Here is a 115,343-nt window from a genome sequence, read left to right as displayed (position 1 = left end):
GGGCGGTACGCAGCAGGACCGGCTGGCGGGCCTTCACGTACGAGGAGAACGACGGGTACGGGAAGGTCTGCGTCCGTGCCGTGGCCGTGGCCAGGGCCACGGACGGGCCTTGGCCCGGGGCCCGCGCCGGGGCCGGCGCCGTGGCGGTGGCGGCGTTCGAAGCGCTGGTGCAGACAGGTGCGGTCATGGCTCAACGCTATGAGCGAGGGGGCACCCCGCGGATCGCCCGCAGGTCCCGAAGCAGAGTCCCCCTCAGGTTGTAGGGGTGGTGGTGGCCCCACCTCCTGTAGGTGGAGTGGGGGAGGAGGGCCCCTGCGGGTTCACCCCTGGGTGCCCTGGCCGCAGGACACGTGGGTGCCCTTGCCGCAGGACACGAAAACGCCCGGGCGACGGTACCGGAGTACCGTCGCCCGGACGCACTGCGACCCCATGAAGCACACCCGCACAAGGAACCGGGGGCCGGCGCGGCAGCGCACCCGCTCCGGCCCCTCAGCTCACCACCACAGCGGGGAGAAGCTGACGGCCACGTTCTCGTTGCCCTGATTGATCGCCGTGAACGCGGAGCCGTCGACCTGCGCGGTGTTGCTCTGGTTCGAGGCCCCCGAGCCGACCGCCTGCTGCTGCGTGGTGGACGAGTTGCCGTTGTTGTCGTCGCCGACGCCGCTGCCGAGGATGCCGGCGTTGGCACTGGCGGCGGTCGCGCTCGATCCGTCGTCCGCGAAGGCGCCGTTGTCCGCCGTCGCCACCCCGCCGAGAAGAGCGACGGCGAGCGGGAGGGCGGCGACGGCGGCGACGACACGGGCGGTACGGATGCTTGCCATGTTGTTCCTCCAGAACAAGTGCGCACCGGCTTCAGCCGACAACGCGAGAAGTACGTAACCAGGACTTGTGCCAAGGCAGTTGGCCGACCGCCTCGACGCTGTGCACGACGTCGCGTGATCAGAGTTGCCCACCGAATCCCCGGCGAACCACCCCGGAAGCACTGATTCGCCCTCAAGCGTGAGGACAAGTCGATAAACCCCTTTGCTTCCCTTCCGCACCACCACGGGACAGCACGGACAGCTCCGCCCCAAGCGCCACAAGAGGTGAAGCGTTCCGCCACTTTTTTCCCCGGCCACACCCTCCCCGGCGTGTCGCACCCCCGCCCTTCCCTTTCTCGAACATACGTACGAACATAGACCCATGGCCACCACCGACCGGCAGGCCACGACGCTGGCCCTCGCACACGCCCTGTCAGCCGCGGAACGCGGACTGGCCGTCATCCCGCTGGCCCGGACGAAGCTCCCGGCGCTGCGCTCCCCGCACCGCCACGCCCCGACCCCCGGGCCCTTCGCCGCCTGCCACGGCGAGTGCGGCCGCTTCGGCCACGGTGTCCACGACGCCTCGACCGACCCGGCCCGCATCCGCGCCCTGTTCGCCGCCGCCCCCTGGGCCACGGGCTACGGCATCGCCTGCGGCCTGCCCCCGCACCACCTGATCGGCATCGACCTCGACACGAGGCCCGGCGACGCGGAGCCGGACTCCTCGACCGCCCTGCGCGAACTGGCCCTGCGCCACCTGTTCACGATCCCGCCCACGGTCGTCGTCCTGACTCCCAGTGGAGGCCGCCACCTCTGGCTCACCGGCCCGCCCGACCACGTCGTCCCCAACTCGGCCGGCCGCCTCGCCCCCGGCATCGACGTCCGGGGCGCCGGCGGCTACCTGGTCGGCCCCGGCTCCCGCACCCGCCACGGCGCCTACACCGTCGCCCCCGGCACGTCCCACCTGCCCCCGGCCCCCTGCCCGCCGGCGCTGCTGCGGCTGCTGCTCCCGGCCCCCGTGCGGCGGGCCGGCGGCGCATCGGCGGGCGACGGGCGCGGCCTCGTCCAGTTCGTCCTGGCCGCCCACGAGGGCCAGCGCAACACCCGCCTCTTCTGGGCGGCCTGCCGCGCCTACGAGAACGGCGTCGGCGCGGCCCTCCTCGCCCCCTTGCTGGACGCGGCGCGGGCCACCGGTCTGACCGAACGCGAGGCCCGCGCGACGATCGCGTCGGCGGCCCGCATGACGGGCGGACACCGCGGACACCCCTGACGGACCCGCACCCCACCACTCCGCCCTCCCCGGCTTCCTGGGCGCCTGTCCCGCCTGTCCCGCCTGTCCCGCCTGTCCCGCCCGTCCCGCCCGTCCCACCCGGCACGCAACCGAAAGACCCCGATGCACGACCGTCCCCCCAGAGTGCCGACCCTGTCGCTGACCCGGATCGTCCTGTCCTGCGGCCGCAGCGTCGAACTGACCGAACTGCGCCTGAACCCGACCTACGGCGACATGCCGGCGGGCTACCCGTGCCGCCCCGTGAACGACCTGTGCATCCGGGCACTCCTGCGCACCGCCGCCGGGTTGTCCCCCACCGTGCCGGTGCACCTGATCCCGCCGCCGCGCGAGTACCCGGACCAGTACGCGGGCGCCTTCGGCCCCGTCGAGACACTCCCGCGCGTGGCCTGCGTCGGCCGTTTCTCCTCCACGCCCCTGACCGCTGCCCACGACCCGGTCGCCCACCGCTCCGGCCTGACCGTGATCTGGTTCCAGTCGACGACCCGAGTCCCGGACCCGTACGACACGGACCCCGCCCTGCGGGAGGTCGACTGGACGTCCTTGGCACAGGACTACGAGCTGGAAGGCCTGCCGTACGGACCCTGAGCCCCCGGCCGTCCGCTGCCGCTCTCCCCCGTGCCCCCGTCCGGCGCCGTCTCGTCCTTCTGCCACGCCCGGACCCCCAGCTCGCCGGTGGTGCCGAGGTCGAGGTGCGGGGCGACCATCACGGGCGCGGACCCGGCCTCGGCCCGGACCCTGACGTAGGGCACGTTCACCGCCTCCCCGAACTCGGTGGTGTTGCGCCACGCCAGCCCCGACACGGCGGACTCACCGGGTCGCAGCGTCACCGGCCGCGGCGGCCCGCCGTCCCCGCCCGCCATGGGGATGCCGTCGGTACCGCGCAGGATCTCCACCCCGTCCACCGGCCGGTGCTCCGCGTCGATCAACTGCACCACCGGATACCCCTCCAGTGCGTAGGCCCGGCTCCCGCAGTTCTCCAGGTGGAGCCCCACGACCCGCAGCCCCATGGCCGCGTCGCCCTGGTCGGCGGTCAGCCGCAGCCCGGACGCCGGGCAGGAACCCGCGGACGCCGGCGCCTCGTCGGAGGGCACCCGATCCACACCGAGGATCCGCACCCGCCCGGCGTCGAGCATCCCGTCGGCCGAGTACCCACCGGGTTCGAGCGTCCGCCGCACCGTCTTCCCCGCCCCGACGGACGCCACCGTCTCCTCGGTGTTGGACATCGCCCTGCCCCGGTCGTCCAGCAGGGAGAACCTGATGGTGTACGTGAAGGGCTCGGCCTCCTGGTTGGTCACCTCGTACGCGACGACACACGGATCCGTGGCCGACACCCCGCCCCCCGGCAGACCGTCCGCCGTCCCCCTCTCCACCAGCCCGACCATCCGAACCCCGTCCCGCTCGCCACCGGCAGCGGCACCGTCGCCGGCTGTGGGACTGCCTCCGGCGACGGGACTACCTCCGACAGCGGCAACGCCCTCGCACGGCCCCTTCGACTCCCCGCCGCCTCCCGCTTCCGAGCCGGCGGTCCGGGCCCCACAGGCACCCAGCAGAAGACTGCCCACAAGAGCACCGGAAACCGCAAACGACGTGCGGAGCAGGGGGATTCGCATCGCCCCACCCCACCAGCCCCACCCCACCCCGACCATGGCGGAAGCCACACCTCCGGTCACAGCCCTGTCACAGCCGAACCGACGACGCCCCGGTGGTGAGAGAACCCCTGTCACCGTCGCAAACACCCCTCAGCCTGTCCTGACCGGTGAGGCAGAATCGCGGACAACTGGACGGCCGCTGACAGGGGTGGGGACGTGGGACGTTTTGGCTGGCGCAGCCAACGTAAGGGCATACCGAACGAACCGGCGCTACTCGCTGCGGCTGCCGAACACCCCGGTGGCAGCGTCGCCGAGATCGACCCAAGGTATATCGACGACCCGAACGGCTACGTACCTCCGGAGGCAATCCGCGGCGCCTGGTTGGTGGACGGCAGCGGAAAACTGACGGGGGAGTACGAGGAGAATCCCCGCCATGGGGCGCCGCAAGACGACTTCAGCAAGCTCACCGAGCCAGATCACTGGCTTGGCTGGCTGGGTGATGACCCAGCGGCCGCCGTCCGGAAGGGCATCGAAGAGTCCTTGCGGGCCCAGGTGACTGACGCGGTGGTCGAGTGGGTCAAGATCCTTGAAAGGCCCCGTTTTCTGACGGCCGGGCGCCGGCCTTCCGAGGACGAGCAGGTCATATTGGTTACCCGGGCGGCACTCGCCGCACCATTCGCGTTGTCCGTTCGTACGGCGCAGCACGGGCGTTCCGTCCTGCTGGGAGTGTTCTCCTGGGTTGCGGTCAACCTCTTGCCGCCCGGAGTCCGCAAGGACCGGCACTGGTTTGACCTGGGCGTCGAGCTGGACTGGGCCGGTGAACAGCTTCAGGGGCGGATGTACGAGATCGGCGGTGAGGACCGCACCGCCGAGCAGTAGAGCGACATTCGGATGCCGTACGGCGCGGCGCCCCTGATCATGTTCGGCCAGGAGCGCCAGCAAGTCGCAGGGCCACACGGCGGCTTGTGCCCCTTGTCCGGCCCATCCCCTTCTTGCTCTCCGAGCCACGTGTCAGCCGCTTCGGCCACCTGGTCGTCGCGACCGGCGACCGGCCGGCGTAGTGCCGGGTTTCAGACAGCGGTCGAGGAGTGCGTGCATGCGCGGGACGGGGAGAGACGGGTTGGCCGCGGCTCCCTCTGCGGTGCGCGAGTCAGCGAGGAGGGCCTCCAGGGCTTCCGGCGTCAAGCTCGGGTTGGCGGCGGCCGCCCGGCGTACCGACTCGTCGGGGTCCTCCACCGGGGGTTCGGACAGAATGGGATCGGCTGCCGCCAGGGCCCGTACGTCGGCATCCGGGTGACTGATGAGGTGGGCCCGGCCGGTGCGGGGGAACGCGGGCAGGGTCAGCAGGTGCGGACGGTGCGCCGGGCGGGTGACGAAGACGTCCAGGAGGAGGTGGGGCGGAGCCAGGGGGTGGTGGCAGGCCAGCAGGATCCGTACCTCCTCGTCGTCGTCCTGTGCGAGTGTCGCGGCGAGTTCCACGGGCAGGCCGGGGAAGCACGCCGCAACCCGGCGGAGCACCGGTTCCTCGGACGCCGCGCAGGCGGCGAACCAGTCGGGCGACGGCTCGCCGGTCGGCTCGGTGATCGGGCAGAGGCAGTCCGGGCCGTGCCCGATGACCCTGTCGATCGCCCAGTACTCGGCCCAGGTTCGGGGGAAGGGGTGGAGGCGTGCGCGCATCCGCACGTCCTCGTCCGGGTCTTCTCCCAACTCCGCCACCAGGCCCGGTGCCAGGTCGGGCCGGGCGGCGACCAACTCGCGGATTCTCGCGTCGGGGTGGCGGGCGAGCCGGGCGACGGCGTCGGCCGGTGTGCGGGGATTCCAGGTCAGGGGGCGCACCGTGCCTTCCGCGAAGCACTGCTCGACGAGCGTGGGCGACAGGGCACACCTGCCGAGCACGAAAGGCCTGCCGCGGGAGCCGTAGGACGGCAGCTTGGCCTCCACCCGTTCCGGATCCAGCACCCAGCTGCGCTCCTGCGCCGCCTTCCGTACCGCGGGGTCGGGGTCGTCGAGCAGGGCCTCCCGCTGCGCGGCGGTGAGCGACTGCCACTCCCAGGTGGCGCCTTCACGGAGCCGGGGGTGCTCGTGCCCGGCCATGGAGCGGTGGAAGGACAGTGGGATCTGCTGGGAGGACATGAGCTCATCGACGATCTCGTTCGCGGTGAGCGTGCCGTCTTCGCCCCCGTCCCGGGCGGTCAGGAGGCCGACGAGGATGTCGTCGGGCAGTGGCCGGACCCATCGCGGGCGGAGATGGGCAGGGGTGCCGCCGGCGAGCCACCCGCGGACGATCCCCGACGGGTCCGTCGCCAAGGGGGCGAGTCGTTCCGGGTCGATGTGCTGGTTCAGCGCGAGCGCGCGGCGGATCACTCTGTCCGGGTGGTTCAGGGCCGCGTCGATGACGGCGTCGGGCAGGTCACGACCCCCGCACATCAGCGGGCCGGCCTCACCTGCCGCTGAATCCACCAGGCGTATCAGGACGTCCGAGGGTGCCGCCGGATTGAAGGCGATGCCGCGCAGCCACGGTTCGTGCAGAGAGTCGGGCACCGCGTCATCCTGCCACCTCGCCTCCTGAACCGGGCCATTGGTGCCCAGGTGCCAGTGCTTACGCAGTGCCCCCGGCGTGACCCTTCCGTGCCCGGTCGGCCGGGAAGTCGCGGGGAACGCCGGTGTCCGGCAGGTAGCGCGCACGACGACGGCCCCCGACCGTAACGCCTGGTCAGGGGCCGTCAACACCTGCGGTGGGTGTGGGATTTGAACCCACGGTGACTTGCGCCACGACGGTTTTCAAGACCGTTCCCTTAGGCCGCTCGGGCAACCCACCCGTGCGCCATCCCGCCCGGGACGGAGCGGGTACAGCCTACCGGCACCGTTCGCCGCGCGGGGCTCACGTGTGGCGGGGGGCGCCGGCGGCCTCCCAGGCGGCGTCGATCATCGGGAAGATCTCGTCCAGGGCGGCCTCCGGATCGGGGGCCTCGCGGGCCAGCGAGTACGCGTCGATCACGAACCGGGCGATGGTGCGGGCGGCGGTCTCGCTCCGGGTGAGGGCGGGGTCGGCGGCGATGGCCTGCGCCAGGGCGTCCGCGTGGCGCAGGCGGATCGAGTCGTCGTACTTCCGCAGGGCGGGTGACGCGTCGATCATGTGCCAGATCGGGGCGGCGCTGTCCGCGGTGCAGTGCCGCACCAGGGCCAGGATCTCGCGGCGCAGCGCCGGGACGAGCGGCTCCTGCGGCGCGCGGTCGGTGACCGCCTGTGTGAGGCGGCGCTCGAAGTCCTCGTCCTGCTCGAACACCAGGGCCTCTTTCGAGGCGAAGTGGGAGAAGAGCGTGGTGACGGCCACGTCGGCCTCGGCGGCCACGTCACGGATGCCCACCGCGTCGTATCCGCGTTCCAGGAAGAGCCGCAGCGCGGTGTCGGCGATCTTCTGGCGGGTCGCGGCCTTCTTGCGCTCACGACGGCCCGACTGCTGCACGGTCATGCCCGCAGGCTAGCAGGTACGAAACAATAACTGTTATGGAAAACTATCCGTTAGTGTTACGGTCGGCCGTATGAAGAAAGTGAGCTTCGCCGAGTTCGGCGGTCCCGACGTTCTGCAACTCATTGACGCCGAGGAGCCCCATGCGGGGCCCGGCCGGATACGCGTCGCCGTGCGGGCGGCGGGTGTGAACCCCGTCGACTGGAGGGTCAGGGAGGGGCAGGTCCTGGGGGCCCATCCGACCGAGTTGCCCTCGGGGGTCGGACTCGACGCCGCCGGGACCGTGGACGAGGTCGGGGAGGGTGTCGCGGGGGTCGAGGTCGGCGACCGGGTGTTCGGAGAGGGCTCCAGCACCTACGCCGAGTTCGCCGTGCTCGGGGCCTGGGCGCGGATGCCCGAGGGGCTGACGTTCGAAGAAGCAGCCGGTTACCCCTCCGTGGTGGAGACCGCGCTGCGCGTCGTCCGCGAGGTCGGTGTGCGGCCCGGGCAGATGCTCCTGGTCAGCGGGGCGTCGGGGGGAGTCGGGTCGGCGGTGCTCCAGATCGCCCGCGACCGTGGCATCGGCGTGATCGGCACGGCCGGTGCCGCAAACCAGGAGTACCTGCGCGGACTCGGCGCCCTCGCCACGACGTACGGCGAGGGCTGGGTCGAGCGGGTGCGGGGGCTCGGCCGGGTCGACGCGGCTCTCGATCTGGCCGGTTCGGGTGTGATCCGCGAGCTCGTCGAGCTGACCGGGAGCCCGGAGAGGGTCGTCACCATCGCCGATCTCGGCGCGCCCGAGTTCGGCGTGCGGTTCTCCGGCGTGGCCGGAAGCGTGCCGGCGGCGCTCGCCACCGCGGTCGACCTGATCTCGAGGGGCAGGCTCCACATCCCGGTGGAGAAGTCGTACTCACTCGCCGATGCCGCGGCGGCGCACGCCGACAGCCAGGCCGGTCACACGCGCGGACGCCGGGTCCTCGTCGTCTGAGTGGATCGAGTGGATCGAGTGGATCGAATCGCTTCACCACGCTCTTGCCTGTACGACGCACTTCGCCACCGGGGCGGTCCCGGTGGCGAAGGGGGTGGGTCGTGCGGGGGGGGCGGGACGAGGGGTCAGTCGTCGCCGATCTTCGAGCCCAGGGTGACCTCGGTGGTGTGCTGCTTGCCGCCGCGCTCGTAGGTGACCGTGACCTCGTCGCCCGGCTTGTGGGTCCAGATCTCGCCGATCAGGGTCGGACCGCTGTCGATCACCCGGTCGTCGAGCTTGGTGATGACGTCGCCGGGCTTGAGGCCCGCGTCGTCGGCGGGGCCGCCCTTCTCGACCGGGTCGGAGCCGCCCACGCCCTGCTCGGTGAGCTTGGCGCCGTTCGTCGTCTCCTCCAGGGAGACGGAGGCGCCGATCTTCGCGTACACCGGCTTGCCGTTCTTGATCAGCTGCTGGGCGACGAACTCGGCCTGGTTGATGGGGATCGCGAAGCCCAGGCCGATGGAGCCGGCCTGGCCGGTGCCGAAGCCGCCGTTGCTGGTCGACTGGATCGCGGAGTTGATCCCGATGACGTTGCCCTGCGCGTCCAGCAGCGGGCCGCCGGAGTTGCCGGGGTTGATCGACGCGTCGGTCTGCAGGGCGCTCATGTACGACGCCTTGCTGTCGGCGCTGCCGTCGCTGGAGGCCACGGGGCGGTTCTTGGCGCTGATGATGCCGGTGGTCACCGTGTTGGACAGGCCGAACGGGGCGCCGATGGCGATCGTCGAGTCGCCCACGACGACCTTGTCGGAGTCGCCGAGGGGGAGGGGCTTCAGGTCCGAGGGGGCGTTCTCGAGTTTGATGACCGCGACGTCGTAGCCCTGGGCGTGCCCGACCACCTCGGCCTCGTACTTCTTGCCGTTGGGGAAGGTCGCGCTGAGCTTGCCGCCGTCGACCGCCTCCGCCACCACGTGGTTGTTGGTGACGATGTGGCCTTCCTTGTCGAAGACGAACCCGGTGCCGGTGCCGCCCTCGCCGTTGCTTCCCTCGGCCTGGATGGTGACGGTGCTGGGCAGCGCCTTGGAGGCCACCCCCGCGACGGTGCCCGCGGCACGCTGGACGGAGCCGCCGGTGTCCGGGGCGGAGACCGTGGTGGAGCCGTTCCCGTCGTTGTTCTTGGCCAGGGTGTAGCCGAGACCGCCGCCCAGGCCGCCCGCGACCAGCGCGGCGATCAGGGCGCCGGCGACGAGACCGCCCCGTCCGCGGCCCGGCTTCGGGGCCGGCTGCTGGTACGACGCTCCCCAGCCCGCTCCACCGCCGGAGCCGCTGTCGAAGCCGCCCCCGTAGCCGCTGTCGAAGCCGCCCCCGTAGCCGCTGTCGCCGCCTGCGCCGTACGTCGGGGTGTGGGCCGGAGTGCCGGGCGGCGGGGGCGGGGGCCAGGCGGCGTCGGGAGCCGTGGATCCCCGGGGTACGTCACCGCCCTGGGGAGCCGGGTGCACTTGGGGGGCGGGGTGCCCCTGGGACGCCTGCTGGTCCGGGGTCACCGGGGCCTGAGCCTGGGCGGGGGGAGCCGCCGGGGCCTCGGGAGGGGACGCGGGGGCCTGGTCGGGGGCGTGCGGCGCGGGAGGCTGGGCGGAGGCAGCGGGAGCATCCACCGGCACGGGAGGTGCGGACGGGGCCGGGGGTACCGCGGTGCCCTCGTTCTCGGTGCTCACAGCTTCTCTCCTCGTTCCACGGCTGGTTGTCGCCCATCCCGGTCACGCTCAGCCACGCTCACGCGCTGCTCCACGGTCCGGCGCGACACGGACGGGCCGGTGATTTTGTATGCCATCAGCTTTTCCCACGGGCCGTCAGGGCACCATAAACGGTTGCTGTGGGTCCCTGACCGACCTTTACATCGGTTATCCAAGACTAAACGGACACCTTGTCGATTCCGCCGATGGCACGTCTACCCGCCCGCGGTGGCACCATGACGCGGTGACCCACGCACGACAGCACCGGATTCAGGTCGTCGCCCACCGCGGCGCCTCCGAGGAGGCCCCGGAACACACCCTGGCCGCGTACCGGAAGGCGATCGAGGACGGGGCGGACGCCCTCGAGTGCGATGTCCGCCTGACCGCCGACGGCCACCTCGTCTGCGTCCACGACTGGCGCGTCAACCGTACGTCGAACGGCCGCGGCGCGGTGTCCGCGCTGGAGCTCGCCGACCTCGCCGCCCTGGATTTCGGTGCCCGCCGGACCCGGGAGTTCTGGCGCACGCGCGACGAACAGCCCGACTGGGAGCACCGGCCCGAGGACCGGGAGGAGACCTCCGTACTCACCCTGGAACGGCTGCTCCAGCTGGTCGCCGACGCGGGACGGCGCGTGGAACTGGCCATCGAGACCAAGCACCCCACCCGCTGGGCGGGGCAGGTGGAGGAGCGGCTGCTGCTGCTCCTGAAGCGGTTCGGGCTCGACGCCCCGGCCTCGGCCGAGGAGTCCCCGGTCCGGGTGATGAGCTTCTCGGCCCGGTCGCTGCACCGGGTGCGGGCCGCGTCGCCGACACTGCCGACGGTCTACCTGATGCAGTTCGTCTCTCCCCGGCTGCGCGACGGGCGGCTGCCCGCCGGTGTCCGGATCGCGGGCCCCTCGATCCGGATCGTGCGCAATCATCCCGCGTACATCGAGCGCCTGAAGCGGACCGGTCACCAGGTGCACGTGTGGACCGTGAACGAGACCGCCGACGTGGATCTCTGCGCCGACCTGGGCGTCGACGCCATCATCACCAACCGGCCACGCGCGGTCCTGGACCACCTCGGCCGCTGATTCGTCCACGGCTCTTGACCCGGCGGCCCGGCTGCTCCATTCTCCGGTCTCGGCCACACCGACCAAATCAAGCCATGTAATTACGGGGAGTGCTCCGGCGCGTTCGGTGCGTGTTCGACCGTGTCGAATGCGTCACCGTGCGGGGATCGGCCGGTTTCCGGCTCTGGGCGATGGGGCATCCACACCGTGGCGTGGGGCGAAGGAGGTCTCGGGGGTGGCGTTGGTGGTGGCACAGGAGGTGCCCACGTCGTCGAGCATGGCCGTGCCCCATGGCCCTGCGGGCGTGGGGGAAGCAAGACACCGCATGCGTGATCAGTTGCGCAGGGGCGGCGTCGCGGAATCGGTCATCGACGACGCCGTACTGGTCCTTTCCGAACTGTTGAGCAATGCGTGCAAGCACGGTCGGCCGCTGGGCGACGCCCTGGCCGGGGACGGCGACGTCCGCGCCGCGTGGCAGGTGGACGCGGGCGGCCGGCTGCTCGTGGAGGTCACGGACGGCGGCGGCCCGACCCGCCCGGCTCCGGCGACCCCCTCGGTCACCGCGCACGGCGGCCGCGGGCTGAACATCATCACGGCGCTCGCCGACGACTGGGGCGTACGGGACGACGCCCGCGGAGAGGTCACGGTCTGGGTCGTCGTCCACGCCGACGTGCACGACCCGGACGCCGGGCACCGGCGGGACGACTTCGCCGCCCGGATCTCGGCACCGGCGGTCTCGGAGATCCCCGGTCTGGACTTCGCGGACGCCTTCGACGACCTGGGCTGAGCAGCCGCAGCCCGGCCCCGCCGTCGCTCGGCACGCGCGTGTGCCTCGCGTTCGGCGCGGGCGGCCCGGTTCGAGGAGTCGGGCCGTCCGAGGAGTCAGGCCGTCCGAGGAGTCGGCCCGGTCCGGCGAGTCTCTTGACCCGCTGGACCCGCTCCTCGTGGGCTCGGCCCCAAAGACGCAGGCCCGCGCTTCCTGACTCGACGCACCGAGCCGGCCGTCGGCCACGTGTACGGCATCGGCCGGGGCGAGTTGTCCACAGACCGCCCGTTGTCCACAGCGTCCCGTCGGCCGGGGCCGGAACGGCTAGGCTCGCGCCCGTACGAGTAGAGCCGTAACCGGGAGACACCCACGATGGCCAAGAAGCGACCCCAGACGAAGGCCAAGCGGCCCCAGCTCGACGATGCCGAGGTCCCGGTCGTCGGCGCCCGCGAGCCCTGCCCCTGCGGCAGCGGCCGCCGGTACAAGGCCTGTCACGGCCGGACCGCCGCGCAGGCCACGACCGCGCTGGTGCAGCGCCCGTTCGAAGGGCTGCCCGGCGAGTGCGACTGGGTGGCGCTGCGGGAGCTGGTGCCTGCGGCCACGGTCGGGCTGACCCTGCGGGACGGCCTGCCCGAGGGCGTCCCCTCCGTCACGCTGGCCACGGTGCTGCCGATGGCCTGGCCCGCACTGCGCCGCGACGACGGCTCGGTCCTGCTCGGCCTCCAGAACGACACGGCGTCGGGCGACATCAGCCGCGACCTCGCCGACACCCTCGCGCGGGCGCTGACCGCCGAGCCGGGCACCCCGGTGCAGGGGCGCCGCGCGCCGGCCGACGGTCCCCGGCTTCAGGACCTGCTCGCCCCCGAGGGCGCCTTCGAGCCGGAGGTGCACTCCGGCTTCGAGTTCTGGGTGCCGGACCCGGACAACGCCACGCCGGACGTCACCGCCTCCCTGGAGCGGGCCAACGCCGCGGCCATCCCCACCGTCCGGCTCCAGGGCGTGGACGCCGCGTACTGGTGCGAGACGCCGGACAAGAACCACCTGCGCTGGGTCATGCCGCACGAGGAGGAGCGGCTTCTGGACGCCCTTGCCCGGCTGCACGCCGCGGGCCGGTCGTCCCTCGGTGAGGGCACCCGTCTCGTCGGCTCCTTCCGAGCCCACGGGCTCACCGTGCCGGTGTGGGACCTGCCGAGCGAGATCACCGCGCAGGACATCGAGAAGCCGGCCGCGGAGTTCGCCGAGCGGCTCGCCGAGGCACTGGCGGCGGACGCTCCGCTCACTCACGACGAGCGCCGGGCGCGCGGTGGTCTGACCAACCGGCAGGTCACGCTCAGCTGAGCCCCGGCCCGCCGGAGACGCTCCGGCTGACCGACCGGTCAGCCGGAGCGGGGCCCCCACACGCGTGACTCCGGTCACAACTCCCCGTGGAGACAAGCCAGTCGGTGACCGGAAAACATGAGATCGAATTTGCTAACCGCCGATCTCTTGTTACCGTTTCAGTAGCCCGGTTGCTGGTGCATCCCCCGTCGCCAGCAACCGGGTCTTTGCGTGTGCCGAGTCGCACACGCACCGCAGTCGCCCGTCAACCGGCCGTTTCCGCAGGCGAGTTGCGCTCTCCGCCATCTCGGCCGTCTCCGGCGCTTCCGGCGCTTCCGGCACGCAGCAGCAGCGGCCCGTACCCGGCCCGGCGCGCGAACTCCGCGATCGCGGTGTACCCCGCCAGTCCGCCCCGGGCCGTGCTCCCGGTGTCCGGTGGCGTCTCGCAGGTGCCCGGCGCGTCCTCGGCGCTCACCGCACAGCGCGTGCGCACGCTGCGCCCCTCGGGCCCCATGAGGCTCAGGACGGACTCGAGCGGGCCGCCGGTGACATTGCGGTAGTAGGTCCGCGCCCAGGTCTCCGCACCCCTGGCCAGGACGCAGGTCTGCGCCTCGACGCCCGCGGGCGAGGTGAGTTCGGGACCGCAGCGCGCGGCCAGCGCAGGGCCGGGCGGCAACGCCGAACGGGCGGGCTCGGTCTCCGGCGCGACACGGTCGGCTTCCCCGGACCCACCCCCTGCCTCGGTCCCGGGCCAGGTGCCCGGCTCCGCCCCGGAAGCGGGGGCCTTTCCGTCGCCGCCCCGCGCGAGGAGCGGCACGGTCACGGGCGTCCCCTCGCCCCCGTCGCCCGAGGGTCCCGCGGACGCCACCGCGAACGGCAGTACGACCGCGCACACCACGACACCCGCCAGCCCGTAGAGACGGAGCCGCCGACGGTCCGGCCCGCGACGGCGTGGCCCGGCGCGGCGCGGGCCGGCGGCGCGGTGCTCCCCAGCATGAAGCGGCATGGGGCGGACGATAACGACCGAGAGCGGGCGCGGACCCGGCGCGCGCCGGACACCCTTACAACTCGGGCGCGCTCACACCCTTACGAGTGAGGGCGTCGACCACCGCGTCCACCACGGCCTCCACGTCCGGCACCCAGGGCGCGGCGGAGCCGGGCAGCGGCGCCCGCTCCCAGCGGACTGTGCCGGCGCCGGTCTCGGACGGGGGCAGCGCGAGATAGCCGCCCTCGCCGTGGAAGCGCAGGGAGCCGGGGACGAAGTCCTTGGCGTAGAGCAGCTCGCCCAACTGCTCCATGGAGTACGGCCTGACCAGCAGCGCCCAGCGGGTCGGCGAGGCGACGACCGGGCCGATCCGCAGCCCGGCGCGGTCGAGCGCGGCAAGGGCGTGGGCGGCCGGCAGGGCGGGCAGGGAGACGGCGCACGGCGCGCTGCCTCCGGTGGCCAGGACGACCGGGGCGGTCGGCCGGTTGGTCCACCACCAGCGCACCATGCGGGCGTCGGTGGTCGCGGCGAGAAGGCCGGGGTCGAAGGGGTGCGCGCCCGGCACCGTGCATTCGGGGTCGGGGCAGGAGCAGCGCGAGCGCGCCCGCGGGTCCGCCGCCGCGCCCGGGAGCACGGGCCACCGCCATTGCGCCGCGTAGGTCAGGGCCGCGCCGATCAGCTCAGGCCGCCCGTCGTCGTGCTGGGACAGGAGCCTGCGTCGCCTTCCGAGGATCTCGCGCATGAGCGCTCGTTCCTTTCCGTTGCACGCCTGGCAACACCGTGGTCTCTTCACACCATGTGTCGATCACTTCGCTGTGCGTTGCTGGTGGCGCATCACACCCCTGCCGGGGGACGCCCCCACGGGGATTCCCCGGGGAACACCTCAGCCAAGGGCAAGGGAAACCCCTGTGGGTCGAGCACTGACTGCGTCCGTGACGGTCCGGCCACTGCGTCTGTCAAAAGCATGGGCGTGGCGCGGGGGTGGCGAAGTCTGGCGTTTTGCCGTCGCGCGTATTTCTCTCCGCCTCCGCCACGGGAGGATGGGGCACGGTCGTCGGTGGATAGGACGCCCGGGTCCGTCACCAGGTTCCAGGTGGCCCCCAACCACCCCTGGTCTTCTCCGAGTACGTACCCATCACGACCGTTGTGACGCTCCGTGAAGCACCCCCAGTCGACCGCAACAAGGCGTCCTCTGGGGCAGTTTCAAGCCAATTTCGCTTTTCCGCAAGGGGTCGGGAAGGAGGCCGCTCGCACCCCATGGACACCACGAATCCCGGCAGGACAATGCTGGACATCCCCTTACGAGTGCGTGTACATGTGGAGACACTGCTAGCGGCGCAGAATGACATGGGGGTTTGCGATGCTTTTGAGCAGTAAGCACCGGTCGAAAGACCGGACGCCATGAACGCCCCGCACCCAGCGAAAGTGGCCGGAATCGATTCAACGGTTCCGTCCCCCGCACACACTGTCGCGTCCGCCGCTTCGGGCGCCTCCCCGGCGACGGAAGCCCCCACGACGGACACCGCGGCCGTCACGGACGCCTCAGGCGCCCCGTGCGCCCCCGGCGCCCTCCTCCAGGACCGGCTCGCCGGCTGGGTCTCGGACCTCACGACCCTGCACGAACTGACCGAACGCCTGGTCCGCACGGGCACCCTCGCCGACGGCCTCCAGGAACTGCTGCGCGCCGGCGCCGCCCTGGTCGGCGCCCGGCGCGGCCTCGTCGTACTGGAACCGGCCGACGGACTCGGCCCCGACACCACCGTCGGCCTCGGCCTCGCCCGCGCCGACCTCGGCCACATCGAGACCGTGCCCCGCAGCGCCCTGTCCTACGGACGGATCCTGGACGGACTGCCGGTCGACGAGGGCGGCGTCGCCGAACCCGACCTGCTCGCCGAGAAGACCCTCGACCCCCGCCACCGCGAGGTCGCCGCCCGCCTCGGCTACGCCGCCAGCTACGCGCTCCCCCTGTCCGCCGAGGGCACCGCGCGCCTCGGCGCCGCCGTCTGGCTCTACGACGAGCCCGCCGAACCGGCGGACCGGCAGCGCCACCTCGCCGGCCTGTACGTCCGGTACGCCGCACAGCACCTGACCCGCCTCCTGGAGGTCGAGCGCACCCGCTCCGCCATGGCGACGATGGTCGAGGAGCTGCTGCCCTCCCGCCTGCCCCGGGTGCCCGGCGTACAGCTCGCCGTCCGGCACCGCACCGGCCCGCGCGGCGGCGGCGACTGGTACGACGCGCTGCCGCTGCCGGACGCCGCCCTCGGCCTCGCCGTCGGCTCCGTCACCGGGTCGGGACCCAGCGCCGTCGCCGCGATGGGACGGCTGCGCGCCTCGCTGCGGGCGTACGCCGTGATGGAGGGCGAGGACCCGGTCGCCGTCCTGTCCGACCTGGAACTGCTGCTGCGGCTCACCGAGCCGGCCCGCTCGGCCACCGCGCTCTTCGGCTACTGCGAGCCCGCGCTGCGCCGGATCACCCTCGCCGGCGCCGGGCACAGCCCACCCCTGCTCGTCGGGGAGCGGCGCACCGAGTTCGTCGAGACGTCCGTCTCCGCACCGCTCGGCATGCTCGCCTGCTGGGAGGCGCCCAGCGTGGAGCTCCAGGCCGAACCCGGAGAGACGGTTCTGCTCTACTCCGACGGACTGCTGCACCGCACCGGCGACCCGGCCGACCGTGCCTTCGCCCGGCTGCACGCGGCGGCGGCGGGCGTACCCCGGGCCGCGCGCCACGACCCGGACGCGGTCGTCGAGCACGTCCTGCGCACGGTGCTGCCCGGCGGCAGGGCGGAGGCGGACTCCGAGGAGGACGTCGTCCTGCTGGCGGTCAGGTTCGAATAACGGGCACCCGAAACGCGCTGACGCCCCGCACGTCACACATAACGGACGGTAACGCCTCCCGGTAACAGGCCCTTCGGCCCTGGGCCCCCTTCCGTACGACCGTACGATGGGGGTGGTCCAGTGCCGTATCGAGGAGGATGACCGTGGCGGAGGAGCTCACCCCGGAGAACCCGGACGAGACCGAAGAGCCGATCAAGCAGCGCAAGAACGGCCTGTACCCGGGCGTGTCCGACGAGCTGGCCGAGAGCATGAAGTCCGGCTGGGCCGACACGGAGCTGCGCGACCTGGAGCCGATCGCCCAGGCCGCCGAGACCGCCGCCCGCCGTGCCGCACTGTCCGCCCGCTTCCCCGGCGAGCGCCTGGTGATCCCCGCGGGCAACCTGAAGACCCGCTCCAACGACACTGAGTACGCCTTCCGCGCCTCGGTCGAGTACGCGTACCTGACCGGCAACCAGACCGACGACGGCGTCCTGGTCCTGGAGCCCGAGGGCGACGGCCACACCGCGACGCTCTACCTCCTGCCGCGCTCGGACCGGGAGAACGGCGAGTTCTGGCTGAACGGCATGGGCGAGCTGTGGGTCGGCCGCCGCCACTCCCTCACCGAGGCCGGGAAGCTGTACGGCATCCCCGCCTCCGACGTCCGCGAACTGGCCGACAGCCTGCGCGAGGCCACCGGACCGGTGCGCGTCGTACGCGGCTACGACGCCGGCCTCGAGGCCGCCCTGACCGACAAGGTCACCGCCGAGCGCGACGAGGAACTGCGCGTCTTCCTCTCCGAGGCCCGCCTGGTCAAGGACGAGTTCGAGATCGGCGAGCTGCAGAAGGCCGTCGACTCCACCGTGCGCGGCTTCGAGGACGTCGTGAAGGTCCTCGACAAGGCCGAGGCGACCAGCGAGCGCTACATCGAGGGCACCTTCTTCCTCCGCGCGCGCGTCGAGGGCAACGACGTCGGCTACGGCTCCATCTGCGCCGCCGGACCGCACGCCTGCACCCTGCACTGGGTCCGCAACGACGGCCCGGTCCGCTCCGGCGACCTGCTGCTGCTGGACGCCGGCGTGGAGACGCACACGTACTACACCGCCGACGTGACGCGCACCCTGCCGATCAACGGCCGCTACAGCGAGCTCCAGAAGAAGATCTACGACGCCGTGTACGACTCCCAGGAGGCCGGCATCGCGGCGGTGCAGCCGGGAGCCAAGTTCCGGGACTTCCACGACGCCTCCCAGCGTGTGCTGGCCGAGCGGCTCGTCGAGTGGGGTCTGGTCGAGGGGCCCGTCGCGCGGGTCCTCGAGCTGGGCCTGCAGCGCCGCTGGACGCTGCACGGCACCGGTCACATGCTCGGCATGGACGTCCACGACTGCGCCGCCGCGCGCGTCGACGCGTACGTCGACGGCACGCTGGAGCCCGGCATGGTGCTCACCGTCGAGCCGGGCCTGTACTTCCAGGCCGACGACCTGACCGTGCCCGAGGAGTACCGGGGCATCGGCGTGCGCATCGAGGACGACATCCTCGTCACCGCCGACGGCAACCGGAACCTGTCCGCCGGTCTGCCGCGCCGGTCGGACGAGGTCGAGGAGTGGATGGCCGTGCTCAAGGGCTGACACACCGTTCGACGGCCGGGCACCCCGCGCGGGATGCCCGGCCGTCGCCGTTTGCCGGGGGCGTTCCGTCAGACCGCCACCAGCGGGGCGTTCTCGCGCCACTTGAGGATCTTGTCGAAGCTCACCACGGCACCGGCGCACCCCGGCGTACCGCCGATGTGGACGTGGTCGGCGAGCTCCCTGATGAGACACAGGCCGCGGCCGCTCTCCGCCTCCGGGTGCGCCGGACGGGCCACGCCCTGCGGTCCGCCCGCGGCGGCGGGGAAACCGGGGCCGGTGTCGGCGACCTCGATACGGCACCGCTCACCGTCCAGGTAGGCCGTGACCCGGTACGCCTCACCGGTGCCGCCGGACCCGTCGTCCCCGCCGTGCTCGACGGCGTTGGCGCAGGCCTCGCTCAGCGCGACGGAGAGGTCGAAGGAGATGTCGGGGTCGACGCCCGCGGTCTCCATGGTGCCGATCAGCAGCCGGCGGGCCAGGGGCACGCTCGCAGCCTCGCGCCGCAAATGGAGTGACCACCAGATGCTCATGCTCCAGCCTCCCGGCCGCGGCTCGACATACCGATACGTATTGCCCCTCATGCCCGGGCGTAAGCACGCTGCGCCCGTGACACCGCTCGTCTGGCGGATGCGTCACCGCCGCCGATCGGTGTATGCCGCGCGACGCGTGGACAGAAGGTGACCTTCGGTACCGTTCCCCGCCTTCCGGCCGTACGGCATCTTGTGGACCTGCCGTACGGGGCGTGGGCCGTGAGTGCGATGATGAGCCCGCCATGACTGCCCCCCACCCGCCAACGGCGCGCTCCGGGAACGACCTCCGGATCCTGCGGGCCGCGGTGTTCGCCGCGGTCTGCGTCGTGCTGGCCGCGGCGGGGCACACCCTCGCCTCCTGCGCCACCGTTCCGCTGTGGTCGCTGGGCGCGGGATTCCTCGGGGCGGTCCTGGTCGCCGTGCCGCTCGCCGGGCGCCTGCGCTCGCTGGCCGGCATCGTGACGCTGCTCGCCCTCGGACAGACCGCCCTGCACGCCCTGTTCGGTCTTGGCCAACACGGCACCACCGTCGCCACCCCGGCCACGGCCTCCGGCGGCGGGACGGGCGCCCTGTCCGACGCCTCACTGGTCCAGCAGGCCGCACGGCTGGTCTGCGGGACCACCGCGGCGGCGATCAGCCCCACCCAGGCCCAGCGCATCCTCACCGACGCGCGCGTCGCCCCCGACGCCACCACCGGCGCGGCGCACCACCCGGCCGACGCCCTGTCCACCGCCGGTACCTCCGCCTCGCTGCTGCCGTCCCTGCCGATGCTGCTCGGCCACGTCCTCGCGGCCCTGGCCGCCGGCTGGCTGCTGCGGCGCGGGGACCTGGCACTGGCCCGGCTCGTCGAACTGTCGGCGCACTCGGCCCACTCCATGGCCGAAGCGGCGTTCGTCCGCGCCCTGCGCGCCGCGCTCTCCCTGGTGCGCACCCTGCACGCCGGGCTCGCCGGTGCCCCCGGCACGGGCCCCCGGCTGCCGCGTCCCGCCCTGCGGGTGCCGCCCAGGCCCCGTACCACCGCGCTCCAGCACACGGTCGTCAGGCGCGGTCCGCCGAGTGGCGCGTTCGCCCTCACCGCCTGACACGACGCGACCGCCGTCCCGCTTCCCCCGGGAGGGGCCGCCGTCGTGCGGCTCGCGCGCGTGCGCGCGTTCCTCCCGTCACCCGGCACCGGCTCACCACCGGTGTCCCCACGAAGCGGAGTACTCATCCATGAAGGCTTCCCGTATCGCCGCCGCCGGCGCCGTGTCCGGCCTCGCCGTCCTCGCCCTGTCCGCTCCCGCCTTCGCACACGTCAGCGTGCAGCCGGAGGGCGCGGCCGCCAAGGGCGGCTACGCGGTCGTCGACTTCAAGGTCCCCAACGAGCGCGACAACGCCTCCACCACCAAGCTGGAGGTCAACTTCCCCACCGACCACCCGCTGGCGTCCGTGATGCCGCAGCCGGTCCCGGGCTGGAAGGCCGAGGTCACCAAGGCCAAGCCGGCCAAGCCGCTGGAGTCGCACGGCAAGCAGATCACCGAGGTCGTCACCAAGGTGACCTGGACCGCCGACGGCAAGGGCGTCGAGCCCGGCTACTTCCAGAAGTTCCCGGTGTCCATCGGCGCGCTGCCCGAGGACGCCGACCAGCTGGTGTTCAAGGCGATCCAGACGTACTCCAACAAGGAGGTCGTGCGCTGGATCGAGGTGCCGCAGGAGGGCCAGGAAGAGCCCGACACCCCGGCGCCCGTGCTCAAGCTGTCCGCGGCCGAGGACGACGCCCACGGCGCCTCGGGATCGGACGCGAAGGCCGACGACACCGAGGCGGCCGCTCAGAACACCGCCGCCGACACCTCCGCGTCGGACTCCGGCTCCGGCGACGGCAGTGACACCACCGCCCGCGTCCTCGGCATCGTCGGCATCGTCGTCGGTGCGGCGGGCGTCGCGTACGGCGTGCTGGCCGGCCGTCGGCGCAACTCCGGCACGGCGGCGTAACAGCTCCCGTGCCGGTGCGCCGGCGTCCCTCGCCGGCGCATCCTCTCGTCCGGTGCGCGCCGGACACCGTCCGTCGGTCCGTCCGACGGACCCCGGCGCGCACCGGAGCACTTCACATCTGGGACATTTTTCTATGCGCAAGAAGACGTTCGCCATGGCCGCCCTGCTCGCCGCCGCCACTCTGACGCTGTCCGCCTGCGGCAGCGGCGCCGACAGCGACAAGCCCGTGACCGTGGTCTCCGAGGACACCAGCCAGCAGGCCGCCACCGTCCTCGACAAGCCCTTCGAGAAGCCCGACCTGGTCCTGACCGACACCCAGGGCAAGAAGTACGACCTGCGCGAGCAGACCGCAGGCAAGCCCACCCTGATCTACTTCGGCTACACCCACTGCCCCGACGTCTGCCCGCTGACCATGAACAACGTCGCCGTGGCCAAGAAGCAGCTCCCCCAGGCGGAGCAGGACAAGCTCCGCGTCGTGTTCGTCAGCACCGACCCGGAGCGCGACACCCCGGCCGCGCTCGGCAAGTGGCTCAAGGGCATCGACCCGCAGATCGTCGGCCTCACCGGCGAGTTCGACACCATCCAGGCGGGCGCCCGCACCCTCGGCATCTCGATCGACCCGCCGACCAAGGACAAGGACGGCGAGATCGTCTCGACCCACGGCACCCAGGTCGTCGCCTTCTCCCCGAAGTCCGACGCGGGCTACGTCCTCTACGGCGAGGACGCAACGGTCGAGGACTACACCAAGGACCTCCCCAAGCTCATCAAGGGGGAGAACCCGTGAGGCGGCCCGCGGAAGGGCCCCTGAAGCGCCGCCCCGCCCTCGCCGCCGTCGCGGTGATCGGCGCCCTGACCCTCGCGGGCTGCGGCGGCTCGGACTCCGACTCCTCGGCCTCCGGCGCCGAACTCTCCGTCGACGCCGCCTACATACCGCAGCCCGTCTCCGACTCGATGGCGGCCGGATTCCTCACGATCACCAACGAGGGCGGCACCGCGGACGAACTGACCTCCGTCACCAGCGAGGCCGGCGAGGTCACCGTGCACGAGACCGTCGACGGGACCATGAAGCAGGTCGACCGCCTCGAGGTCCCCGCCCACGGTCAACTCGTGTTCAAGAGCGGCGGGAACCACCTGATGTTCGAGAAGCTGAAGCAACAGCCGAAGCAGGGCCACTCGGTCGCCGTCGAACTGCACTTCGCCCACTCCGGCCCCGTCACGGTCGAGCTGCCCGTGAAGGCGGCCACCTACCAGCCCACCACCGGACACTCCGGGCACACCGAAGACTCCGGACACTGAGGGAGGGACCACCTTGACGCAGACCATCGCCCCGCGCGTCCGGACCCTGGTGCTGCTGCTCCTGGCCGCGGCCTGCGCGCTGCTGGCCGGCGCCGCACCGGCCTCCGCGCACGCCGCGCTGACCGGCAGCGACCCCCGGCAGGGGGCGGTGGTCGACAAGGCCCCGGCCCAGGTGTCGCTCACCTTCTCCGAGTCGGTCTCCATGGACGACGACTCGCTGCGCGTCCTGGACCCCAAGGGCAAACGCGTCGACGACGGCAGACCGTCCGGCACCGACGGCACGACGTACTCCGTGAAGCTGCACGCCGGGCTGCCCGACGGCACCTACACGGTGGCCTACCAGGTCGTCTCCGCCGACAGCCACCCGGTCGCCGGCGCCTACACCTTCTCCGTCGGCGCCCCCTCCGAGACCTCGGTCTCCGTCTCCGGGCAGGCGGCGGGCGGCGGGTTCGTCGGCGGGCTGTACGGCGTCGGGCGGTACGTGTCCTACGCGGCCTTCGCCGTCCTGGTGGGCGGTGCCGCCTTCGTCCTCGCCTGCTGGCCGCGCGGCTCGGGGGTGCGCGTCGTGCAGCGGTTCGTCGTCTCCGGCTGGCTCGCGCTGACCGCCGCCACCCTCCTGCTCCTCCTGCTGCGCGGCTCCTACACCGGCTCCGGGAAGGCCGCCGACATCTTCGACCTGAGCCTGCTCGGCGAGGTGCTGCAGACCAAGGCCGGCGCCGCGCTGGTCTCCCGGCTGCTGCTGCTCGCGGCGGCCGCGCTGTTCATCGCCGTGCTCTTCGGCGCGTACGACAAGAGGGAGGACGAGGAAAAGCGGGACCTCACCTTCGGGCTCGCGGTCGGCGGCAGCGTCGTGGCGGCCGGCCTCGCGGCGACCTGGGCCATGTCCGAGCACGCCTCCGTCGGCCTCCAGGCCGGTCTCGCCATGCCGGTCGACGTCGTCCACCTGATCGCCGTCGCCACCTGGCTCGGCGGACTCGCCGCACTGCTCGTCGCCCTGTACTGCGGCCCGGCGGACACACCGGTGCCCGCCCTCGCCGTACGCCGGTTCTCGCGCGTCGCCTTCGCCAGCGTGGTCGCGCTGGTGGCGACCGGCACCTACCAGTCCTGGCGCCAGCTCGGCTCCTGGACGGCCTTCACCGACACCCGCTACGGACAGCTGCTCCTCCTCAAGATCGGGCTCGTGGCGGTACTCGTCGGCGTCGCGTACTTCTCCCGGCGCTGGACGGCACAGCTGGCGGAGGCGGTACCCGCCGTCGCCGGGCAGCGGAAGAAGGAACGCGTGGCCGCTTCGGACGGCCGCGGGAACGACAGGGCGAAAGCCCCGGAGAAGACCCGAGCGTCAGGAAAGACCGGAGCCTCGGAGACGACCGCGGCAGCGGCCAAGACCGGGAGCGCGGGGAAATCCGGAACGGCGGCCAAGACCGGAACCGCGGAGAAGACCGCAGCGGCGGCCAAGACCGGGAGCACGGAGAAGGACGAGGCCGCCGGGAAGACGTCCGGCGCCGGGAAGGCCTCCGGCGCCGGGAAGGGTTCCGGCGGCTCCAAGCGTGCCGCGCAGCTCGCCCGGCAGCGCGCGGCCGTCGACAACGCCCGGCAGAAACGGCAACGGGACTCCGACCCGCACCGCTTCGGACTGCGCCGCTCCGTGCTCGCCGAGGCGGGCGTCGCCGTCGTCCTGCTCGCCGTCACCACCCTCCTGACCCAGACCGAGCCGGGCCGCACCGAGGAGGAGGCCAAGGCCGCCGGGGCGGCCTCCGCCGCTACCGCCGCCCCCTCCACCGGCGCGGTGACACTGGACATGCCCTTCGACACCGGCGGCCAGAACGGCAAGGGCGTCGTACGGGTCGAACTCGACCCCGCCCGGGTCGGCTCCAACGACCTGCACCTCTACGTCGAACGCCCGGACGGGACCGCCTTCGACATCCCCGAGGTGAAGGTGGCCCTCACCCAGAAGGCCAAGGACATCGGGCCCCTGCCCGTCGCGCCCGACCACATCACCACCGGCCACTGGTCGGCGAGCCAAGTACAGATCCCGATGGCCGGAGACTGGGAAGTCGCCGTCACCGTACGGACCTCCGACATCGACCAGGTCACTCTCTCCAAGAACGCGCAGATCGGCTGAACCGCACCATGGCTGACCAGTCCGTCCCACAGGCCCGCAGCGCCGAGGACACCACCACCCCGGAGGGCATCTCACGACGGCGCCTGCTCGGCACCGCCGGTGCCACCGGGCTCGTCCTCGGCGCGGCGGGCGCCGCCGCGGGTTACGCCGCCGCGCCCTCCTCCGCCGCCGCGCCCCTCGCCTCGCTCGGCAGCGGGCGGGCGATGTTTCACGGGAAACATCAGCCCGGCATCACCACCGCCATGCAGGCCCGCGGCCACCTCGTCGCCTTCGACCTCGCGGCCGGCGCCGGCCGCAAGGAGGCCGCCGCACTCCTGCGCCGCTGGTCCGACACGGCCCGGCGGCTGATGGCGGGCGAGCCGGCCGCGACCCGTGACACGGGCGTGGCCCAGGACGCCGGGCCGTCCTCGCTGACCGTCACCTTCGGCTTCGGACACAGCTTCTTCGGCCGGACCGGACTGGAGCAGCAGCGCCCGGTCGCGCTCGACCCGCTCCCCGACTTCTCCTCCGACCACCTCGACAAGAAGCGCAGCAACGGCGACCTGTGGGTGCAGATCGGCGCCGACGACGCCCTGGTGGCCTTCCACGCCCTGCGCGCGATCCAGCAGGACGCCGGGACGGCCGCCCGCGTCCGCTGGCAGATGAACGGCTTCAACCGTTCGCCGGGTGCCACCGCCCACCCCATGACGGCCCGCAACCTCATGGGCCAGGTCGACGGCACCCGCAACCCCAAGCCCGCCGACGCCGACTTCGACGAGCGGATCTTCGTGCCGGAGGGGTCCGGAACCGGCAAGGGCGGCCCGGCCTGGATGGCGAACGGCTCCTACGTCGTCGTACGCCGTATCCGCATGCTCCTCGACGACTGGGAGAAGCTGTCGGTCAAGGCACAGGAGGACGTCATCGGGCGCCGCAAGTCCGACGGGTCGCCGCTGTCCGCAGGCGGCGACGCCACCGAGACGACGGAGATGGACCTGGAGAAGACGGACGCGTCCGGAGAACTGGTCGTTCCCATCGACGCCCACGCCCGGATCACGCGCCCGGACCAGAACGGCGGCGCGGCCATGGTCCGCCGCCCCTTCTCGTACCACGACGGCTTCGACGCCGACGGCGTCCCGGACGCCGGCCTGCTCTTCATCTGCTGGCAGGCCGATCCGCTGCGGGGCTTCGTGCCCGTGCAGCGCAAGCTGGACCGGGGCGACGCGCTGTCGCAGTTCATCCGGCACGAGGCGAGCGGCCTGTTCGCGGTACCGGGCGGGGCGCCGGAGGGAGAGTACGTGGGGCAGCGGCTGCTGGAAGGGTGAATCCGGAGCGCGTCACCCCGCGGAGGGGCTCGCACGAGACGCGTGAGCCGGGCGCTCCCGAGCCCATTAGGGTGAGGACATGCCAGCCAGTTACGCGTATCTCGGCCCTGAAGGCACCTTCACCGAAGTCGCCCTGCGCACCCTCCCGGAGACGGCGACCCGGGAACTGGTCCCGTACGTCTCCGTCCAGTCCGCGCTCGACGCGGTGCGCACCGGCGAGGCCGAGGCCGCGTTCGTGCCGATCGAGAACTCCGTCGAGGGCGGCATCACCACCACCCTCGACGAGCTGGTCGCCGGCCAGCCGCTGATGATCTACCGCGAGGTGCTGCTCTCCATCACCTTCGCCCTGCTGGTCCGCCCCGGCACCAAGCTGTCGGACATCAAGACGGTCACCGCGCACCCGGCCGCCCAGCCCCAGGTCCGCAACTGGCTCAAGGCACACCTCCCGGACGCCGCCTGGGAGTCGGCCGCCTCCAACGCGGACGGCGCCCGCCTGGTGCAGGAGGGGCGGTACGACGCGGCCTTCGCCGGAGAGTTCGCCGCCGAGCGCTACGGCCTCGAGGTGCTGGAGGCCGACATCCACGACGCGGAGAACGCCCAGACCCGCTTCGTGCTGGTCGGCCGCCCGGCCCGGCCCGCCGCTCCGACCGGCGCGGACAAGACCTCCGTCGTGCTCTGGCAGCGCGACGACCACCCCGGCGGCCTGCGCGATCTGCTGGGCGAGTTCGCCACCCGGGGCGTCAACCTGATGCTGCTGCAGTCCCGGCCCACCGGTGCGGGCATCGGCAACTACTGCTTCTGCATCGACGCCGAGGGGCACATCTCCGACCGGCGGGTGGCCGACGCGTTGATGGGCCTGAAGCGGTCCTGCCTCCAGGTGCGCTACCTCGGGTCGTATCCGCGCGCGGAGGTCGCGCCGACGGACGTGGCCGCGCTGCGGCCGGGGACCTCGGACGAGGCCTTCGTGGCGGCGGCGGACTGGGTGGCACGCTGCCAGGACGGCCGGTTCTGATCGCCGGGCCTATCTGCTGATTTTCGTTGTCCACAGAAGTTATCCACAGGCCCTCTTCTCGACCTGGGGACAAGTCGACAACGAAGCGGCATTCAGTCGACATATCCCCCTACGGCCGACCGATTCGCCCACAGGGGTCCAGGTCACCCTTCGTCCACCTGTTTCTTGCACCCCATTCTCCGGAGTGACGCCGAGCGTCCCGTTTTCACTCGAAAGTGGGGGCTCGGAGGGTTTGGACGGCCCACCTTCCGGATTTTGGAATGATCAGTTCCGTGAATCCACAGATCTTTCGCACACCCTGTGGATAACTTTTCCCGACTGTGGACCCCTGTGGACAATCTCGGCCCAAGTCCCGTTCTCCCCAAGGGAATCCGGTCAACCTACCGCCCGTGCGGCGCCTCGTTACGGGGACACCACCTCGCTTCGTTGACCGGTCGAACGGGGTCCGCGTCCCGCGTCCGGCAATAGTGGGTCGAGACCCGACACCGCGCACCGGTAGCCTTGACCGCGTGATTGACCTTCGCCTGCTCCGTGAGGACCCCGACCGTGTGCGCGCCTCGCAGCGCGCCCGTGGAGAGGACGTCGCGCTCGTCGACTCCCTCCTGTCCGCCGACGAACGGCGCAGGTCGTCCGGCGTCCGCTTCGACGAGCTGCGCGCCGAGCAGAAGGGCCTCGGCAAGCTGATCGGCAAGGCCGCCGGAGACGAGAAGGCCGAGCTGCTCAAGCGGGCCGAGCAGCTCAAGACGGACGTCAAGGCCGCCGACGCCGAACGCGACGCGGCCGACGCCGAGACCCAGGAGCTGCTCCAGCGGCTCGGCAACCTCGTCCACCCCGACGTTCCCGTCGGCGGCGAGGAGGACTTCGTCACGCTCGAGACGCACGGCACGCACCGCGACTTCACCGCCGAGGGCTTCGAGCCCAAGGACCACCTGGAGCTGGGCCAGCTGCTCGGCGCCATCGACGTGGAGCGCGGCGCCAAGGTCTCCGGCTCGCGCTTCTACTTCCTGACCGGCGTGGGCGCCCTCCTGGAGCTCGCCCTGGTCAACGCCGCGATCGCGCAGGCCACGGCGGCCGGGTTCACGCCGATGCTGACCCCGGCGCTGGTGCGTCCGCAGTCGATGGCCGGCACCGGCTTCCTGGGCCAGGCCGCGCAGGACGTCTACCACCTCGACAAGGACGACCTGTACCTGGTCGGCACGTCCGAGGTGCCGCTCGCCGCGTACCACATGGACGAGATCCTGGACGCCGAGCGCCTGCCGCTGCGCTACGCCGGCTTCTCGCCCTGCTTCCGCCGGGAGGCGGGTTCGCACGGCAAGGACACCCGGGGCATCTTCCGTGTGCACCAGTTCGACAAGGTCGAGATGTTCTCCTACGTCCTCCCCGAGGACACGCAGGCCGAGCACCAGCGCCTGCTGGAGTGGGAGAAGCAGTGGCTGACGTCGCTGGAACTGCCGTTCCGGGTGATCGACGTGGCCTCGGCCGACCTGGGCTCCTCTGCCGCCCGCAAGTACGACTGCGAGGCGTGGATCCCGACCCAGGGCAAGTACCGCGAGCTGACCTCGACCTCGGACTGCACCGAGTTCCAGTCCCGCCGGCTGTCGATCCGCGTCCGCGAGGGCAAGAAGGTGCGCCCGCTGGCCACGCTCAACGGCACGCTGTGCGCCGTTCCGCGCACCATCGTGGCGATCCTGGAGAACCACCAGCAGGCCGACGGCTCGGTCCGCGTGCCCGAGGTGCTCCGCCCGTACCTGGGCGGCCGGGAGGTACTGGAGCCGGTGGCCAAGTGACTGACACCGGCACCGCCACGGTCCCCGGCACCGGACCCGCCGGGGGTTTCCCGTACCGGCTGATCGCGACCGACCTCGACGGCACGCTGCTGCGCGGCGACGACACGATCTCTCAGCGCACCCGTGACGCGCTCGCCGCGGCCACCGCGGCGGGCACGGCCCACATCGTGGTCACCGGGCGGGCGGTGCCGTGGACCCGGCACATCCTGGACGACCTCGGCTACGACGGGCTGGCCGTCTGCGGCCAGGGCGCACAGGTCTACCACGCCGGCGAGCACCGGCTGCTGACCTCCGTGACCCTGGACCGGCAGCTGGCCGGGGTGGCGCTGGCCAAGATCGAGGCGGAGACCGGCCCGCTGTACCTGGCGGCGAGCCGGGACGGCCTGGACGGCGACGTCCTGGTCGGCCCGGGGTACGAGGTCGGGGGCGACCTTCCCGCGCTGCCGTTCACCGACGCCTCGGACCTGTGGTCGGCGCCGCTGAACAAGATCTACATCCAGCATCCGACCCTGTCGGACGACGAGCTGGCCGAGGTGGCCCGGAACGCGGCCGGCGGCTTCGTCACGGTGACCATGGCCGGCGCGGGCGTCGTCGAACTGCTCCCTCTCGGCCTGTCCAAGGCCACCGGCCTCTCGCTCGCGGCACGCCGACTCGGTCTGAAGGCGGCGGACACCATCGCGTTCGGCGACATGCCCAACGACGTCCCGATGTTCGGCTGGGCGGCCCGGGGCGTGGCGATGGCCAACGCCCACGAGGAGCTGAAGGCAGTGGCCGACGAGGTGACCTCCTCCAACGACGAGGACGGCATCGCGGTGGTACTCGAGCGTCTGTCGGTCTGACGCCGGGGGGCCGGGACCTGAGGGCGGCGGGGGCCTCGGCGTAGGTCGAGGCCCTGACGTACGGTGCTCCGCCACACGGTCCGGACGGTGTCGGCGTCCCCGTCGGTCGGCCCACGCGGGGCATTCCGCGTGCTCGAAGCGGCCTCCCGTTGCGCCGACACCGTCCGGCCTCGTGCATCCCCCACGATGCCGCCGCGGAAAGCCGGGCGCCACCGATTAAATGCGGACGTACGTCGCGTTACCGACGGCCGGCGGGCCCCGGCGCCCGTCACCGAGGCCCGTACCGACTCCTCACCCGCGGCCGAGCGGCCCGGTCACTCCTCCCCGGCGAGGGTCAGCGACCGCAGCTTCTGGCCGGCGTACCAGGTGGCGAGCACGGTCACCGCGGCGAGCAGCACCGTCGCGGTGGGCAGACCGACGTCGGACGTCACCAGGTTCCCGTCGGCGACCTTCTGGGCCACCGCCAACGACCACTGCTGGACGCTCAGCGTGCGGGCCCCGGGCACCAGGGAGCCGAACAGGGCCTCCCAGACCAGGGCGTAGACGAGCCCGAAGACCACCGCGTGCCGGGAGACCGTGCCCAGCAGCAGGAAGAGGGCGGCGTAGGCGATGGAGGCGACCAGCGCGGCGATCGTGTAGGCGACGGCGACCTGCTGGCCGTTGCCGTTGAGGATCAGACCGGCGAGGAGGGTGGGCACGGCGGAGAAGACCATTGTCACGGCTATCGCGACGATCAGCTTGGTGAAGATGATCGTCGGCCGCTTGATGGGCTTGGACAGCAGATACACCACCGAGCCGTCGTCGATCTCGGGGCCGATGGCACCGGTGCCGGCGATGACGCCGATGATCGGCACCATGGTGGCGAGGGCGAAGCCGCCCAGCACGTCCGCCGCGGTCTGGTCGTCGGCTCCGGCGAGCGCGCGCACCGCGACGGCGATGACGAGCAGCAGCAGCGGGAGCGCGCCCAGGATGAGGGCCCGGCGGCGGCCGAGCAGGGCCCGGTAGGTGAGCCGGGCGACTGTGGGGTCGTACATTCTTCGGCCTCCTACGCCGCGACGAGATACGAGAAGACGGACTCGAGGGACTCGTCGGACGGCGAGACCGTGAGGAGCCGGATGCCGTGGTCGCGGGCGACCTTCGGCAGCAGGGCCGTGAACCGTCCGAAGTCGACGGCCTGGATGCGCAGGGCGCCCTCGGCGAGGTCGACCTCGATGCCGGACGTCGACGGGTCGGCGATCAGCGCGGCCGCGAGGGCCCGGTCGTCGCTGGAACGCACCAGGTAGCGGTGCGGCCGGTCGGTCATCAGGCGGCGGATCTTGCGGAAGTCGCCGCTGGCCGCATGGCGTCCGGCGACGATGACCTCGATGTGCCAGGCGAGCTGTTCGACCTCTTCGAGGATGTGTGAGGAGAACAGCACGGTGCGGCCCTCGTCGCCCATGCGCCGCAGCAGGTCCATCAGCTGCATGCGCTGGCGCGGGTCCATGCCGTTGAACGGCTCGTCGAGCAGGAGCAGCGACGGCTGGTGGACCAGGGCGGAGGCCATCTTCACGCGCTGGCGCATGCCCTTGGAGTAGGTGGCGATCTTCCGGTCCTGGGCGTAGGCCATCTCCACGGTGGCCAGCGCCTCGTCGGCCGCCTTGGCTCCCAGGCCGTGCAGCTCGGCGTTGGCGAGGACGAACTCGCGGCCGGTGAGGAAGTCGTACATCGCCTCCCGCTCGGGGACGATGCCGATGTGCTTGTAGATGTCCTCGTTGCGCCAGACCGGCTGGCCGTCGAGGGTGACGCTGCCGGTGGAGGGGGCGAGGAAGCCGCCCATCATGTTGATGAGGGTGGACTTTCCCGCGCCGTTGGGGCCGAGGAGGCCGGTGACGCCGGGGCCGATCGTCATGGTGACGTCGTTGACGGCGACCACGTTGCCGAACCAGCGGGAGACGTGGTCGATGTTCAGCGTGGTCACAGTCCCACCTTCTTGTAGCGGCGCATCAGCAGCCCGTAGGCGCCGGCGATCAGGCCGAGGGTGACGAGTGCGTAGACGGCGCCCTCACCGTTGCTCGGGCCGACCCCGCCGGGGAAGGCCGAGGTAGCACCCAGGAAGGCCGATGAGACTCCGTCGATCAGGGTGATCGGCGAGAACAGGCCTATCCAGGCGACGGCCCCGGAGCTGCCCTGGACGTCCGCGATGGCCTGGAGCGTGGAGACCGCGCCGTAGGTGATGGTCAGGACGGCGATGACGGCCGCGATGCCGAAACCGCGGCGCGGGGTGACCGAGGCCACGACCAGGCCGAGACCGGCGAAGAGCAGCGACAGCAGTGCCACGGAGACCAGTCCCTGGGCGAACCCCTTGGTCTGGTCCGCGAAGTCGAGTTTGGCGAGCAGTGCGCCCACGTAGAGCACCAGCAACGGTGCGGCGGTGAGGATGAAGAGGGCGGAGGCCAGCGACGCGTACTTGGCGCGCACGTAGTCGGAGGTCTCGATCGGCCGGGAGAAGTACAGGGGGACGGTCTTGAAGCGCAGGTCGCGTGAGACGGACTGCGGGGCCTGGGCCGCGACGTAGAGACTGATGACGGCCTGGAGGACGATCGCGTAGCGCGTGTAGTCCACCGGCAGGTCGTTGGCCTTGGTGGCGACGGCGACGGCGACCATGATGCCCGCCGGGAGGCACATCACCACGAAGAGCAGCATGGGCAGCACCTTGGACTTGGCCGAGCGGCCGAGGCCGTAGGCACCGCGCAGGGACTGCGAGTACAGCGAACGGCGGGCGTAGGCGCGGCCGAGGCGGGGGCCGTCGTAACTGCGGTAGCCGATGTTGTGGATGCGGGTCTGGTCACCCGGGGCCACCGTGGCTGTGGGCTGTTCAGCTGCCATGGCCGACCGCCTCCTTCCGTGCTGCGTCGCTGTCGGTGAAGACCTCCGAGATGTGGTGCCGGCGCTGCTCCATGCGGACCAGGCCGAGGCCGAGGTCGGCTATGACGTCCCGGACGAGGTCGTAGGTCTCCTCGCCCGCCGCGGTGAGCAGCAGGACGTGTCCGGCTCCGGGCAGGCCGCTGCCGTCCTGGACGGTCACCCCGCGTGCGTCGAGCGCGTCGCGTACCGCTCTGGTGCCGTCGGGGTGCTCGTCGGTGTCGGTGACCTCGATCGCGAGGGTCGTGGTGGTCTGGGTGAAGTCCGTGGTGGAGCTGGAGCGCAGCAGCTTGCCGCCGTCCACGACGACGACGTGGTCGCAGGTGCGTTCCAGCTCGCCCAGCAGGTGGGAGGTGACCAGGACGGAGATGCCGAAGTCCGTGTGGATGCGGCGGATGAGGCCGAGCATCTCGTCGCGGCCGACCGGGTCGAGGCCGTTGGTCGGCTCGTCGAGGAAGACCAGCTGGGGGTCGTGCACGAGGGCCTGCGCGAGCTTCACGCGCTGCTTCATGCCCGTCGAGTAGCCGCCGATGGGGCGGTAGCGCTCCTCGTACAGGCCGACGTGGCGCAGGGTGTCGGCCGTGCGCTCGCGGGCGGCGGTGGGCGGCAGGCCGGACATGCGTGCCATGTGGACGACGAACTCGGTGGCCGAGACGTCGGGTGGCAGGCAGTCGTGTTCCGGCATGTAGCCGACCCGCTCGCGGATGTCGGCGCCCTTGGTGGCGACATCGAGTCCGAGCACTTCGGCCCGGCCCTCGCTGGCGGGAGACAGACCCAGCAGGATCTTGATCAGAGTGGATTTGCCGGCGCCGTTGGCACCGACGAGTCCGGTCACACCGGGTCCGACGTCCACGGAGAGCCGGTCGAGCGCGGTCACCCGGGGGAACCGCTTGCTCAGGCTTTCGGTCGCGATCACAGTCACATCCACGACAGTAGTGACGGGCGCCACCGCGGTCGTCAGACCGAAGAGCCGTCTTCGCGTCAGACTCGAGTAGTACGGGCCCGTAGGGGATGCCGTACCTGAGAGCCACGGTGCGGCTCTCCGACTCGCCCACGCCGCCCTGCGCCCCCTATTGACGTTGGGTCTAACAACTGGGAGATTCGGCGTCGTTACGGACGAGTAGCGGGGGAAGCGCCTTCAGGCCGGAGCACGGGCTGCCGCACGAGTGGCGCTGGGCGGAGGAGGAATGACGGTGCTGGACGGTGCGCGGGAGCGCTGGGTTCACACGGGCGGGGTCGAGCTGTGCGTGGCGGAGCTGGGCGATCCGCGGCGGCCCACGGTCGTCCTGGTGCACGGCTACCCGGACAGCAAGGAGGTCTGGTCCGAGGTCGCCGGCCGCCTGGCCGGCCGCTTCCACGTGGTCCTGTACGACGTTCGGGGCCACGGCCGGTCCACCGCGCCGAGCCCGCTGCGGGGCGGGTTCACGCTGGAGAAGCTGACGGACGACTTCCTGGCCGTGGCCGACGCGGTCAGTCCGGACCGTCCGGTGCACCTGGTGGGCCACGACTGGGGCTCGGTGCAGTCCTGGGAGTTCGTCACGGTCAAGCGCACCGAGGGCCGCATCGCCTCCTTCACCTCGATGTCCGGTCCTTCCCTGGACCACTTCGGGCACTGGATCAACAAGCGCCTCAGGCGGCCCACCCCGCGCCGGGTCGGACAGCTCCTCGGCCAGGGCGCCAAGTCCTGGTACGTCTACCTGCTGCACACGCCGGTGCTGCCCGAGCTGGCCTGGCGCGGGCCTCTCGGCAAGCGCTGGCCGGGCATCCTGGAGCGCGTCGAGAAGGTACCCGGCGGCGACTACCCGACCGCGTCCCTGCCGTCGGACGCCGCACACGGGGCGTGGCTTTACCGGGACAACGTCCGGCCCCGGCTGCGCAGGCCGCGTGCGGACGCCTACGCGCACGCGCCCGTGCAGCTCATCACGCCCCTCGGTGACGCGTTCCTGTCGGAGCGGCTCTACGACGGCCTCGAGCTGTGGGCGCCGCGGCTCACCCGGCGCACACTGCCCGCGAAGCACTGGGTGCCGCGCACCCGGCCGGACCGGCTGGCGGACTGGATCACGGACTTCGTCACCGCCACCGAGGACGGCCGCTCCGGGGCCGCGGCGAAGGGGAAGTACGCCGACCGCTTCGGCGGCCAGCTGGTCCTGGTCACCGGTGCGGGCAACGGCATCGGGCGGGCGACGGCGTTCGCGTTCGCCGAGGCCGGTGCGCGCGTGGTGGCCGTCGACCGGAACGCCGAGGCCGCCGCCCGGACCGCGGAGCTGTGCCGGCTGATCGGTGCGCCGGCCGCCTGGGCGGAGACCGTGGACGTCTCCGACGCGCAGGCCATGGAGAAGCTGGCGGCCAGGGTCGCCGCCGAGTACGGCGTGGTGGACGTGCTCGTGAACAACGCCGGGATCGGTCTGTCGGGCTCCTTCTTCGACACCACGCCCCAGGACTGGCAGAAGGTCCTGGACGTCAACCTGTGGGGCGTCATCCACGGCTGCCGTCTGTTCGGCCGGCAGATGACCGAGCGCGGACAGGGCGGGCACATCGTCAACACCGCGTCGGCGGCGGCCTTCCAGCCCTCCAGGGCGCTGCCCGCCTACGCCACCTCCAAAGCGGCCGTGCTGATGCTGAGCGAGTGCCTGCGGGCCGAGCTGGCCGGCCGGGGGATCGGCGTCACGGCGATCTGCCCCGGCCTCGTCAACACCAGCATCACAGCCACGGCGCACTTCGCGGGTGTCGACGCGACGGAGGAGAAGCGCCGGCAGCAGCGCACTTCCCGGCTGTACGAGATGCGCAACTACCCGCCGGAGAAGGTGGCCGACGCCGTGCTCGAGGCCGTCGTGCACAACAGGGCCGTGGTCCCGGTGACGCCGGAAGCGCGGGGTGCTCACCTCATGTCCCGCTTCGCCCCACGGGTGTTGAGGCGCCTCGCGCGGGTGAAGCCGCCCTTGTAGTTTCCACAGGGAGCCCCAACAAGCCTGTGGATAACTCGACTTGACTGTGGATCAAACCTCGGCGGCAAAAGCGATCGCGTGACGCGTGTCTCACCAGGCACGCTGAAGCCATGCAAGAGGAACACAAGGACGACAGACACGAGAGCACATCCGACGACCGACGCACGGTGAAGGTGTCCAAGTATCTGTCGAAGCACCTGCGCCACCAGCCGGAGAGGATCGGGCTCACGCTCGACGAGGGCGGCTGGGTCGAGATCGACACGCTGATCGCCGCGGCGGCCGCACACGGCTTCCGCTTCACCCACGCGGAGCTCGACCACGTGGTCGCCACCAACGACAAGCGGCGCTTCGCCGTCGAGGGCACCCGCATCCGCGCCAGCCAGGGCCACAGCGTCCACGTGGATCTCGGCCTGCCGCCGGCGACCCCGCCGCCGTACCTCTACCACGGGACGGTGGCCCGGTCCCTGGATGCCATCCGCACCGAGGGGCTGCGGCCGATGAACCGGCACGACGCGCACCTCTCTCCCGATCGCGCGACCGCGACCCGGGTCGGAGCCCGCCGCGGCCGGCCCGTCGTGCTCTCGGTGGACGCGGCCGCCATGCACCGCGACGGACATGTCTTCCACGTCAGCGCCAACGGGGTCTGGCTGACGAAATCCGTCCCGTCCCGCTATCTGCGCTTTCCCGCCCCGCACTGACCCCGCATGATCGAAGGCATGGAGCACCTCCCCACCACCCAGTCCGCCGTCACCGCGCTGCGTGCCATCGCGGAGGAGTTCGCGCAGGAGATCGAGGTCGGCGACGACATCGGGGCCGACCAGACCTCCCGCCGCAGCGCCGCAGGCGTGGGGGTGACCACCGACGCCGACGGTTCCCTTCCGCACGAGGCGTTCGTCGAGTTCGGCGGCGTTCCCCGGGTGAGCGTCCGGCTCTTCCCCGAGGACGACGCCCTGATCACCGTCGAGAACGTGGAGTGCCCCGACATCCCGCGCGACGATGTGCCCGCGTTCCTGCGCTCGGTGTTCGGCGACCGCGCCTTCGTCAAGGGGCGCCGCTTCCCGCCCGGCTACCACCTGATCGTCCCTCTGCCCGGCGACCGCACCCACCGGGAGTATGTGCCGATGATTTTCCTCAGTCCGTGGCTGAGCAGCCGCGTACGGTGACGCCGGAGGCTGTTTCACGTGAAACAGCGAGTGGCCGCATAGGCTCGGACGCATGAGCCTGCGCCTGAGCACCGTGATCCTTCCGTACCGCCGCTGGCACGAGGGCGGCCGTTCGACCTGGACGCGGGCCGAACAGCTCGGCTTCCACACCGCCTACACCTATGACCACCTCTCCTGGCGCAGCTTCCGGGACGGACCGTGGTTCGGCGCCGTCCCGACCCTCACCGCCGCCGCGGCCGTCACGGAGCGGATGCGCCTGGGCACCCTGGTCACCTCGCCGAACTTCCGGCACCCGGTGACGCTCGCCAAGGAACTGATCTCCCTCGACGACATCTCCGGCGGCCGGGTCACCCTCGGCATAGGAGCGGGCGGCACCGGCTTCGACGCCACGGCGCTGGGCCAGGAGCCGTGGACACCGCGTGAGCGGGCCGACCGGTTCGGCGAGTTCCTGCCGTTGCTCGACCGGCTGCTGACCGAGGACGCCGTGTCGTACGAGGGCGACTTCTACTCGGCACACGAGGCGCGCAACATCCCGGGGTGTGTGCAGCGGCCCCGGCTGCCCTTCGCGGTGGCCGCGACCGGTCCCCGGGGGCTGGCGCTCGCCGCACGGCACGGGCAGGCGTGGGTGACCACCGGCGACCCGAAGCTGTTCGAGAACGGCACCCCCGAGCAGTCGGGCCGGGCCCTGCGGCGGCAGGCCGACCGGCTCGCCGACGCCTGTGCCGCGATCGGCCGTGAGGTGGGAGAGCTGGACCGGGTCCTGCTCACCGGCTTCACGCCGGAACGCAACCGGCCGCTGGAGTCCGTGGACGCGTTCGTGGACTTCGCCGGACGGCACCGGGAACTGGGCTTCACCGAGCTCGTCGTGCACTGGCCGATCGCCGCATCGGACTTCGCCGCGGACGAGAAGGTCTTCGAGCGGATCGCGATGGAGGCACCGGCGCAGCTGAAGTGATGACAGCGAGGAACGGACGGCCGCGCACGAGAGCCGTAGCTCACATATGTGCGGACCCGCGCACGGGCGTGCACGCATATGCGTGACAATGACCGGGTGACCTCAGCGACCCGAAAGCCCGAGCCCCCGGCCGCCGCCACTCGTCCGCGGCTCATCGCCACCGACCTCGACGGCACCCTGCTGCGGGACGACAAGTCGGTCTCCCCGCGCACGGTCGCCGCGCTGGCCGCCGCGGAGAAGGCGGGCATCGAGGTCTTCTTCGTCACCGGCCGCCCCGCCCGCTGGATGGACGTCGTCAGTGCCCACGTCCACGGTCACGGCCTGGCCATCTGCGGGAACGGCGCCGCCGTGGTCGACCTCCACGGCGGCCCCGGCAGGCACAGGTTCGTGAAGGTCCGCGAGCTGCCGCAGGAGAACGCGCTGGACGCCGTACGACTGCTGCGGGAGGCAGCGCCCGGCACGGTGTACGCGGTCGAGCAGACGTACGGCTTCCACCAGGAGCCGGCCTATCCGAAGCTGCACATGGAGGACCCCGACGACCTCCTGCCCGCCGAGGAGATCCTGGCGCCGGGCGGACGCGCCGCCGCGGAACCCGTCCTCAAGATCCTCGCCTTCCACCCGGAGCTGGACCCCGACGGCTTCCTCACGCTGGCCCGTCTCGCCATCGGCGACCGCGCCAACGTCACCCGGTCCAGCCCCAGCGCCCTGCTGGAGATCAGCGGCCCCGACGTCTCCAAGGCCAGCACGCTCGCCCTGTGCTGCGCCGAGCGCGGCATCTCGCACGAGGAGGTCGTGGCCTTCGGCGACATGCCGAACGACGTCGAGATGCTCACCTGGGCGGGCCGGTCGTACGCGATGGGCAACGCGCACCCGGACGTGGTCGCCGCCGCCTCGGGGCGGACGGTCGCCAACAACGACGACGGGGTGGCGGTCGTGATCGAGCGAATGCTGGCGGACCTGCCCTGACGTGCCGCCCCACCGCACGTCGGGTGCCGTCACAGCAGCGGCACCCCGCGCCGTGAGAGCCACGGCACCGGGTCCAGCGCCGAGCCCGTCTCCGGGGTGACCCGCACCTCGAAGTGCAGGTGGGGACCGGTGGAGTTGCCGGTGGTGCCGGACTGAGCGATCCACTGCCCGGCCTCGACCCGGTCGCCCTGGTCGACGGCGACGGCGGCGAGATGGGCGTACTGCGTGTAGTAGCCGCCCGCGTGCTGGACGACGACCTGGATGCCGAAGGCCCCGCCGCAGGACACCTTCAGGACCCGGCCCGCACCGGCCGAGCGCACCGATGTCCCGATCGGCACCGCGAAGTCCTGGCCCGTGTGCCGGTTCGCCCAGCGCGACCCGCCGCTGCCGAAGGACGCGGACAGCTCGTAGGTCTCGACGGGGGCCACCCAGGACGCGCCGGCGGGCCGGTCCGGCTGGTCGAGACGGACCGCGCCGGGGCACGAGCCGGCCGCGACGGAGGAGTCCGCCCGGCCCTCCAGCCGTGACCGCGCCGCCTCCAGCTTGCCCTCGATCTTCTTCTTCAGTCGCGCCAGGTCCGCGTTGCGCTTCTCCAGCGCCCGCCAGGCCGCCTGTGCCTTGGTCTCGTCGGCGGCGAGCCGGGCCTCGGCCCGCAGGTTCTCGCCGATGACCCGGTCGACGGCCTGATTGGCTCGGGAGACCACACGCCGGCCGCGCATCAGCTCGTCCGGGTCGTCGGCGAGCAGCATCCGCGCGGTGAGCGGGAGCCCGCCACCGCCGCGGTACTGGGCCCGGGCGATACGGCCCAGGTCCTCGCGCATGGCGTCGGTCTTCTGCCGCTGAACGTCGAGCAGCCGCTCGTACTCCAGGGCCTTGGCCCGTTGCGCCTCGGCCTCCAGTCGCCCGTCCTCGTACTGGCGGGTGGCCGTCGCCGCGTCCTCGTACAGGCGCGCCACCTGGGGGGCAAGGGCGGCACCGGATCCGCCGTCCCCGTCCATGCCGTCGGTGGGGCGGGCCGCGAGTACCGCGAGTGCGCACAGCAGCACCGGAACGAGCAGCGGGCGTCGGCGGGATGAGCGCATGTCAGCGATCCTGGACCGGCACGGGGCCCGGAGTCTCGTTCAGGTCGTACGAGTGGGGGACGCGTTGCTGCACACGGCTCAGTGCGGCTGCTGCACACGGGCCGGACGACCCCGGCCCCGCTCAGTACGGTGCTTCCCACAGCACCGTCGTACCGGCGCCGTCCGCGCCGATGCCCGGCCCGAGCCGGCTGGTGCCGCCCACGCTCTCGGCACGGCGCTCCAGGTTGTGCAGGCCGCTGCGTCGGCCGCCCTCCGGAATGCCGACCCCGTCGTCCGCGACGGTCAGGCGGACGCCCGGCCGGCCGTCCCGCAGGACCGCCGTGGCGTCCACGGCCACCTCGATCCGGCCCGCGTGAGCGTGCCGGAAGGCGTTGGACAGGGTTTCGCGCAGCGCGGCGATGAGGTTCTTGCCGGTCAGGTCGCCGACGGCGGTGTCGACCGGGCCGACGAAGCGGTGGGTGGGCGTGAAGCCCAGCGGTACGGCGGCCATGGTGATCTCGCGCAGCACTCGGGTGCGCAGCCCCGCGGGCTCCTCGGCCGGCTGCTGGAGCGCGAAGATCGCCGAGCGGATCTCCTGGATGGTGACGTCGAGCTCGTCGACGGCCCCGCCGACCCCTTCCCGCACTTCCGGGACGGCCGACCTGCGCTGGGCGCTCTCCAGCATCATCCCCGTCGCGAACAGCCGCTGGATGACGAGGTCGTGCAGGTCCCGGGCGATCCGGTCGCGGTCCTCGTACACGGCGAGCCGTTCCCGGTCGCGCTGGGCCTCGGCCATCGTGAGCGCCAGCGCCGCCTGCGAGGCGAACCGGTCGCCGAGCGCCCGCTCCGTCCGGGTGAACGGGCGCTCCCCACGGGCGCGGGGCATGGCGAGACTCCCGAGGACCTTCCCGTCCCGGCACAGCGGCACCAGCATCACCGGCCCGTAGGAGCGCGCCGGTCCGGTGCCCAGGCGGGGGTCGGTGGCGGCGTCGTCCACGAACACGGGCCGTCCGGCGAGCAGTTCCGCCACGATGCCGTTCTCCGGCGGGAGGATCTCGCCGAGGGCGTTCGAGGGGTGCGGGGCGTCGACGGCCACGATCTCCAGTCCGCCCCCGTCGGCCGGCAGCAGCACGATGCCCGCGGCCGCCCCGGAGAGACGGCGGGCCTGCTCGGCGACGATCTGGAGGGCGTCGTCGGTGTCGCCGCCCGCCAGCAGGGCGGTGGTGACGGCGACCGATCCGTCGATCCAGCGCTCCCGCTGCTGAGCGGCCTCGTGCAGTCGCGCGTTGCCGATGGCGATACCGGCCTCCGTGGCCAGGACCCGGACCATGGCGAGGTCGTAGTCGTTGAAGGGCACGCCCGCGTGCTTGTCGGTCAGGTAGAGGTTGCCGAAGATCTCGCCGTGCACCCGGACGGGGACGCCCAGGAAGCTGCGCATCGGCGGGTGGTGCTCGGGAACTCCGCACGAGCGCGGGTCCCGGGTCAGGTCGGTCAGCCGGACCGGCCCGGGGTCGCTGATGAGCGCGCCGAGCAGGCCCTTGCGGCCGTCGGGGAGGTGACCGATGCGCCGGGCGGTCGCCTCGTCGAGGCCGTGGTGCACGAAGTCGGCGAGGCCGTCCCCGTCCTCGTCGACGACGCCGATGGCCGCGTACCGGGCGTGAGCCAGATCGGCGGCCGTCTCGCAGATCCGGTGCAGCGTGGCGTGCAGCTCCAGTCCGCTGCCGACGGACCGCATCGCGTCCAGCAGTTTCGGCACCCGGGCCAGGAGTTCGGCCGACGCCGAGGCCTCCGCAGGGGACGGCGGGGAGCCAGGAGGCGGTGCTGGGGCCATGTTCCGAGCCTAATGAGACCCCTTTGCCCAGGAAAGTCGGATTGCAGGATTCTTTGCGGCCGTGACCGGGACGACCGCTCAGCGCGCTGTGACCAGCAGCTCCGCCGACGCTTCCCGCCCGGCCATCTCCCGCAGCGGTCCCGGCACGGCCACCAGCTCGGCGTACGTGCCCCGCTGTGCGACCCGGCCCCGGTCCAGGACGATCACCTCGTCCACGGCCCCCAGCCCCGCCAGCCGATGCGTGATCAACAGGGTCGTACGGCCCTCGGTGGCGGCCAGCAGGTCGGCGGTGAGCGCGTCGGCGGTCGGCAGGTCGAGGTGCTCGGCGGGCTCGTCGAGCACCAGGACGGGGAAGTCGGCGAGCAGCGCCCGGGCCAGGGCCAGCCGCTGACGCTGGCCACCGGACAGCCGGGCCCCGTGCTCACCGACCAGCGTGTCCAGGCCGTCGGGCAGGCCGTCGGCCCACTCCAGCAGCCGGGCCCGCGCCAGCGCGTCGCGCAGCTCGCCCTCGGTGGCGTCCTTCCTGGCCAGGAGCAGGTTCTCGCGGACCGAGCTGTCGAAGAGGTGGGCGTCCTGGGCGCACAGCCCGACGAGCCGCCGTACGTCGTCGCCGGCCAGGGCGTAGGCGTCGACGCCGGCCAGCGTGTAGGAGCCCGCGTCCGAGTCGAGGAAGCGCAGCAGCACCTGGGCCAGCGTCGTCTTGCCGGACCCGGACGGTCCGACCACAGCGACGCGGCGTCCCTTCTCCAGCGTCAGGTCCAGCCCCGTCAGCGCGTCCCTGTCCTGCCCGGCGTGGCGCGCGGACAGTCCCTCGAGAACCACCGGGAACGGCGAGGCGGGCGCCTGCCGGGGCGCCGCCGGCTCCCGCACCGGCTCCGGGGCGTCGAGCACCTCGTACACGCGCTCCGCGCTCCGGACCACGCGCTGCCGGTACTGCACCGCGAGCGGCAGCCCGAGCACGGCCTCGAAGGCGGCCAGCGGCGTGAGGACGACGACGGCCACGGCCACGCCGGCGAGTCGGCCGTCGGCGACCGCCTCGACCCCGACGAGCGCGGCGCCCGCGACGGTCAGACCGGAGACGAGCGCCGTGAGTCCGTCGCCCAGCGCGGTGGCGGTGGCGGCACGCGAGGCGATCCGGGTGAGGGCGCCGTCGGCCCGCCGCGCCTCGGCGGCACGACCGGGCAGGGCGCCGGCGACGGTCAGCTCGGCGGTGCCGGTGAGCAGATCCGTCACCCGGGTGGCCAGGACGCCCCTCGCGGGGGCGAGCCTGCGCTCGGCGCGCCGTGCCACGGCGGCGGTGACCAGCGGGACGCCGGCACCGGCCACGAGCAGACCGACTGCCAGTACGGCCCCGGCCTCCGGCAGCAGCCAGGCCGTGAACCCCACCGACGCGGCGGAGACGAACAGAGCGCTGCCGGCGGGCAGCATCCAGCGCAGCCAGTAGTCCTGCAAGGCGTCGACGTCGGCGACGAGCCGGGACAGCAGGTCTCCCCGGCGGCTGCGCCGCAGTCCCGCGGGGGCCAGCCGCTCCAGCCTCCGGTACACGGCGACCCGCGTGTCGGCCAGCATCCGCAGCACGGCGTCGTGCGACACGAGCCGCTCCGCGTAGCGGAACACGGCCCGCCCGATGCCGAAGGCGCGCGTCGCCGTCACGGCCACCATCAGATACAGCACCGGCGGCTGCTCCGAGGCCCGCGAGATGAGGTACCCGGAGGTCGCCATCAGGCCGACCGCGCTGCCGAGCGCCAGGCTGCTGAGCAGCAGGGCCAGGGTGAGCCGCCCGCTCCGGGCGCCGGACATGGCCCGGACCCGGGACAACACGCCTCCCCGCCCCTCCGGAGCGGACCCTGCGGACGCGGTGGGCGCCGCTGCCGGCCCGTCGAGGGAATCCTGGGCGACGACGCGCGAGCGCCCGTCCGCCGCAGCCGGCAGCCCGCTGGTGTCCTCGGCCGCGGCGACAACGGTCGGCGCCTCCAGCCGCACCACCCGGTCGGCCACCTCCAGCAGCGCCGGGCGGTGCACCACCAGCAGGACCGTCCGTCCCCGCGCCAGCCTGCGCACGGCGTCCACGACCTCGGACTCGGTGGCACCGTCCAGGGCCGCCGTCGGCTCGTCGAGCAGCAGCACCGGCCGGTCCGCGAGGAACGCCCTGGCCAGCGCGAGGCGCTGACGCTGTCCGGCGGACAGGCCGGTTCCGTCCTCCCCGAGGACCGTCGCCGTGCCCTCGGGCAGCGCGTCCACGAACTCCAGGGCACCCGCGTCGCCCAGCGCCCGCCGGACGGCCGTGTCGTCGGCGTCGGGCCGGGCCAGCCGTACGTTCTCCGCGATGGTGCCGGCGTACAGGTGCGGATGCTGCGGCACCCAGGCGACGTGGGCGTGCCAGTCGGCGAGATCGAGGGAGGCGAGGTCGGCTCCCCCGACCCGGACCCGTCCGCCGGCCGGGGGCACGAAGCCGAGGAGGACGTTGAGGAGCGTCGACTTGCCCGCGCCGCTGGGGCCGACGAGCGCGACCGTCTCCCCGGGCTCGACGGTGAGGTTCACGTCCCTGACGGCCGCCGCGGCGCGTCCGGGGTAGCGGACCGTCACGTCCTCGAGGGCCAGGGCACCGTCCACCGGAACCCGGTCGGTCCCCGAATCCGGTACCGGACGCTCCAGCACCGAGAAGATGTCCTCGGCGGCGGCGAGACCCTCGGCCGCCGCGTGGTACTGCGCCCCCACCTGCCGCAACGGCAGATAGGCCTCGGGTGCCAGGACCAGCACGACCAGACCGTCGTACAGGGTCATGTCGCCGTGGACGAGGCGCATGCCGATGGTGACGGCGACGAGCGCCACGGACAGCGTGGCGAGCAGTTCCAGCGCGAAGGACGACAGGAAGGCGATCCGCAGGGTCCGCAGGGTCGCCTGGCGATACTCCCCGGTGATGCGCTTGATCGACTCGGCCTGTGCCTTGGCCCGGCCGAAGACCTTCAGCGTCGGCAGCCCCGCGACCACGTCCAGGAAGTGGCCGGACAACCGCGACAGCAGCCGCCACTGGCGGTCCATCCGGGACTGGGTGGCCCAGCCGATCAGCATCATGAAGACCGGGATGAGCGGCAGGGTGCCGACGATGATGGCGGCCGAGACCCAGTCTTCGGTGACGATGCGGGCCAGTACCGCCACGGGCACGACCACCGCGAGGCCCAGTTGCGGCAGATAGCGCGAGAAGTAGTCGTCGAGGGCGTCGACGCCCCGGGTGGCGAGGGCGACCAGTGATCCGGTGCGCTGGCCGCTCAGCCAGCCGGGACCGAGCGCGGTGGCCCGCTCCAGCAGCCGGCCCCGCAGCTCCGACTTCACCGCCGCGCTCGCCCGGTGCGCGGCCAGTTCGGTCAGCCAGCCGACCAGTGCCCGACCACAGGCGACGGCCACCAACAGCAGCAGCGGGGTGCGGAGTCCGGCGGCCGTCGTGCCCTGCTGGAAGGCGCCGACCACCACCTCGGCGATGAGCATCGCCTGCGCGACGAGCAGCCCGGCCCCGAGGGCGCCCAGGGCGACGACCGCCGCAAGGAAGAACCGGGTGGCGCGGGCGTACCCCAGCAGACGTGGATCAATGGGTTTCACGTGAAACGGCCTTCCTGCCCTGTGGGGTGCGTCTCCCTGCGTTTCACGTGAAACGCAGGGAGACGCACCCCCGCTGGACTCAGTGCGCGGCGTCGGCGAGGTGCTGGGTGCCGATGCGCTTGCGGAACACCCAGTACGTCCAGCCCTGGTAGAGCAGGACGACCGGCGTGGCGATCACGGCCAGCCAGGTCATGATCTTCAGCGTGTAGGCACTGGACGAGGCGTTGGTGACGGTGAGGCTCCAGTCCGCGTTCAGCGTCGACGGCATGACGTTCGGGAAGAGCGTCAGGAAGAGCATCGCCACGGCGGCCACGATGGTGACGCCGGACAGGGCGAACGACCAGCCCTCACGCCCCGCCTGGTTCGCCACCAGCGCGGCGACCAGGGCGGCGACGGCCACCAGGAGGGCGACCAGGCTCTTGGCGTCCCCGCTGTCGGCCTGCGTCCAGAGCAGGAAGGCGAGGGCCAGCACGGCCGTGACCAGACCGACCCGCAGGGCCAGGGTCCGCGCCCGCAGACGAATCTCACCGACGGTCTTGAGCGCGGCGAACACCGTCCCGTGGAAGGTGAACAGCGTCAGGGTCACCAGGCCGCCGAGGAGGGCGTACGGGTTGAGCAGGTCCCAGACCGAGCCGACGTACTCCAGGTTCCGGTCGATCTCCACGCCGTGGACGATGTTGCCGAAGGCCACGCCCCACAGGAACGCGGGAATCAGCGAGGTCCAGAAGATCGCCGTCTCCCAGTTGCGCTGCCACTTCTCCTCGGGCCGCTTCACCCGGTACTCGAAGGCGACGCCCCGGACGATCAGGCAGACCAGGATGACCAGCAGGGGGAGGTAGAACCCGGAGAAGAGCGTGGCGTACCACTCGGGGAAGGCGGCGAAGGTGGCACCGCCGGCCGTGAGCAGCCACACCTCGTTGCCGTCCCACACGGGGCCGATGGTGTTGATCAGCACCCGCTTCTCGGCCCGGTTCCGGGCGAGCAGCTTGGTCAGCACACCGATCCCGAAGTCGAAGCCCTCCAGGAAGAAGTAGCCGGTCCACAGGACGGCGATCAGAACGAACCAGACGTCGTGCAGTTCCATGACTGTGCAGCTCCCTCGGCCTAGTACGAGAAGGCCATCGGCTTGTCGGCGTCACGGAGATCGCCGCCGATCTTCGTGGGCGGGTTGAGGTCGGCCTCGGTCAGCTCGGGCGGCCCCGCCTTCACGTACTTGGCCAGGAGCTTGACCTCGATGACGGCCAGGACGGCGTACAGCAGGGTGAAGACGGACATCGAGATGACGACCTCGGCGGTGGAGACACCGGGGGAGACCGCGTCGCGGGTCTGCATCACGCCGTAGACCACCCAGGGCTGGCGGCCCATCTCGGTGAAGATCCAGCCCCAGGAGTTGGCGATCAGCGGGAACGCCATCGTCCACAGCGCCAGCAGCCAGTACACCCGGGAGAGCTTCGTCCCGAGAGGCTTCTTCAGCAGCACCAGATGCGGGACCTCCTCCTCCCCGGTGCGCAGGGCCGGTGGCAGCAGGAACCTCTTCCGGGTCAGCCACAGGCCCAGCAGGCCGAGGGAGAAGGACGCCATGCCGAAGCCGATCATCCAGCGGAAGCCCCAGTAGGCGACGGGGACGATGGGCTTGTAGTCACCGGGGCCGAACTGCTCCTGGAGGGCCTTGTTGGTGTCGTTGATGCCGGGCACGTAGGACTCGAAGTCGCTGTGGGCGAGGAAGGACAGCAGTCCGGGGATCTCCAAGGCGACCTTGTTGTGCCCCTTGTCGACGTCCCCGTAGGCGAAGACGGAGAAGGGCGCCGGCTGCTCGCCGTCCCACAGGGCCTCGGCGGCGGCCATCTTCATCGGCTGCTGCTCGTACATGACCTTGCCGAGGGTGTCGCCGCTGACCGCGGTGAGCAGGCCGCCGACCGCCAGGGTCACCAGGCCGAGCCGGAGCGAGGTCCGCATCACCGGGATGTGCTTCTTGCGCATCAGGTGGAAGGCGGCGATGCCGACCATGAAGGCGCCACCGGTGAGGAAGGCCGCCGAGAAGCTGTGGAAGACCTGGTTGAGGGCGGTGTTCTGGGTGAGGACCTGCCAGAAGTCGGTGAGTTCGGCGCGGCCCTTCTCCTCGTTGATCCGGTAGCCGACGGGGTGCTGCATCCAGGAGTTGGCCGCGAGGATGAAGTACGCCGACAGCAGGGTGCCGATCGAGACCATCCAGATGCAGGCCAGGTGGATCTTCTTGGGCAGCTTGTCCCAGCCGAAGATCCAGAGGCCGATGAAGGTGGACTCGAAGAAGAAGGCGATCAGCGCCTCGAAGGCGAGCGGAGCACCGAAGACATCGCCGACGAAGCGGGAGTAGTCGGACCAGTTCATACCGAACTGGAACTCCTGCACGATGCCGGTGACGACACCCATTGCGATGTTGATCAGGAAGAGCTTGCCCCAGAACTTGGTCGCCCTGAGGTACTTCTCCTTCTCCGTGCGGACCCAGGCGGTCTGCAGTCCGGCCGTGAGGGCGGCCAGCGAGATCGTCAGCGGGACGAACAGGAAGTGGTAGACGGTCGTGATGCCGAACTGCCATCGCGCCAGTGTCTCCGGCGCCAGAGCCAGGTCCACGTCGTCACTCTCCTCACATCGCCACACCGCCGTGGTCAGCGGCAGTTTGAGCGCGTATGTCACACCCAACGCGGGCGCAATCGGGACACGCTTGTGAACGCGTTCACATTCACAAGCAATTATGACCTACAGCTTTTCGACACCGGAAGGGGGGTCCCCTGTGACGTCAACCCCTTCGCCGGATCTTCAGCGAACCGTTGGATTCGAACGGGGAGGAACCGCCCCGTGGCATGCCGAAGCCGCGGGCGGCGCCGGCCGTCCCGCGGCTTCGTGTCCCGCCTCGCGGGGTCTACAGCTCCTTGCGGAACTCCTCCGACACCTTCAGGAAGATGTCGTTCGCCTCGCTCTCCCCGACCGTCACGCGCACGCCCTCCCCCGCGAAGGGCCGGATGACCACACCGGCCTGCTCGCAGGCCTCGGCGAAGGCGAGCGTGCGCTCCCCCAGTCGCAGCCAGACGAAGTTCGCCTGGGTCTCCGGCACCGTCCAGCCCTGCGCGCGCAGGGCGTCGACCACGCGGGTGCGCTCGCACACCAGCGAGCCGACCCGGCCGATCAGCTCGTCCTCCGCACGCAGCGAGGCGATCGCCGCCTCCTGGGCGATCTGGCTGACCCCGAAGGGCACCGCCGTCTTGCGCAGCGCCGCCGCCACCGGCTCGTGCGCGATCGCGAACCCGACCCGCAGTCCCGCCAGACCGTAGGCCTTGGAGAAGGTGCGCAGGACGCAGACGTTGGGCCGCTCACGGTAGAACTCGACACCGTCCGGGACCTCGGCGTCGCGGATGAACTCGCGGTAGGCCTCGTCCAGGACCACCAGCACGTCGCTCGGCACCCGGTCCAGGAAACGCTCCAGCTCGGCCCGCCGCACCACCGTGCCGGTCGGGTTGTTGGGGTTGCAGACGAAGATCAGCCGGGTCCGGTCCGTGATCGCGTCCGCCATCGCGTCGAGGTCGTGCACCTCGCCCGGCGTCAGCGGGACCTGCACGGACGTCGCCCCGCTGATCTGCGCGACGATCGGGTACGCCTCGAAGGAGCGCCAGGCGTAGATCACCTCGTCGCCGGGGCCCGACGTCGCCTGGATCAGCTGCTGGGCCACACCGACCGACCCGGTGCCGGTGGCCAGGTGGGAAAGGGGCACGCCGAAGCGGTCCGACAGCTCGGCCATCAGCGACGTGCAGGCCATGTCCGGGTAGCGGTTGAAGGAGGCGGCGGCAGCCGTCACCGTCTCCATCACTCCCGGCAGGGGCGGATAGGGGTTCTCGTTGGAGGACAGCTTGTAGGCCACCGGGCCGCCGGCCGCGGCGGGCTTGCCCGGCTTGTAGGTGGGAATGCCCTCCAGTTCGGCGCGCAGCTTGGGGCTCTTCTCGCTCACCGCAGTCCTCCTCGTGACCACCACCGGCATCGAATACTTCTCACCTTATGAGGATTCACCGCCGCTGCGTATAGGTGGACCCGAGCCGATCCCCGGGTGACCGGACCTCGTCCGTCACAGCGGCATCAGGGGCATCAGCACACGAAGGCGCACGATTCGGGGGGCGCGCCGCACATATATCTACGCGCCGGTGGCTCGCGCCGTGGCGCGCATCCCTCGTGCAGGTGAGTTGAGACCTCTTCGCAACATCCACCCCATGGCAGGCCCTCACTGGTCAACACGTCAGGTAATGGGATGGGCGCGCTCAACTAGCTTGCTTTCAAAGGCTGTTCACTGTAAATGATCATGCAGAAACGTGACTGTCAACGCGTGCATATGCGTCCGCACTACCCCACCCCATGAGCCCTACTATCGGCTCGCCATGACAGCAGCAGGGAAGCACCAGGTGAGCCGCGCGGAAACCTCACGTCGAGGCAGCCGGCCGGGCCGGGCGGGTATCAGGGACGTGGCCGCCGCCGCCGGAGTATCCATCACTACCGTCTCCGATGCCCTCAACGGCAAGGGCCGACTCCCGGATGCCACCAGGCGCCACGTGCGCGAGGTCGCGGACCGACTGGGCTACCGGCCCTCGGCCGCCGCCCGCACGCTGCGCACCGGCAAGTCCGGACTGATCGGCCTGACCGTGACGACGTACGGGGATGAACCTTTCACCTTCACCGAGTTCGCGTACTTCGCCGAGATGGCGCGCGCCGCCACGTCCGCCGCGCTCGCCCGCGGATACGCCCTCGTCATCCTCCCGGCGACCTCCCGTCACGACGTGTGGTCCAACGTCGCGCTCGACGGCACGGTCGTCATCGACCCCTCCGACCACGATCCGGTCGTCAGCGAACTGGTCCGCCAGGGTCTGCCCGTCGTGTCCGACGGCCGCCCGGCCGGTTCGCTGCCGGTCACCGCCTGGGTCGACAACGACCACGAGGCGGCCGTACTCGGCATCCTGGACCACCTCGCCGACGCCGGCGCCCGCAGGATCGGCCTGCTCACCGGCACCACGACCGACACGTACACCCACCTGTCGACCACCGCCTACCTGCGCTGGTGCGAGCGCGTCGGCCAGGACCCGGTCTACGAGGCCTACCCCGCGCACGACCCGTGCGCCGGCGCGGTCGCCGCGGACCGGCTGCTCGCCCGGCCCGACCGGCCCGACGCCGTCTACGGCCTGTTCGATCCGAACGGCACCGACCTGCTCGCCGCCGCCCGCCGCTACGGCCTGCGCGTCCCCGAGGACCTGCTGCTGGTCTGTTGCAGCGAGTCCACCGTGTACGCCAGCACCGAGCCGCCCATCACCACCCTGTCGCTGAAACCCCGCCGCATCGGCACCGCGGTGATCCAGGTCCTCATCGACGCGATCGAGGGGCTGCACTCCGACCAGCCGGTCGAGCAGGTGATACCGACCGAACTGATCGTGCGTACGTCGTCGCAGCGGCGGCCACCGCGCACGACGGTCAGCCCGCCGCGGTCGCCGGAGGGCGAGTAGGGCGCGCCCCCGTGGGCGGCGCGCCTCGCAGCGGCGTAGCGGCGCACCGTCCTTCGGCGTGTCCGGCCCGAGCGGGACGCGCCGACCGGACGCGAAGGGACGGCGTACGACGGTGAAGGGACGGCGGAGGACGGCAGCGGACGGCGACGGGGGCCGAGCGGGGAACGGCGGCGGAGGGCGGCAGCGGACGGCGACGGCAGCCGAGCGGCGAACGGCGGCGAAACGGGGCGGCGAACGCCACACCCGGCACGTCCGGAACACGACCGTGCCCCGGTTACGGACGGGCGAAGCCGGGCCCAATCGGGGCGAAAGCCGCGGTGAACCGGAGTCCTGTCCTGATTCACCACCCCTGGGTCATCACACAGCGCGATCCGCATTCCTATGATGGGCCCACACACCGCGGGCCGCTGCGACCAGGCAGTCCGAAGCGGTGCAGATGCGGCGCGATGGTGGAGGGGTCGATGACTCAGGGGGCCGGTCAGGGACCCGAGGTGGAGCGGACGGCGACGGTGCGCGACTTCCGGGTACCCGCGTACGTCCACGAGGCCGCTCCGTACGCTGCCCCCGGCATGCACACGGGCGAGTCGGCACCGCCCTCCGAGGAGGGGCTCGACGAGGCCCTGCCCGAGGGCTACACGCCCACTCAGCGCGATCTGCCCGTCATCCGTCGGGGTGACACGGTCCAGGTGGCGGTCGACCCCGAGCCGGTCGCGGTGCAGCAGCCGGCCACCGGTCAGGGCCCCCTGTTCGTCGTCGGCGACGTGCACGGCTACCTGGACGAGCTGCTGGCCGCCCTGCGGGAGAAGGGCCTCGTCGACGACGCCGGCCAGTGGTGCGCGGGCACCTCCCGGCTGTGGTTCCTCGGTGACTTCACCGACCGCGGACCGGACGGCATCGGCGTCATCGACCTGGTGATGCGGCTGTCCGCCGAGGCCGCCGCGGCCGGTGGCTACTGCAAGGCGCTGATGGGCAACCACGAACTGCTGCTGCTCGGCGCCAAGCGGTTCGGCGACACCCCCGTCAACTCCGGCGCGGGCACCGCCACCTTCCAGGCCGCCTGGCTGCTGAACGGCGGCCAGAAGACGGACATGGACCGTTTGCAGGACCACCACCTGCAGTGGATGGCCCGACTCGACGCCATGGAGGAGGTCGACGAACACCTCCTGGTCCACTCGGACGCCACCACCTATCTCGACTACGGCCGCTCCATCGAAGAGGTCAACGACACCGTCCGCGAGACGCTCACGCGCAACGACGCGGAGGAGGTGTGGGACCTGTTCCGCAAGTTCACCAAGCGCTTCTCCTTCCGCGACGAGGGCGGCGCCGACGCCGTGCGCTCACTGCTCGATACGTACGGCGGCACCCGGATCGTTCACGGCCACAGCCCCATCCCCTATCTGCTGGGCGAAGTCGGCTCCGAGGACGGCGAGGACGACACCCGTACGGTCGTCGAGGGCCCGCACGTCTACGCGGACGGCCTGGCCATCGCGATGGACGGCGGTGTGACCATGGCCGGAAAGCTGCTGGTCCAGCAACTCCCGCTGGGGGTCTGACCCTTCACCGGCCGGGATTTCCGGGAGTGCCGTCCGTACCGGGCGGCACCCAATTTCTGGAAACCCCCTGTCACCCTCCACCGTCACCGCTCTACCATCGGCTTATCCGTAGCAGGCTCCCCTCCGTTTCTGCCCGACGGCTCGTTGGCATGCGAGCCCCAAGCCCTACGGAGCATCGGGGGATGCACATGAACAGCGTTCCGCAGTACCTGTCGAACGAGGACCGCCAAGAGTACGAGCGGATCCTCGACGAGGCGCTGCGCTCCGCACCACACCGCCCGGAACTGGCCGCCGTCGGTCAGCGGCTCAACTCCGAACAGCTGCGCACCATGGCACTCAACGCCTCCGCCCTCATCACGGCGGCGGCCACGACCGAGTACCAGCACTACGTGAAGGTCCGCGACGAACTGCGCCACCCGGCGCCGTCGGACCCGTCGACCGCCACGCGCGGATCCGGCTCCCAGGAGCAGGGCACGGGCGCGGGGGGACTCGCCGCCACCATGGGCGAGATGGCGGAGGCGACCGGTGCGGGGGCCGTCGCCGTCGTCGCCGTCCTGGCGCCGGTCCTGGCCGGCACCGCCGCGGCGATCTTCCTCCTGGTCGGCTACCTCCTGAAGATGCTCGACCCCGGGCAGGCCTTCGCGCAGACCATGCTCACCACGGGGTGGGTGTTCGGCGCCGTCACCGCGGTGGCGATCCTCGTCGCCGCCGTGGGACTGCTGCTGACCGCACTGCGCAACCGCCCCTCCGCCGAGTCCGCCTTCTACACCGCGCGCGACGAGGAGGTGGCCCGGGCCAGGGACGCCTGGCACGAGGCCCTGCTGGAACGCGGCATCGTGCCCTTCCTGCGGGACGCGCTCGGCGACCCGGGCGCGGCGGCGCTGCACCGCGCGGGGCCGGCCGCCCCGAGCAGCAGTCGCATGCCGCACCTCGGCTACGGCCGCCCCGGCTTCAGCAGCCCCGACGGGGGATCCGACGCCGGTTCGCGTCCGAGCTACTCGAGTCCGGACTACAGCAGCCCGGACTTCGGTGGCCCGGAACACCGGCCCGAGTAGCCACCGGCACGGGCGGGCAGTGACTCAGAGGATGCCCGCCCGGCCGGCGGCAGTGATCCACGACGGGAACTCGGACAGCAGACGGTCGTACAACTCCGGGTCCGGTACGGTGCCGATGTCGTCGACGGCGAAGAAGCCGACGTTGTCGACGCGGCGGCCCGGCAGGGTGTCGAAACGCTCCAGCACCCCGTAGCCGGCGCGCCCGAGCCCGACGAACTGCCAGAAGACGGGTTCCTCCACGGCCTCCCGCAGCTCCCGCTCGATCTCGGCGTTGCGGTAGACACCGCCGTCGGAGAAGAACAGCACCAGGGTCGGAACCGGTGCCGGGGCGTCCCGCACGAACGCGCGGACCTCGGCGATCACCTTCTGCTCCTCGTTCTGGATGCCGACCGCCCGCATGTCGACCTGCTCGGGGTGCAGGCCCTTCTTCCGGCCTCGCCGGAACAGGCTGATCTCTCCCACGCGGACGTGCAGCCGCAGCCATTCGGGCAGCTCGCCCAGACGCAGGTCGGGCAGGCGCGCCGGGTTCGAGGCGAAGGTCCACGCCTGCATCTCCCCGTCGTCGTCCAACTGCGCGGCGACGGCGGCCATCCGCTCCACGACGTCCGCGACGACGCCCTTGGAGTAGAGGGCGGCCATGGACCCGGAGGCGTCCAGGACGAGGACGACGCGCGCGGTGACCCCGGCCGCCCCGTGCTTGCTCAGGCTCACCGCGACCTGCTCCTTGCGCAGGGACAGCCGCTTGCGCATGTCCACGGGGAGGCGTTCCTCGCCCTTGGCGAGGCGGGGCCCGGGGGCGGCCGGCGCCGCGCTCGGCGGAATGGGCGGCGCGGAGGGTACCGGCGGTGGCGCGGACGCCGCGGGTGGTGCGGACGCCGGGGGAGCCGTGGAGGCCGGAGCAGCCGCGGGGGCCGACGGGCCGGGGGCCGGGGTGGGAGCCTCCGTCGGGGGAGCGTCGTCCACGGTGATGCCGAAGTCCGTGGCCAGCCCCGCGAGTCCGGTGGCGTACCCCTGTCCGACCGCGCGGAACTTCCACTTGCCCTGGCGCCGGTACAACTCGCCGCCGACCAGAGCGGTCTCCGGCCCGGCCGTGATGTCGAACCGGGCCAGTTCGGTGCCCGTCCCGGTGTCCAGCAGCCGCAGCGACAGCCCCGGAACCCGGCCGAACGTCCCGCCGTCCGCCGAGGCACACAGGACGATGCGCTCGACGGCCGGCTCCACCGAACGCAGATCGACCTCGACGGCATCGCTCGTGCCGCCCGCGTCGCCGCCGGGGGCACTCCGCTTGCCCAGGTGCCGCACCGCGCCGGACGTGTGGCGAGGCTGGTTGTAGAAGACGAAGTCACCGTCGTCCCGCACCCGTCCGTCCGACGCGAGCAGCAGCGCCGATGCGTCGACCTCGGGGACGCCCGACCCTGCGGACCACACGAGTACGACGCGTACCGCGGGAGAGTCGACGGCGACGTTGGCACCCTTGCTCAGTGAGGTGGCTGTCATGCCTCCAGTCTGCCGAGCAGGGCCACCGACTGCCTGCGACACTGGCGTCGACTTCGCATCCACGCCTGTCCGGGGGACTCATGCAAGCGCGTACGACACGGCTGACGACAAGAGCCGCGGCAACCGTCATCGGAGTGGCCCTGGCGTCGGGGTGTGCCACGGCTCAGGAGCCGGAGGCCGCCGAGGTGTCGCCCACCACCTCTTCGGCCAGGGCCCGGGCGGAGCCTCTGACGTTGGCGCAGCTCAAGGACCTGGCCTTCAAGGACGGAGAGGTCCCACAGGCCCACGAGCCCCTCTCGGTACAGGGGCCCCCGCCGGAGGGCAGCGAACGCTCCTTCCCGCCCATATCCGTACCTGCCTGCCAGCCACTCGTCGACGTCCGCAGCGGCGAGGGGTCGTTCGCTCACGTCTTCCAGATCTTCAACTGGAAGAAGAACATCATGGGCGGCAACTCGACACTCGCCTCCTATGAGGGAGACGAGGCCGAACAGCGCTTCGCGGAACTCAGGCAGGCCCTCACCACCTGCCGGTCCTACGAGGGCGAGGGCTACGTCGGACCGTTCAAGGTGACCGTGCGGACGGAGACACCGCCACAGGTCGGCGAAGAAGCACTGGCCTTCCGGGAGATCAGTCCTGTGGAGACGGACCCGTTGGGGGACCGCAACGAGCAGTTCATCGTGGTACGCACGGGGAACACCATCGCCACGTTCTCCGAGCTGAGCGTGGGCGCAGACCTGTCGTTCCCCACCGAACTGATCAGTCGGCAGGTACAACGGCTACGGGACGCTCAGCAGCCCTGATCACGGGTTCAGCGGCCGGCCGACGTTCCCGTGGACATCGGCCGGCCGTATCCGCCCGGGTCAGTCCGCCAGCGGCAGGTAGACGCGGTTGCCGGCGGCCGCGAACTCCTTGGACTTCTCCAGCATTCCGGCCCGGATCTCCTCAGGGGTGGCGCCCGCGTCGCCGCCGAACTGTTCTGTGATGCTCCTGCTGATCTTCATCGAGCAGAACTTGGGTCCGCACATGGAGCAGAAGTGCGCCGTCTTGGCGGGCTCGGCCGGCAGGGTCTCGTCGTGGAACTCCCGCGCCGTGTCCGGGTCGAGGGCCAGGTTGAACTGGTCCTCCCACCGGAACTCGAACCGGGCGTCCGACAGCGCGTCGTCCCACTCCTGCGCACCTGGGTGACCCTTGGCGAGGTCGGCGGCATGGGCGGCGATCTTGTAGGTGATGACGCCGGTCTTGACGTCGTCACGGTTGGGCAGGCCCAGGTGTTCCTTGGGCGTGACGTAGCAGAGCATGGCCGTGCCCCACCAGGCGATCATCGCGGCACCGATGCCGGAGGTGATGTGGTCGTACGCCGGCGCGACGTCCGTCGTCAGCGGGCCGAGCGTATAGAACGGAGCTTCATCGCAGATCTCCTGCTGAAGGTCGATGTTCTCCTTGATCTTGTGCATCGGGACATGGCCCGGGCCCTCGATCATGGTCTGTACGTTGCAACGCTTGGCGATCCGGTTGAGTTCCCCGAGGGTGCGCAACTCGGCGAACTGCGCCTCGTCGTTGGCGTCCGCGATCGACCCCGGCCGCAGGCCGTCGCCGAGGGAGTACGTGACGTCGTAGGCGGCGAGGATCTCGCAGAGCTCCTCGAAGTTCTCGTACAGGAACGACTCCTTGTGGTGCGCCAGGCACCACGCCGCCATGATCGAGCCGCCGCGCGAGACGATGCCGGTCTTGCGGTTCGCGGTCAGCGGTACGTACGGAAGGCGCACACCCGCGTGGACCGTCATGTAGTCCACGCCCTGTTCGGCCTGTTCGATCACGGTGTCCTTGTAGATCTCCCAGGTCAGTTCCTCGGCCCGGCCGTCGACCTTCTCCAGGGCCTGGTAGAGCGGCACGGTGCCGATGGGGACGGGGGAGTTGCGCAGGACCCACTCGCGGGTGGTGTGGATGTTGCGGCCGGTGGAGAGGTCCATGACCGTGTCGGCGCCCCACCGGGTCGCCCAGGTCATCTTGTCGACCTCCTCCTCGATGGAGGACGTCACCGCCGAGTTGCCGATGTTGGCGTTGACCTTCACCAGGAACCGCTTGCCGATGATCATCGGCTCGATCTCGGGATGGTTGACGTTGGCGGGCAGTACGGCACGCCCCGCGGCGATCTCCTCGCGGACCACTTCCGGCGAGACGTTCTCCCGGACGGCCACGTACTCCATCTCCGGGGTGACCTCGCCCCTTCGTGCGTACGCGAGCTGCGTGACCGCCGCGCCGTTCCGGCCCCGGCGCGGCTGACGCGGCCGGCCGGGGAAGACGGCGTCGAGGTTGCGCAGCCCGCCGCGCGGCGAGGTGTGCTTGATTCCGTCGTCCTCGGGACGGACGGGGCGGCCCGCGTACTCCTCGGTGTCGCCGCGAGCGATGATCCAGTTCTCCCGCAGCGGCGCAAGCCCCCTGCGGACATCGGTGTCGACGAGCGGATCGGTGTACGGGCCCGAGGTGTCGTACAGCGTGACCGACTGCCCGTTGGTGAGGTGCACCTGACGGACCGGCACCCGCAGGTCGGGGCGCGAGCCCTCGACGTACGCCTTGTGCCAGCCGACGGACTTCCCGGCCTCCGTGTGCTCCGCGGCGTCCGCGGTGTCCGCCTGGGCGGGGTTCTGCGTGGAGGCAGGCGTGCGTGCGTCCTTGATGGTCATGAGACCTACTCCCTACGCCGGCATTACCCGGTAACAGGTTCGGCGGTCGACGCAGCGGCTTCCGTCCGACGGTGCTTCGTGGGATTCGTCACTCGGCTTCGGTGACGTTTCCCGTGAAACATCGCTGGGACGGAGGTCAGCGCCCTCTCAGCCCGGTGCTCCGAGCTCCCGCGTGTACAAAGGTGCCTCCACGCTAGCGCCCATTCGGGCGCGGTGACCAGAGGGCCCCCTTCGTTCTTGCGATGATCGGGCGGTGACCACACCGCAGCCCCCGTCTTTTCCACCGCGCCGGCCCCGCCGCGGACCGAACGCCGAAGAGGGCGACGGTCGTACAACCGGCCATGTCCCCGTCGTCACTCACGGCGCGAGCGACGGCGGACCCGAGGCTGGTCACGGCCGCACCGGGAGCCACGACAGCGGTGCGGGGGACGGGCACGGCGGCGCGGAGGGCGGCGGGCACGGCGCGGGCGGCGGGCACGGCGCGGGCGGCGGGCACGGCGCGGGCGGCGGGCACGGCGCGGGCGGCGGGCACGGCGCGGGCGGCGGGCACGGCTCAGGGGGCGCACACGGCACGGGCGGCGGACACGGGCACTCGCACGGTCACGGGCCCGCGGCACCCGTCTCCCGGCACCTGCGGAAGGTCATCGCGGCGGTCCTGATTCCTTTCGCCGCGGCCGTGCTGGTCGGGCTCGCGGTGCTGTGGCCGGGCGGTGCGCCGTCCCACGAGCGCACCGGCGTCGGCTTCGACCGGCAGACACAGCAGGCCACCGTCACCAAGGTGGTCGAGCTGAGCTGCCAGGCGGTCAACGGCTCGGGCGCCACCCCTACCGGCGACACGTCCACCGCCGAGGGTTCCTCCGCGGTGCAGCAGGCGAAGGGCGAGTGCAAGCGGGCCACCATCCGCGTCGACACCGGCGACGACAAGGGCCGTACGTTCGACGAGATCGTGCAGCCGGACCAGTCCCGGCAGCTGCACGAGGGGCAGAAGGTGGTGGTCGCCTACGAACCCTCCGCGCCCGAGGACCTTCAGTACTCGGTGACCGACATCAACCGTCGGCTCCCCCTGGCGCTGCTCGCCGGCATCTTCGCCCTCGCCGTCGTGGTCGTCGGACGACTGCGCGGCCTCATGGCGCTGATCTCGCTGGCCCTCAGCTTCCTGCTGCTGAACTTCTTCATCCTGCCCGCGATCCTGCAGGGTTCGAACCCCCTGGTCGTGGCCGTGGTCGGATCCAGCGCCATCATGCTGATCGCCCTGTACCTGTGCCATGGGCTGTCCGCCCGCACCTCCGTGGCGGTGCTCGGTACGTTGATCTCGTTGTTGCTGATCGGCGTGCTGGGGTCGCTGTTCATCGGCTGGGCCGCGCTCACCGGCAACACGGACGACAACACGGGCCTCATCCACGGCCTGTATCCGTCCATCGACATGAGCGGTCTGCTGCTCGCCGGGGTCATCATCGGTTCGCTCGGTGTCCTCGACGACGTGACCGTCACCCAGACCTCGGCGGTCTGGGAGCTCCACGAGGCCAACCCGACGATGGGCTGGCGCGGCCTGTACCGCGCGGGCATCCGCATCGGCCGCGACCACATCGCCTCGGTCGTGAACACACTGGTGCTCGCCTACGCGGGCGCCGCGCTGCCCCTGCTGCTGCTGTTCTCGATCGCACAGAGCGGGGTGGGGACGGTCGCCAACAGCGAGCTGGTCGCCGAGGAGATCGTGCGTACGTTGGTCGGCTCGATCGGCCTGGTGGCCTCCGTACCGGTCACCACGGCGCTCGCCGCCCTGGTCGTGTCGGCGGACCGGCCGGCCCGGGCCGCGGGGGCGGCAACCACCGCGGCGGCGCCCGCACGGAGCGGGCGGGGACGTCGCCGTAAGCGCTGACGCGTGGGGCGAAGCGTTACGCCGGCGCCGCAGGCGTGCCGGAACGGTTCAGCCCGCGCTCTGTTCCTCCGCCAGGATGCGGTCCAGGGCCTCGTCGAGGTGACTGTCGAAGTCGGCGAGCGCGCCCTCCTGACCGAGGGGCACCAGCTTGTCGGTGCGGTCGAGAAAGGCCACGAGGGGCGCGGCCGAGGAGCGGAACAGCGCCTGATCGCTGCCGACCTGAAGACGGATCAGCACCTCGGCCAGCGGCTCGGGATCGACCGGCGCGATGCGCACGTCACCGTCGCCGCACGGCCCGCCCACCCCGTCGACCAGCAGCTCCCGGCCGAAGGCCCAGGTCACCGGCGCGTCTCCGGGCAGGTGGAAGGTCAGTCGTACGGCATAGGGATCACGGGTCTCGTACCGCAGCTCCACCGGGATGCGGAACGAGAGCTCCTCGGACACGAGAAAGCTCATCATGACCTCTGCCTGTACGGACTCGCCCATTCGCCTACCCCGTCATTCGCCGTCGACTGTCCGGGAATCAAACCTCTAACACTGGTGGCATCTTGCTCAACGTACACACCAGATCACAAGGAGTGAGTTTTCAGATACTGATAGAGAGCGCGAGCGAACCCAGACGGCGACCCACTTCGTTCTGCAAACGCTGTACCGCGGGCAGCAACCGGCCCGCCTGGTGGAGGGGCAGTGAGATGGCCATCGTCGCGGCCGTGGTGCCGACGGTGATCGGGATCGCCGCGCAGACCGTGCCGAGCGCGTACTCCTGGCGCTCGGTCACCGGCGTCATCCGGCGCATGCGTTCCAGCCGTTTCAGCAGGCTGTGTCCGTCACGCACCGTGTACGGCGTGACCGGCTGCACCGGATAGCGGTCCAGGTGGTCACGGCGGGCGTCCTCGTCCAACTGGGACAGCAGGCACTGCCCGATGGCGTGGGCGTGCCCCGTCTCCCGGAAGTCCGCCCATTCCTCGACCGCCGGATTGCCCGGGGTGTCGGAGACGCACATGACCTCGATCTCGCCGTCCCGGTACATGGCGTAGTACACGGGGACGCCGATGGCGTCCCGCCAGCGCGCCATGGTGTCGACGACCGTGCTGCGACGTTTCTGCTCGGCTCCGCTGCCGCTCAGCCGCTCGGCGGCCTCGCCGAGGAAGAACAGTCCCTTGTCCCGGCGCAGGTAGCCCTCGTGCACCAGAGTGCGCAGCAGGTGGTACGCCGTGGGCAGCGCCAGCCCCGTCTCACGGGCCAGTTGTTTGGCGGGGGCCCCGTACTCGTGCTCGGCAACACACTCGAGCAGGCGCATCGCCCGCTGCACCGAGCCGATCAGGGTGGCGGAGGGCGGGTCGGCAGCGGGTGGCGCGGGGGATGTCCGAGGCGTCGAGCGGGGCTGCACGGGAAGGGCGTGCAGCTGAGCGAATGCGGTGTCAGCCGTGGCCAAGGGTCACTCCCGGAACGCGAGGTGGCAGCCCGTGCGGAGAACACGGGTGGGGGTGTACGCCGTTCGCGAGGTCGCCCCCGCGTGGAGTTCCGGACTCTAACCGCTGGTCACCGCTCACCGACGGCTCGCCCGGGAAACTTCCCCCGGCCGAGGGAACCGGTGGTTCCTGTTACCACCACCGGTGCCCCACCCCGCTCACCAGTCGCTGCGCGAAGACGAGCTCGACATGAACTTGCGTACGACGTAGATCAGTCCGCCGACGAGCGCGACGAAGACCAGCAGCTTGAACAGCAGTCCGATCACGAACCCGACCACGCTGGCGATCAGCCCGCCGAACACGACCAGGGCGATGACCGGCACCGCGATCCACTTCACCCACCACGGCAGTCCCGTGAAGATCTCTCGCATCGCCCTTGCCCTCACCTTCGGGGAGTCCCAGGAGTCCTGGGGGATCCTCTGTATGTCCTGCACTCGATGCTAGAGCCGTGAGCACCACGGCAGGGGCTCCGCATCCCTTGTCTCCCCCTGACCGATCCCCTAGGGAACCCGGAGGCCCCTCTCAGCTCTCCGGCGGAGAGAACACCACCAGAACCCGCAGGTCCTCGCTGATGTGGTGGAACTTGTGGGCGACTCCGGCCGGCACGTAGACCACACTGCCGCGGGCGACCTGGGTGGTCTCCATGCCCACGGTGATCGCGGCCCGCCCGCTCACCACGAAGTACACCTCGTCCTGTGCGTGCGGTTTCTGCGGGTCGGCCGTCCCCGCGTCGAGGGCGTACAGGCCGACCGACATGTTCCGCTCGCGCAGGAACTGCAGGTAGGCACCGTCGTTGGCGGCGCGCTCCGCCTCCAGTTCGTCCAGCCGGAATGCCTTCATCGCCTCGTCCGTCCCTGCCTCACCGTTCGTTTCCGATCGCGTCTGCCACGATCAGACACATGAAGAATTTCCTAGTCAAGACGATCGCCAACGCCGGCGCCCTCGCCGTCGCCGTGTGGCTGCTCGACAAGATCACCCTGACCGGCGGCAGCACCGGGGAGAAGGCCGTCACCCTGATCGTGGTCGCCCTGGTGTTCGGCCTGGTCAACATGGTGGTGAAGCCCATCGTGCAGCTGCTGACCTTCCCGCTGTTCATCCTGACTCTCGGCCTGTTCACGCTGGTGGTCAATGCCCTGATGCTGTTGCTCACGTCGTGGGTGGCCGACCAGCTCGACGTGAGCTTCCACGTCGACGGGTTCTGGACCGCCGTCCTGGGCGGCCTGATCATCTCGATCGTCTCCTGGGCCCTCAACGCGTTCCTGCCCGACGGGGACTGAGCCCGATGACCTACCGCGTCTGTTTCGTGTGCACGGGCAATATCTGCCGCTCCCCGATGGCCGAGGCCGTCTTCCACGCGCGCGTGGCGGACGCCGGGCTCGACGACCTGGTCGAGGCGGACAGCGCCGGCACCGGCGGCTGGCACGAGGGCGAGGGCGCCGACCCGCGCACCGTGGCCGTCCTGGCGGAGAACGGCTACGGCCTCGACCACACGGCCCGGCAGTTCCAGCAGTCCTGGTTCTCCCGTCTCGACCTGGTCGTCGCCCTCGACGCCGGGCATCTGCGGGCCCTGCGGCGCCTCGCCCCCACGGAGCGGGACGCGGCCAAGGTGCGCCTGCTGCGGTCGTACGACCCCGTGGCCGACGGCGGTGACCTGGACGTCCCGGACCCGTACTACGGAGGCCTGGACGGTTTCGGGGAGTGCCTTGAGATGGTGGAAGCGGCGAGCACCGGACTGCTCGCCGCGGTACGCGAGCAAGTGGAAGGACGGGCGGCATGAGCGATTCCGCTACCAACGGCAGCACCGGTACGGGCGGGCGGGGACCCGCTTCCGGCCCCGGTGACGGCACGCGCGCGGTACGCGCCGGGCTGCCCGAACCCGTCAAGCACGAGCCAACCCTGCCCGGCCCGGTGTTCGCCGCCCACTTCCACCTGCCGGGCGACCCGACCGGTCCGTACACCTACGGCCGCGACGAGAACCCGACCTGGACCCACCTCGAGAGCGCCATCGGCGAGCTGGAGGCGCCCGGGCAGGACGGCGTCGAGATGCTCGTCTTCGCCTCGGGCATGGCCGCCATCTCCTCGGTGCTCTTCTCGCAACTGCGGGCCGGCGACACGGCCGTCCTGCCCGACGACGGTTACCAGGCGCTGCCGCTGGTCCGGGCACAGCTGGAGGCGTACGGCATCGAGGTGCGCACCGCGCCGACCGGCCAGGACGCCCAGCTCGACGTGCTGGACGGGGCGAAGCTGCTGTGGATCGAGACGCCGTCGAACCCGGGGCTCGACGTGTGCGACGTGCGGCGGCTGGCGGAGGCGGCACACGCGCGCGGCGCCCTGGTCGCCGTCGACAACACCCTCGCCACACCGCTCGGGCAGCGTCCGCTGGAGCTCGGCGCCGACTTCTCGGTGGCCAGCGGCACCAAGCAGCTCACCGGCCACGGAGACGTCCTGCTGGGCTACGTGGCCGGCCGCGACGCGGGGGCGATGGCCGCCGTACGGCGCTGGCGAAAGATCGTCGGTGCGATCCCCGGGCCCATGGAGGCCTGGCTCGCGCACCGCTCGATCGCCACCCTCCAGCTGCGCGTGGACCGGCAGGACGCCACCGCGCTCCGGGTGGCCGAGGCACTCCGGTCCCGGCCCGAGATCACCGGCCTGCGCCATCCCGGGCTGCCCGACGACCCGTCCCACAAGGTCGCCTCGCAGCAGATGCTGCGCTACGGCTGTGTCGTCTCCTTCACGTTGCCCTCGCGCGCGCGTGCCGATCGATTTCTCGACGCGCTGCACCTCGTCGAGGGCGCGACGAGCTTCGGCGGGGTGCGTTCCACCGCTGAGCGGCGCGGGCGCTGGGGCGGCGACGCGGTGCCCGAAGGCTTCATCCGGCTCTCGGTCGGCGCGGAGGATCCCGACGACCTGGTAGCCGATCTGCTGCGCGCGCTGGACGAGACGGCGGACTGACGCCGGCCGGTCCGGCCGGGTACGACGGACGGTCCGAGCCTCCCCCCTCGTGGCTCGGACCGTCCTCCGGCCTCGCGCGTCACCGGTTCAACGCGAAGAACCGCGCGCTCCAGGCTAGTTGACTGAGTGTCAGTGTCCAATCACAGGAGCGACAGCACCCTATCGACATATCTATACTTGGGCTCGGGCGGGGGCTGGAGGAGAACAGAAGAGGGGACGGATGTCCGTGGATCTGGCCTTGCTCCGCACCTTCGTCGCCGTGCACCGGGCCGGTTCCTTCACCCGTGCGGCGTCTCTGCTCGGCCTCTCGCAGCCCGCCGTCACCTCGCAGATCCGTACGCTCGAGCGTCAGCTCGGCCGCCCGCTGTTCCTTCGGCAGGCCCGCGGAGTGACCCCGACGACCGTCGGTGACGAACTCGCCCACAAGGCCGCACCGCACCTCGACGCCCTGGTGGAGATCGCCGAGGCAGGGCTGGAGAACGATTCCTCCTCGCGGACCCTGCACCTGGCCGGGCCACCGGAGTTCACCGCGGAGCGGGCGCTGCCCGCGCTTACCGGGCTCACTCGCGAGGACGGCCGGGCCTTCACCCTGCGCGCCTCGTTCGGGAACGCCGAGCAGACCTTGGAGGGCCTGGCCGCCGGACATCACGATCTGGCCATCGGCACGGCCCGTCCCCGTGGCTCGTTGCTCACGTCGACTCCGCTCTGCGACGAGGAACACGTCCTGGTCGCCGCACCGGACTGGGCGGAGCGTGCCGGTGCCGAAAAGCTCCGCGACACCGACGCCTCCGCCCTGAAGCACGTTCCCGTGGTCGAAGTGCACGAGTCACTGCCCTTCGTCACCCGCTACTGGGCGTCCGTCTTCGACGCCCGTCCGGCCGCCCCGGCCACCGTCGTCACCCCCGACCTGCGTGCGGTCCTCGCCTGCACGATCGCCGGCGCGGGGCTCGCCGTGCTGCCCCGCTACCTGTGCGCGGAGGCACTGGAGCGCGGTGACGTCGTCGCCCTGCACGATCCGGCGGTGCCGCCGTTGCGGACGTACTTCCTGGTGGCGCGCACCGGCACGCTGGCGATGCCGCACATCGCCCGCGCCCACGAGGGATTGCTGCGGGCGGCCGCCGTCTGGAACTGAGCCCGAGGGTCAGCAACCGGGTGTGCGTCACAATGTTTCACGTGGAACCAGCCGGGCCACATTTCTCCCATGACCGTCCGACCCGTGGTCAAGCGCACCGCCCGCGCCGTCCTGCTGGACGGCGACCACCTGATCCTGATCAAGCGGACCAAGCCCGGTGTCGATCCCTACTGGGTCACTCCCGGCGGCGGGGTCGAGCCGGACGACACCACCGTCGTGGACGCCCTGCACCGTGAGGTGTACGAGGAGCTCGGTGCCAAGATCAGCGACGTGGTGCCCTGCTTCGTGGACACCGTGGAGCACATCGGCGAGGACGGTGGCGCGACCGGTGTGAAGGTGCAGCACTTCTTCGTCTGCCATCTGCTGTCCATGGACCCGTCCCTGCGGCACGGACCGGAGGTCGACGAGCCCGCCGGTGAGTACGAGATCGTCAGGGTGCCGTTCACCCGGGTCGGGATCGCCTCGGTCCACCTCGTACCGCTGTCCCTGCGGCACTATCTGGACGGCAACATCGAGGGTGTGCGTGCCATGCACGCACCCGACCTCGGCTGAACGATGTGGCCGAAAGCTCGCGTGTTCCGCCGGAAAGAGGTGGACGCGGACGGCCGCGGTCGGACAGCCTGACCTGCGTGCCGACTCCTTTCCTCGCCTCTGCACCGATCCGCCGTCTGACGCTGCGCGATCTCACCGCCTGCGCCGACCTGTCCGAGGACCGGGGGTGGCCGCGCGAGGAGCACAAGTGGGGGTTCCTCCTCACGGCCGGCAGGGGATACGGCATCGACGACCCCGGCGGTGGCCTCGTCGCCGCGTGTACCGTCACCGAGTACGGCCCTCAGGAGCGGCCCTCGCTCGCCGCCATCGGCATGGTGCTGGTCGCCGAGCGGCACGCCCGCCAAGGGGTCGGACGCCGCCTCATGCGCCACCTCGTCTCGGCCCTGGGCACCGTTCCGCTCACTCTGCACGCGACGCCGAACGGCCGGCCGCTCTACGAGGAGCTCGGCTTCAAGGTGACGGGCGGGGCGGAGATGCTGCGCGGCCGTTTCGTCCCGGGCGGGCCGGAACCGAGGACCGTCACGCGCGCGGCCACGGCCGAAGACCTCACCACGATCCTCCGGCTCGACGAGGAGGTCTTCGGCGCCGACCGCACCCATATCGTCACGCGGCTGCCCGCCTTCGCCGACCAGCTGCGCATCGCCGAGGAAGACCGCCGGATCACCGGGTATGCCGCGGCCTGGCCGAACATGGACACCCACGTCGTGGGTCCGCTGATCGCCCGTGACACCGAGACGGCCAAGGCGCTGATCAGCTCCCTCGCGGCCCGCACCGACCGGCCGCTGCGCACGGACATCGACGTACGGCACGAGGAGCTGCTGACGTGGATGAAGGAGCGCGGCCTGTCCACGGTCGCCCCCAATGCGGTCATGACCTACGGGATCACGGACCTGCCCGGGGACTGGACCCGGCGGTTCGCGCCGCTGACGGTGGCGGCGGGCTGACTTTCAGGCGGTATGCCCCGCGGCACGGCGACGCCGGTCCCCGGACTGCCCGGGAACCGGCGTCGGATGGACGGCCGCTTACGAACCGCTGCCGTCAGGCGAGGCTCCGCACGGCGGCCGAGGCGAAGCCGTGGTCCTGCTCGGGGGCGCCGCCGCCCACCCCGATCGCACCGATCAGCCGGCCCTCCCGGTGCACGGGCACGCCGCCCGCGATGAACAGCAGCGGCCGGTCGAGTGCCGTGGGCAGGGTGTGGAAGAGGCCTCCGGGCTGCACGGCGTCGACGAGGTCGGCGGTCGGAGCGTTCAACTGGAGCGCGGTGTAGGCCTTGCGCGTGCTGGTCTCTCCGGAGATCAGCACGGCGCGGTCGTCGCGCCGGAAGGCGAGCAGGTGGCCCCCGGCATCGAGGACCGTGACGCTCACGGTGACGTCGGCCGCCTCGGCGGCGTGGTGGGCAGCGGCGACGAGGGCTTCGGCGTCCTGGATGGTCAGCGGGGTGACTGCGGTGGTGGTCATGGGTTCTTCTCCGTGGTTGTACTGAGTGGTGCGGTGCCTCGGTGGCCGACAAGGCGCTCGGCCGAGGAATGCGGGGCCCTGGCCCCGCACCCCGGGCAGGGGCGGGGCGGGTTGTTCAGTGGTGGGCGACGGCGGACCGCCGTTCCGCGGGTGCGGAACCCGCGACGACCCCTCCGGGAGCACCCGCGCGCCGTTCCAGGGCGGCCGAGAGGACGGCGAGGAGGAGGGCGGACGCGGCGAGCACGGCGCCGACCCAGTTGGGGGCGGTGTATCCGAAGCCGGCCCCGATGACGACGCCGCCGAGCCATGCGGAGAGCGCGTTGCCCAGGTTGAAGGCACCGATGTTCACCGCGGAGGCCAGTGTCGGCGCGCCGTGTGCATGATCCAGGACGCGCTTCTGCAACGGCGGGACAGTGGCGAAGCCCAGGGCACCGATCAGGAAGACGGTCACGGCGGACGCGATCTTGTCGTGCGCGGTGAGTGTGAAGAGGGCGAGTACGACGGACAGGGCGCCCAGGGCGATGTACAGCATGGGCATCAGAGCACGGTCGGCGAACCGGCCGCCGACAAGGTTGCCGCCGACCATGCCGAGGCCGAAGAGGACGAGCAGCCAGGTGACCGAGCCGTCGGCGAAGCCCGCGACCTGCGTCATCATCGGCGCGATGTAGGTGATGGCCGCGAAGACCCCGCCGAAGCCGAGCACGGTCATGGCCATCGCGAGCAGGACCTGTGCGTTCTTGAACGCGGCCATCTCGTGGCGCAGCCGCACACCCTCGGCCCTGGGCACGTCGGGAACCAGCTTGGCGATCCCGGCCAGGCCGACGACTCCGAGCGCGGCGACGACGGCGAAGGTGACGCGCCAGCCGACGGACTGTCCGATCAGCGTTCCCAGCGGGACGCCGACGACATTGGCGACCGTCAGACCGGTGAACATCATCGCGATCGCGCCGGCCTTCTTGTCCGGGGCGACCAGACCGGCCGCGACCACCGATCCGATGCCGAAGAAGGCTCCGTGCGCGAGCGAGGCGACCACGCGTCCGATCAGCATGACGGAGAAGGCGGGGGCAAGCGCGGAGAGCAGGTTGCCGACGATGAACAGGCCCATCAGCAGCATCAGCATCCGCTTGCGCGGGACTCTGGTGCCGAGCACGGTCATCAGCGGGGCACCGAACATCACGCCGAGCGCGTATCCGGTCACCAGGTATCCGGCGGTGGGGATGGAGACCCCGTAGTCGCTCGCGACCTCAGGCAGCAAGCCCATGATCACGAATTCGGTCGTTCCGATCCCGAAGGCCCCGATCGCGAGGGCCAGGAGCGCGAGAGGCATGGAGGGGTACACCTTCCGAGATGATCGCATGGACGCTTTGCGCTCGTCCACAATAATTGCAGACGCGGGCTATATGCAAGCGCAGGCAATTGCGGTACTGGTCTACCCTGGTCTCAGTCACTCCTGGACGGAGGAACCACATGACAGCGACGGACCCCGCGCTCACCGCCCTCTCCCAGGGCTGGTGCGCCCTCTCACTGCTGCACGGGAGGATCGAGGCCCACATCGAGCGCGCGCTCCAGACCGGGCACGATCTGAGCGTCCGCGAGTACTCACTGCTCGAGGTGCTCAGCCGGCAGCACGACGGCGACGGGGGGCATCTGCAGATGAAGCAGGTCGCCGACGCCGTCGTCCTCAGCCAGAGCGCGACCACCCGGCTGGTCACCCGACTCGAGGACCGGGGCCTGCTCGAGCGCTATCTGTGCCCCACCGACCGACGCGGTATCTACACCAACGTCACCGCGACCGGCTTGCGGCTGCTGAACGAAGCACGGCCCACCAATGACGCCGCCCTGCGTGAGGCTCTCGACGAAGCCGCCACGCACTCCGACCTCGCGCCGCTGGTCCGGGCGGTGGAGACCCTGAAGGCACCGGTGCCCGCCTAGATTCGGTTCTAGAGTGCAGGCATGGGAGATCTTGAAATACGTCCCACCACCACCGAGGACATCCCGGCCGTCGTCGCGATGCTCGCCGACGACCCGCTGGGCGCACAGCGCGAGTCACCGGGCGACCTGGGCCCGTACATGGCCGCCTTCGAGCGGCTCAGGACCGATCCGAACCAGCATCTGGTGGTGGCCGTCCGTGAGGGCCGTGTCGTCGGCACACTCCAGCTGACGATCGTCCCCGGGCTGTCCCGGCGCGGCGCCACCCGATCGATCGTCGAAGGCGTACGTGTCCACGGCGACGAGCGCGGCAGCGGGCTGGGGACCCGACTCATCGAGTGGGCGATCGACGAGTCCCGGCGGCAGGGATGCCACCTGGTGCAGCTCACCTCCGACCAAACCCGTACCGACGCTCACCGTTTTTACGAACGTCTGGGCTTCTCCGCCTCGCACACGGGGTTCAAGCTCCAGCTCTGAGGTACGGCTCCAGTGCCACGCCTTCAACGGCGCACGGCCCTGTTTCACGTGAAACAGGGCCGTGTCAGGTCGGCCGTCAGCCGATCCCCCGCCACCCCTCAGGGTCCACACCGCCCGGCACGTCGGCGCCCTCTTCGTACGGCTGACGCGTGAAGACGAAGGAGCCGAGGTCCAGATGGCTCACGGTTCCGTCCGCACGCCTCACCGCTCCCAGCAACTCGCCCGCGTAGTAGCCCTCCAGGCCCGTCCAGGTGCCGTCACCGTTGGCCCGGAACCGTGAGCGGCGGCCCTCGCCCGACAGCGGCCCCAGCGAGACCCCTCCATCGGCCGTCAGCCGCAGGGCGAAGGCGTGCGTCCCCCAGTACCACTGTCCCGCCAGTTCCAGCACGGAGGAGTCGACGTCCCGCAGCGGACGCCACGGTTCGGGGATCCGGGGCTCCGCCTCCGCGACGATGCGCACAAGGTCGGCTCCGACCCCGGCGAGCAGCGGCCCTGAGGTGCAGTTGGTCAGGACCACCGCGGCCACGTCGTCCTCCACCCCGATGGTGAGATTGGCCAGGAACCCCGGCAGGGAACCGGAGTGCCCCACGAGCAACCGCCCGTCCCGGTGCTGGAGCTGCAGCCCCAGGCCGTACGCCGCGCCGTCCACCACATCCGCGGCCTCGGCCGGCGCAGCGGGCGCCCGCATCTCCCGCACGGTCTCCGCGCCGAGCACCTTGTCGTCCCCCTGCGTCAGGAAGACGGCGAACCGCGCCAGGTCCCCGGTGGTCGACCAGAGCTGTCCCGCAGGGGCCATCAGCCCGAGGTCCTCCGCCGGCTCGGCCAGCATCACGTCGGCCCATGGATGCACTGCCCAGCCACCCGCATGCGGGGCACTGGGCCGTGCGGCCGTACGCGCCAGCCCCAACGGGTCCAGTACCTCCCTCTGCAGCACCTCCTCCCAAGAAGCACCGCGCAGCTTCTCGACCAGCGCTCCGAGCAGGGTGTAGCCAGGATTGGAATAGTGGTGGCGGCGGCCCACCGGGTGCCGGAGCGGCTGCTCGCCCAGCACGTCGGCCAGCTCGGGCCGCAGCGAGCCCGGCGTGCGCTCCCACCAGGGCGCGGGCGACTCGGCGGCCAGGCCGCCCGAGTGCGCGAGCAGCTCGGCGATCGTGGCCTCCCCCGCCCCGGTGCCCGGCAGATGCTTCTCCAGCGGATCCCCGAGGTCGAGCACACCGTCGTCACGCAACCGCAGCACGAGGACCGCGGTGAACGTCTTGGTGATCGAGCCGATCCGGTACTGCACGGTCTCGTCCGGTCCGTGCCCGTCCACCGAGGTCCGCGCCCCGTGCCACACGGTCTGCCCGCCCCGGACCACCGCCGCGACGAGCGACGGCGTACGCCCCTCGGCCTGGGCCACGGCGATGCGGTGTGCCAGCGCCCGGCGGGTGGTGGGAAGCAGCTCTTCCTGAGGTGTCGTCATGCGCCCAGTCCACCGGCCGGGGCACCTCACGTCGAGCCGATTTCCCCGTGGCTCCGTCCCGGGTGCACAGGGAGAGGACCCACCTGGCCGATGATCAGGTCTGTGCCATGTCCACGAAGCGCGAGTAGTGGCCCTGGAAGGCGACCGTGATCGTGGCCGTCGGGCCGTTACGGTGCTTGGCCACGATCAGGTCCGCCTCGCCCGCCCGCGGCGACTCCTTCTCGTAGGCGTCCTCGCGGTGCAGCAGGATGACCATGTCGGCGTCCTGCTCGATCGAACCGGACTCACGCAGGTCGGAGACCATGGGCTTCTTGTCGGTGCGCTGCTCGGGACCGCGGTTCAGCTGGGAGAGCGCGATGACCGGAATCTCCAGCTCCTTCGCCAGGAGCTTGAGGTTGCGGGACATGTCTGAGACCTCCTGCTGGCGGCTCTCGGCGCGCTTGGAGCCGCCGGACTGCATCAGCTGGAGGTAGTCGATGACGACCAGCTTGAGGTCGTTGCGCTGCTTGAGGCGACGGCACTTGGCGCGGATCTCCATCATCGACAGGTTCGGGGAGTCGTCGATGTAGAGCGGGGCGGCCGACACGTCGGGCATCCGCCGCGCCAGCCGGGTCCAGTCGTCGTCCGTCATCGTGCCCGACCGCATGTGGTGCAGCGCGACGCGGGCCTCGGCGGACAGCAGACGCATGGCGATCTCGTTGCGCCCCATCTCGAGCGAGAAGATGACGCTCGGCAGGTTGTTCTTGATCGACGCGGCCCGCGCGAAGTCCAGCGCGAGGGTCGACTTGCCCATCGCGGGACGAGCGGCGATGACGACCATCTGGCCGGGGTGCAGGCCGTTGGTCAGCGAGTCGAAGTCCGTGAAGCCCGTCGGCACGCCGGTCATCTCGCCGCTGCGCGACCCGATCGCCTCGATCTCGTCGAGTGCGCCTTCCATGATGTCGCCGAGCGGCAGGTAGTCCTCGCTGGTGCGCTGCTCGGTGACGGCGTAGATCTCGGCCTGGGCGCGGTTGACGATCTCGTCGACGTCGTCGTCGGCCGCGTATCCCATCTGGGTGATCCGGGTGCCGGCCTCCACCAGGCGGCGCAGGACCGCCCGCTCGTGCACGATCTCCGCGTAGTACGCGGCGTTCGCGGCGGTCGGCACGGTCTGGACGAGGGTGTGCAGATACGAGGCACCGCCGACCTTGTTGATCTCACCGCGCTTGGTGAGTTCGGCGGCGATGGTGATCGGGTCGGCCGGCTCGCCCTTGGCATAGACGTCGAGGATGGCCTGGTAGACCGTCTCGTGGGCCGGCTTGTAGAAGTCGTGGCCCTTGAGGATCTCCACGACGTCGGCGATGGCGTCCTTGGACAGGAGCATCCCGCCGAGAACGGACTGCTCGGCATCCAGATCCTGCGGCGGCACCCGCTCGAACGCCGTACCGCCACCGTCCCACGTGCCGCTGTCCGAGCCGCGCTCGTGCTGATCGTCGCGGTTGCGGCCGCCCTCTTGGCGACGGCGGGAAGCAGGCAGACGATCACTGGGGCCGCTGTCGGCCCACGGGTCGTCCAAGGGCTCGGAAATGCTCACCGAGCCACCTCCTCCCGTCCGCCGAGCGGACCTCGCCGTGCCCCTCATTTCTACGGCACGGCACTGACAAATAAGACGCCCAACTCCGGTTCTGGCGCGTCGGTTTTGTGATGGTTCACCGACCGACGGACGGAGCACGCGCCGGATAACCGTAGGCCTGCGGGCACCGTCAGCCAATCTGGTTATCCACAGGCCATGTGGACGACTGGCCAGATGCTGTGGAGAACTCCGCAAAACCTGTGCACGACTCGGTGGACAGCCCTGTGAACAAGCCCGCAGCTTAACCCGGGAAGCCGCTCTGAGCTGCACCTTTACCATCCACCGCCTGTGCAGAAGAAAAACTTTCCCGGTCGGACCAAGATCGGTTCGACCCGTGCCCAGAAGTGCACGCGGCGAGACTGGTCGTAAGGGTCACCAAAGCTTTGCATCTCTTACCTGTGGACGATTAGATTAGCGCTCATGACACAGGCCCCCGCGCGCACGCGGACCGCCCGGCGCCGGCACGACCGAGAGATCGTCGCGCTGGCCGTCCCAGCCTTCGGCGCGCTCGTCGCCGAGCCTCTTTTCGTCATGGCCGACAGCGCCATCGTCGGCCATCTGGGAACCGCTCAGCTCGCCGGACTCGGCATCGCCTCGGCCCTGCTCACGACGGCCGTCAGCGTCTTCGTCTTCCTCGCCTACGCCACCACGGCGGCCGTTTCCCGCCGCGTCGGCGCGGGTGACCTGCAAGCGGCGATCCGTCAGGGCATGGACGGCATCTGGCTGGCACTGCTGCTCGGCGCCGCGGTCATTGCGGTGGTTCTGCCCACGGCCCCGTCCCTCGTGGAACTCTTCGGCGCATCCGAGACCGCGGCACCCTATGCCACCACCTATCTGCGGATCTCCTCGCTCGGCATCCCCGCCATGCTCGTGGTGCTGGCCTCGACCGGTGTTCTCAGGGGACTTCAGAACACCCGGACCCCGCTCTACGTGGCCGTGGCCGGCTTCATCGCCAACGCCATCCTGAACGTCGCACTCGTCTATGGCGCCGGACTCGGTATCGCCGGCTCCGCCTGGGGCACCGTCATCGCTCAGTTCGGCATGGCGGCGGTCTATCTGTGGGTGGTCATTCGCGGCGCCCGGCGACATGGCGCCTCCCTGCGGCCCGACCTCGCCGGTATCAGGTCCTCCGCCCAGGCCGGCGTGCCACTGCTCGTGCGCACGCTCTCCCTGCGGGCGATTCTCATGATCGCGACGGCCGTGGCGGCCCGTCTCGGTGACGCCGACATCGCCGCGCATCAGATCGTCCTGTCTCTGTGGAGCCTGCTCGCCTTCGCCCTCGACGCCATCGCCATCGCCGGGCAGGCCATCATCGGGCGGTATCTGGGAGCGGGTGACGCCCAGGGTGCGCGCGACGCCTGTCGCCGGATGGTGGAGTGGGGCGTCGCTGTCGGGGCCGTGCTGGGTCTGCTCGTGGTGCTGTCGCGCCCGGTGTTCCTGCCGCTGTTCACCGGCGACTCCATGGTCAAGGACGCCGCGCTGCCCGCGCTGGTGATCGTGGCCGTCGCGCAGCCGGTCTGCGGGGTGGTCTACGTGCTGGACGGTGTCCTCATGGGTGCGGGCGACGGTCCCTACCTCGCCTGGGCGATGCTGCTGACCCTGGTTGTCTTCACCCCGGCGGCGCTACTCGTCCCCACGCTCGGTGGTGGGCTCACCGCCCTGTGGGCGGCCATGACGCTGATGATGGCGATGCGCCTGGTGACGCTCTGGTTGCGTACACGATCGGGTCGCTGGGTCGTCACGGGCGCCACGCGCTGACCGTTTCACGTGAAACACGACTGCCGACGCCATGACGAAGAGGGGCCGCATCCCCTGGCGGGAGATGCGGCCCCTCTCATCGCTTCAGCGAGCGCAGTGCTCAGGCAGCGACGACCTCGACGCTGACCTTGGCGTCAACCTCGGGGTGCAGACGCACGGACGTCTCGTGGGCGCCCAGGGTCTTGATCGGGGAGCCCAGCTCGATGCGGCGCTTGTCGACCTCGGGGCCACCGGCAGCCTTGATCGCGGAAGCGACGTCGGCCGGGGTGACGGAGCCGAAGAGACGACCGGCGTCGCCGGAGCGGACGGCCAGACGGACCTTCACACCCTCGAGCTGGGCCTTCACCTGGTTGGCCTGCTCGATGGTCTGGATCTCGTGGATCTTGCGAGCACGACGGATCTGCTCGACGTCCTTCTCGCCACCCTTGGTCCAGCGGATCGCGAACTTCCGCGGGATCAGGTAGTTGCGAGCGTAACCGTCCTTGACGTCGACGACGTCGCCCGCGGCACCGAGGCCGGAGACCTCGTGGGTGAGGATGATCTTCATGTTTCGGTCACCCTTCCCTTATCGCGCGGTGGAGGTGTAGGGCAGCAGCGCCATCTCACGGCTGTTCTTCACGGCCGTGGCGACGTCACGCTGGTGCTGAGTGCAGTTGCCGGTCACGCGACGGGCACGGATCTTGCCGCGGTCGGAAATGAACTTCCGCAGCATGTTCGTGTCCTTGTAGTCCACGTACGTGACCTTGTCCTTGCAGAATGCGCAGACCTTCTTCTTCGGCTTGCGCACAGGCGGCTTAGCCATGATGTTTCTCCTGTGTGATCAAGAAGTGTGGGTAGAGCCCGTCCCTTTAGAAGGGGGGCTCGTCCGAGTAGCCGCCACCGCCGCCGGAGCCACCGCCCCAGCCGCCGCCACCCTGGCCGCCACCACCCTGCTGGCCACCGGCGGGAGCGCCGGTCGCCCAGGGGTCGTCGGCGGGAGCGCCGCCGCCCTGCTGGCCGCCACCGGGGCCGCCGCCCCAGCCGCCGCCACCCTGGCCGCCACCGCCACCGCCACCGCCGCCGTAGCCGCCCTGGCCACCGCGGCCCGAGGTCTTGGTGACCTTGGCCGTGGCGTTGCGAAGGCTGGCACCGACCTCGTCGACGTCCAGCTCGTAGACCGTGCGCTTGACGCCCTCACGGTCCTCGTAGGACCGCTGCTTCAGCCGGCCCTGCACGATGACGCGCATGCCTCGCTGGAGCGACTCGGCGACGTTCTCCGCCGCCTGACGCCAGACCGAGCAGGTGAGGAAGAGGCTCTCGCCGTCCTTCCACTCGTTCGTCTGACGGTCGAAGGTGCGGGGGGTCGACGCGACGCGGAACTTCGCGACGGCCGCACCGGACGGGGTGAAGCGCAGCTCGGGGTCGTCGACAAGATTGCCGACGACCGTGATGACGGTCTCGCCTGCCATGGGGAACCTCTCGGCGGGTTTGCTGCTCTGGCTGCTTGGTTGCTGCTACTCGGATCCCGGGATCAGCTGAGCGGAAGGCTCAGTGCATCTCGGGACGGAGGACCTTGGTCCGGAGGACCGACTCGTTCAGGTTCATCTGGCGGTCGAGCTCCTTGACGACCGCAGGCTCGGCCTGCAGGTCGATGACCGAGTAGATGCCCTCGGGCTTCTTCTTGATCTCGTACGAGAGACGACGACGGCCCCAGGTGTCGACCTTCTCGACCTTTCCGCCGCCGTCACGGACGACAGAGAGGAAGTTCTCGATCAGCGGGGAGACAGAGCGCTCCTCGAGATCGGGGTCGAGGATGACCATCACCTCGTAGTGACGCATGTGGAACCCACCTCCTTTGGACTCAGCGGCCACGGTCGTTCCGTGGCAGGAGGGTTGCGATGCGTTCGCACCGGCATCAACGAGTAAACCAGGACCCACTGACAATCGGGCCTCCTCCGAGGAGGTGGCCCGTGGCCGGCTACAGACACCGGTGCGCAGGGTACAGCGTACCCGGCTGCCGCCCTGCGGTTGAAATCAGGCTCCGAGGGGACACAATCGGTAGTCAGGGATGTGAGGGCGAAAACACACTGCCTTCGGCAGGAGGTTCTCCATGGCACAGATCATGCGACCCGCCAGGCCCCGGACCGGCCTGCTGGCCACCGACGGCAAACCGCACCCTCTCCAGGACGCGCTGCTGGCCGTGACCCTGGTACTCGGCGTGCTCGCCCTGGCCACCGCGAGCTTCCGCGGGCTGCACGTCCTGACCTCCTGGGCGGGACTGCTCGGTGTCCTGACCGGCGGGTACGGCCAGTACGTCTCCGCGACGACGCGGGAGCGGTTCGGTCTGGTACTGGGGCTGGGCGCCTCCGCGTTCGGTTTGTTCTTCGGCATCTATCACGGCGGGTTCGTCGGCTGATCCGCTGTACCGGCCGCCGACGGCGACGACCCCTTCCAGCCGTACGCCGGACGGGGCGCTCACAGGGCGCAGTAGGCTTCGCGCGAGAGCCGGAGCCCCTGTACCCATGGGGACACACCAGCCCGAGGAGCGCCCCGAATGAGCCTGACCCTGAGGACCATCAGTCGCGAGCAGCATCTGGCCTACATCCAGAGTCTGCCGGCGGCGAGTCACATGCAGGTCCCGGCATGGGCGGACGTCAAGGCGGAATGGCGCTCGGAGAACCTCGGCTGGTTCGACGACCGGACCGGTGAGCTGGTCGGCGCGGGTCTCGTGCTCTACCGGCAGCTGCCCAAGATCAAGCGCTATCTCGCCTACCTGCCCGAGGGCCCGGTCATCAACTGGTTCGCGCCGAACCTCCAGGAGTGGATGGAGCCGATGCTGGCGCACCTCAAGCAGCAGGGCGCCTTCTCCGTGAAGATGGGCCCGCCGGTGATCATCCGGCGCTGGGACGCGACGTCCATCAAGAAGGGCATCCAGGACCCGGACGTCAAGCGCCTGCGGGACATAGAGGCGGACCACATCGAGCCGCGCGCCTTCGAGGTGGCCGACAAGCTGCGCCGCATGGGCTGGCAGCAGGGCGAGGACGGCGGCGCCGGCTTCGGTGACGTGCAGCCCCGCTACGTCTTCCAGGTACCGCTGGCCAACCGCTCCCTGGAAGAGGTCCACAAGAACTTCAACCAGCTGTGGCGCCGCAACATCAAGAAGGCCGAGAAGGCCGGTGTCGAGGTCGTCCAGGGCGGCTACCACGACCTCGAGGAGTGGCAGCGCCTGTACGAGATCACGGCCGTGCGCGACCACTTCCGGCCGCGCCCGCTCTCGTACTTCCAGCGCATGTGGGCGGCCCTCAGCAACGAGGACCCCAACCGCATGCGGCTCTACTTCGCCCGGCACAACGGGGTGAACCTGTCGGCGGCGACCATGCTGGTCGTCGGCGGGCACGTCTGGTACTCCTACGGCGCCTCCGACAACATCGGCCGCGAGGTCCGGCCGTCGAACGCCATGCAGTGGGCCATGCTCCGCGACTCCTACGCGCTGGGCGCCACCGTCTACGACCTGCGCGGCATCTCCGACTCCCTGGACGAGAGCGACCACCTCTTCGGTCTGATCCAGTTCAAGGTGGGCACGGGCGGTCAGGCGGCCGAGTACCTCGGTGAGTGGGACTTCCCGTTGAACAAGCTGCTCCACAAGGCGCTCGACATCTACATGTCGCGCCGCTGACCGTACCGCCCATCCCCGATCCGCACCTCTGACAGCCACGAGAAAGGTTCCAGGTCCGGCCATGGCGCTCACGCTCTACGTCGACACCGCGCGCTGGCGGGCGCACCACAAGCACGTGCAGGAGCAGTTTCCCGGGCTGGTCCCGGTCTGCAAGGGCAACGGCTACGGATTCGGTCACGAGCGGCTGGCGGAGGAGGCCACGCGGCTGGGCTCGGACGTACTGGCCGTCGGCACCACCTACGAGGCCGCCCGCATCAAGGACTTCTTCGGTGGTGACCTGCTGGTCCTCACGCCGTACCGGCGCGGTGAGGAACCCGTGCCGCTGCCCGACCGGGTGGTGCGTTCGGTGTCCTCCATCGACGGCGTGTACGGCCTGGTGGGCGCGCGGGTGGTCATCGAGGTGATGTCCTCGATGAAGCGGCACGGCATCAGCGAGCAGGACCTGCCGCAACTGCACGCCGCCATAGAGAATGTCCGGCTCGAAGGTTTCGCCATCCACCTGCCACTGGACCGTACCGACGGCTCGGACGCCGTCGAGGAGGTCATCGGCTGGATGGACCGGCTGCGCGCGGCCCGGCTGCCGCTGCACACCATGTTCGTCAGTCACCTCAAGGCCGACGAGCTGGCCCGGCTCCAGCAGCAGTTCCCGCAGACCCGCTTCCGCGCCCGGATCGGGACCCGGCTGTGGCTGGGCGACCACGAGGCCACCGAGTACCGCGGCGCGGTCCTGGACGTGACGCGCGTCGCCAAGGGCGAGCGTTTCGGCTACCGGCAGCAGAAGGCCGCCTCCGACGGCTTCCTGGTGGTCGTGGCGGGCGGTACGTCGCACGGGGTGGGTCTGGAGGCGCCGAAGGCGCTGCACGGCGTCATGCCGCGTGCCAAGGGTGTCGCCCGGGCCGGCCTCGCCACGGTCAACCGCAACCTCTCGCCGTTCGTCTGGAGCGGCAAGCAGCGCTGGTTCGCGGAGCCGCCGCACATGCAGGTGTCGATCCTGTTCGTGCCCACGGACGCGGCCGAGCCCAAGGTGGGTGACGAACTGGTGGCCCATCTGCGGCACACCACCACGCAGTTCGACCGCATCCTCGATCGCTAGCGAGCGGGCCGCACCGGCGAAGAAGGCCGTACCCGACGTCTTGGTGATCTACCTGATCGTCGGGTACGGCCTTTCGCGCGTTCGCTCAGAGTGAACCGTCCGACTGTCGGCTCTCGCCCCAGTGCACGGGCGGCCCCTCGAAGTGGGCCACCGGCTCCTCGGTACGAGCCGCAGGGCCCAGGACGAAGACGTCCTCCGCACCGTCCAGCACGCCGCCCGACGGATCGTCGTCGCCCGTCCGCCGGACCGGATCCCGGTCCGGCATCAGGATGTCGCGCACGACCATGACGCAGAAGAACAGTGTTCCCAGCAGGTGCAGGCCGATGGCCCAGTGGTAGCCGTCCGTCGGCAGTCCCTTGTGGGAGTCACCGCTGGTCGTGTAGGCGAGGTACATCCAGATGCCGAGGAAGTACGCCACCTCGCACGCCTGCCAGATGAGGAAGTCCCGCCATTTCGGCCGTGCCAGCGCGGCCAGCGGCACCAGCCAGAGCACGTACTGCGGTGAGTAGACCTTGTTGGTGAGGATGAACACCGCGACGATCAGGAAAGCGAGCTGGGCCAGCCGTGGGCGTCGGGGGGCGGTCAGTGTGAGCACCGCGACGGCGCCGCAGCACAGCAGCATCAGCAGCGTGGCGAGGGTGTTGACGGTCTCGGTGCTGAGCGGGTTGTCGGAGTTCTGGGCCAGGATCAGCCAGAAGGACCCGAAGTCCACTCCCCGTTCCTGGCTGAACGTGTAGAACTTCGACCAGCCGTCGAAGGCGTAGAGCATCACCGGCAGGTTCACCACGAGCCAGGCGACGACCGCGCCTCCCAGTGCTGTCCCGAACGCCCGCCATTTGCCCGCACGCCAGCACAGGACGAGGAGCGGGCCGAGGATCAGGAAGGGGTAGAGCTTGGCGGCCGTGGCCAGGCCCAGCAGCACGCCAAAGGCCAGGGGACGCTCCCGGGACCACATGAGGAGGGCTGCGGCCGTCAGGGCCACCGCCAGCAGGTCCCAGTTGACGGTGGCGGTCAGCGCGAAGGCCGGGGCCAGGGCGACCAGCAGGCCGTCCCAGGGGCGCCGGATGTGGGTACGGGCCACGCAGACCGCGATGACGGCCGCACAGACCATGAGCATCCCGGCGTTGACCATCCAGTACCACTGCTCCTGGTCCTGGATGGTGCCGCTGCCCGGCGTGAGCCAGGACGCGACCTCCATGAACAGGCCGGTCAGCACGGGGTACTCCAGGTACTCCATGTCGCCGGGGAGCTTGTCGAAGTACGGCACGAGCCCGTCGACGAACCCACGGCCCTGGTACAGGTGCGGGATGTCCGAGTAGCAGGCGTGGGTGTACTGGGAGCTGGCCCCGAAGAACCAGGCGCCGTTGTAGCAGGGGGCTTTCTGGACCAGCCCGAGGGCGAACATGCCGATCGCCACAAGCGCGATCACCCGCACAGGGGTCCACCAGGACCTGCCGAGCAGGGCGCGTCGGCCCATCGGGCCGCCGATCAGCTCGCTGCCGGCCTCGGCGACCGTGTCCTGACTGGTCGGCCGCACCGGGTCCGGCTCGTGCACGCTCGCTGGCGTCGATTCTGCACTGGGCATGGGGCACATCCTGCCGTACGCACCCGGGAGCACGCCGGGGCCGCCGCACCCTGGTGGATGCGACGGCCCCTGTTTCACGTGAAACTTGTGGGTGTTTCACGTGAAACACCCATGCTTGCGGCTCTGCGGCTAACCGTTCGCGCCCCAGATGGTGTTTCCGCGACTGTTTCCGTTGGTATCGCCCTCTTCCCCCGTCTCACTGGTCGATGGCGAAGGTGATTCGCTGCCCTCGGAGCCGCCTGGGCCATTGCCCCCGTTGCCGTTGCCGGCGTTGTCTCCGTCGTCGCAGTTCCACTCGAAGACTCCGCACGTATCGGTCGGCGCGGGCGGCGAGGGGCTGTTCTGCGTGTTGCTGGGCGTCGGAGTCGGAGACGGGCTGGTCTCCTCGGTCTCGGACGGGGAGGGAGTGGGGGAGGGCGTCGGGGTCGGCGACGGGGTGTCGTTGACGACCTCACCGATGGGCTCCGGCTCGGGGAACTTCTCCGCCTTCATGCCCTTGACCGCGTCCGACATGTAGTCCTGCCAGATCCTGGACGGGAAGGAGGCACCGTGGATCTTCTTCTCGCCACCCGTTCCGTACATCTCCAGGAACGTACGGTCCTTGATGGTCTCGTCGTCCGGGTAGCGGTACATGCTGATCGCGGTCGACAGCTGCGGGGTGTAGCCCACGAACCAGGCGGACTTGTTTCCGTCCGTGGTACCCGTCTTGCCGGCCACCTCTCGGCCGGGCAGCTGGGCGTTGGTGCCCGTTCCCTTCTCGACGACGGTCTTCAGGACGTCCGTGACGTTGTCCGCGACCTTCGCGGTGAAGGCTTGCTGCTCCTCGACCTTGTGCGTGTAGATCGTGCCGTTCTTGCTCGTCACCTTCGTGACGGAGTACGGCTCGCGCTGCTTGCCGCTGTCCGAGAAGGTGGCGTAGGCGCCCGCCATGCGGATGGCGCTGGGGTCCGAGATGCCGAGAGAGAAGGACGGGAAGCTGGAGCCCGTCAGGCTGTCCTCCAGAAGACCCGCGTCGACGGCGGCCTCCTTCACCTTGTCCAGGCCGACGTCCATGCCGAGCTGCACATAGGCGGAGTTCACCGACTCCCGCATCGCCTCACGGAGGTCGATCTTGTAGTCCGGCGGGTCACCGACGTCGTCCTGACCGTCGTTCTCCTGACGCCACTGCTCGCCGTCCTCGTTCTCCCAGATCGACCCGTCGTAGTTGTTGATCTTCAGTTTGTTCTTGCCGCTGTAGAGACTCTTCGGGGAAGCGATGGTGCGCTCGTCCTGGGCCTGGACCGGGCCGAGGTCCGGGTCGCGCACACCCCACTTCATCGCCGCCGCGAGCACGAACGGCTTGAACGTCGAACCGACCTGGGCACCGGTCACGTCGGCGTTGTTCGTGAAGTGCTTGGTGGCGTCCTCACCGCCGTAGATGGCCTTGATGGCCCCGGTCTTCGTGTCGATCGACGCCCCGCCGAACTGCACATGAGTGTCCGTCTCGGGGCGCTTCTTGGGGTCGATCTTCTCCTTGTAGACCTTCTGGACCGCCTTCTCCATCTCGTCGACCTTCTTCTTGTCGAAGGTCGTGTAGATCGAGTAGCCGCCCTTTTCCAGCTGCTGCTCCGACACCTTGCCGCTCTTGAGCACGGAGGACTTGGCGAGCCTGACGAGGTAGCCGATCTGGCCGCCCAGCTTCGCGTTCGACTGCGGGTTCTGCGTGGTGGGCAGTTCCTTGTACTTGGCCCGTTCCGTCTGACTCAGATGCCCGTACTCCACCATCTTGTCGAGGGTGTCCTGCATCTGGGAGTGGGCACGCTTGCGGTTGAGCTCCGGCGTGGCTCCCGTCGGGTCGATCGACACCGAGCCCGCCGGGTCGTAATAGGTGGCGCCCTTGAGCACCGCCGACAGGAAGGCGCACTGTCCCGGGTTGAGATCGACGGCGTCGATGTTGAAGTACGCCCGAGACGCCGCCTGGATGCCGTAGGCGCCGCGGCCGTAGTAGGCGGAGTTCAGGTAGCCCTCGAGGATGTCGTCCTTGGAGACGTCGGTGCCGACCTTGATCGAGACGAAGATCTCCTTGACCTTGCGGGAGATCGTCTGCGACTGGTCGTTCAGCATCGCGTTCTTCACGTACTGCTGGGTGATGGTGGAGCCGCCCTGCGTCTCCCCGCCCTTGGCCATGTTGAACACGGCGCGGGCGATGCCCTTGGGGTCGATGCCGCTGTCGGAGTAGAACGTCTTGTTCTCCTGCGAGATGACCGCATTGCGCATCTCCTTGGGGATCTGCGAGAGATCGACGCTCTGACGGTTGCGGTCACCGCCCGTGGCCACCATCTGGGTGTTGTCGGCCCAGTAGTAGACGTTGTTCTGCGCCGTGGCGCTCTCGTCGATGACGGGGACGCTCACCATGGCGTACGCGAGGCCGGCGGCGCCGACCAGGCAGCCGAAGAACGCGATGCACAGCCCGGAGACGAGCCTCCAGGAGGGCACCCAGCGCTGCCACCCGTCCTTGTCGTGGCGCGGGTAGTCGATCATCCGCTTCTTGCCGGGCGCCGCGGCACGTCCTCGTCCGGCCCCTGCCGCGCCGCCGGGTGCCCCTCGCCGTCCACCGCGGCCCGGCTCGGCCGCTCTGCGGCGGCCACCCCCGTTCCGCTGTGCTGCGCGCCGGGCTTCGGCGCGGCTGCCGTACGCACGCTCCTCGTCCTCCGGACCGTGCGAGCCGGACGGAGACCCTGTGGCGCCTCGCGGTGCCGCACGGCGGCCGGAGGACGAGCCGGACTGACCGCGTCGGGCCGCGGCACGTCCGCCTCCCTGCGGCTGCGGCGGTTTGCGACGGTGCTCGCTCATCGAACGACTACTCCTCGGGCAGGCGCACCTTTGCGCGCCTGGTAAAGGCGGCTGGTTTCCGGTCCCCCCGAAGTACGGATGCGGCCCCTTCCGCATTCACCCGTACTGCACCGGGGACAGGGACGCCCCCAGACGTCACTCGGTTCCCGGTGGTTCGCATGGCGCACACACTACGCACCGTCAAAACCCCCGCGATCCGAAGTTCACCTCAAATCAGGCAACTTGCTCGCGATGAAACCGTGATGTGATCCCGTTCACCAGTTCCCCCCTTGTCGCACGCGGATGCTCGTTCTATCGTGCTGATGTATCGAGTCGATACATCAGCGCGGCATAAGGGCGAGAGGAGGCGACGATGAGCCGGAGATCCGGCATCCTCGAGTTCGCCGTACTCGGCCTGCTTCGCGAGTCCCCGATGCACGGCTATGAGCTGCGCAAACGACTCAACACGTCACTGGGTGTGTTCCGGGCGTTCAGCTACGGGACGCTCTATCCCTGCCTCAAGACGCTGGTCGCCAACGGCTGGTTGATCGAGGAACCGGGGAACATCGACGAGGCCGCCGCCTCCCTCACGGGGCGCCGCGCCAAGATCGTCTACCGGTTGACGGCCGACGGTAAGGAACATTTCGAGCAGCTCCTCTCCCAGACGGGCCCGGACGCGTACGAGGACGAGACCTTCGCCGCCCGCTTCGCGTTCTTCGGGCAGACGTCGCGAGACGTACGCATGCGCGTGCTCGAGGGCCGGCGCAGCCGGCTGGAGGAGCGCCTGGAGAAGATGCGGGCCTCCCTGGCCCGCACCCGGGAGCGACTCGACGACTACACGCTTGAGCTGCAGCGCCACGGAATGGAGTCCGTGGAGCGCGAAGTGCGCTGGCTGAACGAGCTCATCGAGAGCGAGCGGGCGGGGCGGGACCTGCGAGGTTCCGCCGCCGAGGGGACCGCTCAACAGGACACGACATCTGGAGCGACGGGCGGCCTGCCCCGGCCGGGGGACGACCCCCGGCCGGATACGCCCGGCGACACCGCCACGTGAGCGCCCAGTCAGGGCCTCACTCGTACACACAGGGAGCAACCGGAATGGGTTCGGTTCGCGTAGCCATCGTCGGTGTGGGCAACTGCGCCGCATCACTGGTGCAGGGCGTCGAGTACTACAAGGACGCCGACCCGGCGGCCAAGGTCCCCGGCCTGATGCACGTCCAGTTCGGCGACTACCACGTCAGTGACATCGAGTTCGTCGCCGCCTTCGACGTGGACGCCAAGAAGGTCGGCCTGGACCTCGCGGACGCCATCGGCGCCTCCGAGAACAACACCATCAAGATCTGCGACGTGCCGAACAGCGGCGTCCAGGTCGAGCGCGGCCACACCCACGACGGTCTCGGCAAGTACTACCGCCAGACCATCGAGGAGTCCGCCGAGGCGCCGGTCGACGTCGTCCAGGTCCTCAAGGACAAGCAGGTCGACGTTCTCGTCTGCTACCTGCCCGTCGGTTCCGAGGCCGCGGCGAAGTACTACGCCCAGTGCGCCATCGACGCCAAGGTCGCCTTCGTCAACGCCCTCCCGGTCTTCATCGCCGGCACCAAGGAGTGGGCGGACAAGTTCACCGAGGCGGGCGTCCCGATCGTCGGCGACGACATCAAGTCGCAGGTCGGCGCCACCATCACGCACCGTGTCATGGCGAAGCTGTTCGAGGACCGGGGCGTCGTCCTGGACCGCACGATGCAGCTGAACGTCGGCGGCAACATGGACTTCAAGAACATGCTCGAGCGCGAGCGCCTGGAGTCCAAGAAGATCTCCAAGACGCAGGCCGTCACCTCCCAGATCCCCGACCGCGACCTGGGTGCGGACAACGTCCACATCGGCCCGTCCGACTACGTCGCGTGGCTGGACGACCGCAAGTGGGCCTACGTCCGCCTCGAGGGCCGCGCCTTCGGCGACGTCCCGCTGAACCTGGAGTACAAGCTCGAGGTCTGGGACTCCCCGAACTCGGCCGGTGTCATCATCGACGCCCTGCGCGCCGCGAAGATCGCCAAGGACCGCGGCATCGGCGGCCCGATCCTGTCGGCGTCGAGCTACTTCATGAAGTCCCCTCCGGTCCAGTACTTCGACGACGAGGCCCGTGCCAACGTCGAGAAGTTCATCGCGGGCGAGGTCGAGCGCTGAGCAGCCGCTGACCCCGGTCTGCCGAGGGTCCCCGGGTCGTGTGACCCGGGGACCTTTCCCATATGTGAGGCTGTGCCCCATGGCCGTCGTCCGTGACCTGCGCATCCTGCTGCGCCTGAAGGGGTTTCGGCGCCTGCTCGCCGTTCGTCTGCTCTCCCAGGGCGCCGACGGCGTCTACCAGGTCGCGCTCGCCACCTACGTCGTCTTCTCCCCGGAGAAACAGACCTCGCCCGCCGCCATCGCCTCCGCGATGGCGGTCCTGCTGCTCCCCTATTCCCTGGTGGGCCCCTTCGCCGGTGTCCTGCTGGACCGCTGGCGCCGCCGCCAGGTCTTCCTCTACGGCAACCTGCTGCGCGCCGTGCTGGCCTCGGTGACGGCGGTGCTGATGGTCGCCTCCGTCCCCGACTGGCTCTTCTACGTCTCGGCCCTCTGCGTCACCGCCGTCAACCGCTTCGTCCTCGCGGGCCTGTCCGCCGCGCTGCCCCGGGTGGTCGACGCCGAGCGGCTGGTGATCGCCAACTCCCTCTCCCCGACGGCCGGCACCCTGGCCGCGACGGCGGGCGGCGGCCTCGCGTTCGTCGTGCGCCTCGTGTTCTCGGACTCCGACGCCGCCGTGGTGCTGCTCGGGGCGGGCCTCTACCTGTGTGGCGCGCTGGCGTCGCTGCGCATCGCCGTGGAGCTCCTGGGCCCGGACCCGGCACTCGTACCGCCGAGGCTGGCCTCGGCTCTTACCGGCACCGTCCGCGATTTGGCGGCGGGCGTCCGTCATCTCGCCGCACCGGCCCGCCGGGAGGCCGCCTGGGCGCTGGCGGGCATGACGCTGATGCGGTTCTGCTACGGCGCCCTGCTGGTCATGCTGCTGATGCTGTGCCGGTACGCCCTGACCTCGGAGACGGACGAGGGGCTCGCCCTGCTGGGGCTGGCGCTCGGGGTCTCCGGGGCGGGCTTCTTCGCGGCCGCGGTGGTCACCCCCTGGGCGGCGGGACCGCTGGGGCCCGGCCGCTGGATGGCCGTCTGCGCCGCGGTCGCCACCGTGCTGGTACCGGCGCTGGGCCTGCCGTTCGCCACGGCCCCGCTGCTCGCCGCCGCGTTCGTGCTGGGCCTGACGACCCAGGGAGCGAAGATCGCGACCGACACGGTCGTGCAGTTCTCCGTCGACGACACCTTCCGCGGCCGGATCTTCTCCGTCTACGACGTGCTGTTCAACGTGGCCTTCGTCGGCGCGGCCGGGGTGGCCGCACTCATGCTGCCGCCGGACGGCCGCTCGGTGCCGCTGGTCGTGACAGTCTCCGCGGTCTACGGAGTGGTTGCGGCAGCTATGGCCCGGTTTGAGAGCCGGTAAGTGTCACATCAGTGACACAGAGCCCCACCGGACTACAGAGTTGTCAGTGGGACCCGGTAGCTTACGTGCGTCTTATCTCGCGACATGTTCGCGACACGCACCTATTTCAGGGGGACCCCCAGTGACCACCCAGCCGCCGCCCCAGGGCAACCCGTTCGCGCAGAACCAGCCGCAGGCTCCGCAGCAGCCTCAGGGACAGAACCCCTACGCCCAGGGACAGCCCGGCTTCCCGCAGCAGGCCGGTCAGCCGGGCTTCCCTCCGCCCGGCGCTACCGTTCCGCCGCCCTCCCGCTCCAACCAGTTCAAGAAGAAGCTGCTGAGCATCGTCGGCGTCATCGTGGTGGCCCTGGCGATCGGCGGGGTCAAGTGGTACCTGGGCCAGTCCGACGCCGAGACCACCGCCGTGGGCGACTGCATGCACAACGAGGGCACGCAGGTCAGCCCGGACCTCAAGACGGTCGACTGCTCTTCGAGTGACGCGGAATTCGAAGTCGTCGAGAAGTTCGACAACACCAGCGACGACAGCAAGTGCGAGGCGGTCAAGGAAGCAACGATCTCCTACTACCAGACGGGCAGCAGCAGCCACAAGGTTGTCCTGTGCCTCAAGGAAGTGAAGTAGGGACCGTCAATCGAGCGCGACAGCGAGGTTGTGTTTCACGTGAAACACAACCAGCGGGCGGCACGTTTCACGTGAAACGTGCCGCCCGTTTCTCATGCGTTCTCCGGGTGCTGCGCCCACCACTCCTTCAGGGCAGCCACCGCCGCGTCGTGTTCCATCGGCCCGTTCTCCAGGCGAAGCTCCAGCAGGAACTTGTACCCCTGCCCGACGGCCGGCCCGGGACGGATGCCGAGGATCTCCATGATCTGGTTGCCGTCCAGGTCGGGACGGATCGCGTCCAGCTCCTCCTGCTCCTGAAGCTGGGCAATCCGCTCCTCCAGGCCGTCGTAGGCACGGGAGAGGGCCGACGCCTTGCGCTTGTTGCGCGTCGTGCAGTCCGACCGCGTCAGTTTGTGCAGCCGGTCGAGCAGCGGCCCGGCGTCCCGGACATAGCGACGGACCGCGGAGTCCGTCCACTCGCCCGTGCCGTAGCCGTGGAAGCGCAGATGCAGCTCGACCAGGCGTGAGACGTCCCTGACCAGGTCGTTGGAGTACTTGAGTGCAACCATGCGCTTCTTCGTCATCTTGGCACCGACCACCTCGTGGTGGTGGAACGAGACCCTGCCGTCCTTCTCGAAGCGACGGGTACGCGGCTTGCCGATGTCGTGCAGCAGGGCAGCCAGGCGGAGGGTCAGGTCCGGACCGTCGCTCTCCAGGGCCATCGCCTGCTCCAGGACGATGAGCGTGTGGTCGTAGACGTCCTTGTGCCGGTGGTGCTCGTCACGCTCCAGCCGCAGGGCCGGCAGCTCGGGCAGGACCCGCTCGGCGAGGCCGGTCTCCACCAGCAGGGAGAGCCCCTTGCGCGGGTGTGCGGAGAGGATGAGCTTGTTCAGTTCGTCCCTGACCCGCTCGGCCGAGACGATGTCGATGCGCCCGGCCATGTCCTGCATGGCCTTGACGACCTCCGGGGCCACCTCGAAGTCGAGCTGCGCGGCGAAACGCGCGGCCCGCATCATCCGGAGCGGGTCGTCCGAGAAGGAATCCTCCGGAGTACCCGGAGTCCGCAGCACACCGGCCGCGAGATCGTCGAGTCCGCCGTGGGGGTCGATGAACACCTTCTCCGGCAGCGCGACGGCCATCGCGTTCACCGTGAAGTCACGCCGGACGAGGTCCTCATCGATCGAGTCGCCGTAGGACACCTCGGGCTTGCGCGAGGTGCGGTCGTACGCCTCCGACCGATAGGTGGTCACCTCGATCTGCCAGCCGTCCTTCTGACCTCCGACCGTGCCGAAGGCGATCCCGACCTCCCACACCGCGTCCGCCCAGGGACGCATGATCTTCAGTACGTCCTGAGGGCGGGCGTCGGTCGTGAAGTCCAGGTCATTGCCGAGCCGCCCCAGCAAGGCGTCCCGAACCGATCCACCGACCAGGGCGAGCGAGAACCCGGCCTCCTGAAAACGGCGGGCGAGATCGTCGGCGACAGGGGCGATCCGCAGCGGCTCGTTCACCGCGCGCTGCTGCTCCTGGCTCAGGACACTGGGGCTGACTTCGTTGGCGTTCGGCACAACAGAACAGGGTACGTGGCCCGGGCGGAGACAGGCGCCCCCATTCATCGGGCGTGGAATCCCCCACTTCCACACCGCTCCCTTTATAGGCGCACATACGGGGAAGCCCGGCCCGGCAGCGGATCTTGTGGCGTACTCCGCGGCACTTCCGCTCGGCGCACATCGTTACCATGCGTGGACGCACATTCCGACGACCACTGATCACGACGAGGGACGGGCGAGCGCGTGGCCGAGGCGGCAGACTTCCAGGGGACCAGTGCCTCACCTGCCCGCCGGTGGCTCCGGCGCACCACGGCACTGATCGCCGGGGCGCCGCTGCTGGCCGGCCTCGTCCAGTTGCCCGCCGCCGGCACGGCACAGGCCCAGAACGCCGCCGCCGCCCTGGCCGACTCCGACTCGGGACCGGTGGCCGTCGCCGTCGATTCACTCACTCCCTCCGCGCCCACGGACGGGGACACGGTGACCGTCTCGGGCACCGTGACCAACAGGGGCGAGCAGACCGTCACCGACGCCCATGTGGGCCTGCGGGTGGGCCCGGAGATCGACACTCGCTCGTCCGTCGACGCGATCGCCAAGGACAGTGACGACCTTCGAAGCTCCATCCCTCCGGAGATCGACAACAAGTACACCGAGAAGTTCTCCAAGCTCACCCCGGGCGTCGCCGAGCACTTCAACATCTCCGTCCCGGTCGACGATCTGAACCTCGGCGACGACGGCGTGTACCAATTCGCCGTCTCGCTGTCCGGTGAGACCTCGGCACAGCCGTGGCAGCAGATCCTCGGCATCCAGCGGACCTTCCTGCCCTGGCAGCCCGACGGGGCCGACACCAAGACCAAGACCACGGCGCTGTGGCCACTCGTCTCGACGACGCACATGGCCGCCGAAACGGGACCGAACGAGGAGCAGACCCCGGTCTTCCTCAATGACGACCTGGCGAAGGAGATCTCCCCCGGCGGCCGCCTGAACCAGATGGTGACCCTGGGCAAGGACCTCGACGTCACCTGGGTGGTCGACCCGGACCTGCTGGCCTCCGTCGACGCGATGACGGGCAGCTACCGCGTCCGGGACGGGGACAAGACCGTCGCCGGTACCCACCAGACGATCGCCAAGCAGTGGCTCGCCGACCTGCAGGACGCGGTGGCCGACGAGGAGGTCGTCGCCCTCCCCTTCGCCGACCCCGACCTGGCGTCCCTGGCCCACAACGGCACGGACGTCGCCGGCTCGCTGAGTCAGCTCAAGGAAGCGACGGACGTCGTCGACAACACCGTCGAGCCGATCCTCCACGTGAAGCCGAACACCGACTTCGCCTGGCCCGTGGACGGCGCCGTCGACCGGTCGATCGTCAAGGTCGCCACCTCTGCCGGCGCCGACAAGGTGATCGCGCGCAGCGACAGCCTCCAGGAGCGCAACGGCCTGCCCTACACGCCCTCCGCAGCGCGCCCCATCGGCGGCGGCACCACGGCCGTCGTGGCGGACGCCCGGCTGTCCACGGCCTTCGAGGGCGACCTGACGTCGGCGTCCGCCACCACACTCGCCGTGCAGCGCTTCCTCGCCCAGAGCCTCGGCCTGGGCCAGCAGACCGACAAGCAGCGCAGCGTCGTCATCGCCCCCCAGCGCACGCCCACCGGCAGCCAGGCCCGCGCGATGGCCGAGGCGCTGCGGACCCTCCAGAGCGGCACCTGGTCACAGTCCCAGAAGCTGGTGGCGGCCTCCGAGGCCAAGCCGGACCCGGACGCCTCCACCACGGTGCCGGGGACCTCCTCCTACCCGTCGGCGCTGCGGAAGAAGGAGCTGCCCCGAGCGGCCTTCGTGGAGAGCGCGCGGACGCAGGACGCCCTGGACAGCTTCAAGGTCGTGCTCTCGGACCCGTCCCGCGTGGTGACCCCCTTCGGGCGCGCCCTGAACCGGGAGATGTCCGTGTCGTGGCGCGGCAGGCCCGCCGAGGCGGAGTCGTTCCGCGCCGGGGTGAAGAAGTACCTCGACGGTCTGTCCGGCCGGGTCAGGCTGATCGACAAGTCGGAGACGAAGCTCTCCGGCCGCAGCGCCACCATCCCGGTGACGGTGCAGAACAACCTGGTGCAGGACGTCGGCCCCCTGGTGCTGCGGCTCACCTCCACGAACCCGACCCGTCTCGAGATCGGCGGCGCCCGGTACAAGGAGCAGCCGATCTCGGTCTCCGGCGGCCACAGCCAGTCGGTGAAGTTCACCACCTCGGCCAACGCCAACGGCCGGGCGACGGTGATCGCCCAGCTGTACACGACGGACGGTCGGCCCTACGGCAAGCCCGTCACCTTCGACGTGAAGGTCACGGAGATCACGGCCACCGTGATGCTCGTCATCGGCGGCGGTGTCCTGCTGCTCGTCCTCGCCGGCTTCCGGATGTACACGCAGCGCAAGCGCGCCGCGGCCCGCGCCGCCGAGAAGACCGACGAAACCGACGAAACCGACGAGAGCGACGAGAGCGACGAGAGCGACGAGAGCGACGCGACCGAGCCCGGGGAGCCGGAGGCGACGGAGAACTCCGACGGCGCACCGGAGAAACCGGAGGACGCCGAGGCACGTCCCACACAGGAGTCCGAGGCACCGGCCCGGGCAGCCGACCCGGAGCAGCCGAGTGACCCGACACCGGACACCGCAGCGGAAAGCGCCGACCCGTCCGGCACGGGTGAGAGAGTGGACCGTTGAGGATGTCGTGGCCGGTCGGCCCGGGACGATGAGGTGGGGTAACCATGAACGCGCCGTACGACGGTGACCGCGGTCGGGCCGCGGACGGCTCGGGGCACCCCCAGGTCCCGCCGCCGGACCCCGGCCAGGCGCCGCAGCCGCCCGCGGACATGTACCTCCAGGACGCCTACGACCAGGACCCGTACCGGGCACAGGACCTCTCCGCCCAGGATCCGGTCTCCGAGGCGCTCTACGACCGCGCCGCCCACCCCCCTCCGCCCCCGGGCACGTACCCGCCGCAGCAGCCGCTGTACTCCCAGCCCGCCCAGTCGCCCCACGCCCCCGACCCCCGCCTCTGGGCCCAGACCCCGGCTCCGGAACCGGAGGGCCCGACGCAGTACCTGCCGTACGGCGACGACCCTCGGACCACGCAGTTCGTCGGCGTGGACGACCTGGTCGGCCAGGCCGGTGACCAGCGCCACGAGCCGGACGCCTTCGCGCACCTGTTCCGCGACCAGCAGCAGGGCAGCGGCCACCCCTCGTACAACGACCAGCCGGCCGTCCCCGCCCCGGCGCCGTACGGCGGCCCGGCCGGACCGGGGCAGTACGGCGGGCACCAGGGGCCCGACCCGTACGGGAACGCTCCGGCCCACGGTCAGTACGGCACCCCCGCTCCGACGCCCGGGCAGCACGCGGCGCCCGCTCCCGGCCAGTACGCGGTGGCTCCCACTCCCGAGGCGGCCGAGGCACCTCTCCAGGAGCCCGAGCCCGCCCCTGCGGCAGCACCGGCCGCCGCGCCCAAGAAGGGCGGCCGTGCGGGCGGCCTGCTGAAGTCGAGCGCCGTGATGGCGGCGGGCACGATGGTGTCGCGGCTGACCGGGTTCATCCGGTCGGCGCTGATCGTTTCGGCGCTGGGTGTCGGCCTGCTCGGCGACACCTTCCAGGTCGCCTACCAGCTGCCCACGATGATCTACATCCTCACCGTGGGCGGCGGACTCAACTCCGTCTTCGTACCGCAGCTCGTGCGCGCCATGAAGGACGACGAGGACGGTGGCGAGGCGTACGCCAACCGTCTGCTGACCCTTGTCATGGTGGCACTGGGCGCGCTGACAGTGATCACGGTCCTGGCCGCACCCTTGCTGATCCGGCTCCTGTCCAATCCCGTGGCCAGTGACCCGGCCGCGAACGAGGTCGGCATCACCTTCGTCCGCTACTTCCTTCCCTCCATCTTCTTCATGGGTCTGCACGTGGTGATGGGGCAGGTCCTCAACGCCCGTGGTCGGTTCGGCGCGATGATGTGGACCCCGGTCCTGAACAACATCGTCATCATCGTGACCCTGGGCATGTTCATCTGGGTCTACGGCACCGCCGAGAGCTCCGGTATGAAGGTCACGAGCATCCCGCCGGAGGGCGAGCGTCTGCTCGGCATCGGTGTACTGCTGGGCCTCATCGTGCAGTCCCTGGCCATGATCCCGTACCTGCGGGAGACGGGTTTCCGACTCCGGCTCCGCTTCGACTGGCGGGGGCACGGGCTCGGCAAGGCCATCACCCTCGCCAAGTGGACGGTGCTGTTCGTGCTCGCCAACCAGGCGGGCGCCATGATCGTCATCCAGCTCTCCACCGCGGCGGGCAAGGCATCCCCCGTGGACGGCACAGGTTTCGCCGCCTACGCCAACGCACAGCTGATCTGGGGGCTGCCGCAGGCCATCATCACCGTCTCCCTCATGGCCGCCCTGCTGCCCCGCATCTCCCGCTCGGCATCCGAGGACGACGGGGGAGCGGTCCGGGACGACATCTCCCAGGGCCTGCGCACCACTGCTGTGGCCATCGTTCCCGTGTCCTTCGGTTTCGTGGCACTCGGCATCCCCATGTGCACGCTCATGTTCGGCTCGTCGGGCACCAGCGAAGCCACCAACATGGGCTACATGCTGATGGCCTTCGGCCTCGGTCTCATCCCGTACTCCGTGCAGTACGTCGTCCTGCGCGCCTTCTACGCCTACGAGGACACCCGGACGCCCTTCTACAACACCGTCATCGTGGCCGTGGTCAATGCCGCTGCCGCGGGCCTGTGTTACTTCCTGCTGCCCTCCCGCTGGGCCGTCGTCGGCATGGCCGCCTCCTACGGCCTGGCCTACGTGATCGGTGTGGGCGTCGCCTGGCGCAGGCTTCGCAAGCGGCTCGGCGGGGACCTCGACGGTGCCCGCGTGCTGCGGACGTACGCCCGGCTGTGCATCGCGTCCGTACCGGCTGCTCTGATGGGTGGTGCCGCCTGCTACGCGATCAGCCGTGCGCTCGGCCAGGGCGTCGTGGGATCGTTCGCCGCGCTGCTGGCGGGCGGAGTGCTGCTGTTCGGTGTCTTCTTCGTCGCCGCCCGCCGCATGCGCATCGAGGAAGTCAACTCTCTGGTCGGCATGGTGCGCGGACGCCTGGGACGCTGAGACCCGGGGTAGGCGCACAACCATCGTCCTCCGCTGTGTGTCGTGCATAGCGGCGGACTGTGGGCACAATTGGGTTCGGCGTCGGACGCGCGGATCGGGAGTCGGCCGACGCGCACGGAATGGGGAGGCAGGAACGACGGTGGCGGAACGGAGCACAGCTGCCGTCGACGTGGCAGACAACAGCGGTGACGAGCCGCTGACCGCACAGGCGGACCAGTCCACGGCCGACGGGGTGGCCAACAACCGGGAGCGGGACACGGACAGCGACGAGGCACAGGGGAACCCCACGAGCGAGGAATCCGGCAAGGCCTCGCCTCCCGAACTGCACAGTGGGCACAAGCTGGCCAGACGCTACCGCCTCGAGGAGTGCGTCACCCGTCTGGACGGCTTCAGCAGTTGGCGGGCCGTCGACGAGAAACTGCGCCGCGCCGTCGGCGTCCATCTCCTCCCGGCGGATCACGCACGGGCCCGCTCCGTGCTGGCCGCCGCGCGCTCCTCCGCCCTGCTCGGCGACCCCCGCTTCGTCCAGGTACTGGATGCCGTCGAGGACAACGACCTCGTCTACGTCGTGCACGAGTGGCTCCCCGACGCCACCGAGCTGACGGCCCTCCTCGCCTCCGGACCGCTGGAGGCCTACGACGCCTACCAGATGGTCAGTCAGGTCGCGTCGGCCATGGCGGCCGCCCACCGCGAGGGCCTCGCGCACCTTCGCCTGAGCCCCAACGCGGTGCTGCGTACGTCGACCGGCCAGTGGCGGATCCGTGGACTCGCCGTCAACGCCGCGCTGCGCGGCATCAGTTCCGACACCCCGCAGCGCACCGACACCGAGGCCATCGGCGCCCTTCTGTACGCCACGCTCACCCAGCGGTGGCCGTACGAGACCGACGCCCACGGTCTGGCGGGGCTGCCCAAGGACATCGGGCTGATTCCGCCGGACCAGGTGCGGGCCGGCATCCACCGCCGCCTGTCCGAACTGGCGATGCGGGCGCTCGCCAACGACGGCGCCACCGCTTCCCGCCACGAGTCGCCGTGCACCACGCCGGAGGAACTGGTGAAGGCGATCGGCGAGATGCCGCGTATCCGCCCGCCGGAGCCGGCGTACACCGCCCCGCCCCAGTACCAGCGGACGGCCTACCAGCAGGGAGCGTACGGCCGCCCGGCGCCGCGTCCCGGCGTCACCCAGCCCGTGCCGACGCCACCGCCCCCGCTGCAGAGCCGTACCGGCAAGGCCCTGAAATGGAGCGTCTCGGCCCTGCTGATCGCCGCGCTCGGCCTCGGCAGCTGGCAGCTCGCGGACGCGCTCATGGAACGGGGCGGCAAGGCCGACAACCAGAACCAGACCCAGACGACGGACGGCAACGACAAGAACGGCGAGCGGACCGAGCCGGCCAAGCCGATCAGTGTGCAGACGGCCCAGGAGTACGTCGCCAGTGGCAGTGCCCAGGCGCCGCAGGACGTGGCCAAGACCTACGACGGTGACGCCTCCACCTTCTGGCGCACGAAGAAGTACAACGAGGGCCCGAAGCTCGCGCCGTACAAGCCCGGGGTCGGCATCGTCTACGACCTCGGTTCGGAGCAGGACGTCTCGACGGCGTCGATAGGACTCCGGTACACCGGTGATCACACGACCGTGCACCTCTACGCCGCCGATTCCCTGGCGCCCTCGACCGGAGTCGACGGCATGAAGGAGATCGCGAGCGCGACCACGACCGGCACCTCACTCACGGCCAAGGCGTCGAAGCCCGTCAAGACGCGGTACGTCCTCCTGTGGATGACGGACGTGCCGAACGCTCCGTCCGACGGCTACAGCGGCGCCGGCTACAAGCAGGCGATCACCGACGTGACCTTCAAGGGCTGAGGGCCCGCCGGGGAAAGGGGGAGGAGGCTGATGGCAGATGACACCGCGCACGGCGGCATCAGCGATCAGGACCTCCTCACCCGGCACGTCCAGGGTGATCCAGAGGCCTTCGGTGAGCTGGTGCGCCGTCACCGCGACCGCCTCTGGGCGGTGGCCCTGCGCACGCTGGGCGATCGCGAGGAAGCCGCCGACGCCGTCCAGGACGCACTCGTCTCCGCCTACCGGGCGGCCCACACCTTCCGCGGACAGGCCGCCGTCACCACCTGGCTGCACCGGATCACGGTGAACGCCTGTCTGGACCGTGCCCGTAAGGCAGCATCGCGCAAGACCGCACCCGTCGACGACACCGAGCGCCTGGACCAGCTCCTGGAGCCCCACGAGTCGGCCTCCGCGCCCGCCGAGCGCAACGATCTGCACCGCCAGCTGCTGGAGGCCCTGGACACCCTTCCGGCCGACCAGCGGGCCGCTCTCGTCCTGGTCGACATGCAGGGCTACCCCGTCGCGGAGGCGGCCCGTGTCCTGGACGTACCGACCGGGACGATCAAAAGCCGGTGCGCCCGGGGCAGAGCCAGGCTCCTGCCGCTGCTCACCCACCTCCGGCCCGACGGCAGCCAGGAACGGACGAAACCCGGCGCGGAGCGGAACCGGACGCAGGGGACATCCGTCCCACCCGCAGCGGGGCCGCAGCGTGCGGATCCGCCGGAAGCAGGACCGAGCGATTCAGCCGCAGTGAAGGGCGGAGGTGGACGAGCGTGACGTCGTCGACGACAGACATGACCGGACACCCGGACGTCGTGGAGATCTCCGACCTCGCCGAAGGCATCCTCCCCTCCGCGCGCACCACCGACGTGCGACGACACCTGGAGAGCTGCGCGCTCTGCGCGGACGTCTACGCCTCGCTGGAGGAGGTCCAGGACCTGCTCGGCACCCTGGCGCCCCCAGCCGCCATGCCGGACGACGTGGCCGCCCGCATCGACGCCGCCCTGGCAGCCGAACCCCAGCCGGGCGTTGCCGACGAAGCACATGTTTCACGTGAAACGTCGACACCGGTCGGTCGGCCCGCCGGGCACCCTCGCCACTCCTCCACCGGCCCCGGCCGCAAGGACCGCCGTCGAGGCGGACGACGACGGATCGCTGTCCTCGGCGCCGTGGCCGCCGCTGCCGCGATCGGATTGGGCTCGGTCATCGTGTCCTCTCTGACCGGGGGAAGCCAGTCAGAAGACACCGCACAAGGGCAGCAGACAGCACTCGCGGACACCTTCTCCGAGGGACACCTCAAGGAGAAGGTCACCGGCCTCGTCGCGGACGGGAGCGCTCAGAACGGTTCCCGCACACCGCGCAGCTTCGGCATGGAGTCCGAGAACGGTGGCGAGACCGCCGAGAACCATGTGTTCAAGCAGCCGACCGTCCCCGAGTGCGTTCGCAAGGGCATCGGTCGCGACGACGCGGCGATCGCCACGGAGCAGGGCGTCTACAAGGGCAAGGAAGCACTGCTGGTGGTCATGCCCGATGCGGCCAATGACACCCGGGTCACCGCCTACATTGTCGAGTCGACGTGTGTGAACCAGCCCGCGATCGGCAAGGCCATGATCCTTCTGAAGCACTCCTACGCGCGTTCGTAGTCGAGCAGGCCTCCCCTTCGCCGTGCGGTCCGGCACGCACGCCGTGTGCCCGGACACAGCGGGAATGCGCGCCCCGTAGGATCCGTTAGGTGGGGTGAGAGTTCCGAGTGCAGCTCCACCCGGCCTTGAAGACGCAGTCCAGAGACGAGGAATGAAGCCGTGAGCGACGTCCGAAACGTGATCATCATCGGCTCCGGGCCCGCCGGCTACACGGCGGCGCTCTACACCGCGCGAGCGTCGCTGAAGCCGCTGGTGTTCGAAGGTGCCGTCACTGCGGGCGGAGCTCTGATGAACACCACCGAGGTGGAGAACTTCCCCGGCTTCCAGGACGGCATCATGGGCCCCGAACTCATGGACAACATGCGGGCCCAGGCGGAGCGCTTCGGTGCCGAGCTGATCCCGGACGACATCGTGGCCGTCGACCTCAGCGGTGAGATCAAGACCGTCACCGACACGGCCGGAACGGTCCACCGGGCCAAGGCCGTCATCGTCACCACCGGCTCCCAGCACCGCAAGCTCGGTCTGCCGAACGAGGACGCACTGTCCGGCCGCGGTGTCTCCTGGTGCGCGACCTGTGACGGCTTCTTCTTCAAGGACCAGGACATCGCCGTGATCGGTGGCGGTGACACCGCGATGGAGGAGGCCACGTTCCTCTCCCGCTTCGCGAAGTCCGTGACGATCGTCCACCGTCGTGACACCCTGCGTGCCTCCAAGGCGATGCAGGAGCGTGCCTTCGCCGACCCCAAGATCTCGTTCGTCTGGGACAGCGAGGTCGCCGAGGTCCAGGGCGACCAGAAGCTCGCGGGCCTGAAGCTGCGCAACGTCAAGACCGGCGAACTCTCGGACCTGCCGGTGACCGGCCTGTTCATCGCGATCGGCCACGACCCGCGCACCGAGCTCTTCAAGGGCCAGCTCGACCTGGACCCGGAGGGCTACCTGAAGGTCGAAGCGCCTTCGACCCGCACCAACCTGACGGGTGTCTTCGGCGCCGGTGACGTGGTCGACCACACCTACCGCCAGGCGATCACCGCCGCGGGCACCGGCTGCTCCGCCGCTCTCGACGCCGAGCGCTTCCTCGCCGCCCTCAGTGACGAGGACCAGGCCGAGCCCGAGAAGACCGCCGTCTGACCACCCCATCCCCCGCACCACTCAGTTAAGGAGCCCGCCGTGGCCGGCACCCTGAAGCACGTGACCGACGACACCTTCGAGCAGGACGTCCTCAAGAACGACAAGCCCGTGCTGGTCGACTTCTGGGCCGCCTGGTGCGGTCCGTGCCGCCAGATCGCGCCGTCCCTCGAAGCGATCGCAGCCGAGTACGGCGACAAGATCGAGATCGTCAAGCTGAACATCGACGAGAACCCGGGTACGGCCGCCAAGTACGGCGTCATGTCCATCCCGACCCTGAACGTCTACCAGGGCGGCGAGGTCGCCAAGACCATCGTCGGTGCCAAGCCGAAGGCCGCAATCGTCCGCGACCTCGAGGACTTCATCGCCGACTGATGATCGCCGACTGACGTTTCACGTGAAACACGAATGGGCCGACCCGAACGGGTCGGCCCATTCGGCTTACAGCAGCTTCCCAAGCATCGCTACAGCGGACGCAGCGCCGGTTCCTTCTGGACGGCACCCAGCAGGCGGTCCAGTGCCATCTCCACGTCTTCCTTCCAGGAAAGTGTGGAGCGGAGGTCCAGCCGCAGCCGCGGATGCCGGGGATGCGGCCGGACCGTCTTGAAGCCCACCGCCAGCAGATGCTCCGCCGGCAGCACGCAGGCCGGCTCCTTCCAGCGAGCGTCCCCAAAAGCCTCGATCGCCTTGAAGCCGCGGCGCAGAAGATCCTTGGCGACTGTCTGGACCATCACCCGGCCCAGCCCCTGACCCTGGTACCCCGGCATCACGAACGCGGTCATCAGTTGCACCGCGTCCGGGGAGACCGGACTGGTGGGGAAGGCAGCCGAGCGCGGCACATACGCCGGGGGTGCATAAAGAACGAAGCCCACCGGCACGTCATCGACATAGACCACCCGGCCGCACGATCCCCAGTCCAGCAGGACAGCGGAGATCCAGGTCTCCTTCTTCAGCGCGGATGTGCCCGCCTTTACCGCGGCCTCGCCGCTGACGGGGTCCAGTTCCCAGAAGACGCACGAGCGACAGCGTTGGGGAAGGTCCTGGAGGTTGTCGAGCGTGAGCGGTACGAACCGGCGCCCCATGAAGGCTGTTCCTCGCTTCCTTCGCCTGCCGCGTCTCGGGCGGCCGTCAGAGCGCTCCGTTCCCTGAGCAGGCTACCGATGAACCCACCGACCGCGCCCAGCCCCAAGCCCGCGCTCACCAGTTCGGTGCGGCTCATCGTTCGCATGGCCCCTGCCTTCCTCTCAGAGGTACTGCCAGGTGACAACGCCATCCCGGTCGCATCGTATCCACGATGCGGTGGCCTCGACACCGACGCAAAGCAAAGGGCGGACCGTGTTTCCGGTATGCACCGGACACGGCCCGCCCTGAGGCTCCCGAAGCACCGCCGGGCGCTCCGCCACCCCGGTATCAGGACTCGACGTCGTCGTCCTCGTCCTCCAGGAGGCCCTTCTGCAGAACGGGGCCTTCGCCAGGAGCCAGGCTGCCGAGGATCCGCTCCAGATCATCCATGGAGGCGAACTCCACGGTGATCTTGCCCTTCTTCTGTCCCAGGTCGACCTTCACTCGGGTTTCGAAGCGGTCCGAGAGCCGTGTCGCCAGGTCCGAGAGCGCCGGGGAGACCAAGGAGCCGGCCCGTGGGCCCTTGGCCCGCTGGGGCTTCTGCGGCCGGGAACCCATCAGGGTCACGATCTCCTCGACCGACCGCACCGACAGGCCTTCGGCCACGATGCGATGGGCCAGCCGGTCCTGCTCCTCCGGGTCGTCGACGGACAGCAAGGCCCGCGCATGCCCTGCGGAAAGCACACCTGCGGCCACCCGGTTCTGCACCTTCGGGGACAGCTTCAGCAGACGCAGCGTGTTGGAGACCTGCGGGCGGGAACGACCGATACGGTCCGCCAGCTGGTCGTGCGTGCAGTTGAAGTCCTTCAGCAGCTGGTCGTAGGCGAACGCCTCCTCCAGCGGATTCAGCTGAGCGCGGTGCAGGTTCTCCAGAAGGGCGTCCAGGAGGAGCTTCTCGTCCTCGGTCGCCCGCACGATCGCCGGGATGGCATCCAGTTCCAGCTCTCGGCAGGCCCGGAAACGGCGCTCGCCCATGATGAGCTCATAACGCCCGGGCTCCGTCGGCCGTACGACTACCGGCTGAAGCAGACCGACCTCCCTGATGGAGGTGACGAGCTCGGCCAGTGCGTCGTCGTCGAAGTCCTTGCGCGGCTGCTTCGGATTCGGCGTAATGGCGTCGAGAGGCACCTCGGCGAAGTGCGCCCCCAGGGGAGGACGAAGCCCTTCCGTACCGTGGAGAGCCGCCGGCTCCTCCGTTTCACGTGAAACGTGCGGCAGCGTGGCCACCTTCGCCGCGGCCACTCCGCGTTCGTTCGGCAGCAGAGGCATCGCCCCCGAGGACGCGGAAGCCGCGGTCCCCAATGCTGCCGAGGCAACCGACTTCTCGGTCGGGGCGTTGGGGATCAGTGCGCCCAGACCACGGCCCAGCCCCCTCCGTCGCTCACTCACTGGATCCCCTCCACCATGTTCGGATCATTCTGAGCGCCGACATGGGCGTGGGTCGCGTCATAGTTGACGCCCACACCCTTCAGCGCGATCTCACGGGCCGCCTCCAGGTAGGAGAGGGCTCCACTTGATCCTGGATCGTAGGTCAGTACCGTCTGCCCGTAACTCGGAGCCTCGGAGATACGGACCGAGCGGGGAATGCTCGTCCGTAGCACCTCCTCGCCGAAGTGGCTGCGCACCTCGTCCGCGACCTGGGACGCAAGCCGCGTCCGGCCGTCGTACATGGTGAGGAGAATCGTCGACACATGCAGCGTGGGGTTGAGGTGCCCGCGTACCAGGTCGACGTTGCGCAGTAGCTGTCCCAGTCCTTCCAGCGCGTAGTACTCGCACTGAATCGGGATCAGTACCTCCTGGCCCGCCACAAGCGCGTTGACCGTCAGCAGACCGAGGGAGGGCGGGCAGTCGATGAGGATGTAGTCCAGCGGCTGCTCGTACGCCGTGATGGCCCGCTGCAGTCGGCTCTCGCGGGCGACCAGAGAGACCAGTTCGATCTCCGCACCGGCGAGATCGATCGTGGCGGGCGCGCAGAACAGGCCCTCGACATCGGGGACCGGCTGGACCACTTCCGAGAGCGGTCGGCTCTCGACCAGCACGTCGTAGATGGAAGGCACATCGGCGTGATGGTCGATACCCAGCGCGGTGGATGCGTTGCCCTGTGGGTCGAGGTCGACGACCAGGACTCTCGCGCCGTGCAGGGCCAGTGACGCGGCAAGATTGACGGTCGTCGTCGTCTTGCCCACACCGCCCTTCTGGTTCGCCACGACCATGACCCGGGTCTGCTCCGGCCGCGGCAGTCCCTCGCCGGCACGGCCCAGAGCCTCCACGGCCAGTTGGGCAGCACGACCGATCGGAGTGTCGTCCATCGGAGGCGGTGTTTCACGTGAAACATCCGCCCCCAACGACTCGGTACGGGGGCCGGGGACCGGATCGGTCATCGGTCCCGCGATATTGGCGTCGGACCGCAAGGATTCACTCTCCTCGACTTCAGGCTCGCAATGAACAGAGCCTCCCATGCCTTCGGGGTCATGAACCAGTGAGGCCTGGTCTTCTGTGGAGAAATCCACCTCTGTGGACAACTCCGTGCCCTCTCCGAGTGCCCCGAGAGGCTTCCGTTCGCGTGGGTCGGCCGCGGCGCGGCCGCGACTGATGATGCCGTGCAGCAGTGAGCGACGTTTCACGTGAAACACGATGCAGCGCAGCCCATGCCGAACTGTCGCGACACTCCGGCACACATCGGCAGGGCAGCTTGTGTGGAGTACGCCACTCGCTACCCGCGGGGAGGCTATCCGCGACGCCGACGGGTCCGTCCGGTCCGAGCGGCCTTGGCCCGCTTGGCCGCGAAACGCACCCCGCCGGGGCTCTCGCCGACCTCGACCCGCACCACGGTGGACATCGGGTCCACGACGCCCTCACCGACATGCAGGATGGACGTCTCCTCCGCACCGAGTTTGCTCAGTGCCGCGGTCGCCGCCTTCAGCTCCTCCTCGGCCGTGTCTCCCTTGAGAGCGAGCATCTCGCCGTACGGGCGCAGCAGCGGGACACCCCAGGTGGCGAGCCGATCCAGCGGAGCGACAGCACGGGCCGTGACCACATGCACCGGCGGCATCTTGCCCATGACCTCCTCGGCCCGCCCCCGCACCACGGTGACGTGGTCCAGGCCCAGCAGCTCCACGACCTCGGTGAGGAAGTTGGTGCGGCGCAGCAGCGGCTCCAGAAGGGTGATCTTCAGGTCTTCCCGGACCAGCGCCAAGGGGATTCCGGGCAGGCCGGCACCCGAGCCCACGTCGCACACCGTGACTCCCTCGGGTACGACCTCCGAGAGCACCGCGCAATTCAGCAGGTGCCGCTCCCAGAGCCGGGGCACTTCGCGCGGACCGATCAGCCCGCGCTTCACCCCCGCCTCGGCGAGCAGTTCCGCGTAGCGGACCGCGTCCGCGTAGCGATCACCGAACACGTCACGTGCCTGCTCGGGTACAGGGGGGAGCTCCGCTGCCTCCGACACGGGGGACCGTCCTTCCGTACGGCACCGGGGCACAGGGCGCCGGTGCCAGAACCACCAGAACTATCAGGCTGACAAAATTCGGCCCCGCCTGCGCAACAGACGGGGCCGGATAACGAGAGGGAACCGATCAGGCGGGGAGCACGACGACGAAGCGCTCCGGCTCCTCGCCCTCGGACTCACTGCGCAGACCAGCGGCCTTGACCGCGTCATGCACGACCTTGCGCTCGAAGGGCGTCATCGGCTCGAGCCGTACGGACTCGCCGCTGCTCCTTGCCTCGGCCGCGGCCTTGGCGCCCAGCTCGGACAGCTCTGCGCGCTTGCCCGCCCGGTAACCCGCGATGTCGAGCATCAGCCGGCTGCGGTCACCGGTCTCCCGGTGCACGGCCAGGCGCGTCAGCTCCTGCAGAGCCTCCAGCACCTCGCCGTCCCGGCCGACCAGCTTCTGCAGGTCTCCGCTCTTGCTGTCGCTGATGATCGAGACGGAGGCCCGGTCGGCCTCGACGTCCATGTCGATGTCACCGTCGAGGTCGGCGATGTCGAGCAGACCCTCCAGGTAGTCCGCGGCGATCTCGCCCTCCTGCTCGAGGCGGGACAGGGTGTCTGCACCCTCGGCAGCGGCGGAGGTGGTGCCTTCCGTCACGGGATGGACTCCTTCTTACTTCTTCGACGGGGACTTGGGCCGCTGCGGGCCCTTGCGCTGTCCGGACTGGGCCTTGCTGCGGCCACCGCCGCCGGACTTCTGGGCCGGCTTCTTGGCACCGGCTGCGGGCTTGGCGTCCTGCTTGCCGGCCGGTTTGGCGTCCTCCGGCTCGTCCGACTTGGTCAGCGACGTCTTCGGCTCGGCCTCGCCGGCGGGCTTGGTCTGGCGCTGGGACTTGCTCTGGCGCTTGGGCTGCTGGCGCTTGGGCTGGCCCGTGGTCGTCACGGTCGAGCCGTCCGCGCTCTGAGCGGCCACGGCGGCGTCGTTCTTCACCACGTTGCCGTCGGTCTGAGCGGCCATGCCCGCCTTGTTCAGGCCGTTGATGAACTTGCGCTCGGCCTCGTTGCGGTCCCGACCCTTGGCGACGATGGCCTTCACGATGGCCTTCTCGCCCCGGCCGCGGGTCTTGCCGTGCTCGGTGACGCTCTTGTGCAGCCGCTCCAGGTAGGCGGCCTGTGCCTTGGAACCCGGCGTCGGGTTGTTGCGGATGACGTACATCTGCTGGCCCATGGTCCACACGTTGGTGGTCAGCCAGTAGACGAGGACACCGACGGGGAAGTTGACACCGAAGACGGCGAACATGACGGGGAAGACGTACATCAGCATCTTCTGCTGCTGCATGAACGGCGTCTTCACCGTGGTGTCGACGTTCTTCGTCATCAGCTGGCGCTGCGTGAAGAACTGCGAGGCCGACATCATCACGATCATGATCGCGGTGACGATCCGGACGTTGGTCAGCGAGGCGTCGAGCGCGGAGACGTCGCTCTCGCTGCTGAAGAACTTGGAGGCCAGCGGGGCCCCGAAGATGTGCGCCTTCTGCGCGCTCTCCAGCAGGCTCTGGTTGACCGCGCCGATGGTGTCGCCGGAGGCGATGCCGTTGAGCACGTGGTACAGGGCGAAGAAGAACGGGGACTGCGCCAGGATGGGAAGGCACGAGGAGAGCGGGTTGGTACCCGTCTCCTTGTACAGCTTCATCATCTCTTCGGACTGACGCTGCTTGTCGTTCTTGTAGCGCTCCTGGATCTTCTTCATCTCCGGCTGGAGCGTCTGCATCCCGCGCGTCGCCTTGATCTGCTTCACGAAGAGCGGGATCAGGCAGATACGGATGAGGATCACCAGGGACACGATGGACAGGCCCCAGGCCCATCCGGTGTCAGGTCCGAAGATCGCCCCGTACACCGTGTGGAACTGGACGATGACCCAGGAGACGGGCCAGGTGATAAAGCTGAAGAGGCTGGCAATCGTGTCCACTAATCATGCTCCTTGGGCATGGGGCGAGGTCTCTGCGGCCGGGCTCGAAGGATCGGACGGGCTCGGCTGAGCGGGCCGTCCTTCGGTGGCCGGTTCGGCGGCGGAGGTCCCGCCCTTGCGTGCCCGCCAGGCGGCACGCAGCATTTCGTGCCACCGCGGACGCTTGCGCGGCGGAACATGGTCCACGCCGCCCAGCGACCACGGATTGCACCGCAGGATGCGCCAGGCGGTGAGTGCCGTGCCCTTGACGGCTCCGTGCCGGTCGATGGCCGTGTAGCCGTAGTGGGAACACGACGGGTAGTACTTGCACACCGGCCCCAGCAGCGGACTGATCGTCCACTGGTAGAGCTTGATCAGAGCCAGTAGCGGGTACTTCATCGCGCGCCCCCTCCCAGTAGCCGCGCCAGGGCGGCGTCCAGGTCTCGGGCCAGCTGTGCGTGGTCGGCGTCACCCGCACCGGGCAGCGCTCGTACGACTACCAGGCTACCGGGGGGCAACAGGTCGATCCGGTCGCGCATCAGATGGCGAAGCCTGCGCTTCACCTTGTTGCGCACGACCGCGACACCCACGGCTTTGCTCACGACGAAACCCGCACGTGTCCGGGGAGCGCTCTCCCCAGGCGCGTGCGGGTCCGTGGCACCGCTTCGAAGGTGGACGACGAGAGCCGGGCGGCCGGCCCGGCGGCCCCGTCGTACCGCGGTCGCGAAGTCCTCGCGCCGCCTCAGCCGGTTCTCGGTGGGCAGCACGATGTCATGACCTGACCGGGATCAGGCGGACAGACGGGCGCGACCCTTGCTGCGGCGGGTCGCGAGAATCGCGCGGCCGGCACGGGTACGCATACGCAGCCGGAAACCGTGCGTCTTCGCGCGGCGACGGTTGTTCGGCTGGAAGGTGCGCTTGCTCACTCGGGGGCTCCAGAAAGAATCGTGTGTTGGCGGGGTGCCGTCCTGGCTGTCACCGTGCGCCCACGAGTAGCTCGCGTTACGCCCGAGTGCACCGCTTTTCGATCACCTTGGACGTGACCTGTGCCCATCGGAGGCAGGCGGCAGCAGCCATCGACAACTCGACCTGGTTACGGTACGTGCGACTGCGCCATTCGGTCAAACCAGCGGTGACCGGGAGACACTTGTCCACAGGCTGGGGACAACAACTTGAACCCTACCCGCCGCGCTGACTACCGTGACTGGACTCCGATTCGTTCCCTTATCCCTGCCCCAACCGAGTTTCATCCCGACCCGTCCCCGAATCACACCTTCGAGGGACTCGTGAGAGAGCGTGCCCTGTGGCTGACGTACCTGCCGATCTTGCCGCAGTGTGGCCACGCGTATTGGAGCAACTCCTCGGAGAGGGCCGCGGGCAGGGAGTCGAGTCCAAGGACGAGCACTGGATCCGCCGCTGCCAGCCCCTCGCGCTGGTCGCGGACACCGCCCTGCTCGCCGTACCGAACGAATTTGCGAAGGGCGTACTGGAGGGCCGCCTCGCCCCGATCGTCAGCGAGACCCTGAGCCGCGAATGCGGCCGCCCGATCCGCATCGCGATCACCGTCGACGAGACGGCGGGCGAACCCGCCGGTCCGGCTCCGCAGGCGCCCCAGGCACCGCCCTCCCGGCCCCAGCCCCGCTACGAGGAGCCCGAGCGCCCCGCCGGCCAGGGCGGCGGCCGCGAGGACTACCGCGACGAGTACGAGGGCTACGGCCGCGGGCCCGGCAACCGCGCCGACCAGCTCCCCACCGCCCGGCCCGCCTACCCGCAGGAGTACCAGCGCCCCGAGCCCGGCTCGTGGCCCCGCCCCCCGCAGCAGGACGAGTACGGCTGGCAGCAGCAGCGCCTCGGCTTCCCCGAACGGGACCCCTACGCGTCCCCGTCCCAGGAGCCCTACGGCCAGGAGCCGCCGCCCTACTCCCACGAGTCCCACGCCCCGTACCAGCAGGACTACCGGCCGCAGCCCCCGGAGCGCCCGTCGTACGACTCCCCGCGCGGCGAGTACGAGCAGCCCCGGAGCGACTACGACAAGCCCCGCGGCGACTACGAGAAGTCCCGGGGCGAGTACGACGGCCCGCGCGGCGACTACGACCAGCAGCGGGGGGACTACGAGCAGCAGCGCGGCGACTACGACCAGCGCGGTCCCCGCCGGGACCTGCCCGAGCCCCCGGCCGGCTCCGGACACGTCCACCGCGGCGGCCCCGTCGGCCCGGGACCCGCCACCGGGGCGCCCGGACCACTGGCCGCACAGCCCGCGCCGGCCACCGGTCCGGGCGAGCCGACCGCGCGCCTGAACCCGAAGTACCTCTTCGACACCTTCGTCATCGGCGCCTCCAACCGCTTCGCCCACGCGGCGGCCGTCGCCGTCGCCGAAGCGCCCGCCAAGGCGTACAACCCCCTCTTCATCTACGGGGAGTCGGGACTCGGCAAGACCCACCTCCTGCACGCCATCGGGCACTACGCGCGCAGTCTCTACCCCGGCACGCGCGTGCGCTACGTGAGCTCGGAGGAGTTCACCAACGAGTTCATCAACTCCATCCGCGACGGCAAGGGCGACAGTTTCCGCAAGCGCTACCGCGAGATGGACATCCTGCTCGTCGACGACATCCAGTTCCTCGCGGACAAGGAGTCGACGCAGGAGGAGTTCTTCCACACCTTCAACACCCTGCACAACGCCAACAAGCAGATCGTGCTCTCCAGCGACCGGCCGCCCAAGCAGCTGGTGACGCTGGAGGACCGGCTCCGCAACCGCTTCGAGTGGGGGCTGATCACCGACGTCCAGCCGCCGGAGCTGGAGACCCGCATCGCGATCCTGCGCAAGAAGGCGGTGCAGGAGCAGCTCAACGCCCCGCCCGAGGTACTGGAGTTCATCGCCTCGCGGATCTCGCGCAACATCCGCGAGCTGGAGGGCGCGCTGATCCGGGTGACGGCCTTCGCGTCGCTCAACCGCCAGCCGGTGGACCTGGGCCTCACCGAGATCGTCCTCAAGGACCTGATCCCCGGTGGCGAGGACTCGGCCCCCGAGATCACCTCGACGGCCATCATGGGCGCGACCGCCGACTACTTCGGTCTCACCGTCGAGGACCTGTGCGGCACCTCGCGCGGGCGCGCGCTGGTGACGGCCCGGCAGATCGCCATGTACCTGTGCCGCGAGCTGACGGACCTCTCGCTGCCGAAGATCGGCGCGCTGTTCGGCGGCCGGGACCACACCACGGTGATGCACGCCGACCGCAAGATCCGCAATCTGATGGCCGAGCGGCGCTCGATCTACAACCAGGTCACCGAGCTGACCAACCGCATCAAGAACGGCTGACGACCGCCGGCACCGGCCATGAAGGCGCCCCCGGGACCCCCGGGGGCGCCTTCTCGCGTGTCCCCTGCCGGCCCCAGCCCGTCTCCGGCGCCGCACCGGCTCGTACGGCTGTCCTGTCCGCTGTTCGAATACCTGCGGGGTTACGGCCGTCCTCCACAGATTCGGCCAGTTTTTTCCGTCCACACCTTGGGGACTGGGAAGTTGTCCCGATCCTGTCCACAGGCCGGGCTGGTGAGGGATCATCAGGGCAGGTCAGCTCCCTGTGGATTCGTGGACGAACGATCTCCACAGGCTGTGGACGAAGAAATGATCCACAGGCTGTGCATTCAGTTGTCCACGGGCAACCCACAGGCTGGAGGCAGTTGTCCCCAGCGATCCCCAGCTTCTCCACACGCCTGTCCACTGTTCGGCAACGCGACGCGCCCCGTCACCGCGTCGAGTGAAAGGCGTCACACCAGGCTGCCTGGTTGGGCTGTGGGAAACGTGGGTAAAGCTGGGGACGGCGTTGGGGAGAAGTCGCCTCTCCCTGTGCACGGTGTGTGCAGAACTTTCTGTTCTCCACAGACGGGCCCGGTTGTCCACCGGCTCCGCCCACAGGGCCCGTGGACAAAATTCGTGCTCTGACCTGGGCAAACGAGGTTATCCACGGTATCCACAGGCCCTACTACTACTGACGACTAGAGAGAGTGCGGAATCCGTTTCGAAGCGGGTCCTGTGCACAACTCGCCGCCTCGAGCCCGACCGCCCCTCGTCACGACTTGACCCCGAACGGCACCTACTGTCAGTGGGGTGCGTCAGACTGGTCCCCGGTGTTCTGCCCCTCACAGCGGCGGACGACACCGGTCAGACGACGAAGGCGAAGCAGGGCGAACAGCGCCGGCAACAGCAGGAGGCGGCAACAGTGAAGATCCGGGTGGAACGCGACGTACTCGCGGAGGCCGTGGCCTGGGCGGCCCGCAGCCTCCCGGCCCGTCCGCCGGCGCCGGTCCTCGCGGGCCTGCTGCTGAAGGCCGAGGAGGGACAGCTGAGCCTGTCCGGCTTCGACTACGAGGTCTCGGCGCGGGTGTCCGTGGAGGCGGAGATCGAGGAGGAGGGCACGGTCCTCGTCTCGGGCCGCCTGCTCGCGGACATCTCCCGCGCCCTGCCCAACCGGCCGGTGGAGATTTCCACAGACGGTGTACGGGCGACGGTGGTCTGCGGTTCCTCGCGGTTCACCCTCCACACCCTGCCGGTGGAGGAGTACCCGGCGCTGCCGCAGATGCCGGAGGCGACCGGCACGGTGCCCGGCGAGGTCTTCGCCTCGGCCGTGCAGCAGGTGGCCATCGCCGCGGGCCGCGACGACACGCTGCCCGTCCTGACCGGTGTGCGCATCGAGATCGAGGGCGACTCGGTGACGCTGGCCTCCACCGACCGGTACCGCTTCGCGGTCCGCGAGTTCCTGTGGAAGCCGGAGAACCCGGAGATCTCCGCGGTCGCCCTGGTGCCCGCCAAGACGCTCCAGGACACCGCCAAGGCGCTGACCAGCGGTGACCAGGTGATCCTGGCGCTGTCCGGCTCGGGCGCGGGCGAGGGCCTGATCGGTTTCGAGGGTGCCGGACGCCGGACGACCACGCGTCTGCTGGAGGGCGACCTCCCGAAGTACAAGACGCTGTTCCCGACCGAGTTCAACAGTGTCGCGGTGATCGAGACCGCCCCCTTCGTGGAGGCCGTCAAGCGCGTGGCCCTGGTCGCCGAGCGCAACACCCCGGTGCGGCTCAGCTTCGAGCAGGGCGTGCTCATCCTGGAGGCCGGCTCCAGCGACGACGCACAGGCTGTGGAAAGGGTGGACGCCCAGCTGGAGGGCGACGACATCTCGATCGCCTTCAACCCGACCTTCCTGCTGGACGGCCTGAGCGCGATCGACTCCCCGGTCGCCCAGCTCTCCTTCACGACGTCCACGAAGCCGGCGCTGCTCAGCGGCAAGCCCGCGGTGGACGCGGAGGCGGACGAGGCCTACAAGTACCTGATCATGCCGGTGCGGCTGAGCGGCTGAGCCGCGCATCCGGCCGGCGGCACCGTCGGCGGCTGTCCACAGGGTGGGGACGAACCCGCAGGTGAGGGCATACGTCTGAGCGCGTATGCCCACAGCTGTGCACGGGCGTCCGGGTTTAGGCTCGACGCGGGTACGAAAGTGCCGCGGCACGCATCCGGCGGGTACGGAGGTGCCGCCTTGCCACCTCGCACACCTAAGGAACGCAACTGATGGAGCTCGGTCTCGTCGGCCTCGGCAAGATGGGCGGCAACATGCGCGAGCGGATCCGCCGCGCGGGCCACACCGTCGTCGGATACGACCGCAATCCGGACCTCGCCGACGTCCACAGCCTGGAAGAGCTTGTGGGCAAGCTCAGCGCACCGCGCGTGGTCTGGGTGATGGTCCCGGCCGGCGAGGCCACCCAGGCCACCGTCGACCGGCTCGGCGAGCTGCTGGAGCCCGGCGACGTCGTCGTGGACGGCGGCAACTCCCGCTGGACGGACGACGAGAAGCACGCCGAGGAGCTGGCGGCCAAGGGCATAGGCTTCGTCGACTGCGGCGTCTCCGGCGGTGTGTGGGGCCTGGAGAACGGCTACGCGCTGATGTACGGCGGCGACGCCGAGAACGTCGCCAGGGTGCAGCCGGTCTTCGACGCGCTCAAGCCGGAGGGCGACTTCGGCGCCGTGCACGCCGGCAAGGTCGGCGCGGGCCACTTCGCGAAGATGGTTCACAACGGCATCGAGTACGCCATGATGCAGGCCTACGCCGAGGGCTGGGAGCTGCTGGAGAAGGTCGACTCCGTGGAGAACGTCCGCGAGGTCTTCCGCTCCTGGCAGGAGGGTACGGTGATCCGCTCCTGGCTGCTCGACCTGGCCGTCAACGCGCTCGACGACGATGAGCACCTGAACGGGCTCCGGGGTTATGCACAGGACTCCGGTGAGGGACGCTGGACCGTGGAGGCGGCGATCGACAACGCGGTGCCGCTGCCCGCGATCACGGCCTCCCTCTTCGCGCGGTTCGCGTCCCGGCAGGACGACTCGCCGCAGATGAAGATGATCGCGGCGCTGCGCAATCAGTTCGGCGGCCACGCGGTCGAGAAGAAGTAACCGGAAGGCTGGGGAGGTCGGCGCACGACCATGCACGTCACGCATCTGTCGCTGGCCGACTTCCGTTCGTACGCCCGGGTCGAGGTGCCCCTGGACCCGGGCGTCACCGCCTTCGTGGGGCCCAACGGGCAGGGCAAGACGAATCTCGTCGAGGCGGTCGGCTACCTCGCCACCCTCGGCAGCCACCGGGTCTCCTCCGACGCCCCCCTGGTGCGGATGGGCGCCGAGCGGGCCGTGATCCGTGCTCAGGTCCGGCAGGGCGAGCGCCGGCAGCTGATCGAGCTGGAGCTGAACCCGGGCAAGGCCAATCGGGCCCGGATCAACAGGTCCTCGCAGGTCAGACCGCGTGACGTGCTCGGCATCGTACGGACCGTGCTGTTCGCGCCCGAGGACCTGGCGCTGGTGAAGGGCGATCCCGGCGAGCGGCGCCGGTTCCTGGACGAGCTGATCACCGCCCGCTCCCCGCGGATGGCGGGCGTGCGCTCGGACTACGACCGGGTCCTCAAGCAGCGCAACACCCTGCTGAAGTCGGCCGCGCTGGCCCGCCGGCACGGCGGCCGCACGATGGACCTGTCCACGCTCGACGTCTGGGACCAGCACCTCGCGCGCGCGGGCGCCGAGCTGCTCGCCCAGCGCCTGGACCTGATCGCGGCCGTGCAGCCGCTGGCCGACAAGGCGTACGAGCAGCTGGCCCCGGGCGGCGGCCCCCTCGCCCTGGAGTACAAGCCGTCGGCGCCCGGCGAGGCGCACACGCGTGAGGACCTGTACGAGCAGCTGATGGCGGCGCTCGCCGAGGCGCGCAAGCAGGAGATCGAGCGGGGCGTCACGCTGGTCGGTCCGCACCGGGACGACCTGCTGCTCAAGCTCGGTTCGCTGCCCGCCAAGGGGTACGCCTCCCACGGAGAGTCGTGGTCGTACGCGCTGGCGCTGCGGCTGGCCTCCTTCGACCTGCTGCGGGCCGAGGGCAACGAGCCGGTGCTGGTGCTGGACGACGTCTTCGCCGAGCTGGACGCGCGGCGCCGGGAGCGGCTGGCGGAGCTGGTGGCGCCCGGGGAGCAGGTGCTGGTGACGGCCGCGGTCGACGACGACGTACCGGACGTGCTGGCGGGGGCGCGGTGCATGGTGGCGCAGGGCACGGTGGAGCGGGTATGAGCGCGGACGCACCGGAGCCGGGCCCCGGACAGTCCCCCGGCGCGCGTGGGAGCGGCGGCCCGGAGCCGTCCGGCGTCGACCTCGCGCGCGTGGCGCTCAGGGCGGCGCGGGAGGCGGCACGCGCGCGTGGGGACGCGGCTCAGCAGAAGAAGCAGGCGCGTCGTGGCGGACTGCGTTCCGGGGCGCGGGCCGACGGCCGTGACCCCATGGCGCTGGGGTCGGCGATCAACCGGCTGATCACCGAACGCGGCTGGGAGACGCCGGCCGCGGTGGGCGGGGTGATGGGCCGCTGGCCGCAGATCGTCGGTGACGACGTGGCGAAGCACTGCGTCCCGGAGCGGTACGACGAGGACGAGCGGGTGCTGGTGGTGCGCTGCGACTCGACGGCCTGGGCGACGAACCTGCGGCTGCTCGCGCCGACGCTGGTGGCCCGTCTCAACGAGGACCTGGGGCACGGGTCGGTACGGATGATCAAGGTGCTGGGGCCCGGTGGCGCGGGTGGTCCGGGGCGCCGGTACGGGCCGTTGCGGGCGCCCGGCAGCCAGGGTCCGGGGGACACCTACGGGTGACGTCGGGGCGGTCTGGCACCCCGTCAGGGGCGCGTGATGTACCTCACAAAATTGGTCGTCGGCGGCCCGTGTGAACCGTCGGCGCGCGCTGAGTCGTACCACTGTTCGTGGCGCCGGATCGGGATCTGACTCCCAAGTAGCAAAGGGTTGACGCCTCGAAGCGCTGAGTGCCGTTGTGAGCCTCTTGAAGCCCCCATCCGCATATCGGGAGTCGGACAAGGCTCGTTCAGGGCGGCACATGCGGACTCAGGCACCGGCAAACCCCCATCAGTGTCAGTGGTACCGGTAGAATGGGAGAGAATCCCGCCCCGAACGTGGGGACCGTCCGGGACTAGCTGAGCAACGCTGATCAAGGCTTACCAACGCGACATGCCGCAGCCGCTCCGGCAACCTGCCGACGAGCCCGGCTCGTGCTGTGCCAGAAAGGGCGCTTCGTGGCCGATTCCGGCAACCCCAACGAGAACAACCCGTCCACCGACACCGGCGTGAACGACGCGGTGAGCACCTCGCCCGCCGAGGCTCACGACTCGTACGACGCCAGTGCCATCACCGTCCTCGAGGGTCTGGACGCGGTCCGCAAGCGACCCGGTATGTACATCGGTTCAACCGGTGAACGAGGTCTGCACCACCTGGTGCAGGAGGTCGTGGACAACTCCGTCGACGAGGCGCTGGCCGGTCACGCGGACACGATCGACGTCACGATCCTCGCCGACGGCGGTGTCCGGGTCGTGGACAACGGCCGTGGCATCCCGGTGGGCATCGTCCCGTCCGAGGGGAAGCCCGCCGTAGAGGTCGTGCTGACCGTGCTGCACGCGGGCGGCAAGTTCGGCGGCGGCGGCTACGCGGTCTCCGGCGGTCTGCACGGCGTGGGTGTCTCCGTCGTCAACGCCCTTTCGACGCGGGTCGCGGTGGAGGTCAAGACCGACGGCCACCGCTGGACGCAGGAGTACAAGCTGGGCGTCCCCACGGCGTCGCTCGCCCGGCACGAGGCCACCGAGGAGACCGGCACGTCCGTCACCTTCTGGGCCGACGGCGACATCTTCGAGTCCACGGACTACTCCTTCGAGACGCTCTCCCGGCGCTTCCAGGAGATGGCCTTCCTCAACAAGGGCCTGAAGATCAACCTCACCGACGAGCGCGAGTCGGCGAAGGCCACCGCCGGCGCGGACGAGGCGGGCGAGGACGAGAAGCACGAGGACAAGAGCGTCTCGTACCACTACGAGGGCGGCATCGTCGACTTCGTGACGTACCTCAACTCCCGCAAGGGAGAGCTGGTGCACCCGACCGTGATCGATCTCGAGGCCGAGGACAAGGACAAGAGCCTGTCCCTCGAGGTCGCCATGCAGTGGAACGGCGGCTACACCGAGGGCGTGTACTCGTTCGCCAACATCATCCACACGCACGAGGGCGGCACGCACGAGGAGGGCTTCCGCGCGGCGCTCACCTCGCTGATCAACAAGTACGCGCGCGACAAGAAGCTGCTGCGCGAGAAGGACGACAACCTCACGGGTGACGACATCCGCGAGGGTCTGACGGCGATCATCTCGGTCAAGCTGGCGGAGCCGCAGTTCGAGGGCCAGACCAAGACGAAGCTGGGCAACACCGAGGTGAAGACCTTCGTGCAGAAGGTCGTCTACGAGCACCTGACGGACTGGCTCGACCGCAATCCCAACGAGGCCGCGGACATCATCCGCAAGGGCATCCAGGCGGCCCACGCGCGCGTGGCGGCCCGCAAGGCGCGTGACCTGACGCGCCGCAAGGGTCTGCTGGAGTCGGCCTCGCTGCCGGGCAAGCTGTCCGACTGCCAGTCGAACGACCCGACCAAGTGCGAGATCTTCATCGTCGAGGGCGACTCGGCCGGCGGCTCCGCCAAGTCCGGCCGGAACCCGCAGTACCAGGCGATCCTCCCGATCCGCGGCAAGATCCTGAACGTGGAGAAGGCGCGCATCGACCGGATCCTGCAGAACCAGGAGATCCAGGCGATGATCTCCGCGTTCGGCACCGGTGTGCACGAGGACTTCGACATCGAGAAGCTCCGCTATCACAAGATCATCCTGATGGCGGACGCCGACGTCGACGGCCAGCACATCAACACCCTGCTGCTGACCTTCCTGTTCCGCTTCATGCGGCCGCTGGTCGAGTCCGGGCACGTGTACCTGTCCCGCCCGCCGCTGTACAAGATCAAGTGGGGCCGGGACGACTTCGAGTACGCGTACTCCGACCGTGAGCGCGACGCGCTGATCGAGATGGGCCGCCAGGCCGGCAAGCGCATCCGTGAGGACTCGGTCCAGCGCTTCAAGGGTCTCGGCGAGATGAACGCCGAGGAGCTGCGCATCACGACCATGGACCAGGAGCACCGTGTGCTCGGCCAGGTCACGCTCGACGACGCCGCACAGGCCGACGACCTGTTCTCGGTGCTGATGGGCGAGGACGTCGAGGCCCGGCGCGCGTTCATCCAGCGCAACGCCAAGGACGTCCGCTTCCTCGACATCTGAGTCGGTCTCAGCTGACCG

102 protein-coding genes, 1 tRNA gene and 1 riboswitch (1 of these 104 running past the window's edge) are annotated in these 115,343 nt (G+C 70.4%); of the genes, 57 read left to right on the top strand and 46 right to left on the bottom strand.

Annotated features, from left to right (window positions below; genetic code table 11):
* Together OHA99_RS19185 and OHA99_RS19180 are read right to left on the bottom strand one after the other, a co-directional pair.
* Positions 1 to 187 carry the beginning of a SigE family RNA polymerase sigma factor gene (locus OHA99_RS19185; RefSeq protein WP_164384073.1) on the bottom strand. The gene continues 440 nt to the left of window position 1, outside the view, so 187 of the gene's 627 nt are visible here — the first part of the coding sequence; its start codon is at positions 185 to 187; its stop codon lies off the left edge, out of view.
* A gap of 307 nt (positions 188 to 494) precedes the next feature.
* On the bottom strand, positions 495 to 821 hold the full coding sequence (locus OHA99_RS19180) for a hypothetical protein (RefSeq protein WP_007451409.1): 327 nt from the start codon (positions 819 to 821) through the stop codon (positions 495 to 497).
* A gap of 361 nt (positions 822 to 1,182) precedes the next feature.
* Between OHA99_RS19180 and OHA99_RS19175 the strand changes: the two genes are divergently transcribed.
* Together OHA99_RS19175 and OHA99_RS19170 are read left to right on the top strand one after the other, a co-directional pair.
* Entirely contained in the window at positions 1,183 to 2,070 is an 888-nt protein-coding gene (locus OHA99_RS19175) for a bifunctional DNA primase/polymerase (RefSeq protein ID WP_366472897.1), read from the top strand.
* 123 nt (positions 2,071 to 2,193) lie between these two features.
* Positions 2,194 to 2,676, top strand: a complete 483-nt coding sequence (locus tag OHA99_RS19170; protein WP_381501294.1) for a hypothetical protein — start codon at positions 2,194 to 2,196, stop codon at positions 2,674 to 2,676.
* Here the strand turns inward: OHA99_RS19170 and OHA99_RS19165 are convergent.
* On the bottom strand, positions 2,643 to 3,461 hold the full coding sequence (locus OHA99_RS19165; RefSeq protein WP_228126168.1) for a DUF4232 domain-containing protein: 819 nt from the start codon (positions 3,459 to 3,461) through the stop codon (positions 2,643 to 2,645). The two genes, OHA99_RS19170 and OHA99_RS19165, sit on opposite strands and share 34 nt — an antisense overlap.
* A 435-nt stretch (positions 3,462 to 3,896) precedes the next feature.
* On the opposite strand from OHA99_RS19165, the gene OHA99_RS19160 reads away from it, so the two are divergent.
* Entirely contained in the window at positions 3,897 to 4,559 is a 663-nt protein-coding gene (locus OHA99_RS19160; RefSeq protein WP_153178978.1) for a hypothetical protein, read from the top strand.
* A 132-nt stretch (positions 4,560 to 4,691) separates the two neighbouring features.
* Here OHA99_RS19160 and OHA99_RS19155 read toward each other — a convergent pair whose 3' ends face one another.
* From OHA99_RS19155 to OHA99_RS19145, 3 genes are all read right to left on the bottom strand, one after another.
* On the bottom strand, positions 4,692 to 6,221 hold the full coding sequence (locus tag OHA99_RS19155) for a hypothetical protein (RefSeq protein ID WP_405696893.1): 1,530 nt from the start codon (positions 6,219 to 6,221) through the stop codon (positions 4,692 to 4,694).
* Positions 6,222 to 6,413: 192 nt separating this feature from the next.
* Positions 6,414 to 6,498 (bottom strand) — tRNA-Ser (locus OHA99_RS19150).
* 63 nt (positions 6,499 to 6,561) lie between these two features.
* Positions 6,562 to 7,152 carry a TetR/AcrR family transcriptional regulator gene (locus tag OHA99_RS19145; RefSeq protein WP_153178976.1) on the bottom strand — a complete coding sequence of 197 codons (591 nt, stop codon included), beginning with the start codon at positions 7,150 to 7,152 and terminating at the stop codon, positions 6,562 to 6,564.
* Between the two features lie 70 nt (positions 7,153 to 7,222).
* Between OHA99_RS19145 and OHA99_RS19140 the strand changes: the two genes are divergently transcribed.
* On the top strand, positions 7,223 to 8,116 hold the full coding sequence (locus OHA99_RS19140) for an NADP-dependent oxidoreductase (protein WP_381500476.1): 894 nt from the start codon (positions 7,223 to 7,225) through the stop codon (positions 8,114 to 8,116).
* Between the two features lie 125 nt (positions 8,117 to 8,241).
* On the opposite strand, the gene OHA99_RS19135 is transcribed toward OHA99_RS19140, so the two are convergent.
* Positions 8,242 to 9,807 (bottom strand): S1C family serine protease, encoded by a 1,566-nt coding sequence (locus OHA99_RS19135; protein ID WP_405696889.1) that lies wholly within the window; start codon positions 9,805 to 9,807, stop codon positions 8,242 to 8,244.
* 262 nt (positions 9,808 to 10,069) lie between these two features.
* Between OHA99_RS19135 and OHA99_RS19130 the strand changes: the two genes are divergently transcribed.
* From OHA99_RS19130 to OHA99_RS19120, 3 genes are all read left to right on the top strand, one after another.
* On the top strand, positions 10,070 to 10,897 hold the full coding sequence (locus OHA99_RS19130; protein WP_153178974.1) for a glycerophosphodiester phosphodiesterase: 828 nt from the start codon (positions 10,070 to 10,072) through the stop codon (positions 10,895 to 10,897).
* Between the two features lie 127 nt (positions 10,898 to 11,024).
* Positions 11,025 to 11,663: an ATP-binding protein gene (locus tag OHA99_RS19125; RefSeq protein ID WP_153178973.1), complete on the top strand. Its 639-nt coding sequence runs from the start codon at positions 11,025 to 11,027 to the stop codon at positions 11,661 to 11,663.
* Between the two features lie 351 nt (positions 11,664 to 12,014).
* A complete protein-coding gene (locus tag OHA99_RS19120) occupies positions 12,015 to 12,980 on the top strand; it encodes a DUF5926 family protein (RefSeq protein ID WP_108987171.1) in 966 nt (321 codons plus the stop codon).
* A 244-nt stretch (positions 12,981 to 13,224) separates the two neighbouring features.
* Here OHA99_RS19120 and OHA99_RS19115 read toward each other — a convergent pair whose 3' ends face one another.
* A complete protein-coding gene (locus OHA99_RS19115) occupies positions 13,225 to 13,965 on the bottom strand; it encodes a hypothetical protein (protein ID WP_405696885.1) in 741 nt (246 codons plus the stop codon).
* Positions 13,966 to 14,020: 55 nt separating this feature from the next.
* Positions 14,021 to 14,686 carry a bifunctional DNA primase/polymerase gene (locus tag OHA99_RS19110; protein WP_153178972.1) on the bottom strand — a complete coding sequence of 222 codons (666 nt, stop codon included), beginning with the start codon at positions 14,684 to 14,686 and terminating at the stop codon, positions 14,021 to 14,023.
* A gap of 659 nt (positions 14,687 to 15,345) precedes the next feature.
* Here OHA99_RS19110 and OHA99_RS19105 point away from each other — a divergent pair.
* Positions 15,346 to 16,779 (top strand): PP2C family protein-serine/threonine phosphatase, encoded by a 1,434-nt coding sequence (locus tag OHA99_RS19105; RefSeq protein WP_405696882.1) that lies wholly within the window; start codon positions 15,346 to 15,348, stop codon positions 16,777 to 16,779.
* Positions 16,780 to 16,922: 143 nt separating this feature from the next.
* Positions 16,923 to 18,380, top strand: a complete 1,458-nt coding sequence (locus OHA99_RS19100; RefSeq protein ID WP_405696880.1) for an aminopeptidase P family protein — start codon at positions 16,923 to 16,925, stop codon at positions 18,378 to 18,380.
* Positions 18,381 to 18,448: 68 nt separating this feature from the next.
* On the opposite strand, the gene OHA99_RS19095 is transcribed toward OHA99_RS19100, so the two are convergent.
* Positions 18,449 to 18,910, bottom strand: a complete 462-nt coding sequence (locus OHA99_RS19095) for an ATP-binding protein (RefSeq protein WP_153178969.1) — start codon at positions 18,908 to 18,910, stop codon at positions 18,449 to 18,451.
* A 242-nt stretch (positions 18,911 to 19,152) separates the two neighbouring features.
* Between OHA99_RS19095 and OHA99_RS19090 the strand changes: the two genes are divergently transcribed.
* The 9 genes from OHA99_RS19090 to OHA99_RS19050 all read left to right on the top strand — a co-directional run bounded on the left by OHA99_RS19090 (position 19,153) and on the right by OHA99_RS19050 (position 29,238).
* Positions 19,153 to 19,992: a hypothetical protein gene (locus OHA99_RS19090; protein WP_153178968.1), complete on the top strand. Its 840-nt coding sequence runs from the start codon at positions 19,153 to 19,155 to the stop codon at positions 19,990 to 19,992.
* Between the two features lie 130 nt (positions 19,993 to 20,122).
* Positions 20,123 to 20,881, top strand: coding sequence for a YcnI family protein (locus OHA99_RS19085; protein WP_164384062.1), 759 nt, complete (start codon positions 20,123 to 20,125; stop codon positions 20,879 to 20,881).
* Positions 20,882 to 21,014: 133 nt separating this feature from the next.
* A complete protein-coding gene (locus OHA99_RS19080; RefSeq protein WP_153178966.1) occupies positions 21,015 to 21,665 on the top strand; it encodes an SCO family protein in 651 nt (216 codons plus the stop codon).
* Positions 21,662 to 22,177, top strand: a complete 516-nt coding sequence (locus tag OHA99_RS19075; protein ID WP_153178965.1) for a copper chaperone PCu(A)C — start codon at positions 21,662 to 21,664, stop codon at positions 22,175 to 22,177. Before OHA99_RS19080 ends, OHA99_RS19075 begins: the two co-directional genes overlap by 4 nt.
* A gap of 13 nt (positions 22,178 to 22,190) precedes the next feature.
* Positions 22,191 to 24,299: a copper resistance CopC/CopD family protein gene (locus tag OHA99_RS19070; RefSeq protein ID WP_405696875.1), complete on the top strand. Its 2,109-nt coding sequence runs from the start codon at positions 22,191 to 22,193 to the stop codon at positions 24,297 to 24,299.
* Positions 24,300 to 24,307: 8 nt separating this feature from the next.
* Positions 24,308 to 25,600 carry an iron uptake transporter deferrochelatase/peroxidase subunit gene (efeB, locus tag OHA99_RS19065; protein ID WP_366472885.1) on the top strand — a complete coding sequence of 431 codons (1,293 nt, stop codon included), beginning with the start codon at positions 24,308 to 24,310 and terminating at the stop codon, positions 25,598 to 25,600.
* A gap of 79 nt (positions 25,601 to 25,679) precedes the next feature.
* Positions 25,680 to 26,612 carry a prephenate dehydratase gene (pheA, locus tag OHA99_RS19060; RefSeq protein ID WP_153178962.1) on the top strand — a complete coding sequence of 311 codons (933 nt, stop codon included), beginning with the start codon at positions 25,680 to 25,682 and terminating at the stop codon, positions 26,610 to 26,612.
* Between the two features lie 509 nt (positions 26,613 to 27,121).
* A complete protein-coding gene (gene serS / locus OHA99_RS19055; RefSeq protein ID WP_153178961.1) occupies positions 27,122 to 28,399 on the top strand; it encodes a serine--tRNA ligase in 1,278 nt (425 codons plus the stop codon).
* Positions 28,396 to 29,238 carry an HAD family hydrolase gene (locus tag OHA99_RS19050; protein ID WP_366472884.1) on the top strand — a complete coding sequence of 281 codons (843 nt, stop codon included), beginning with the start codon at positions 28,396 to 28,398 and terminating at the stop codon, positions 29,236 to 29,238. Before serS ends, OHA99_RS19050 begins: the two co-directional genes overlap by 4 nt.
* A gap of 314 nt (positions 29,239 to 29,552) precedes the next feature.
* Here OHA99_RS19050 and OHA99_RS19045 read toward each other — a convergent pair whose 3' ends face one another.
* The 4 genes from OHA99_RS19045 to OHA99_RS19030 are packed head-to-tail and all read right to left on the bottom strand — an operon-like array spanning position 29,553 to position 33,055.
* A complete protein-coding gene (locus OHA99_RS19045) occupies positions 29,553 to 30,272 on the bottom strand; it encodes an ABC transporter permease subunit (protein ID WP_007388893.1) in 720 nt (239 codons plus the stop codon).
* An 11-nt stretch (positions 30,273 to 30,283) separates the two neighbouring features.
* Positions 30,284 to 31,195: an ABC transporter ATP-binding protein gene (locus OHA99_RS19040; RefSeq protein ID WP_007388892.1), complete on the bottom strand. Its 912-nt coding sequence runs from the start codon at positions 31,193 to 31,195 to the stop codon at positions 30,284 to 30,286.
* Entirely contained in the window at positions 31,192 to 32,103 is a 912-nt protein-coding gene (locus OHA99_RS19035) for an ABC transporter permease (protein WP_153178959.1), read from the bottom strand. The genes OHA99_RS19040 and OHA99_RS19035 overlap by 4 nt, the downstream gene beginning before the upstream one ends.
* Positions 32,093 to 33,055 (bottom strand): ABC transporter ATP-binding protein, encoded by a 963-nt coding sequence (locus OHA99_RS19030; RefSeq protein WP_007388890.1) that lies wholly within the window; start codon positions 33,053 to 33,055, stop codon positions 32,093 to 32,095. The genes OHA99_RS19035 and OHA99_RS19030 overlap by 11 nt, the downstream gene beginning before the upstream one ends.
* A gap of 271 nt (positions 33,056 to 33,326) precedes the next feature.
* Between OHA99_RS19030 and OHA99_RS19025 the strand changes: the two genes are divergently transcribed.
* The 5 genes from OHA99_RS19025 to OHA99_RS19005 all read left to right on the top strand — a co-directional run bounded on the left by OHA99_RS19025 (position 33,327) and on the right by OHA99_RS19005 (position 38,168).
* On the top strand, positions 33,327 to 35,084 hold the full coding sequence (locus OHA99_RS19025; protein ID WP_405696872.1) for an SDR family oxidoreductase: 1,758 nt from the start codon (positions 33,327 to 33,329) through the stop codon (positions 35,082 to 35,084).
* 110 nt (positions 35,085 to 35,194) lie between these two features.
* Positions 35,195 to 35,782 carry an RNA 2'-phosphotransferase gene (locus OHA99_RS19020; protein WP_405696871.1) on the top strand — a complete coding sequence of 196 codons (588 nt, stop codon included), beginning with the start codon at positions 35,195 to 35,197 and terminating at the stop codon, positions 35,780 to 35,782.
* Between the two features lie 6 nt (positions 35,783 to 35,788).
* A complete protein-coding gene (locus OHA99_RS19015; RefSeq protein WP_405696869.1) occupies positions 35,789 to 36,247 on the top strand; it encodes a hypothetical protein in 459 nt (152 codons plus the stop codon).
* A 52-nt stretch (positions 36,248 to 36,299) separates the two neighbouring features.
* Positions 36,300 to 37,202: an LLM class flavin-dependent oxidoreductase gene (locus OHA99_RS19010; RefSeq protein ID WP_381500464.1), complete on the top strand. Its 903-nt coding sequence runs from the start codon at positions 36,300 to 36,302 to the stop codon at positions 37,200 to 37,202.
* 78 nt (positions 37,203 to 37,280) lie between these two features.
* Positions 37,281 to 38,168, top strand: a complete 888-nt coding sequence (locus OHA99_RS19005) for an HAD family hydrolase (protein WP_007388866.1) — start codon at positions 37,281 to 37,283, stop codon at positions 38,166 to 38,168.
* Positions 38,169 to 38,197: 29 nt separating this feature from the next.
* On the opposite strand, the gene OHA99_RS19000 is transcribed toward OHA99_RS19005, so the two are convergent.
* The 6 genes from OHA99_RS19000 to hisC form a co-directional block, all read right to left on the bottom strand.
* Positions 38,198 to 39,250, bottom strand: a complete 1,053-nt coding sequence (locus tag OHA99_RS19000; protein WP_405696867.1) for a peptidoglycan DD-metalloendopeptidase family protein — start codon at positions 39,248 to 39,250, stop codon at positions 38,198 to 38,200.
* 121 nt (positions 39,251 to 39,371) lie between these two features.
* On the bottom strand, positions 39,372 to 41,060 hold the full coding sequence (locus tag OHA99_RS18995) for a GAF domain-containing sensor histidine kinase (RefSeq protein ID WP_405696865.1): 1,689 nt from the start codon (positions 41,058 to 41,060) through the stop codon (positions 39,372 to 39,374).
* A 78-nt stretch (positions 41,061 to 41,138) separates the two neighbouring features.
* Positions 41,139 to 44,657 (bottom strand): thiol reductant ABC exporter subunit CydD, encoded by a 3,519-nt coding sequence (cydD, locus tag OHA99_RS18990; protein WP_405696863.1) that lies wholly within the window; start codon positions 44,655 to 44,657, stop codon positions 41,139 to 41,141.
* Between the two features lie 79 nt (positions 44,658 to 44,736).
* Complete coding sequence (cydB, locus tag OHA99_RS18985; RefSeq protein ID WP_153178951.1) at positions 44,737 to 45,741, bottom strand: cytochrome d ubiquinol oxidase subunit II; 1,005 nt, start codon at positions 45,739 to 45,741, stop codon at positions 44,737 to 44,739.
* A 20-nt stretch (positions 45,742 to 45,761) separates the two neighbouring features.
* Positions 45,762 to 47,267 carry a cytochrome ubiquinol oxidase subunit I gene (locus OHA99_RS18980; RefSeq protein WP_153178950.1) on the bottom strand — a complete coding sequence of 502 codons (1,506 nt, stop codon included), beginning with the start codon at positions 47,265 to 47,267 and terminating at the stop codon, positions 45,762 to 45,764.
* Between the two features lie 289 nt (positions 47,268 to 47,556).
* Entirely contained in the window at positions 47,557 to 48,636 is a 1,080-nt protein-coding gene (gene hisC, locus OHA99_RS18975) for a histidinol-phosphate transaminase (protein WP_153178949.1), read from the bottom strand.
* 421 nt (positions 48,637 to 49,057) lie between these two features.
* Between hisC and OHA99_RS18970 the strand changes: the two genes are divergently transcribed.
* The 3 genes from OHA99_RS18970 (at position 49,058) to OHA99_RS18960 (ending at position 52,778) form a co-directional block, all read left to right on the top strand.
* A complete protein-coding gene (locus OHA99_RS18970) occupies positions 49,058 to 50,170 on the top strand; it encodes a LacI family DNA-binding transcriptional regulator (RefSeq protein ID WP_003975000.1) in 1,113 nt (370 codons plus the stop codon).
* A gap of 446 nt (positions 50,171 to 50,616) precedes the next feature.
* On the top strand, positions 50,617 to 51,723 hold the full coding sequence (gene sppA / locus OHA99_RS18965; RefSeq protein WP_153178948.1) for a Ser/Thr/Tyr protein phosphatase SppA: 1,107 nt from the start codon (positions 50,617 to 50,619) through the stop codon (positions 51,721 to 51,723).
* A gap of 182 nt (positions 51,724 to 51,905) precedes the next feature.
* Complete coding sequence (locus tag OHA99_RS18960) at positions 51,906 to 52,778, top strand: hypothetical protein (RefSeq protein ID WP_153178947.1); 873 nt, start codon at positions 51,906 to 51,908, stop codon at positions 52,776 to 52,778.
* A 24-nt stretch (positions 52,779 to 52,802) separates the two neighbouring features.
* On the opposite strand, the gene OHA99_RS18955 is transcribed toward OHA99_RS18960, so the two are convergent.
* Entirely contained in the window at positions 52,803 to 54,275 is a 1,473-nt protein-coding gene (locus tag OHA99_RS18955) for a VWA domain-containing protein (RefSeq protein ID WP_405696859.1), read from the bottom strand.
* Between the two features lie 233 nt (positions 54,276 to 54,508).
* Between OHA99_RS18955 and OHA99_RS18950 the strand changes: the two genes are divergently transcribed.
* Complete coding sequence (locus OHA99_RS18950; protein ID WP_228126166.1) at positions 54,509 to 55,075, top strand: hypothetical protein; 567 nt, start codon at positions 54,509 to 54,511, stop codon at positions 55,073 to 55,075.
* 60 nt (positions 55,076 to 55,135) lie between these two features.
* Here the strand turns inward: OHA99_RS18950 and thiC are convergent, their stop codons facing one another.
* Positions 55,136 to 56,959 (bottom strand): phosphomethylpyrimidine synthase ThiC, encoded by a 1,824-nt coding sequence (thiC, locus tag OHA99_RS18945; protein ID WP_153178944.1) that lies wholly within the window; start codon positions 56,957 to 56,959, stop codon positions 55,136 to 55,138.
* Positions 56,952 to 57,141, bottom strand: a riboswitch (TPP riboswitch). It overlaps the preceding gene by 8 nt.
* A 71-nt stretch (positions 57,142 to 57,212) precedes the next feature.
* Between thiC and OHA99_RS18940 the strand changes: the two genes are divergently transcribed.
* Positions 57,213 to 58,838 carry a YibE/F family protein gene (locus tag OHA99_RS18940; protein WP_405696856.1) on the top strand — a complete coding sequence of 542 codons (1,626 nt, stop codon included), beginning with the start codon at positions 57,213 to 57,215 and terminating at the stop codon, positions 58,836 to 58,838.
* Between the two features lie 48 nt (positions 58,839 to 58,886).
* On the opposite strand, the gene OHA99_RS18935 is transcribed toward OHA99_RS18940, so the two are convergent.
* The 4 genes from OHA99_RS18935 to OHA99_RS18920 form a co-directional block, all read right to left on the bottom strand.
* On the bottom strand, positions 58,887 to 59,324 hold the full coding sequence (locus OHA99_RS18935; protein ID WP_153178942.1) for an SsgA family sporulation/cell division regulator: 438 nt from the start codon (positions 59,322 to 59,324) through the stop codon (positions 58,887 to 58,889).
* A gap of 100 nt (positions 59,325 to 59,424) precedes the next feature.
* A complete protein-coding gene (locus OHA99_RS18930) occupies positions 59,425 to 60,150 on the bottom strand; it encodes an IclR family transcriptional regulator (protein ID WP_153181864.1) in 726 nt (241 codons plus the stop codon).
* 318 nt (positions 60,151 to 60,468) lie between these two features.
* Positions 60,469 to 60,681, bottom strand: a complete 213-nt coding sequence (locus OHA99_RS18925) for a DUF5326 family protein (protein ID WP_007388908.1) — start codon at positions 60,679 to 60,681, stop codon at positions 60,469 to 60,471.
* Between the two features lie 151 nt (positions 60,682 to 60,832).
* Entirely contained in the window at positions 60,833 to 61,150 is a 318-nt protein-coding gene (locus OHA99_RS18920) for a cupin domain-containing protein (protein WP_053133839.1), read from the bottom strand.
* Positions 61,151 to 61,209: 59 nt separating this feature from the next.
* Here OHA99_RS18920 and OHA99_RS18915 point away from each other — a divergent pair, with 59 nt between their 5' ends.
* From OHA99_RS18915 to OHA99_RS18890, 6 genes are all read left to right on the top strand, one after another.
* Positions 61,210 to 61,587 carry a phage holin family protein gene (locus OHA99_RS18915; RefSeq protein ID WP_153178941.1) on the top strand — a complete coding sequence of 126 codons (378 nt, stop codon included), beginning with the start codon at positions 61,210 to 61,212 and terminating at the stop codon, positions 61,585 to 61,587.
* Between the two features lie 5 nt (positions 61,588 to 61,592).
* A complete protein-coding gene (locus tag OHA99_RS18910) occupies positions 61,593 to 62,087 on the top strand; it encodes a low molecular weight protein-tyrosine-phosphatase (RefSeq protein WP_153178940.1) in 495 nt (164 codons plus the stop codon).
* On the top strand, positions 62,084 to 63,262 hold the full coding sequence (locus OHA99_RS18905) for a cystathionine gamma-lyase (RefSeq protein WP_405696851.1): 1,179 nt from the start codon (positions 62,084 to 62,086) through the stop codon (positions 63,260 to 63,262). Before OHA99_RS18910 ends, OHA99_RS18905 begins: the two co-directional genes overlap by 4 nt.
* A gap of 226 nt (positions 63,263 to 63,488) precedes the next feature.
* The gene (locus tag OHA99_RS18900; protein WP_405698974.1) at positions 63,489 to 64,394 is read left to right on the top strand and encodes a LysR family transcriptional regulator; all 906 of its coding nucleotides are present in this window, start codon (positions 63,489 to 63,491) and stop codon (positions 64,392 to 64,394) included.
* A gap of 69 nt (positions 64,395 to 64,463) precedes the next feature.
* On the top strand, positions 64,464 to 64,946 hold the full coding sequence (locus OHA99_RS18895) for an NUDIX domain-containing protein (protein WP_153178938.1): 483 nt from the start codon (positions 64,464 to 64,466) through the stop codon (positions 64,944 to 64,946).
* A 77-nt stretch (positions 64,947 to 65,023) separates the two neighbouring features.
* Positions 65,024 to 65,890 carry a GNAT family N-acetyltransferase gene (locus OHA99_RS18890; protein WP_153178937.1) on the top strand — a complete coding sequence of 289 codons (867 nt, stop codon included), beginning with the start codon at positions 65,024 to 65,026 and terminating at the stop codon, positions 65,888 to 65,890.
* Between the two features lie 94 nt (positions 65,891 to 65,984).
* On the opposite strand, the gene OHA99_RS18885 is transcribed toward OHA99_RS18890, so the two are convergent.
* Together OHA99_RS18885 and OHA99_RS18880 are read right to left on the bottom strand one after the other, a co-directional pair.
* Positions 65,985 to 66,404, bottom strand: a complete 420-nt coding sequence (locus OHA99_RS18885; RefSeq protein WP_405696849.1) for a heme-binding protein — start codon at positions 66,402 to 66,404, stop codon at positions 65,985 to 65,987.
* Between the two features lie 115 nt (positions 66,405 to 66,519).
* Positions 66,520 to 67,731, bottom strand: coding sequence for an MFS transporter (locus OHA99_RS18880; RefSeq protein WP_153178935.1), 1,212 nt, complete (start codon positions 67,729 to 67,731; stop codon positions 66,520 to 66,522).
* Positions 67,732 to 67,871: 140 nt separating this feature from the next.
* Here OHA99_RS18880 and OHA99_RS18875 point away from each other — a divergent pair, with 140 nt between their 5' ends.
* Positions 67,872 to 68,336 carry a MarR family winged helix-turn-helix transcriptional regulator gene (locus OHA99_RS18875; RefSeq protein WP_153178934.1) on the top strand — a complete coding sequence of 155 codons (465 nt, stop codon included), beginning with the start codon at positions 67,872 to 67,874 and terminating at the stop codon, positions 68,334 to 68,336.
* A gap of 21 nt (positions 68,337 to 68,357) precedes the next feature.
* Positions 68,358 to 68,810, top strand: coding sequence for a GNAT family N-acetyltransferase (locus OHA99_RS18870; protein WP_405696846.1), 453 nt, complete (start codon positions 68,358 to 68,360; stop codon positions 68,808 to 68,810).
* 76 nt (positions 68,811 to 68,886) lie between these two features.
* Here the strand turns inward: OHA99_RS18870 and OHA99_RS18865 are convergent, their stop codons facing one another.
* Positions 68,887 to 70,272 carry a serine hydrolase domain-containing protein gene (locus OHA99_RS18865; protein ID WP_405696843.1) on the bottom strand — a complete coding sequence of 462 codons (1,386 nt, stop codon included), beginning with the start codon at positions 70,270 to 70,272 and terminating at the stop codon, positions 68,887 to 68,889.
* Between the two features lie 94 nt (positions 70,273 to 70,366).
* Positions 70,367 to 71,845 carry a replicative DNA helicase gene (gene dnaB / locus OHA99_RS18860; RefSeq protein WP_153178931.1) on the bottom strand — a complete coding sequence of 493 codons (1,479 nt, stop codon included), beginning with the start codon at positions 71,843 to 71,845 and terminating at the stop codon, positions 70,367 to 70,369.
* Positions 71,846 to 72,304: 459 nt separating this feature from the next.
* Between dnaB and OHA99_RS18855 the strand changes: the two genes are divergently transcribed.
* A complete protein-coding gene (locus OHA99_RS18855) occupies positions 72,305 to 73,642 on the top strand; it encodes an MATE family efflux transporter (protein WP_153178930.1) in 1,338 nt (445 codons plus the stop codon).
* Between the two features lie 100 nt (positions 73,643 to 73,742).
* On the opposite strand, the gene rplI is transcribed toward OHA99_RS18855, so the two are convergent.
* The 4 genes from rplI to rpsF form a co-directional block, all read right to left on the bottom strand.
* On the bottom strand, positions 73,743 to 74,189 hold the full coding sequence (gene rplI / locus OHA99_RS18850) for a 50S ribosomal protein L9 (RefSeq protein WP_007388913.1): 447 nt from the start codon (positions 74,187 to 74,189) through the stop codon (positions 73,743 to 73,745).
* 18 nt (positions 74,190 to 74,207) lie between these two features.
* Positions 74,208 to 74,444 carry a 30S ribosomal protein S18 gene (rpsR, locus tag OHA99_RS18845; RefSeq protein WP_003949403.1) on the bottom strand — a complete coding sequence of 79 codons (237 nt, stop codon included), beginning with the start codon at positions 74,442 to 74,444 and terminating at the stop codon, positions 74,208 to 74,210.
* 46 nt (positions 74,445 to 74,490) lie between these two features.
* The gene (locus OHA99_RS18840) at positions 74,491 to 75,090 is read right to left on the bottom strand and encodes a single-stranded DNA-binding protein (RefSeq protein ID WP_153178929.1); all 600 of its coding nucleotides are present in this window, start codon (positions 75,088 to 75,090) and stop codon (positions 74,491 to 74,493) included.
* Positions 75,091 to 75,169: 79 nt separating this feature from the next.
* The gene (rpsF, locus tag OHA99_RS18835; protein ID WP_003975025.1) at positions 75,170 to 75,460 is read right to left on the bottom strand and encodes a 30S ribosomal protein S6; all 291 of its coding nucleotides are present in this window, start codon (positions 75,458 to 75,460) and stop codon (positions 75,170 to 75,172) included.
* 271 nt (positions 75,461 to 75,731) lie between these two features.
* On the opposite strand from rpsF, the gene OHA99_RS18830 reads away from it, so the two are divergent.
* The 3 genes from OHA99_RS18830 to OHA99_RS18820 all read left to right on the top strand — a co-directional run bounded on the left by OHA99_RS18830 (position 75,732) and on the right by OHA99_RS18820 (position 78,390).
* Positions 75,732 to 76,037 (top strand): hypothetical protein, encoded by a 306-nt coding sequence (locus OHA99_RS18830; RefSeq protein ID WP_007388934.1) that lies wholly within the window; start codon positions 75,732 to 75,734, stop codon positions 76,035 to 76,037.
* Between the two features lie 138 nt (positions 76,038 to 76,175).
* Complete coding sequence (femX, locus tag OHA99_RS18825; RefSeq protein ID WP_405696839.1) at positions 76,176 to 77,297, top strand: peptidoglycan bridge formation glycyltransferase FemX; 1,122 nt, start codon at positions 76,176 to 76,178, stop codon at positions 77,295 to 77,297.
* 61 nt (positions 77,298 to 77,358) lie between these two features.
* Positions 77,359 to 78,390, top strand: a complete 1,032-nt coding sequence (locus OHA99_RS18820; RefSeq protein ID WP_007388936.1) for an alanine racemase — start codon at positions 77,359 to 77,361, stop codon at positions 78,388 to 78,390.
* Between the two features lie 85 nt (positions 78,391 to 78,475).
* On the opposite strand, the gene OHA99_RS18815 is transcribed toward OHA99_RS18820, so the two are convergent.
* Entirely contained in the window at positions 78,476 to 79,984 is a 1,509-nt protein-coding gene (locus OHA99_RS18815; RefSeq protein WP_405696836.1) for a glycosyltransferase family 87 protein, read from the bottom strand.
* Positions 79,985 to 80,104: 120 nt separating this feature from the next.
* The gene (locus OHA99_RS18810) at positions 80,105 to 82,495 is read right to left on the bottom strand and encodes a transglycosylase domain-containing protein (protein WP_153178927.1); all 2,391 of its coding nucleotides are present in this window, start codon (positions 82,493 to 82,495) and stop codon (positions 80,105 to 80,107) included.
* Positions 82,496 to 83,159: 664 nt separating this feature from the next.
* On the opposite strand from OHA99_RS18810, the gene OHA99_RS18805 reads away from it, so the two are divergent.
* The 4 genes from OHA99_RS18805 to OHA99_RS18790 all read left to right on the top strand — a co-directional run bounded on the left by OHA99_RS18805 (position 83,160) and on the right by OHA99_RS18790 (position 86,925).
* Positions 83,160 to 83,837 (top strand): PadR family transcriptional regulator, encoded by a 678-nt coding sequence (locus OHA99_RS18805; protein WP_153178926.1) that lies wholly within the window; start codon positions 83,160 to 83,162, stop codon positions 83,835 to 83,837.
* A gap of 44 nt (positions 83,838 to 83,881) precedes the next feature.
* Complete coding sequence (locus tag OHA99_RS18800; RefSeq protein WP_366472876.1) at positions 83,882 to 84,964, top strand: inositol-3-phosphate synthase; 1,083 nt, start codon at positions 83,882 to 83,884, stop codon at positions 84,962 to 84,964.
* 79 nt (positions 84,965 to 85,043) lie between these two features.
* Positions 85,044 to 86,306 (top strand): MFS transporter, encoded by a 1,263-nt coding sequence (locus tag OHA99_RS18795; protein WP_366472875.1) that lies wholly within the window; start codon positions 85,044 to 85,046, stop codon positions 86,304 to 86,306.
* Positions 86,307 to 86,427: 121 nt separating this feature from the next.
* Entirely contained in the window at positions 86,428 to 86,925 is a 498-nt protein-coding gene (locus tag OHA99_RS18790) for a hypothetical protein (RefSeq protein WP_153178924.1), read from the top strand.
* A 92-nt stretch (positions 86,926 to 87,017) separates the two neighbouring features.
* On the opposite strand, the gene OHA99_RS18785 is transcribed toward OHA99_RS18790, so the two are convergent.
* Entirely contained in the window at positions 87,018 to 88,469 is a 1,452-nt protein-coding gene (locus OHA99_RS18785) for a CCA tRNA nucleotidyltransferase (protein ID WP_366472385.1), read from the bottom strand.
* Between the two features lie 225 nt (positions 88,470 to 88,694).
* On the opposite strand from OHA99_RS18785, the gene OHA99_RS18780 reads away from it, so the two are divergent.
* From OHA99_RS18780 to trxA, 7 genes are all read left to right on the top strand, one after another.
* Positions 88,695 to 91,154: a DUF6049 family protein gene (locus OHA99_RS18780; RefSeq protein WP_405696831.1), complete on the top strand. Its 2,460-nt coding sequence runs from the start codon at positions 88,695 to 88,697 to the stop codon at positions 91,152 to 91,154.
* A gap of 44 nt (positions 91,155 to 91,198) precedes the next feature.
* On the top strand, positions 91,199 to 93,571 hold the full coding sequence (gene murJ, locus OHA99_RS18775) for a murein biosynthesis integral membrane protein MurJ (protein WP_381499013.1): 2,373 nt from the start codon (positions 91,199 to 91,201) through the stop codon (positions 93,569 to 93,571).
* Between the two features lie 139 nt (positions 93,572 to 93,710).
* A complete protein-coding gene (locus OHA99_RS18770; RefSeq protein WP_381499010.1) occupies positions 93,711 to 95,429 on the top strand; it encodes a protein kinase family protein in 1,719 nt (572 codons plus the stop codon).
* Positions 95,430 to 95,459: 30 nt separating this feature from the next.
* Positions 95,460 to 96,185 carry an RNA polymerase sigma factor SigM gene (sigM, locus tag OHA99_RS18765; RefSeq protein WP_381499007.1) on the top strand — a complete coding sequence of 242 codons (726 nt, stop codon included), beginning with the start codon at positions 95,460 to 95,462 and terminating at the stop codon, positions 96,183 to 96,185.
* A 17-nt stretch (positions 96,186 to 96,202) separates the two neighbouring features.
* Positions 96,203 to 97,051: an anti-sigma factor gene (locus tag OHA99_RS18760; protein ID WP_153181862.1), complete on the top strand. Its 849-nt coding sequence runs from the start codon at positions 96,203 to 96,205 to the stop codon at positions 97,049 to 97,051.
* Between the two features lie 159 nt (positions 97,052 to 97,210).
* Positions 97,211 to 98,179, top strand: coding sequence for a thioredoxin-disulfide reductase (gene trxB / locus OHA99_RS18755; RefSeq protein ID WP_153178918.1), 969 nt, complete (start codon positions 97,211 to 97,213; stop codon positions 98,177 to 98,179).
* 39 nt (positions 98,180 to 98,218) lie between these two features.
* The gene (gene trxA, locus OHA99_RS18750; protein WP_007388947.1) at positions 98,219 to 98,551 is read left to right on the top strand and encodes a thioredoxin; all 333 of its coding nucleotides are present in this window, start codon (positions 98,219 to 98,221) and stop codon (positions 98,549 to 98,551) included.
* A gap of 89 nt (positions 98,552 to 98,640) precedes the next feature.
* Here trxA and OHA99_RS18745 read toward each other — a convergent pair whose 3' ends face one another.
* The 9 genes from OHA99_RS18745 to rpmH all read right to left on the bottom strand — a co-directional run bounded on the left by OHA99_RS18745 (position 98,641) and on the right by rpmH (position 105,602).
* Positions 98,641 to 99,258: a GNAT family N-acetyltransferase gene (locus OHA99_RS18745; RefSeq protein WP_153178917.1), complete on the bottom strand. Its 618-nt coding sequence runs from the start codon at positions 99,256 to 99,258 to the stop codon at positions 98,641 to 98,643.
* Between the two features lie 328 nt (positions 99,259 to 99,586).
* Positions 99,587 to 100,687 (bottom strand): ParB/RepB/Spo0J family partition protein, encoded by a 1,101-nt coding sequence (locus tag OHA99_RS18740; protein ID WP_153178916.1) that lies wholly within the window; start codon positions 100,685 to 100,687, stop codon positions 99,587 to 99,589.
* Positions 100,684 to 101,757: a ParA family protein gene (locus tag OHA99_RS18735; RefSeq protein ID WP_161337117.1), complete on the bottom strand. Its 1,074-nt coding sequence runs from the start codon at positions 101,755 to 101,757 to the stop codon at positions 100,684 to 100,686. Before OHA99_RS18735 ends, OHA99_RS18740 begins: the two co-directional genes overlap by 4 nt.
* 269 nt (positions 101,758 to 102,026) lie before the next feature.
* Positions 102,027 to 102,746, bottom strand: coding sequence for a 16S rRNA (guanine(527)-N(7))-methyltransferase RsmG (gene rsmG, locus OHA99_RS18730; RefSeq protein WP_153178915.1), 720 nt, complete (start codon positions 102,744 to 102,746; stop codon positions 102,027 to 102,029).
* A gap of 127 nt (positions 102,747 to 102,873) precedes the next feature.
* Positions 102,874 to 103,386, bottom strand: a complete 513-nt coding sequence (locus OHA99_RS18725; RefSeq protein WP_153178914.1) for a R3H domain-containing nucleic acid-binding protein — start codon at positions 103,384 to 103,386, stop codon at positions 102,874 to 102,876.
* Between the two features lie 15 nt (positions 103,387 to 103,401).
* Positions 103,402 to 104,697: a membrane protein insertase YidC gene (yidC, locus tag OHA99_RS18720; RefSeq protein ID WP_153178913.1), complete on the bottom strand. Its 1,296-nt coding sequence runs from the start codon at positions 104,695 to 104,697 to the stop codon at positions 103,402 to 103,404.
* A gap of 3 nt (positions 104,698 to 104,700) precedes the next feature.
* Positions 104,701 to 105,075 carry a membrane protein insertion efficiency factor YidD gene (yidD, locus tag OHA99_RS18715; protein ID WP_153178912.1) on the bottom strand — a complete coding sequence of 125 codons (375 nt, stop codon included), beginning with the start codon at positions 105,073 to 105,075 and terminating at the stop codon, positions 104,701 to 104,703.
* Positions 105,072 to 105,443 (bottom strand): ribonuclease P protein component, encoded by a 372-nt coding sequence (gene rnpA / locus OHA99_RS18710; protein ID WP_042822545.1) that lies wholly within the window; start codon positions 105,441 to 105,443, stop codon positions 105,072 to 105,074. Before rnpA ends, yidD begins: the two co-directional genes overlap by 4 nt.
* 21 nt (positions 105,444 to 105,464) lie before the next feature.
* Positions 105,465 to 105,602: a 50S ribosomal protein L34 gene (rpmH, locus tag OHA99_RS18705; protein ID WP_003975051.1), complete on the bottom strand. Its 138-nt coding sequence runs from the start codon at positions 105,600 to 105,602 to the stop codon at positions 105,465 to 105,467.
* A 377-nt stretch (positions 105,603 to 105,979) separates the two neighbouring features.
* Between rpmH and dnaA the strand changes: the two genes are divergently transcribed.
* From dnaA to gyrB, 6 genes are all read left to right on the top strand, one after another.
* Positions 105,980 to 107,992, top strand: a complete 2,013-nt coding sequence (gene dnaA, locus OHA99_RS18700; protein WP_153178911.1) for a chromosomal replication initiator protein DnaA — start codon at positions 105,980 to 105,982, stop codon at positions 107,990 to 107,992.
* A 901-nt stretch (positions 107,993 to 108,893) separates the two neighbouring features.
* Complete coding sequence (dnaN, locus tag OHA99_RS18695) at positions 108,894 to 110,024, top strand: DNA polymerase III subunit beta (RefSeq protein WP_007388949.1); 1,131 nt, start codon at positions 108,894 to 108,896, stop codon at positions 110,022 to 110,024.
* 209 nt (positions 110,025 to 110,233) lie between these two features.
* Positions 110,234 to 111,109: a phosphogluconate dehydrogenase (NAD(+)-dependent, decarboxylating) gene (gnd, locus tag OHA99_RS18690; protein ID WP_153178910.1), complete on the top strand. Its 876-nt coding sequence runs from the start codon at positions 110,234 to 110,236 to the stop codon at positions 111,107 to 111,109.
* 30 nt (positions 111,110 to 111,139) lie between these two features.
* On the top strand, positions 111,140 to 112,261 hold the full coding sequence (recF, locus tag OHA99_RS18685; RefSeq protein ID WP_405696825.1) for a DNA replication/repair protein RecF: 1,122 nt from the start codon (positions 111,140 to 111,142) through the stop codon (positions 112,259 to 112,261).
* Entirely contained in the window at positions 112,258 to 112,830 is a 573-nt protein-coding gene (locus OHA99_RS18680; protein WP_405696823.1) for a DUF721 domain-containing protein, read from the top strand. Before recF ends, OHA99_RS18680 begins: the two co-directional genes overlap by 4 nt.
* A 434-nt stretch (positions 112,831 to 113,264) precedes the next feature.
* Entirely contained in the window at positions 113,265 to 115,325 is a 2,061-nt protein-coding gene (gene gyrB, locus OHA99_RS18675) for a DNA topoisomerase (ATP-hydrolyzing) subunit B (protein ID WP_205616697.1), read from the top strand.
* Positions 115,326 to 115,343: the final 18 nt, after the last annotated feature.

Origin of the sequence: Streptomyces coelicoflavus (assembly GCF_045041415.1) — a bacterium.
Lineage (GTDB): Bacteria > Actinomycetota > Actinomycetes > Streptomycetales > Streptomycetaceae > Streptomyces > Streptomyces coelicoflavus.
The sequence above is the reverse complement of the archived record's forward strand: the minus strand, read 5'-3'. Positions and strand labels throughout refer to the sequence as shown.

Bases quoted from the DNA above. Each gene is read 5' to 3' on its own strand.
- OHA99_RS19180 (WP_007451409.1), bottom strand. From the start codon at position 821: ATGGCAAGCATCCGTACCGCCCGTGTCGTCGCCGCCGTCGCCGCCCTC.
- OHA99_RS19175 (WP_366472897.1), top strand. From the start codon at position 1,183: ATGGCCACCACCGACCGGCAGGCCACGACGCTGGCCCTCGCACACGCC.
- OHA99_RS19170 (WP_381501294.1), top strand. From the start codon at position 2,194: ATGCACGACCGTCCCCCCAGAGTGCCGACCCTGTCGCTGACCCGGATC.
- OHA99_RS19145 (WP_153178976.1), bottom strand. From the start codon at position 7,152: ATGACCGTGCAGCAGTCGGGCCGTCGTGAGCGCAAGAAGGCCGCGACC.
- OHA99_RS19140 (WP_381500476.1), top strand. From the start codon at position 7,223: ATGAAGAAAGTGAGCTTCGCCGAGTTCGGCGGTCCCGACGTTCTGCAA.
- OHA99_RS19125 (WP_153178973.1), top strand. From the start codon at position 11,025: ATGCGTCACCGTGCGGGGATCGGCCGGTTTCCGGCTCTGGGCGATGGG.
- OHA99_RS19120 (WP_108987171.1), top strand. From the start codon at position 12,015: ATGGCCAAGAAGCGACCCCAGACGAAGGCCAAGCGGCCCCAGCTCGAC.
- OHA99_RS19115 (WP_405696885.1), bottom strand. From the start codon at position 13,965: ATGCCGCTTCATGCTGGGGAGCACCGCGCCGCCGGCCCGCGCCGCGCC.
- OHA99_RS19110 (WP_153178972.1), bottom strand. From the start codon at position 14,686: ATGCGCGAGATCCTCGGAAGGCGACGCAGGCTCCTGTCCCAGCACGAC.
- OHA99_RS19105 (WP_405696882.1), top strand. From the start codon at position 15,346: ATGAACGCCCCGCACCCAGCGAAAGTGGCCGGAATCGATTCAACGGTT.
- OHA99_RS19095 (WP_153178969.1), bottom strand. From the start codon at position 18,910: ATGAGCATCTGGTGGTCACTCCATTTGCGGCGCGAGGCTGCGAGCGTG.
- OHA99_RS19090 (WP_153178968.1), top strand. From the start codon at position 19,153: ATGACTGCCCCCCACCCGCCAACGGCGCGCTCCGGGAACGACCTCCGG.
- OHA99_RS19085 (WP_164384062.1), top strand. From the start codon at position 20,123: ATGAAGGCTTCCCGTATCGCCGCCGCCGGCGCCGTGTCCGGCCTCGCC.
- OHA99_RS19080 (WP_153178966.1), top strand. From the start codon at position 21,015: ATGCGCAAGAAGACGTTCGCCATGGCCGCCCTGCTCGCCGCCGCCACT.
- efeB (WP_366472885.1), top strand. From the start codon at position 24,308: ATGGCTGACCAGTCCGTCCCACAGGCCCGCAGCGCCGAGGACACCACC.
- pheA (WP_153178962.1), top strand. From the start codon at position 25,680: ATGCCAGCCAGTTACGCGTATCTCGGCCCTGAAGGCACCTTCACCGAA.
- OHA99_RS19045 (WP_007388893.1), bottom strand. From the start codon at position 30,272: ATGTACGACCCCACAGTCGCCCGGCTCACCTACCGGGCCCTGCTCGGC.
- OHA99_RS19035 (WP_153178959.1), bottom strand. From the start codon at position 32,103: ATGGCAGCTGAACAGCCCACAGCCACGGTGGCCCCGGGTGACCAGACC.
- OHA99_RS19025 (WP_405696872.1), top strand. From the start codon at position 33,327: ATGACGGTGCTGGACGGTGCGCGGGAGCGCTGGGTTCACACGGGCGGG.
- OHA99_RS19020 (WP_405696871.1), top strand. From the start codon at position 35,195: ATGCAAGAGGAACACAAGGACGACAGACACGAGAGCACATCCGACGAC.
- OHA99_RS19015 (WP_405696869.1), top strand. From the start codon at position 35,789: ATGATCGAAGGCATGGAGCACCTCCCCACCACCCAGTCCGCCGTCACC.
- OHA99_RS19010 (WP_381500464.1), top strand. From the start codon at position 36,300: ATGAGCCTGCGCCTGAGCACCGTGATCCTTCCGTACCGCCGCTGGCAC.
- OHA99_RS19005 (WP_007388866.1), top strand. From the start codon at position 37,281: ATGCGTGACAATGACCGGGTGACCTCAGCGACCCGAAAGCCCGAGCCC.
- OHA99_RS19000 (WP_405696867.1), bottom strand. From the start codon at position 39,250: ATGCGCTCATCCCGCCGACGCCCGCTGCTCGTTCCGGTGCTGCTGTGC.
- OHA99_RS18995 (WP_405696865.1), bottom strand. From the start codon at position 41,060: ATGGCCCCAGCACCGCCTCCTGGCTCCCCGCCGTCCCCTGCGGAGGCC.
- cydB (WP_153178951.1), bottom strand. From the start codon at position 45,741: ATGGAACTGCACGACGTCTGGTTCGTTCTGATCGCCGTCCTGTGGACC.
- OHA99_RS18970 (WP_003975000.1), top strand. From the start codon at position 49,058: ATGACAGCAGCAGGGAAGCACCAGGTGAGCCGCGCGGAAACCTCACGT.
- sppA (WP_153178948.1), top strand. From the start codon at position 50,617: ATGGTGGAGGGGTCGATGACTCAGGGGGCCGGTCAGGGACCCGAGGTG.
- OHA99_RS18960 (WP_153178947.1), top strand. From the start codon at position 51,906: ATGCACATGAACAGCGTTCCGCAGTACCTGTCGAACGAGGACCGCCAA.
- OHA99_RS18955 (WP_405696859.1), bottom strand. From the start codon at position 54,275: ATGACAGCCACCTCACTGAGCAAGGGTGCCAACGTCGCCGTCGACTCT.
- thiC (WP_153178944.1), bottom strand. From the start codon at position 56,959: ATGACCATCAAGGACGCACGCACGCCTGCCTCCACGCAGAACCCCGCC.
- OHA99_RS18935 (WP_153178942.1), bottom strand. From the start codon at position 59,324: ATGGGCGAGTCCGTACAGGCAGAGGTCATGATGAGCTTTCTCGTGTCC.
- OHA99_RS18925 (WP_007388908.1), bottom strand. From the start codon at position 60,681: ATGCGAGAGATCTTCACGGGACTGCCGTGGTGGGTGAAGTGGATCGCG.
- OHA99_RS18920 (WP_053133839.1), bottom strand. From the start codon at position 61,150: ATGAAGGCATTCCGGCTGGACGAACTGGAGGCGGAGCGCGCCGCCAAC.
- OHA99_RS18915 (WP_153178941.1), top strand. From the start codon at position 61,210: ATGAAGAATTTCCTAGTCAAGACGATCGCCAACGCCGGCGCCCTCGCC.
- OHA99_RS18910 (WP_153178940.1), top strand. From the start codon at position 61,593: ATGACCTACCGCGTCTGTTTCGTGTGCACGGGCAATATCTGCCGCTCC.
- OHA99_RS18905 (WP_405696851.1), top strand. From the start codon at position 62,084: ATGAGCGATTCCGCTACCAACGGCAGCACCGGTACGGGCGGGCGGGGA.
- OHA99_RS18895 (WP_153178938.1), top strand. From the start codon at position 64,464: ATGACCGTCCGACCCGTGGTCAAGCGCACCGCCCGCGCCGTCCTGCTG.
- OHA99_RS18885 (WP_405696849.1), bottom strand. From the start codon at position 66,404: ATGACCACCACCGCAGTCACCCCGCTGACCATCCAGGACGCCGAAGCC.
- OHA99_RS18880 (WP_153178935.1), bottom strand. From the start codon at position 67,731: ATGCCTCTCGCGCTCCTGGCCCTCGCGATCGGGGCCTTCGGGATCGGA.
- OHA99_RS18875 (WP_153178934.1), top strand. From the start codon at position 67,872: ATGACAGCGACGGACCCCGCGCTCACCGCCCTCTCCCAGGGCTGGTGC.
- OHA99_RS18870 (WP_405696846.1), top strand. From the start codon at position 68,358: ATGGGAGATCTTGAAATACGTCCCACCACCACCGAGGACATCCCGGCC.
- OHA99_RS18865 (WP_405696843.1), bottom strand. From the start codon at position 70,272: ATGACGACACCTCAGGAAGAGCTGCTTCCCACCACCCGCCGGGCGCTG.
- OHA99_RS18855 (WP_153178930.1), top strand. From the start codon at position 72,305: ATGACACAGGCCCCCGCGCGCACGCGGACCGCCCGGCGCCGGCACGAC.
- rplI (WP_007388913.1), bottom strand. From the start codon at position 74,189: ATGAAGATCATCCTCACCCACGAGGTCTCCGGCCTCGGTGCCGCGGGC.
- rpsR (WP_003949403.1), bottom strand. From the start codon at position 74,444: ATGGCTAAGCCGCCTGTGCGCAAGCCGAAGAAGAAGGTCTGCGCATTC.
- OHA99_RS18840 (WP_153178929.1), bottom strand. From the start codon at position 75,090: ATGGCAGGCGAGACCGTCATCACGGTCGTCGGCAATCTTGTCGACGAC.
- rpsF (WP_003975025.1), bottom strand. From the start codon at position 75,460: ATGCGTCACTACGAGGTGATGGTCATCCTCGACCCCGATCTCGAGGAG.
- OHA99_RS18830 (WP_007388934.1), top strand. From the start codon at position 75,732: ATGGCACAGATCATGCGACCCGCCAGGCCCCGGACCGGCCTGCTGGCC.
- femX (WP_405696839.1), top strand. From the start codon at position 76,176: ATGAGCCTGACCCTGAGGACCATCAGTCGCGAGCAGCATCTGGCCTAC.
- OHA99_RS18820 (WP_007388936.1), top strand. From the start codon at position 77,359: ATGGCGCTCACGCTCTACGTCGACACCGCGCGCTGGCGGGCGCACCAC.
- OHA99_RS18815 (WP_405696836.1), bottom strand. From the start codon at position 79,984: ATGTGCCCCATGCCCAGTGCAGAATCGACGCCAGCGAGCGTGCACGAG.
- OHA99_RS18810 (WP_153178927.1), bottom strand. From the start codon at position 82,495: ATGATCGACTACCCGCGCCACGACAAGGACGGGTGGCAGCGCTGGGTG.
- OHA99_RS18805 (WP_153178926.1), top strand. From the start codon at position 83,160: ATGAGCCGGAGATCCGGCATCCTCGAGTTCGCCGTACTCGGCCTGCTT.
- OHA99_RS18800 (WP_366472876.1), top strand. From the start codon at position 83,882: ATGGGTTCGGTTCGCGTAGCCATCGTCGGTGTGGGCAACTGCGCCGCA.
- OHA99_RS18795 (WP_366472875.1), top strand. From the start codon at position 85,044: ATGGCCGTCGTCCGTGACCTGCGCATCCTGCTGCGCCTGAAGGGGTTT.
- murJ (WP_381499013.1), top strand. From the start codon at position 91,199: ATGAACGCGCCGTACGACGGTGACCGCGGTCGGGCCGCGGACGGCTCG.
- sigM (WP_381499007.1), top strand. From the start codon at position 95,460: ATGGCAGATGACACCGCGCACGGCGGCATCAGCGATCAGGACCTCCTC.
- OHA99_RS18760 (WP_153181862.1), top strand. From the start codon at position 96,203: ATGACCGGACACCCGGACGTCGTGGAGATCTCCGACCTCGCCGAAGGC.
- OHA99_RS18745 (WP_153178917.1), bottom strand. From the start codon at position 99,258: ATGGGGCGCCGGTTCGTACCGCTCACGCTCGACAACCTCCAGGACCTT.
- OHA99_RS18735 (WP_161337117.1), bottom strand. From the start codon at position 101,757: ATGGGAGGCTCTGTTCATTGCGAGCCTGAAGTCGAGGAGAGTGAATCC.
- yidD (WP_153178912.1), bottom strand. From the start codon at position 105,075: ATGAAGTACCCGCTACTGGCTCTGATCAAGCTCTACCAGTGGACGATC.
- gnd (WP_153178910.1), top strand. From the start codon at position 110,234: ATGGAGCTCGGTCTCGTCGGCCTCGGCAAGATGGGCGGCAACATGCGC.
- recF (WP_405696825.1), top strand. From the start codon at position 111,140: ATGCACGTCACGCATCTGTCGCTGGCCGACTTCCGTTCGTACGCCCGG.
- OHA99_RS18680 (WP_405696823.1), top strand. From the start codon at position 112,258: ATGAGCGCGGACGCACCGGAGCCGGGCCCCGGACAGTCCCCCGGCGCG.